Here is a 112,882-nt window from a genome sequence, read left to right on the forward strand (position 1 = left end):
TACAACACCATCCGGCGCCACTCAGCGCTCGGGTACCGCAGCCCGGCTGAGTATGCTGAAATCTGTACCCATTGAAGAAACCGCGGCCCGCATAACGCGTGGACCTACTTCCGGGGGCAACCCAACACCAGCGGCGCTCCGGTGCGCACCGTTCAGAAGATGTGCGATGAATTCGGTGGCACCCTGGCCGTAAACCTGCTGCTTGGGCAGGAGGTCTTTCCTGAGGGCAATCACGAGGCTGAGGACTTAGAGCGTGTCCGATAAATGTTTGGTCCAGGCGATGACTCGATGCAGCAATGCTGCAGCACCAGGAGCCCCTGTGGTCGATCGTTCATAGCGCCCCCAGGCTGATCAGCGGCAAAGGCTCCATCTCATCAACGGTCATTTCTGACATCAGTCGAAACCCATGGGCAGATCATCACGCATTCCCCCGTACTCGGTGCACTGCCAGCGCTATCCGCGAGCGGAACAACTCTTCCCGCGGGCGCTCCTAAGGGTGCGTAGTATGTCTACTATGCCAAAGAAGCGTCGGGTTTTGCTTACTGGTGCCGCGGGGCGCATTGGCGTCGCGGTCACAGATCGCCTTTCGGAGCGTTGGGATATAGTCGCCACGGATATTGCGGGTTCGGGGTGTCAAGAACTGGATGTGACCGATGCTTCAGCTTGCCGTTTTGCTTTCGCCGAGGTCGATGCGGTCGTCCACCTGGCTGGCGTACCAAGTCCCGATGCGGAATGGGATGATTTGCTTCCGGGCAATGTAATCGGTGCGCACAACGTAGCTAGCGCCGCGATGGCCCTACGGACACGACGTCTCGTGCTCGCTAGTAGTCTGCAGGCGGTGTCCGCCTATCCGGCTGATTTTCAGGTCCGTGCCGGTGACCCGCCGCGACCGGCCAACTTGTACGGCGCCACCAAGGCATGGGCTGAAGCGATCGGTTCCTGGGCGACATCTGTCTCGCCGATTGAGGTGGTCGCCATGCGGATCGGCTACTTCGCCGAAGAACCTCCGACTGGACCAGACGTTACCGCGCGTGACCTCGGGGCATGGTTAAGTCCCGAGGACTGCGCAGAATTGGTGCGCGCCTCCGTGGAGGGGCCAGTTGAGGGATTCACCGTGGTCAACGGCATCTCCGCCAACCGCTACCGAAAGGCGAGCTACAGCGACGCCGAAACCCAGCTCGGATACCGGCCTTCCGATGACGTCTGGGTCAGCCTCAAGAACACCAGGTCAGGAGCCCGTCAAGGAATCCCCACCGAACACACCCGCCCCTGACCTGAAACGTTGAAGACAGGCAGACAGGGCGCGTCCCGTAAGACCTGTCCGGTGGCGGAGGGCTGTGTGACACTCGCCTTGCTCGGGCAGGTAGGCGCGCCCGCAGGCGATGCGCGTTCAAATACGGTGGCTTCTGACAGTGGGCTCGGTGTCCACATCAGAAGTATGGCAGACCTTCAAGGGAAGGGTCTGCTGAAGGTTCGGCTGACTTCGGGAGCTGATCTGCGATCAGCTCCCACTGAGCATCAGAAAGAACCTGAAATCCAGACGCACTCCACATTTCGGACAGAGACGTTCCCATCACCCAGGGAGCAGGAGGGATCAGCCGCCGTCCGATACTCCTCGACCACGGACTCGGAATTCGGTGCACTACACCGCTTTGGCACCCGAGACCACCCTGGAATCGCAGTACCTGCACCGCATCGAGACGGTCTACTGCATCCGCGGTGAAGGGATACTCACCAACCACGCCATGGGAACGACTCACGAGCTCAGACCCGGGGGCTCTCTATGTCTTGGACAACCCCGACCGACACACGCTCTACGCGCGCACGCGGTTGGAAGGCTTGTGCATCTTCACCCCGCCGACCACCGGCCACGAGACGCACACCCCAGACGGGTCTTACCCGCCGCCCCAAAGCTCGCGCTGATCATCCGCGGCAGTGGCGCAGGATGTTTCCTCAGACAGAGCTGCCGTTGAGAGGCCGGCACGATATGCCTCAGGAGGCCTCAGACCTCCTCGGCGTGGAGGTGCTCCTCCTTCAGGCGCAGATAGGTCTCCGCATTGCGGTGCAGGTGGGCGACCTCCTCCTCCGTCAGCTCGCGGCGGACCTTGGCGGGGACCCCTGCCACCAGCGAGCGCGGCGGGATCTCCATCCCCTGGGTGACCAGAGCTCCGGCGGCGATCAGCGACTCCTCCCCGATCACCGCACGGTTCAGGACGGTGGCAGACATGCCGATCAGGCAGTGATCGCCCACCCGGGCGCCGTGGACCACGGCGTTGTGCCCCACCGAGACGCGACGGCCCAGCACCGTGGGCGCTCCGGCCTCAGTGTGCAGCACCACGTTGTCCTGGAGGTTGGTGCCCGCGCCCACCTCGACGGCGTCGGTGTCTCCGCGCACGGAGACACCATAGAAGGCGGAGGAGCTGTCATGCATCACCACATCTCCGGTGATGCTGGCGGTGGGGGCGAGGAAGACCCCCTGACCGATCTGCGGAGTCGTGCCGGCGACGCTGAGGATATGTGCCATAGATCGCAGTATGCCACGGCCTCCGGTGCGGATCAGTCGATGATGTTCTCCGCCAGCACATCCACCGCCTGCTGGGCGGCGGCGCCCACCCGCAGCCGGACCTGCTGAGCCAGCGCCTCCACCGCCAGGGTGTAGTGCAGTCGGGAGAGCTCCTGCAGAGATTCCAGGAAGCTCGACGGCGGCGGCACCAGCATCAGGCTGCTGTCGGCCAGCTCCGCAGCCGGAGACTCCTCCTGGGAGGTGATCAGCATCAGATGCGCCGCCGACTCCCGGGCCGCCTGCAGCGTGCGCAGGGTGATGTCGTTGACCCCGCTGGAGGAGATCGCCAAGCAGAGGTCCTGCTCCCCCAACAGCCGAACGGCCACCTGCTGGGCCAGGGCGTCGGCCAGGAACTCGGCGGGACGTCCGGCGGCGGTCAGCCGCAGCGAGAGGTCCATCGCGCAGGGGGCCGACTGTCCGTTGGCCACCACCAGCACCCGGTGAGCCCGGGCGATCCGGTCCACCAGCTGCTGGGCCTCCTCGTCACGGACGGCATCAAAGACATGGTGCAGACCCTCGACGATGTGCCGGGCCTCAGCCCGCAGGCCGGTCTCACGCTGCTCGGGCTCCCCTGCGGCCGGCGCCTCCCGAGCCAGAGCCACCCGGAACTGCGGATAGCCGGTGCAGCCCAGGCTGCGGCAGGTGCGCACCACAGTGGTCCGGGAGACGCCGATCAGATCGGCCAGCTCCTGAGCGGTGGACTCCACGACCCGCTCCGGCTCCTCCAGGGCGAAACGCGCCACCCGCTGCTCGCTGGGCTGCAGAGAGCCCAGCCCGGAGCTGATCCGCACGCGCACAGAAGAGTTCAGCGCTGGCGAGTTCGGCCCGGCCTGAGACGTGGCTGGGGCCTCGGGCGGTGCGGCCTGGGTGGTCTGGGCAGATAGGGCGGCTCCAGAACCTGGCTGCGCCGCCACCAGGGCTGAGCGGTCCTTGGGCAGATGGTGGATGTCCTGGGATGCGAAGCCCACGGTGACATGCAGGGTATGCGGGCCCAGGTCCAGCTGCCGTCTCAGCTGCTGGGCCTGATCGGATTCGACCACCACAAACCAGGACTCGGCCTCGCCGTCCTGGACGGTGCCCAGTCCGATCAGCTCCACCTCCAGCGCCTCGGGCAGCTGCTGCGGCAGGGCGCTCAGCTGCTCCAGCTCCGGCGGGGTGACCAGGGTGATGTGGTGCTCGGGGCCGACGTCGGGCGAGCTGCCGGGGTCGGGTGGGCTGCCGGGGTCGGGTGGGCTGCCGACGTCGCCGTCACGGGTGCGCTTATGATCCTCCAACAGTGCGGAGCGCTGCTCCCCCACCTGAGCGCGGAAGGTCTGCCGCCACGGTGCCATGACCGAGGTGGGCACCGGAGCGCCCAGATACCGGTTGCCGCTGCGGTCCTCGCGCAGCTCCACGGAGAGCATGACCGTCATGGCGCCCCTCTGACCTGTGTCCCTCTGAGGTGTGCTCATTTGATGCCCGACCGCATGAAGCTCTGCACGAACTGGCGCTGCATCACCAGGAAGAAGATCAGCAGCGGAGTCACGATGATGAAGGTGCCCGCCGTGAGCGCGGCGAAGTCGATCCCTGACTCCGGGGCCATGAAGCGGACCACGCCCACAGTGACCGGCCGGGCCTCATTGGTGCGGGTGGAGATCATCGGCCACAGGAAGTTGTTCCAATGGAAGCTCACCGAGACCATCGCGAAGGCTGCCACAGTGGAGCGGCACAGCGGCAGAAAGACCCGCCAGAGCACTCGAAGCCGGCCCATCCCCTCCATGACCGCGGCTTCCACCAGCTCCTTGGGCACGGTCAGGAAGGCCTGGCGCAGCAGGAAGATCGCAAAGGCGCTGGCCGCATAGGGCAGCCCGACGCCGAGCAGCGAATCGTCCAACCCCATCCGGGAGACCATGAAGAAGTTCTCCGAGATCATGATCTCCGGGTAGATCACCAGCTGGGCCAGCACCACGAAGAAGAGCACATCGCGGCCCGGGAATCGGAAGCGGGCGAAGGCATAGGCCGCCAGCACGCCCAGCACGATCTGGGTCAGGGTCAGCGCGACCACCAGGATGAAGCTGTTGCGGAAGAACAGCTCGAAGTCCGCCGAATTCCAGACGCGGGTCAGGTTGTCCAGCGTCCATCCGCTGAGGATGCTCATATCGGTGGCCGACTCGCGGAAGGCCATGACGAGCACCAGCAGCAGCGGCAGCACCCACACCAGGGCCGCGCCCCAGGCCAGGTACACCATGGCCCGGTCGCCCCAGGTGGCCTGTGCGCTCTCAGTCATCGATCCCCTCATCGGTAATGGATCCTCTTGTCCAGCAGACGGATCTGCGCCACGGCGATCACCATCAGGATGATGACCAGCAGCACGGTGATCGCGGCCGAATACTCCTGGCGGAACTGACCGAAGGCGGTCTCCCAGACGTAGTAGAGCATCAGGTTGGTGGAGTCGCTGGGCCCTCCCTGGGTCATCACGAAGAGCAGGTCCACCTGTTTGAAGGAGTTGGAGGTGGCGATGACGCCCACGAACAGCGTGGTGGGCATCAGCAGCGGCCAGGTGACCCGGCGGAAGAAGGTCCACGGCCGTGTCCTCTCGATCCGTGCCGCCTCACGCAGCTGCGGGTCCTGGCTCAGCAGCGCGGCCAGATAGAAGATCACGAACAGGCCCGCCTGCTGCCAGACGGCCACCACCATCATCGCGCTCAGCGCAGTCTCCGATGAGCCCAGCCAGTTCATCCCGGGCAGACCCAGAGCGTTGGCCACAGCGTTGAGCATGCCGAAGTTCGGCTGGTAGAAGTACAGCCAGATCGCGCCGGCCGCCACCGTGGGGAGCATAGCCGGAGCCAAGAAGGAGACCCTGGCGATGGCCTTGCCGCGGAGGACCTTGGCACCCAGGACCGCCAGTCCCAGGGAGACGGCGATGGTCACCGGCACGGTGACCAGGGTGTAGATCAGCTGGTTGCTGATCACCTGGTGGAAGACCCCGTCGTCGAGCATCCGCTGGTAGTTCTCCGTGCTGAACTCTCCCCCGCGGTCCTGGACGCTGCGCCAGGCCGAGAGCAGGAAGGGCACCACGGTGAAGCCCACCAGGATGATGAAGGCCGGCATGAGCGCGGCGTAGGAGAACATCGCATCGCCGCGGGCCTGTCTGGCCATCGCCCGTTCGGCGGCCGGACTCTCCCGGGTCACGCTCATCGATACTCCTCGAGCAGCTCATCGGAGCTCTCCTGGGCACCGGTGAGGGCATCCTCCGAGGACGCGCTGCCGTCCAGCGCCGACTCCAGGGCGCTGTCCAGTGTGGAGACGATCTCCGAGCGGCGGTAGGGGGCGTACTCGCGGTAGGCATCCTGCGAGGCCTCCTGCAGCGCCTCCACCTGTGGGAACTCCTCGGAGTAGTCGGCCAGCACCTCCTCGTCCCAGGCCTCCTGCTGGGGCGGGACATAGCCGGACTGCACCGTCCAGTCAGCCTGAATCTCAGGGCTGGAGAGGTAGCGGGTGAGTTCCACGGCCGCCTCCTGCTCCTCCTCGGAGATGTCCTCCATGATGTAGAGGTTTCCGCCGCCGGTGGGGGCGCCGGGCTGCTCCTGGGCGGGCAGCGGAGCCACGCCGAAGTCGAAGTCGGCGCTCTCATTGATCTGGGTCAGCGAGCCTGTGGTGTGCCACAGCACCGCAGTGTCCCCGTTGGCGAAGTCGGTGGGGGCCGTGCCCCAGTCCACATTGCCGCTGGGGTGGATGCCGTCCTCCTGCAGCTGGGTCCAGTTCTCCAGGGCGGTGACGGTCCCGGGATCGTCGAAGTGGACTTCGGTGCCGCTCTCGTCGTCGAGCAGGACATCGTTCTGGATGGCCATGGCCTCGAAGAGCCATGAGCTGGTGGGAACCTGCACCCCCCCCAAGATGCCTCCGTGGAGTCCTGGACCTGCTGACCGGCCTCGGCCATCTCATCCCAGGTCTCCGGGGCCGCCTCTGGGTCCAGGCCCACCTCCTCGAAGAGCTCCTGATTCCAGTACATGACGATGGTGGAGCGCTGGAACGGGATGGAGGCCACCGTGCCGTCGTCCAGTGTGGAGTTGGCCATGAAGCCCTCATCGAAGCTGTCGAACCACTCCCGGTCATCCACGATCTCCCCGATGGGGGCGATCAGCCCGGAGTCCTCCAGGGAGCGGACGTCGGTGGAGAGCAGCACGGTGACCGCCGGAGTGCTGCCGGCCTGGGCGGCCGACTGCACCGAAGCCAGGGTCTGCTCATAGTCCCCGGAGTAGACCGGGGTGACCTCGATGTCGTCATGCTCGGCGTTGAAGTCCTCGATATAGCCGTCCATGACCGACTCCAGCGGCCCGCCCACGGCGATCGGATAGTAGAAGTCGATCTCGGTGACGCCGTCCTCGCCGCCGTCGCCGCCGCAGGCGCTCAGCGCCAGTGCGCCGACTGCGGCCAGGCTCAGTCCGCGCAGCGGGCGGGAGGCGCGGGCGGCAGACGTACGGGCGGCGGTGCTGCGGGTGCTGCTGCGCTGAATCATCGTGTCCCCTCGAGTGTGATGCGTTCAGAAGTGGTGTGGTCGTACCAGTGCAGGTGCTCAGGCCGGGCAGCCAGCTCCACGGCGGAGTCCACCGCCAGGTCCAGCTCCGGATCCGCCCGGACCAGCACGCGCTGACCCTCCAGGCCGATGGTCAGGATCCGGTCTGCGCCCAGCAGCTCGTTGACCTCCACAGTCCCCTCGCCCAAGCTGAGCGAACCGTTCTCCGGGGCGGCGGGCTGCAGCACCCGCAGGTGCTCGGCACGGACTCCCACCGATCCCCCGTCCAGGCTGACCGCCTCCGGGGCGCCGAGGGCGGCGGCCCGTTCGGCGTCGACGTCCAGGATGTTCATCGGAGGTGAGCCGATGAACCGGGCCACTGTGGTGGTGGCCGGTGCGCGGTAGAGCTCCTCCGGCGTCGCGAGCTGTTCGATGCGGCCTTCGGAGAGCATCATCACGCGGTCGGCCATGGTCATGGCCTCCACCTGGTCATGGGTGACGTAGACGATGGTCAGGCCGAGCTGGCGCTGGATGCGCTTGAGCTCGATCCGCATCTCCGCGCGCAGCTTGGCATCCAGGTTGCTCAGCGGCTCATCCATGAGGATCAGCTGCTGGCCGGAGACCAGTGCGCGAGCCAGCGCCACCCGCTGGCGCTGACCGCCGGAGAGCTCGGCCGGACGGCGGCTCAGCAGCTCCTCCAGCCCCAGCAGGCCGGCAGTCTCGGCCAGCCGCTCCTGCTGGACCGCACGGGGCTCCCCGCGGGACTTCAGCCCGAAGAGCACGTTCTCCTTCACGCTGAGGTGCGGGAAGAGCGCGTAGTTCTGGAAGACCATGGCCAGGCTGCGCTGCTCCGGCGGGACCCCGGTGACCTCTTCGCCGTCGATGGCGATGACGCCTCCGGAGGCGATCTCCAGCCCGGAGATCAGCCGCAGCAGCGTGGACTTCCCGCAGCCCGAGGCACCCAGGATGGCCAGGAACTCGCCCTGCTCCACCGTGACGTCGATGCCGCGGAGGACCTCGACCTGCTCCCCACGCCTGCCCGGGAATGCCTTATGCACCCCTATGAGATCGACTGCCGACACTGAACCTCCTGGACGCTTTGTCCCAACTTCTTGCCCTGTTGGGACAGAACGTACCTAAGCGAGGAGATCGGTTGGTTTCGACGTGGTGAACGAGGGGTTAAACCGGGTCAGCGGTACTCCTCGAGGATCTGATCCGCCTGCTCCTGGGCCTGATCCAGTGACTCCTGGACATCGGCGCCACCCATGACGTCCTCGATGGCGTTGGCCATCACGTCAAAGACCTCCTGGCGGCGGTAGGTGCCGAACTCCGGCTCCGCGACGTCCAGCTGATCCCGCGCGACGCCGGCCTGCGGGAACTCCTCCACATGCCCAGCCAGCGGCTCCATCTCCCAGGCCTCGTCCATTGGGGCCACATAGCCGGACTCCACGCCCCAGTCGGTCTGGATCTCCGGGCTGGAGAGGTAGCGGGCCAGCTCCACCGCGGCCTCCTGCTCCTCCTCCGAGATGCCCTCCATGACGTAGAGGTTCCCGCCTCCGGTGGGCGATCCGGCCTGCTCCTGGGCAGGCAGCGGGGCCACGCCGAAGTCGAAGTCGGCGTTCTGAGCGATGTTGCTCAGCTGACCGGTTGTGGTCCAGGCGATGGCGGTGCCGCCGTCGGCAAACTCCGTGGGCAGGGTTCCCCAGTCCACTGTGCCCTGGGGCTCAATGCCTTGCTCCTGCAGATCCGCCCAGTTCTGCAGGGCGGTGACTGTGGCCTCATCCTCGAAGGAGACGTCGGTGCCGATCTCCGGGTCCCAGAGCATGGAGCCGTTCTGGATGGTCATGCCCTCCAGCATCCAGACGCCCCAGGTGGTGGAGGGGATCTGCACGCCCCAATCGGCGCCGCCCTGCTCCTGAGCCTGCTCGCCGAACTCGACCATCTCATCCCAGGTCTCCGGGGCGACCTCCGGGTCCAGACCCGCCTCCTCGAAGAGATCCTTGTTCCAATACTGGACAACTGTGGAGCGCTGGAACGGAATGGAGGCCACGGTGCCGTCAGGCAGGGTGGAGTCGCCCATGAAGGGCTCGTAGAAGCTGTCGAACCACTCCGGGTCATCAACGATCTCGCCGATGGGAGTGATCACGCCGGCCTCGTGAATGGTCAGCAGCTCATTGGCGCCCAGGACCGTCAGCGCCGGGGCATTGCCGGCCTGGGCGGCCGACTGCACCGAAGCCAGGGTCTGCTCATAGTCCCCGGAGTAGACCGGGGTGACCTCGATGTCGTCATGCGCGGCGTTGAAGTCTTCGATATAGCCGTCGATCACCGATTCCAAGGGCCCGCCCACGGCGATCGGATAGTAGAAGTCGATCTCGGTGACGCCGTCCTGGACGCCGTCACCGCCGCAGGCGCTCACCCCCAGGGCGCCGACGGCGACCACAGCGGCACCCTGGGCGCGCAGCCTCCAGGTGTGCGGCCGGCGCCGGGCCGTGCTGCGAGCAGTCGGTGCGGGGGCATGGTGAGGTGCAGTGATGTTCGAAGGCATGCCTGTAACCATGTCCGCCGCAGGGATACTGACTGCGACGCCGCAACGGACAGCAGATGAACGCGGGAGAAATTCATCAGCCAGCGCCCCGCAGCGGCCTCGGCTGACGCTCAGTAGCCGTTGATGGGGTCGGCCACGCCGATGGGCGGTTCGCCGTCGCGCAGCCGCCGGTGATTCTCCAGGATGCGGCTGCGCAGCAGCGGCACCACCATCTCCATAGTGTCCGCGGTGTGAGGAGTGATCAGGCAGTTGTCCAGGCTCCAGAGCGGGTGACCCTCGGGCAGCGGCTCCGGATCGGTGACATCGAGTCCGGCACCGAGCAGCCGGCCGGACTCCAGCGCCTCGACCAGCGCCTCAGTGTCCACCAGGCGGCCCCGGCCCACATTGGCTACCACGGCTCCCTCCGCCAGCAGCTCGAGCTGACGGCGGCCGATCATCCTCTCGGTGACAGGAGTGACGGCGGCGGCCAGGCCGAGCACATCGGCACCGTCGAGCACCTCGTCCAGGCGGTCGAAGGTCACGGTCTCATCGGCTCCGGCCAGCGGGGCCTCGGTGCGGCGGACCACGGTGACATGGGTGTCGAAGGCCTGATAGAGGCGGACCATCTCTGCGGCCACTCCCCCGGCGCCGACCACCACGCAGCGCAGGCCGTTCAGTGAGAACCCGGCCTCAGCGCCCCAGCTGGAGGCCCGGGCGCGCAGGGTGATCATGCGCAGTGCGGCCAGGGTCAGCAGCAGGCCGTGCTCGCCCACCGGCTTGGCGTAGGCGCCCTTGGCGGAGGTCCAGAGCCGGCCCGGATGCTCAGCCATGACCTGGCTGTACTCCTCGATCCCGGCGCTGGGCAGCTGGATCCAGCTGATCTGCGGATTCTCCCTCAGCAGCCCGTCCAGGTCGAAGCCGGCGAACATCTTGGTCACCACCACGCCGGTGGGCCGCTCATCGGCACCGACGATCTCTGCTCCCTGCTCCTGCAGACCTGCGATGAGCTCCTCATCGCCGCCCGGCATCAGGTGGATACGCTGCGTCACTGATTCTCCTTCGCCCTGTGCGGCTCTGTACTGTGCGGCCCTGCATTCCGGCTCACATCGGCACACATCCTACGCACCTGAGGACGACGAAGGCCCGGCCCTCCGTGGAGAGCCGGGCCTTCGAAAGACCTGATCAGTGAGCGATCAGCCCTTGATGCCGTCGATGACCGAGTTCAGGGTCTCGGAGGGGCGCATGGCCGCGAAAGCCTTGGCGTCGTCGGGACGGTAGTAGCCGCCCAGATCCACCTGGCCGCCCTGGACACCGGTCAGCTCGGAGAGGATCTTCTCCTCACCGGAGGTCAGCGCCTCGGCCACCGGGCCGAAGACCTCGGCCAGGCCGGCGTCCTCGGTCTGCTCGGCCAGCTCCTGGGCCCAGTACTGAGCCAGGTAGAAGTGGCTGCCGCGGTTGTCGATGCTGCCCAGTCTGCGTCCCGGGGAGCGGTTCTCCATCAGGAAGGTGGCAGTGGCGCGGTCCAGCGCGGAGGCCAGGACCTTGGCCCGCGGAGCGTCGGCCTGCTCGGCGTACTTCTCCAGGGAGGGCACCAGTGCGAAGAACTCGCCCAGGGAGTCCCAGCGCAGGTAGTTCTCCTGAGCCAGCTGCTGGACGTGCTTGGGCGCGGAGCCGCCTGCACCGGTCTCGAAGAGGCCGCCGCCGGCCATCAGCGGGACGATGGAGAGCATCTTCGCCGAGGTGCCAAGCTCCAGGATCGGGAACAGGTCGGTGAGGTAGTCGCGCAGCACGTTGCCGGTCACCGAGATGGTGTCCTCGCCGCGGCGGATGCGCTCCACCGAGTACTTGGTGGCCTCCACCGGGTCAAGGATCTTGATCTCCAGGCCGTCGGTGTCATGGTCGCCCAGGTACTTCTCCGCCTTGGCGATCAGGTTGGCGTCGTGGGCGCGGTCCTTGTTCAGCCAGAAGACGGCCGGAGCGCCGGTCTCACGGGCACGGTTGACGGCCAGCTTCACCCAGTCCTGGATGGGGGCGTCCTTGGTCTGGCAGGCGCGCCAGATGTCGCCGGCCTCGACCTCGTGCTCGAGCAGCACGTCGCCGCCGGAGCTGACCACCTGGACGGTGCCGGCCTCGGCAATCTCGAAGGTCTTGTCGTGGGAGCCGTACTCCTCGGCCTTCTGGGCCATCAGTCCGACGTTGGGGACGGTGCCCATGGTGGTCGGGTCGAAGGCGCCGTTGGTCCTGCAGTCCTCGATGACGGCCTGGTAGACGCCGGCGTAGGAAGAGTCCGGGATGACGGCCAGAGTGTCCTCAGTGTCGCCGGTGGGGCCCCAGCCCTTGCCTCCGTTGCGGATGACGGCCGGCATGGAGGCGTCCACGATGACGTCGGAGGGCACGTGCAGGTTGGTGATGCCCTTGGAGTCGTCGACCATGTACATGGCCGGGCCCTCCTCCAGGCCCTTCTGGTACTCAGCCTTGATGCCCTCGCCGGCCTCGCCGAGCCCCTCGGCGCCGGAGAGGATGGAGGCCAGGCCGTCATTGGCGGACAGGCCGGCCTCGGCCAGGGCGTCGCCGTACTTCTCGAAGAGGCTCGGGAAGAAGGCCTTGACGATGTGGGCGAAGATGATCGGGTCGGAGACCTTCATCATGGTGGCCTTCAGGTGGGCGGAGAAGAGCACACCGCGGTCCTTGGCCTCCTGCACGGCCTTGGCCAGGAAGGCGTCCAGAGCCTTGGCGGACATGAAGGTGCCGTCGACGACCTCGCCGGCCTGGACCTTCAGGCCCTCCTTGAGCACCGTGGTCTCGCCGGAGGCGGTGACCAGCTGGATGGTGAGGGTGTCCTCGGCCTCGAGGACCATCGACTGCTCGTTGGAGGCGAAGTCGCCCTCAAACATGGTGGCGACGTCGGTCTTGGAGTCTGGGGTCCACTCGCCCATGCGGTGCGGGTTGGACCGCACGAAGTTCTTCACCGAGGCGGGCGCGCGGCGGTCCGAGTTGCCCTCACGCAGCACCGGGTTCACTGCGGAGCCCTTGACCTTGTCGTAGCGGGCGCGGATGTCGCGCTCCTCGTCGGTCTCCGGGGACTCCGGGTAGTCCGGCAGGGCGTAGCCCTGGGACTGCAGCTCGGCGATGGCCGCCTTGAGCTGCGGCACCGAAGCGGAGATGTTCGGCAGCTTGATGATGTTCGCCTCAGGGTCCTTGGCCAGCTGGCCCAGCTCAGCCAGAGCATCGGCCTCAGCCTTGTCCTCACCCACGTAGTCGGGGAACTGGGAGACGATGCGGCCGGCCAGCGAGATGTCGCGGGACTCCACCTCCACCCCTGCAGTCGATGCGAAGGCCTCGACGATGGGCTTGAACGAGTAGGTGGCCAACATCGGGGCTTCGTCGGTGTGGGTGTAGATGATCTTTGCCATGGGCAGCATCTCCCTCGAGGTCGTTGCGGATTCCGTCATCCAGGTCTCAAATGTCCGCGTATCAATCTACCCGACGACGACGGCGCCCACCTCACGGTGTGACGGCCGCTCAGCGCCGCCCAGCTCAGATCCCAGTTCGGAGACCCAGCTCAGATGCCCAGGATCGACTGGGCGATCAGGAAGTAGATCACCAATCCAGTAGCATCCACGAAGGTGGCGATGAACGGGTTGGCGAAGACCGCCGGGTCGAATCCCAGCTTCTTGGCCAGCAGCGGCATCAGACCGCCCACCGAGGCCGCCAGGGCGCACAGGGTCAGCATGGTCAGTCCGATGACCGCGCCGACCTGCCAGCCGTAGATCAGTCCCACCAGCAGCAGGGAGAGCACGCCCAGCGAGCCGCCCAGCGTCACGCCCACGCGGAACTCTCGCCACAGGACCTTGAAGACGTCCCTGGTGGCGACGTCGCCCAGGGCCAGCGCACGGGTCAGCGTGGTGGCCGCCTGGTTGCCGACGTTGCCGCCGGTGCCGATCAGCAGCGGCACGAACAGTGCCAGGACCACCACAGAGTCCAGAGTGTCCTCGAAGCGGTCCAGTACGGTCACCGTCAGTGTGGCGCCCACGGCGAGGACCAGCAGCCACACCACACGCAGGCGCATCAGATGCAGCACCGGAGTGGAGAGGTAGGGGCGGTTCAGCGGCTCGGCACCACCGTGGCGGGCGGCGTCCTCGGTCTCCGCCCGCTCCAGGATGTCCAGGGCGTCATCCACGGTGAAGATGCCGATGACCCGGTGCTCCTTATCGGTGACCGGCATGGCCAGGTGCTTGCGGTCGGCACACAGGCGTGCGGCGTCCTCGGCGTCGTGGTCGGCGTCCACCGAATCCGCCTCGGCCATGAGCCCTTCGATCAGCACATCGTCATCGGCGGAGACCAGATCGCGCAGCGAGACCACACCTTTGAGCAGCCGGGCGCGGTCCACCACGGGCAGCGTGTAGAGGGTCTCGGCGTCCTGTCCGGAGCGGCGGATCTTCTCCATAGCCTGGGCCACGGTCCAGCGCTCGGGCAGAGCCACGAACTCCGGGGACATCTGACGTCCGATGGTCCCCTCGGGGTAGCCCAGGACGATGTTGGTCAGGCTGCGCTCGCGCGGATCCAGGTGGCGCATCATCTTCCGCGCCACCGAGGCCGGCATCTCGTCCATCAGACGGACTCGGTCATCCGGGTCCAAAGACTCGAAGAAGTGCGCGACGTCGAGGTCCTTGAGCCCCTCGATGATCTCGCGCTGCAGGGACTGGTCCAGCATGTCGAAGACTTCGACGGCGGTGTCCTTGGGCAACAGGCGGAAGGTGACCGCGCGGTCCTTCACGCCCAGGCGCTCCAGGAAGTCGACGACGTCGCCGGTGTTCAGCGCGTCCAGCGACCTGCGCAGATCGCGCAGGCGCTCGTCACGGATCAGGACCTCCAGATCGTCCAGCTGTTCGGCCATCGAACAGTGCCTCCTTCATCAGCTTCAGAGGTCTGCAGTGGTCACGGCATGCCCCGACGGCGCCATGACCCTGCAGGTCTGCGCCGAGGGGCTAGGTACTAGATCGACTCATCTCAGGCTCGCTCTCTGGTGGGCAGGCCCCGCCTCAGCCGCTGATCAGGCTGCGTCAGGGCCCGGGGTGTACCCCGAGGATAACGCGTCTCTCAGTGGAAGAAGTGACGGGCTCCGGTCTGGTACATGGTCAGGCCGGCCTCCTCGGCCGCGGCGATGACTTCCTCATCGCGCTGGGATCCACCAGGCTGCACGACGGCGCGCACCCCGGCTGCGATCAGGCTCTGGAGCCCGTCGGCGAAGGGGAAGAAGGCATCCGAGGCGGCCACGGAGCCGCGGGCGCGGTCCACGCCGTCGCCGGCCAGGGTGTTGGCCCGATGCACGGCCAGGCGGCAGGAGTCCAGTCGGTTCACCTGGCCCATGCCGATGCCCACAGTGGCCTCCTCGCTGGCCAGCAGGATGGCGTTGGACTTCACCGATCGCACAGCGCGCCAGGCGAAGGCCAGGTCGGCCAGGGTCTGTTCGTCGGCGGCCGGGCCGGCGGCGAGCTTCCAGTTCTCCGGGCTGTCGCCGGCGGCGTCGAGGGCGTCGGAGCCCTGCAGCAGCATGCCGCCGGAGATCTGCTTGTACTCCACCCGTTCGCGGCTGTGCTCGGCGGCCAGCTTCAGCAGACGGATGTTCTTCTTCTGGGTGAGGATCTTCAGTGCCTCATCCTCGAAGTCCGGGGCCACGACCACTTCGGTGAAGATTCCGGAGACGGTCTCGGCCATCTCCTCGGTCACCGGACGGTTGGCCGCGATGACGCCGCCGAAGGCTGAGAGCGGATCGCAGGCGTGGGCCTTCTGATGAGCCTCGGCCACAGTGGCCCCGGCGGCCACACCGCAGGGGTTGGCATGCTTGATGATCGCCACCGCCGGCTCGGAGAAGTCGTAGGCGGTGCGGACTGCGGCGTCGGCGTCGACGTAGTTGTTGTAGCTCATCGCCTTGCCGTGCAGGGTCTCTGCCTGGGCCAGGCCCGGCTTGCCCTGTGTCTCGGCGTAGAGCGCGGCGGGCTGATGGGAGTTCTCGCCGTAGCGCAGGCCGGTGACCCGCTCCAGGGCCAGGCCGGAATAGGGCGGGAACTGCAGCTTCTTGTCATCGGTGCCCAGCGGGGAGGCCGGGAGGCTTGAGGCGTCGAAGTCGTCGTCGAACTGCTGGGAGGTCCAGCGGGCCACCGCCGTGTCATAGGCGGCGGTGTGGGCGAAGGCCAGGGCGGCCAGACGCTTGCGGGCCTGCAGAGTGAAGCCGCCGTCCTGGGCTGCGGCGAGGACCTCGCGGTAGCGCAGCGGGTCCACCACCACGGCCACCGAGGCGTGGTTCTTCGCCGCGGCGCGGACCATGGAGGGGCCGCCGATGTCGATCTGCTCGACGATCTCATCCTCGGAGGCGCCGGAGGCCACAGTGTCCGCGAAGGGGTAGAGGTTCACGACCACCAGGTCGAAGGGCTGGATCTCCAGCTCCTCCAGCTGGGAGCGGTGATCCTGGCGGCGGCGGTCGGCCAGGATGCCGGCATGCACGCGGGGGTGGAGGGTCTTGACCCGGCCGTCCAGGCACTCTTGGAAACCGGTGACCTCTGAGACCTCCGTGACCGGAACACCGGCTGCGGCGATCCGCTTGGCGGTGGAGCCGGTGGAGACCAGCTCGACGCCGGCGCTGTGCAGACCCTTGGCCAAGTCCTCCAGACCGGTTTTGTCATAGACGGAGATCAGAGCTCGGCGGATCGGCTGGCTGTTCTCTGTGGTGCTCATACACACTCCTGACCTCAAGACCGGATCTGACCAGAGACCAGTCTAACGCGCTCAGCTCCGCGCAGGTCCGGTCTCGTTCTCGGGGCACGCGGACGGGGTGCTCGGCGGGTCTCCGGGCTGATTTCTACGCCTCGAACTTATAGCCCAGGCCGCGCACCGTGATGAGGTAGCGGGGGCTGGAGGGGTCGGGCTCGATCTTGGCGCGCAGACGCTTCACGTGCACGTCCAGAGTCTTGGTGTCGCCCACATAGTCGGAGCCCCAGACGCGATCGATGAGCTGGCCGCGGGTCAGCACGCGTCCGGCGTTGCGCAGCAGCATCTCCAGCAGCTCGAACTCCTTCAGCGGCAGCGAGGCGGCCTCTCCCCCGACCTCCACCGTGTGGCGCTCCACGTCCATCCGGACCGGGCCGGCGGATACCATGGAGCCCTCGTCGATCTCGGTGTCCACATGGCGTCGCAGCACGGCGCGCACACGGGCCAGCAGCTCGCGGGAGGAATAGGGCTTGGTGACGTAGTCGTCGGCGCCGAGCTCCAGGCCCACCACTTTGTCGATCTCAGAGTCTTTGGCGGTCAGCATGATCACCGGGACCTGCGAGCGCTGGCGGATCTGCCGGCAGACCTCGGTGCCCGGCTGTCCGGGCAGCATGAGGTCCAGCAGGACCAGGTCGGCGCCCTCCTGATCGAAGACGTCGACTGCGGAGACTCCATCTTCGGCCACAGTGACGTCATACCCCTCCTTCTCAAGGGTGTACGCGAGAGCCTCTGAGAATGAGGCCTCGTCTTCGACGATGAGAATCCTGGTCACTCTGTTCCTCCTGCTGAGTCAGATCCTGACGAATCAGGTGCTGGTGTGCGATGCGATGTGCGCGAGTCAGCATGCTGCTGCGCGGCCCGTGCGGAGCTCTGCGCCTCCTGCTCGGCCCGCGGACTGCCGGGCAGGTCCAGGCTGTCCATGGACTCATCCAGCTCCGGCAGCCGGACGGTGAAGGTGGATCCCCTGCCCTGCTGGGACCAGAGGGAGACCTCTCCGCCATGGTTGCTGATCACGTGTTTGACGATGCTCAGGCCCAGTCCCGTGCCGCCGGTCTGGCGGGAGCGGGCGGCGTCCACTCGGTAGAAGCGCTCGAAGATCCGTTCCTGGTCCTCCTGAGCGATTCCGATTCCCTGGTCGGTGATGGTGACCTGGGCGATCCCGTCCCGGGAGGAGAGCCCGATGCCCACCCGAGTGTTCTCCGGAGAATATCGGACGGCGTTGTCGATGAGGTTCCGGAAGGCCATCATCAGCTGGTCGCCGTCGCCGTGGACCCGCCGAGGCAGGGAGCCGCCCAGCCGGATCTCGATGTTCTTGGACTCCGCGGGCAACCGGGAGCGGTCCGCCGCCTCGGAGAGGACCTCGTTGAGGTCCACGGGAGTGCCCTGATGGACGATGTTCTTCCCCTGCACCCGGGAGAGCTCGATGATGTCCTGGACCAGCGCCGCCAGGCGGCGCGACTCCTTGTGGAGCCGCTGGGAGAAGCGGGTGACGGCGTCGGCGTCGTCGGCTGCGCCCTCGATGGTCTCGGTGAGCAGGCTGATCGCGCCCACCGGGGTCTTCAGCTCATGGGAGACGTTGGCGACGAAGTCGTTGCGGACCGCCTCGATGCGGGAGAACTCGGTGCGGTCATCGGCGAGGATCAGGATGTACTCATCGCCCAGCGGGGCCACGCGCAGGTGGACCACGATGGACATCTCCCCGCGCAGACCGCGCGGGAGCTCATACTCCTGATCGATGATGACGCCGTCGGCGCGGACCCGGGCGGTCAGCTTCAGCAGCTCGTCATGGACCACTGTGTGGCCGCGCACCAGGCCGAAGGCGTAGGCGGAAGGATTGGCGCGCACGACGCCGTCCACAGTGTCCACCACGATATAGGCCAGTCCGAGCGAGGCCAGGACTTCGGTGGCGCCTTCGGGCATAGTGGGCTCGTCCACGTCGATGCCCGCGGCGCGCTGCCGTTCGCTGACCCGGAAGGCGTGCATCCCGACCACGCCGAGTGCGAGGCCGACGACGCCGGAGATGGTCGCGATCATCAAGGGGTCCACCCCTACAGCTTATGCATGTGTTCATATGCTCGTCGCCCTGAGCCGGGCACGATGCCAGGGATTCAACTGACGTTCACCTGCGCGTCGACTGCTGTGGCCTGGGGCGTTCACCCACGAGGAGCAGACTGTCCCGGTGGGGCGCAGGCCCTGATCGGGCACAGGCCCCGTGATGCTCAACGAAAGGACCCCGTTCACGTGCGCAAGCTTTTCCAGGAAGATCTGCAGAACCTCGGCGAACAGCTGATCGAGATCTCCTCACTGGTGTCCACAGCCATGGATCGGGCGTATGTGTCCTTCGAGAGCGCTGACGTGCAGCTGGCCGAGGAGGTCATCGCCGCTGACACACAGATCGACAGACTGCAGGTCGAGCTGGATGAGAAGGCCATCGACCTGCTCGCGCTCCAGGGACCGGTGGCCTCGGACCTGCGCATGATCGTGGGCGCACTCCGAATGAGCACCTCCCTGGAACGCATGGGCGACCTGGCCCGGCACATCGCGCAGCTGGTGCGACTGCGGTACCCGGACCAGGTCGCCCCGGCTCAGCTGCGCCCCACCTACGAGAAGATGGCCGAGCACTCCTTCGCCGTGGCCGACCGGGTGACCAAGCTGCTGAAGACCCGCGGGATGGACCTGGTGCAGGAGATCGCTGCGCTCAACGAGCAGATCAACGAGCTGCACGCCGGGATCTTCACCGTCATCGCCACCGAGGGCTGGGACGCCTCTGCCGCCACCACGGCCGACTGCGTGCTGACCAGCCGCTTCTTCGAACGCTTCGGAGACCACGGGGTCGCCGTCGCCAAGAAGGTGGAGTACCTGGTCACCGGCGAATGGGACTCCCGCTACAGCGAGTGAGGGTGGCGGGGCTCCGCTCCTCTTGACCGAATTGCGTACCCCATTGTCGATATTGCGGTACGCGATCCCCGTATTCGCACCAATGCGGTACACGATTCGAGGCGCGGCAGCCTGCGGAGCAGGTCAGCTCAGCGGGTGGCCCAGAGTTGCAGGACGCGTCGAGTGAACTGCGCGAAGCCGTCGCGGTGGTCCGTGCGATTCGCCAACAGCACCTCCCACCCGTCGGCGCGGAAGTCAGCATTGCGCCGTTCGTCCTTGGCCTGCTGCTCCGGGCCGAAATGGTGCGCACCCTCGTACTGAAGCACGATCTTCTTCTCCCGATAACCGGCGTCGGCCACCGGCCTGTACCGATCCTCGGGTCTGAGAGGGATCTGAAGCTCGGGCTCGGGAAGACCGGCCCTCACCAGCGCCAGACGCATCAGCGTCTCGGGCGGCGAGTCGGAACCCACACGCACCATCTCGACCGCCTCACGTGCACGAACGATGCCGGTCCTCCCCCTCCCACGCCGCACCGCTGAGCGGAGCGCCCCGACGCCGACCATCGGCTCCTTCTGCACCTCCAACTCCCGATGAGGCTCCCTGACCAGCTGATCGCCGAGCACCACGAGCTCGTCCACCGTCAGCAGAGCAGCCATCTCCACGAAGACCCAGTGAGGCCGGGAGAGGCTGACCCCGTGGTGATCGGCCAGGGGCACCGCACGCCGTGCCCGGTGGAGACGGATCGGCGGGTCCGCGGGACTCCGATGGGACCGTCCGAAGCCGCTGAGGTGGATGGGCCCCACACCGAAGCGCGGCGGAAGGCGCAGCCCGTAGAGCCGGGCGGCGGTGACGTGGCTGACCCAGACCTGAGGATTCCTCGCACAGAGCGCACGGAGGAGGCCCAGGTCAGGTGCCGCCTGGTCGACCGCCGCAGCGTCCGCAGGCCCGATGCTGCGGTCCACGCCGGAATGGTGCAGCACCTCGTAGGTCCCATGAGCCACGCGGCGGATGTCCCGGGCACGCAGCCGGCTGTCGGCCACCCCGAGAGCCAGTGCCTCGGCCCTCGTGAAGGGACGGCCTCTCAGAGCTGCGGGAAGGAGATCGGGCGTGCGCATACAGGGATTCTGATGCGTGAGGGGCTCGGCGCTTCCCGGAACCCCTCGAACTGTGGGGTCCCGCGCGCGGCGTCGCTTCGCAGGACTGTCTGTGGAGGAATCTCCCGGCGGCCCGTCCCCGCCGAATCGTGTACCTGATTGTCGTGAATACGACGGTCGCGGACGGCATTGTCGACAATGAGGTACGCAATTCGGGAAGGCGAGGCCCGGGATCCCGTACGGTGGCAGAGTGAGCAGCGAGAACCAGCACCACGGGCAGTCGGCGCCCGACGCCGGCCCCCACCCAGCCGGCCAGACCCCCGGATCCCAGAGCTCCCCCGCCGCGGGTGATGCCTGGCACACCGTCTCGGGACAGTCCGAGCGGACCTTCGTGGTCTCCGCGGGCCGGCCGCATGAGCCAAACTCCCCGGTGAACCCGCCGGTGGACTTCACCTCCACCTACACCTACCGGCCCAGCGTGGAGCAGCCCCAGGTCTACGCCCGCGAGGGCATCCCCTCCTTCGGCCCGCTGGAGGAGCTGATCGCCGGGCTCGAGGGCGGCACCCGCTCGGCCTACTTCGGCAGCGGCATGGTGGCCAAGGACCAGGAGCAGCCCGTGGAGGTCCAGCCCGCGCTGCTCTTCTCCTCCGGGCTCTCCGCGATCTCCGCGGTGCTGAACCTGCTGCCGCTGGGCAGCCACGTCATCCTCCCCAAGCACTCCTATATGGGCTTCTTCACGATGGCCCAGCAGATGGCGGAGAAGGGCATGATCACTCTGCACCGGGTGGACATCGCCGAGACCGAACAGGTCCGCACCACGCTGCAGGACGTCTCCACCCTGGCCCAGGCCCAGGAGGCTGAGGTCCTGCTGTGGATCGAGTCCCCCACCAACCCGATGCTCGAGGTCGCGGACCTGCCCGCGCTGACCGCTGAGGCCCGACGACGCAGCATCCTCACCGCGGTGGACAACACCTTCGCCACTCCGCTGCGCCAGCGCCCGCTCAAGCACGGCACCGACATCGTGGTCCACTCGGTGACCAAGTTCCTCTCAGGCCACTCCGACGTCATCATGGGTGCCGCAGTCACCTCCGACGCCGAGCTGCACCGCCGCCTCCACGCCCACCGAAACCTCCACGGCACCATCCCCGGCCCCATGGAGGTCTTCCTCGCACTGCGCGGAGTCCGCACCCTGGCGATCCGCCTGGACGCCGCGGAGAAGAACGCCGGCCAGCTGGCCCACCGCCTCGAAGCTCTGGCCGCTGAAGGCACCGTGCCCCTGCGTTCGGTCTCCTATCCGGGCCTGTCCAGCCATCCGCAGCATGAGCGCGCCTCCGCCCAGCTGGGCGGCTACGGCGCCATCATCACCATCGACACCGGCAGCATGCAGGCCGCCGACGCCGTTCTGGAGAACCTGCGCCTGTGGACCCCGGCCACCAGCCTGGGCGGCGTCGAGTCCCTGGCGGAGCGCAGGCGTCGTCATCCCGGGGAGCCGGAGACCGTGCCGGAGGGGCTGATCCGGCTGTCCGTGGGCATCGAAGATGCCGGGGATCTCTTCGACGACCTGCTCGGCGCGCTGCGCACCGCCGCCGAAATCCTCCGCGAGAACCGATAGCATCGGTATATGAACTCCTCGCCCGTCTGGCACTTCGTCGCGATCGCCGAAGGCTATCTGTTCCTGGCCTTCGGCCTGGGCTGCCTCGCCCTCTCGGTGGTGGCGCTCATCAAATGTCTGCCGAAGAATGCGCAACGCTTCGAAGCGGCCTTCAAACGAACCAAGGGCTTCTGGATGGCGATGACCGGAGGCGCTGTGGCGCTTTCGTTCTTCGGCATGATGGGAGGCCCCTTCGGCTTCCTCTTCCCGGTGATCGGCGCCTGCATGGCCTCGGTCTACCTCGCCGACGTCGACCCCGAAGTCTCCGGCTGACCCCTCCCCCGTCATACGTCTCGAAGGGACCCCACCACTGATGGCACACAACCTGATCCTGCTTCGTCACGGACAGAGCGACTGGAACGAGAAGAACCTCTTCACCGGCTGGGTCGACGTCCAGCTGACCGAGAAGGGCCGCACCGAGGCCGCCCGCGGCGGCGAGCTCCTGAAGGAGAACGGGCTGCTTCCCGACGTCGTCCACACCTCCCTGCTGCAGCGTGCGATCACCACCTCGCACCTCGCCCTGGAGACCGCCGACCGCCTCTGGATCCCGGTCAAGCGCGACTGGCGCCTCAACGAGCGTCACTACGGCGCTCTGCAGGGCAAGGACAAGACCCAGATTCGTGAGACCTACGGCGATGACCAGTTCATGACCTGGCGCCGCTCCTACGACACCCCGCCGCCGGAGATCGACACCGACGATGAGTTCTCCCAGGCCGGCGACCCGCGCTACGCCGACCTCGGCGACGCCGCACCGAAGACCGAGTGCCTCAAGGACGTCGTCGAGCGTTTCCTGCCCTATTGGGAGGCCGAGGTCATCCCGGACCTGAAGGCAGACAAGACGGTGCTGCTGGCCGCGCACGGCAACTCCCTGCGCGCGCTGGTGAAGTACCTGGACGGCATCAGCGACGAGGACATCGCCGGGGTCAACATCCCCACCGGCATCCCGCTGCACTACGAGCTGGATGAGAACTTCGCCCCGGTCAAGGCCGGCGGCACCTACCTGGACCCGGAGGCCGCCAAGGACGCCATCGAGGCTGTGGCCAACCAGGGCAAGAAGTAACACCGGGCACACCACCGGCTGTGATGAAGCTGCAGGATCTCCCCGCCCTGGCGGGCACGGTCCTGCAGCTTCTGCTTCTCCGCCCCGGTTCTGCCTCCGGACCAGGTCAGTGCGGATCGGTAGGCTGGTTCCTGTGAATGAGAGAACACGGGGACGGTTCCTCGCCGTCGAAGGCGGGGACGGCGCAGGGAAGACCACTCAGATCGACCTGCTCGAAGCCTGGCTGACCGAGCAGGGGCTGGCCTGCGACCGCACCCGTGAGCCCGGCGGCACCCCTGTCGGAGAGAAGATCCGCTCGCTGCTGCTGGAGCACGGCCAGGGTGAGATCGACCCGCGGACCGAGGCGCTGCTCTTCGCCGCCTCCCGCGCCGCCCATGTGGTCCAGCGCATCGAACCCGCCCTCCGAGCCGGCACCTGGGTGCTCACCGACCGCTACGTGGACTCCTCGGTGGCCTATCAGGGTCTGGGCCGGGAGCTCGGCGCCGAGGCCGTGGCTCAGGTCAACGACTGGGCCATCGGAGGCCTCCAGCCGGATCTGACCATCGTGCTGGACCTGGACCCGGCGGTGGCCCGCGAGCGCATGGCCGCCCGCGGCGACGGCCGGGCCGACCGGATGGAGTCCGCCGGCGAGGAGTTCCACGCCCGGCTGCGCACCGCCTTCCTGGACCGTGCCGCCGCCGAATCCCACCGCTACCTGGTGGTCGACGCCGCCCAGGACCCCCAGACGGTGCAGGCCCAGATCCGGGCCCGCACAGAGGAGCTGCTGCATGGCTGAGACACCGCAGGCCGCAGAGGCCCCGCAGACACCCCAGACCCCGACGCCGACCTCGGTCTTCGACGAGCTGGTCGGCCAGGACGCCGTGGTGGAGCAGCTGCGCCGCGCCGCCGGCAGCGGCACCCCCGCCCACGCCTGGCTGTTCACCGGCCCCCCGGGCTCCGGACGCTCCAACGCCGCCCGAGCCTTCGCCGCCGCGCTGAACTGCGAGCGCCCCGACTCCCCCGGCTGCGGCCAGTGCCGCTCCTGCCAGCTGGTGGCCGGCGAGGGGCACCCCTCGGTGAAGATGGTCTCCACGGAGAACGTCTCCTACCGGATCGAGGATGTCCGCGAGCTGGTGACCACCGCTCAGGACCGGCCGCAGAACGCCCGCTGGCGCGTGATCGTCGTCGAGGATGCCGACCGGATGACCGAGCGAGCCACCAATGTGCTGCTGAAGTCCATCGAGGAGCCTCCGCCGCATACGATCTGGATCCTCTGTGCCCCCAGCCCGGCCGATGTGCTGGTGACCATCCGTTCGCGCTGCCGCCTGGTGAGCCTACGCATCCCGCCGGCCGATGCCGTGGCCGAGCTGCTGGCCGCCCGGGACGGGCTGAACCAGGAGCAGGCGCACTTCGCCGCCCGGGTCTCGCAGAACCACATCGGCGTGGCCCGGCGCCTGGCTCAGGATGCGGAGGCGCGGAGCCGCCGTGAGGACATCGTCACTCTGCCGCTGCGTGTGGGCAGCTCCTCGGATGCGGTGCAGGCCGCAGGCAAGCTGGTGGAGATGACTCAGGCGGATGCCGAATCCGACGCCGATGAGCGCCTGGCCCAGGAGCAGGCCGCCCTGCGCCGTTCTCTGGGGCTGGACCCGGAGGAGAAGATCCCCCCGAAGCTGCGCAGCCAGTTCAAGCGTATGGAGGAGGACCACACCCGCAGGACCAAACGTGCGGTGGCCGATGCCTTGGACCGGGCGCTGATCGACCTGACCGCGGTCTACCGGGACGTGCTGAGCCTGAAGCTGGGCAGCGGCGTCGAGCTGATCAATGAGCATCTGCGCCGGGAGATCACCGACTACGCTGAGGGCACCAGCCCGGAGCGTGCGCTGGCCTGCCTGGACTCCATCAGCACCGCCCGGGCACGGATCGGGCAGAACGTGCCCCCGCTGCTGGCGATGGAGGCCCTGATGATGGCTTTCACCGCCGCGCCGAAGTCTGCCTCTGCGAAAGGAAGCCGCTCCTCGTGACACGCGCATCATCCCGTTCCCTGCTGGCCGGGGCCTCCGCCCTGGTCCTGCTGCTGACCTCCTGCGGGACCGGCGGCCCGGGGGAGCCCGGCCAGCCCTCCGGCGATGAGGAGACGCCGCTGGCGGAGCGGGAGGAGTTCGCCGAGTACTACGGCCAGGAGCTCTCCTGGGAGGCGTGCGAGGGCTCGCGGGCCTGCGCCTCGGTGACCGTTCCCATGGACTACTCGGATCCTGAGGGCGAGCAGATCGAGATCGAGATCATCAGCTCCGAGACCGCGCAGGACGACGACGCCGGCTACCTGCTGACCAATCCCGGAGGCCCCGGATCCTCCGGCTACGACACCGTGGCCGAGCAGCTCAACCACACCTTCACCGACGCGGTCACCGAAGAGTACGACGTGGTCGGCTTCGACCCGCGCGGCGTCAACCGCTCCGCCCCGGTCCAGTGCCTGGACGATGAGGAGATGGACGACTACCGCGAGCAGGTCCAGGAGGAGGACCTGGATGATGAGCAGGCCCAGGAGCAGGCGCGCGAACAGGCCTCCGAGCTCGCCGAAGATTGCGAGGAGGGCACCGGTGAGGTGCTCCGGCATGTGGACACCGTCTCTGCGGCCCGGGACATGGACATCATCCGCGCGGCCCTGGGCGAGGAGGAGCTGAACTACCTGGGCTTCTCCTACGGCACCAAACTGGGCATGACCTACGCCGAGCACTATCCGGAGACAGTGGGCCGGTTCGTCCTGGACGGGATGATGGACACCTCGGTGGACTCCCATGAGCTGGAGATGGCCCAGGCTCGGGGCTTCGAGGACGCGCTCCAGAGCTACGCCGAATGGTGCGTGGAGCAGGAGGACTGCCCGGTGGACGGGGAGCCTGAGGACGTGGTGGCCGCCGTCCAGGACCTCTTCGAGCAGGTCGAGGACCAGCCCTGGGAGTCCCCGGACGGGCGCACCGTCTCCATCAGCGTGTTCGTCAACGGGTTCATCCTGCCCATGTATGACCCGCAGGGCTGGGAGTTCCTCAATGAGGGACTGAGCGCGGCCCTGGAGCAGGACGACTTCTTCCACTTCCAGTACTGGGCCGATCAATCGGCGGGCCGCGACCAGGACGGCACCTACGACTGGATGAGCCAGCTGGCCTTCGGCGCCATCATGTGCCTGGACTACCCCGTCTCCTCCGAGCCCGAGGAGATCGAGGAGGAGGTGGAGGCTCTCACCGAGGCTGCCCCGACTTTCGGCCCCTATCTGGGACATTCGGGCCTGACCTGCGACGAATGGCCGCATGAGCCGGTGGGCGAGACCTGGGAGCCTGACCAGGCCCAGGAGGCCGGAGAGATGCTGATGATCGGCACCACCGGCGATCCGGCCACTCCCGTGGAATGGGCCGAGAACATGCACGAGCTGGTGCCCGGTTCCTCACTGCTGATCTCCGAGGGCGAGGGCCACCTGGCCTACCGTCCCGGCGCGGACTGCGTGACTGACATCGTGGAGGCCTACCTGTTCGAGGGCGAGCTCTTCGAGGGCAGCGAGGAGTGCGCGGCAGCCTGAGGCCGAGTGCGGCCGGCCGGCGTCGGGAACCTGATGCCCTGACCCCCTGTGACCGGTGTCACCGGTGGGAGTAGACTGGTGCTCCGGCGGCATCGGCGCCGTCGCGCCTGATCCAGGAGGCTCCCATGAACGCCGCTCGTCAGACCACCTCTCCTCAGCCCGCCGACCGCCCGCTCGGCGTGATCCTCGGATTCGACGGCTCCCAGCAGGCCATCCGGGCGTTGCACTGGGCAGCCCGCGCCGCTCAGCGCCGTGACCTGCCGCTGACCGTCATCACCGCCTACACCGTCCCAGCCGCGATCTCCGGCTACACCGATCCCACCACAGACCTCACCGGCGACTCCCTGGCCCGCCGGGGCGCAGAGGACATCATCGATGAGGCCCGCCGCTATCTGGTGGACTACCCCGGAGAGGTCACCTACCGGATCGACTACGGCGATGCCGCCGGAGTGGTCATCGGGCTCTCCTCCCAAGCCTCCCTGGCCGTGGTCGGCAGCCGTGGCCGCGGCGGCTTCATCGGCATGATGCTGGGCTCTGTGGCCTCCTCCTCAGCGGCCCACACCGACTGCCCCTGTGTGGTGGTCCCGGCCAGCTATGACCCGCAGGCCCACAGTGGGCAGACCCTCTTCTCCCCCACTGAGGATCCCCGTCCGGTCACCGTGGGCGTGGACGGCTCGGAGCACGGACGCGCCGCGGCCTGGGAGGCGGCACAAGCGGCCTCGGACCGTGAGACGGTGCTGCGCATGATCCTGGCCATGCCTCCGCTGGACGCAGCCCTGATCTGGTACCCGGAGCTGGCCCCGCGGGACCCCGAGTTCACCCGGCGGCACCGCAAGCAGCTGCAGAAGCGGCTGCGCGATGAGGGCGAGTGGCTGCAGAAACACTTCCCTCAGCTTCGGCTGGACCAGGAGGTGGTGGAGGGATCCGCCGCCGAGGCGCTGGTGGCCGAGACACCGACGTCCCAGCTCACCGTGGTGGGGACCCGCGGCCGCGGAGGCATCGCCAGCACCCTGCTGGGCTCGGTGTCCCGGGGTCTGCTGCTGAAGGCCGACGGTCCGGTCATGGTGGTGCCGCAGCGCTTTGACCAGTCTGAGACGCCCGAGTAAAGTGATGACTCGCGCGCTCACAGTACGCGCAGGCCTCCATAGCTCAGCTGGTAGAGCATTCCACTCGTAATGGAAAGGTCACCGGTTCAAATCCGGTTGGAGGCTCCACTCTTCACTCACCGTCTCCGGCATCCTTCACACAGGCCAAGACCTGGTCAGCTCGACGCCGCACAGCGGCCACCTCTGCGCTTCCCAGCCTCACCATCGCCGCGGCCTCAGCAGCCGTGGCCAGGTGGTTGGCCGCCCGGGACAGCGCCGAATGCAGGGGCCTGGCCGCGCCGGGCACATGCATCCCCTCCCCCGGGTGCTGGGCGTGGGCCGTGCGGCAGAGCTCGTAGACATCGGTGAGCCGCTCGGACAGCACGTCACCGATGAGCACCAGTTGGTTGTAGACGGCGTCGTCGTCCACACCCTCGATGACCTGATGGTAGCGGTCCAACCCGCGGACATACCGGTCATGAGCCTGACGCCAGAGTCCCTTGCCGAGATCCTTGTCCAGCCGGCGTACGCGGCGTCGTCGGGTGAACAGCTTCATAGTGTTGGAAGTCTACCGGCTCAGCTCGAGCAGGACTTTGCCGGTGTGCGCGCCGGAGTCGAAGTGCTCATGGGCCTGGCGGGCCTCATCCAGGGCGAAGACACTATCGGTCTGCACCGAGATGACCCCGGAGGCGATCAGCGGCCAGATCTCCTCGCCCACGCCGCGGACTATCTCCCCCTTGGCGGCGGAACTGCGAGAGCGCAGCGTGGTGGCGATGATCCGCAGCCGCTTGCCCAGCATCAGACCCAGGTCCAGCTCAGCCTTACGCCCGCCCTGGAGCCCGATGACCACCATCCGGCCGTCCACCGCCAGAGACTTCAGGTTGGTCTCCAGGTAATTCGCTCCGACCACGTCCAGGATGACGTCGACGCCGCGGCCCTCGGTGATCTCCCGGACTCGGTCCTTCACATCCTCGGCGCGGTAGTCGATGACATGGTCCGCACCCAGTTGGGCGGCCAGCTCGGCCTTCTCCGGGCTGCCCACCGTGGCGATGGTGGTGGCGCCCAGGTGGCGCAGGTACTGCAGGGCGAAGCTGCCGATCCCGCCGGTTCCGCCGTGGATCAGGACGGTGTCCTCGGCGGTGACATTCGCCTCTTCACGGAGGTTGGAGTGGACGGTGGCCGCCACCTCGATCAGCCCGGCGGCGTCGGTGAGGCTCACCCCCTGCGGGACGGGCAGCACCTGGCGGGCGTCCACTGCCACCTTCTCGGCATAGCCCCCGCCGGCCAGCAGGGCCACGACGTCCGTCCCGATGAGGTCGCGGACGGATTCCTCGCTGCCCTCGCCGGCGGCCACCACAGTGCCGGCCACCTCGAGGCCGGGGATCTCGGTGACGCCCTTCGGCGGTGGGTAGACGCCCAGGCGCTGCATGACATCGGCTCGGTTGAGTCCTGCTGCTGCCACTTCGATGAGCACCTCGCCGGCGGCTGGGACCGGGTCCTCGATCTCCACGATCCGGAGGACCTCCGGATCACCGGCCTCTGCATAGTGGACTGCGCGCATGCGTGGACTCCTCACCTCACGTATAGTCAGTGTCTGGAGTTTTCACGATACCCTCGTGAAGCTCATAAACTTCATCCCGTCAGGAGCGTTGTCCGAGCGGCCGAAGGTGACAGTCTTGAAAACTGTTGTGCAGCGATCCTGCACCGTGGGTTCGAATCCCACACGCTCCGCCATTGAGGCCCCGGAATCATGCCGATCCAGAGGTACAAGATTCCGGGGCGTCCCCCAGATACGACTCCCGTGTCCCCCCACCTCCTCTAAGCTGGCCTCATGGCAAGCATCGAGGTCAGGCAACGGCCCAAAGGCACCACATACCGCGTCGTATGGCGTACTCCCGGGGGCCTCAAGAAGTCCAAGACGTGGCCCACCATGGAGAAGGCCCACCGCTGGAAATCCTTGATCGAGGAAGCGGACGGCGACAGCACGCGAGCTGCTGAGGCCCTTGCCCACCGGTCTTCCCAAGCCATGACGGTGGATTCGGTCTCAGATCACCGCATGGAGCGCTCTGACGGCGCTGAGCAGAACCGATTCCTCACCAGGGCCGAGAGGAGAACGGACATTCCGGCAATTCGCGCTATCAACGAGGCTGCGTTCCCAAGCCAAGAAGAGGCGGATCTCGTCGATAATCTGCGGGCAGATGACGAAGCATGGATCGATGGACTCTCGATAGTGACCACCACCGATGATGATGCACCTGTTGGGCACGCGCTGCTCAGCCGTTGCCAGGTGGGAGACTCCCCTGCCCTAGCCCTGGCGCCCTGCGCCGTGCTGCCGGAATACCAGCATCAGGGTTACGGAAGTGCTGCTGTCAGGGCCGCTATCGAGGCGGCCCGGTCGATGGAGGAGCGGCTCATCGTCGTACTTGGGCACCCTGACTACTACCCCAAGTTCGGGTTCGTCCCTGCTTCACGGCTACGGGTTACGGCACCTTTCGAAGTGCCAGATGACGCTTTCATGGCGCTGCAGCTGCACCCCGGGCTCGAGGCCCCGAGCGGGCGAGTCCAGTATGCATCGGCCTTCGGTATCTGATGGCATCTGAGGCGGGGTTCCATGAATCCGACCACCTATGGCTCAGACGTGCCCGGCGATCGCAGCCTCTATCAGCTCATCCGCACCGGCGAGGAGTGGAAGATCGCAGTTCTCACCCGATGGACTCACGAGCGCACCAGCTGCCACCATCGAAGCCGTTGAAACGTGCCAGCCGCGGCGGCCAGGGGCCGCTCCTCACCTGGCAGCAGACCCTGCTCCCGACAGCACACACGCCCCAGGAGAGCCCATGACCGAGACCACCCGCACCCGACTTCGCAAGATGCCTTCGCTGACCGGCGCCAAAGAGCCCGTGGACCCGGCGTCCTTCCCTGACGAGCCGGTGAGCGTATTTCTGCCCTGGTTGGACGAGGCGGAGGCTGCCGGAGTCCCGGAAGCACATGTCATGGCCCTGAGCACTGTGGATGCCGACGGGCTCCCAGACACCCGGATGCTGATCCTCAAGGACGTGGATGAGCGCGGCTGGGCTTTCGCCACCACAGACTCCTCGCGCAAAGGTGAACAGCTGGCCGCCAACCAGGTTGCCGCTCTGACCTTCTGGTGGCAGCCCCAGATTCGCTCGGTGCGCATCCGCGGCGCCGCAGTGCCGGCCTCACCGGAGGAGAGCCTCAGAGATCTCCGCGCCCGTGCGCCTGAAGCTCAAGCTGAGATCGACCCCGATGACTGGACCCTCTGGTGGGTCAAGCCCACACGGGTGGAGTTCTGGCAGGGCTCCCCAGACCGCCGCGACACCAGGCTGATCTACACCAAGGAGGACGGCGAGTGGCGGTTCAGCCCTCGTTCTTGAAGACCACCAGGAATTTATGGGCCTCCTCCGCGGTCAGCGGGGAGTGCTCCGAGAGCAGCTGGGCGGCCTCGGCCACGTGATCATCGCGCAGCAGCGCGTAGAGCTGGTCATGGACCCAGGGCTCCAGGTCCTCGTGGGAGAGGGTGATGGTCTCCTCGCCGCGCTGGACCTCCAGGTGGAAGCCGGCCATCTCGTCGTCCTCGCGGGCCCACTCCTCCGGAATGGTGAGCTCCTCGTCCACGCTGAAGCCGGACTCCTCCATGAGCTTGCGCGCCTGCTCATCCACGTCGTCGCCGTCTGCGGCAGGCTCACCGGCCTGTCCACGCCCCTCAGGGCTCTCGCCCTCGGGGTCCTTGCCCTCAGAAGCCTTATCCTCAGGATCCGCTGATCCGGAGTCCTTGTCCTCGGGGCGCTTCTCCGCGGGCTGCTCGCCTCCCGGGATGTCTGGGACATCGCTGTGGTTCTCGCCCAGGATCTCGCCGGTGTTGGGGTCGGCCTCTGCCAGCAGGCCCCCCTGATCCTCACCCACGTCCTCGCGGACGCCGTCGATCATGTCCTCCACGGACTCACCATCCTCCGAAGAACCGGCCGAGTCCTCAGAGGCCTGCTCCCCCGGGTTCTCATCCAGACCCTCGCGGGAAGGGTCCTCTTCCCGCGGATCTGCGGAGGTGCCGGATGCGCTGTCCGCCGCTGCGACGGCGTCGCCTCCTCCGAGCTCCTCCTCCAGCCGGATCTCCGAGGGCAGCGGCTGCGGATAGGTGTTCAGCGCCTGCACTGCGATGAGGCAGTCCTGGACGGAGGCGCCGGAGAACTGGCGGTACAGCGTCAGCGCGCGGCGGCCGTCCTCGGCCGCGATCGCCCGATAGACCTCGCGGTGCTGGTCGTCATCGAGCTGCAGGACCGCGATCCGGGCATTCTCCGGCGTCACGTTCTCCTCGATCCGGCTGTTCATCTTCTGCGCCTGACCACGCATCAGCCTGCGCAGCCCGAAGAACAGCAGGACCGTCACGAGCAGGATCACCAGTATCTCCATGGCCCCAGTCTAGGAGTTTCTTCCGCTCGGCGCGCGGCCCGGCGGCCACGCTTCCCGTACGATGTCAGCGTGAGCATCGATCTGTCTGCATCCTTCAAGGCCTATGACGTCCGCGGACTCGTGGGCGAGACCATCACCGCCGAGTCTGTGCGCGCCGTCGGAGCTGCCTTCGTCGACGTGCTGGGGCTGGCCGGTCAGCAGGTGCTGGTCGGCGGCGATATGCGCCCCTCCTCCACAGAGTTCTCCGAAGCCTTCACCGAAGGTGCCACGACCCGCGGCGCCCACGTCACCCAGCTGGGCCTGGTCTCCACCGACATGCTCTACTTCGCCTCCGGCACTCTGCAGGCGCCCGGCGTGGTCTTCACCGCCAGTCACAACCCGGCCGAGTACAACGGGATGAAGATGTCCAAGTCCGGAGCCGTGCCGCTCTCGGCCGACACCGGACTGGAGGAGATCCGCGACGCCGCACAGGCCCTCCTCGACGCCGGCCAGGCCGCCGACGCCGCCGCACTCCCCCAGGCTGAGACCACCGGCCGCACCGACGCCGCCGATATGCTCACTCCCTATGCCGAATACCTGCGCTCCCTGGTGGACCTCTCCGGCATCCGCCCGCTGAAGGTCGTGGTGGACGCCGCCAACGGCATGTCCGGGCTGACCACTCCGGCCGTGCTGGGCGATGACACCCTCGACGCCCTTCCCCTGGAGATCGTCCCGCTGTACTTCACGCTGGACGGCACCTTCCCCAACCACCCGGCCAACCCGCTGGAGCCGGAGAACCTGCGCGATCTGCAGGCCGCGGTGAAGGAGCACGGCGCCGACATCGGCCTGGCCTTCGACGGCGACGCCGACCGCTGCTTCGTCATCGACGAGAAGGGCGAGCCGGTCACCCCCTCCGCGGTGACCGCCCTGGTGGCCAGGCGTGAGATCGCCCGGGCTCGCGCCGAGGGCGAGGAGACCCCGGTGGTCATCCACAACCTGATCACCTCCAAGGCTGTGCCGGAGACGGTGGAGCGGGAGGCCGGCCGCGCCGTGGAGACCCGTGTGGGCCATTCCTTCATCAAGGCAGTCATGGCTCAGGAGGAGGCCGTCTTCGGCGGAGAGCACTCCGCTCATTACTACTTCCGCGAGTTCTTCAACGCGGACACCGGCATGCTCGCCGCCATGCACGTGCTGGCGGCCCTGGGCGGCCAGGAGCTGCCGCTGAGCGAGCTGGCCGCCGAATACGACCCCTACTTCACCTCCGGGGAGATCAACTCCGAGGTGGAGGACAAGGAGGGTGCGGCGTCGCGGGTGGAGGCCGCCTTCGCCGAGCGCGAGGTGACCGTCTCCCGCATGGACGGGCTGACAATCAGCGATGCCGAGGGGTCCTGGTGGTTCAACCTGCGCCCCTCCAACACCGAGCCCTTCCTGCGGTTCAACGGTGAGGCCCACGATCAGCAGACCATGGAACAGGTCCGCGACGAGGTGCTCTCCATCATCCGCCAGGGCTGAGCTCCTGCGGGCTGACGAGGGCCTGGGCCGCCCAGTTCAGACAAGCCGCCCAGCTCAGACCTGGCCGGAGGTCCTGCGGAACTCCAGCAGGAGCAGGTAGCCCAGATAGAGCCCGCCGGCGCCGGCGGTGACGATCCCCACCGGGAGTCCGTCCAAACCCGGCATCTGCTGGACCATCAGATCTGCGCTGACCAGGATGAACGCACCCACCACCGCTGAGACGGTCAGGTTGGGCCCTGGTGCGCGGGTCAGCTTCCGCGCGATATGCGGTGCGGTCAGTGCGACGAAGGCCACCGGCCCGGCCACGGAGACAGCGGCCGCCGCCAGCAGGACCGCCAGCAGGATGGCCCAGGTGCGGGTGACCGTCGCACCTGCACCCAGGGATTCGGCGAGCTCATCACCCAGGTCCATCAGCAGCAGGCGCCGGCTGATCAGGAAGACCAGTGGGATCAGCACCGCCAGGGAGACCGCGATGATCAGCACGTGGTCCATGTTCCGGGTGCCCAGCGACCCCACCAGATAGGCGGCCAGGTCATGGGCGGAGTCGCGCAGCGCCACCGCCACCACATAATGGGTGACCGCAGTGGCCATGGCGAAGACGCCGATGCCGGTGATGATCACCCGGGCGGGCGAGGCGAAACCCATCCCGGTGGACCACCAGACCACGGCCACGGCCAGCCCGGCGCCCAGCACCGCACCCACAGGGGCCGGAACCGCTCCCGGCCACCACAGAGTGCTCACCGCGACGCCGGCCCCGGCTCCGGCGCCCAACCCGATCACGTCGGGGCTGCCCAACGGATTGCGGGTCACGCTCTGGAAGAGCGCTCCGGCCAGGCCCAAGGCGGCTCCGGCGCCGATGGCGGTGAGCACGCGGGGCCCGCGCAGCCTCTCCAGGACGAAGAGGGTGGTGTTCTCGGCCTCGCCGCGCAGGGCTGCGAGGATCTCCCGCGGCCCGGCACCCGTGGGGCCCCAGGCCAGGGTCAGCAGGCCCAGGGCCAACACCAGTGCGCTCAGTCCGGCCAGGACCCAGGCGCTGCGGATCCGCCAGGGCATGCGGATGCGCTCCCCCAGGCGGAAGACGCGCATGCCGGCTGCGGTGAGGGCTGCGGCGTCGAGGGCTGTGGTGTTCTTCTGCTGCGTGCTCATCCGCGGACCTTCCCCTTCCGTACGGCCGCCAGCAGGAACGGTGCACCCACGAAGGCGGTCACCACTCCCACCATCAGCTCCTCGGGCCGGGCGATGATCCGCGCGGCCACATCGGCGGCCAGCAGCAGGGCCGCACCGAGGAGCAGGGCCATGGGAAGCTGCCAGCGGTGATCGCTGCCCACCAGGGCACGCACCAGATGCGGCACGGCCAGTCCCACGAAGGCGATGGGCCCGACGGCGGCGGTGGCCGCTGCGGCCAGCAGCGTGGCGGCGGCCAGGGCCATCATCCGCAGCCGGCGGACCTTCACTCCGAGCCCTGCGGCCAGGTCCTCACCCAGGGCGAGGGCGTTGAGCCCGCCTACGGCGGCCAGGGCCAGCAGCACCCCGACCAGCAGGGCAGGCAGCACCGCCCACAGGGTGTCGAAGCGGGCACCGGCCAGGGAGCCGACCATCCAGTGGCGGTAGGAGTCGAAGACCTCCGGGCGGGCGAGGATCATCGCCTGCACATAGGCGCCCAGCACCGCGGAGACCACGGCACCGGCAAGGATCAGTGGGATCACCGAGCTGCTGCCGGAGCGGCTGCCCAGCAGATACACCGCCACCACGGCCAGCACCGCTCCGGGCATGGCGGCCCCGACGGCGGCGAAGCCTCCGGCGGCACCGAAGAGGGCAGAGACGGTGACCACAGAGGCGGAGGCGCCCATGGTCACGCCGAGCAGGCCCGGCTCTCCCAGCGGATTGCGCATCACCGATTGGATGAGCATCCCGGAGACGGCCAGAGCCGCCCCGACCACGGCACCCATGACGGTGCGCGGCCAGCGGGCGGCCAGGACCTGTTCCATAAACTGGTCGCCCTCCCCCATCAGGACGGCCAGCATGCGCGATGGTTCGGTCTCACGACTGCCCAGGACGAGACTGAGCACTGCCATGATCAGCAGCACCAGCACCGCCCCGGACAGGGCGAGAGCTCTAGTCGATGTTCTCAACGGCCTCTTCGATGAGCGGCTCGTAGCGTTCGATCACCCACGGCACGGTCAGCGGGGTGATGATCGAGGAGGCGGTGACCAAGGAGTTGTCCTGCGGGGCCACTACAGCGCCGTCCTCGATGGCCGGGATGGAGGAGTAGAGGTCCTGGCCTTCGATCTCCTCGCGGTTCGCGTCATCGGAGTACCAGGTGAAGATCAGGTCCGAGTCCTCGAGCATATCGGCGTTCTCCAGGCCGATCATGGCCGAATCGGTGCCTTCGACCTCGTATTCGTCCATCTCACCCACCACCGGGTCCACGGTCAGGCCGAGCTTGCGGACCATGGCCACGCGCTGCTCGTCCTCGAAGAACACGCCGAGGGTGCCGGGACCGTCGTTGTAGACGAAGGAGAAGGTGTGCTCCTCCCACTCGGGCTGTGCGGCGTCGTCGAACTCCTGCTCGATGTCGGCGATGAGCTCATCGGCGCGGTCCTCGTGACCCAGCACCTCGGAGACCGTGTGGATCTGCTCCTCCCAGGTGATCGTCCAGGGCAGCTCCGGGTAGGCCACGGTGGGGGCGATGTCGGAGAGGACGTCGTACTGCTCCTGGGTGATGCCGGACCACGGGGCCAGGATGACATCGGGCTCGAGCTCCAGGATGGCCTCCACGTCGAGCTCGGTGCCGCCGGTGAAGAGCTCGGGCAGCTCCTCCCCCTGCTCGGTGACCTCCTCGTGGATCCAAGGCAGGTGGCCGGTCTCATCGGCCCCCCATTCGTACTCCTCCATTCCTACCGGGACCACACCCAGAGCGATGGCGGTCTCTGCCGATCCCTGGCCCAGGGTCACCACACGTTCGGGCTGCTCCTCGATGACGGCCTCGCCCAGGGCGTGCTCGATGGTGGTGTCTTCGAAGTCGCCGGCGGCCTGCGGGCCGTCCTGGCCGGCGTCGCCCTCGCCGCAGGCTGAGAGCAGCACTGCTCCAGCTGCCGCCGCGGCGAGGATCCGAACAGTGGGGGCTCGATGGTCCCGCAGTATGCTCATGAAACATCCTCCATTACATGACAAGCATCAGAAGTATCGGGGTGAGCCTACCCTAAGTTCTGCGAGGGCAGAAGGCGTGTGTCATATCGCAGCAGGTATTGCCCAGGCCGACCTCAGCACCTAGGTTCATCGATATGACTGCACCCATCGGACCCCGCGACAGCAGCGCCACCCCGCGCTTCGCCGGACAGGCGACCTACGCCCTGCTGCCGAGCCTGGACGAGGTCGGCACCGCTGATGTGGCGGTGGCCGGCATCCCCTTCGACTCGGGCGTGAGCTACCGTCCGGGCGCTCGCTTCGGCCCCAGCCATGTCCGCGAGGCCTCCCGCCTGCTGCGGCCGTACAACCCCGCGCAGGACATCTCCCCCTTCGCGGTCCAGCAGGTCGCCGACGCCGGCGACATCGTGGCCAACCCCTTCGATCTGGATGAGGCCATCCAGCAGGTCCACCAGGGTGCGGTCAGCCTGTTGGAGAAGGCCGGACGGTTCGTGATGATCGGTGGCGACCACACCGTGGCCTACCCGCTGCTGAAGGCCATGTACGAGAAGCACGGCCCCATCGCAGTGCTGCACGCCGATGCCCACCTGGACACCTGGGACACCTACTTCGGCGCCCCGATCACCCACGGCACCCCCTTCCGCCGAGCCAGCGAGGACGGGTTCATCGACCTGACCACCAGCGCACATCTGGGCATCCGCGGGCCGCTCTACGGCAAGGGCGATCTAGAGGATGATCAGAAGCTCGGCTTCGAGATCACCACCACCGACTTCATCGAGGAGCACGGTGTGCCCGCCGCCCTTCAGCGTCTGCGCACCCGGCTGGGCGATAAGCCGGTCTACATCTCCATCGACATCGATGTCCTGGACCCGGCCCACGCCCCCGGAACCGGCACCCCGGAGGCCGGAGGCATGACCAGCCGCGAGCTGCTGCGGATCATCCGCGGCCTCACGGACCTGAACATCGTGGGCGCCGACGTCGTGGAGGTCTCCCCCGCCTATGACCACGCCCAGCTGACCGCCATAGCGGCAGCCCATGTGGTCTATGAGCTGGTCTCCGCGATGGGCGCTCGGGCCGAGGGCCGCTGAGCAGGCCCTCGCGACGGGCTCCACGAGGGCCTTCAGCAGAAACACCCGTGTCACGTTTCGGAGGCTAGGCTAGTTGCAACAATGTTGCATCTAGCCTCCTCCACTCGTGACGGGACCTCAGCCCCCGCTCTCCCCCGATCTGCGCGCCGTCGGGCGGTGCTCTGGTCCCTGGGGCTGGCCGGCCTGCTCCTGGTCAGCCTGGCTCTGTGCGTGGGCATCGGACCGGTGACCATCCCTCCCTCCACAGTGGTCAGCATCATCGGCCACAACCTCGGACTGCCGTTGGAGCAGACCTGGACAGCCTCTGAGGAGTCCATCATCTGGGAGATGCGGGTCCCCCGCGTGCTGCTGGGCCTGGCGGTGGGCGCCGGCCTGGCCATCTGCGGAGCCGCTCTGCAGGGCATGGTCCGCAACATCCTGGCCGACCCTTATATCTTGGGGATCTCCGGCGGAGCCTCCACCGGTGCCGCCGCAGCCATCCTCTTCGGCTTCGCCGCCGGGGCCGGTCAGTACGCACTGCCGGCGAGCGCCTTCCTGGGCGCCCTGGCCGCCAGTCTGTTGGTCTTCTTCCTGGCCCGCGCCAACGGGCAGGTCACCTCCATCCGGCTGCTGCTGGCCGGCATCGCCGTGGGCTATGCGCTCTCGGCCACCACCAGCTTCCTGATCTTCGCCTCGGACAACGCCGAGGGCTCACGCTCGGTGATGTTCTGGCTGCTGGGCTCCCTGGCCCTGGCCCGCTGGGACGCCTTCCTGATGCTGGTGCTGGCCATCGCACTGGCCACCACAGCCTTTCTGGTCCTGTGGTCGCGCCGGCTGGACGCCCTGGCCATCGGCGATGAGACCGCCCGCGCCCTGGGCGTCCCTCCGGTGGCCACCCGGATCCAGGTGCTCACCGCCGTCTCCCTCTGCACCGGCGCCGTTGTGGCGGCGGCCGGGGCCATCGGATTCGTCGGCCTGGTGGTCCCGCATCTGGCCCGCCGCCTGGTCGGTGCGGCCCATGCGCGGCTGATCCCGGTGACCGCCATGCTCGGGGCCGCGCTGCTCATCTGGGCCGACGCCGGCGCCCGGGTGCTCATGCAGCCCCGAGAGCTTCCCATCGGCATCATCACCGCCCTGGTCGGAGCGCCGTTCCTGCTGATCCTGATCCGCCGCATGTACGCCCGAATGTCCTGACCGAGAAGAGCCTCCCGTGTCTGTCACGTTATCCCGCCGCACCCGCACCGTCCCCTCCCTGAGCCTGCTGACCATGGCCTCGCTGCTCCTGAGCTCCTGCGCAGCTGAGGAGGGGCCTTCCGCCGCCGACGGCGAAGGCTATCCGATGACCGTGGAGAACTGCGGCGAAGAGGTCACCTTCGAGGCCGCGCCTGAGCGGATCGCCCTGCTGGAGACCGCTCCGGTGACCATCCTGGATGAGCTGGGATTGATGAACCGTGTGGTGGCCCGCGCCGGTGACTTCCCCGCCGAGTACTACTCCCCCGAGCTGCACTCCCAGATCCAGGAGATCGAGTCGCTCTCCGACGACCTGGATGCCTCCGGGCATCTGATGATCTCCCAGGAGGAGGTGGTGGCCCACAGCCCGGATCTGGCGCTGGGTCAGCCCGACGGCGTCGAGCGTGACGGCCTGGAGACCGCCGGGGTGAACCTGCTGATCCAGGAGCTCTACTGTCCCGAACCGGCCGCGGAGGCCTCCTTCGAGACCGTCTACGCGGAGATCGAGACCTATGGGGAGATCTTCGGCGAGCAGGAGGCCGCACAGGAGCTGATCGGGGATCTGGAGGACCGGGTGGAGGCCGTGGCCGAACAGGCTGAGGGCGAGGACCGCACGGCCGCGGTGCTCTACCCGACGGTGGGCGGCGGCAGCTCCTATGCCTATGGCAACCGGTCCATGGCCCATCCCCAGCTGGAGGCCGCCGGATTCGAGAACGTCTTCGCCGACGCCGATGAGCGGGTCTTCGAGGCCCAGCTGGAGGAGCTGGTGGACCGGGATCCGGATGTGCTGATCCTGCTCTACCAGGGCGAGGAGGCCGGCGTGGAAGAGACCATCGCCTCTCTGCCGGGCGCCGAGTCCATGACAGCGGTCCAGGAGGACCAGGTCCACACCCAGCTGTTCAACTTCACCGAACCGGCCACTCCGCTCTCGGTGAAGGGCCTGGAGCAGATCTCCGAACACTTCCGGGCGGAGGAGCGCTGAGATGGCCGAGGCTCCCCTGCTCCACGCCGAGGCGGTCAGCCGCTCCTTCGGCCAGAACCCGGTGCTCCAGGAGGCCTCCCTGTCTGCCGCGCCCGGCGAGGTCGTGGGGCTGATCGGCCCCAACGGCAGCGGCAAGACCACGCTGCTGCGCACCCTCTGCGGGGCGCTGAGTCCCGACGCCGGCCGCGTCACCTTCGACGGTGAGGAGATCGGCCGCATCGGCGCCCGGAAGCTGGCCCAACGGGTGGCCGTAGTGGTCCAGGAGCCGCCGAGCGAACTGATGCTCTCCGTAGGCGACATCGTTCTGCTGGGCCGCACGCCGCATCTGGGCATGTTCGACCGGCGCGGGGCCGAGGACGAGCGGCTGGCCGCCCAGGCCCTGGAGCGCGTGGGGCTGCTGGAGAAGGCCTCCCGTGAGTTCAGCGGCCTCTCCGGCGGAGAGAAGCAGCGGGTGCTCATCGCCCGGGCCTTAGCCCAGCAGGCCGACTGTCTGCTGCTGGATGAGCCCACCAACCACCTGGACATCAGCTATCAGCACCAGGTGCTGCATCTGGTCCGTGAGCTGAGCATCACCGCCGTGGTGGTCCTGCATGACCTGAACCTGGCGGCCCGCTATTGCGACTCCGTGGTGCTGCTCTCCCAGGGACGGGTCCACGCCTCCGGCACCCCGGATGAGGTGCTGACCGAGGAGATGATCGAGCCGGTCTACGACGTGAGCATCCAGCGCGTGACCGCAGAGGATGACACCACCCAGCTGTTGTTCCGGCGAGTGGCGGAGGCAGAGAGGGAGCGATGACCCAGCAGACAGCGGCGGAGGCGCCGGCAGGCCAGGAGTTCCAGGACCGGGTCAATGAGTATTGGTCGCGCTGGGCCGGTGAGTATGACGCCCATCAGCGTCGTCGCCTCCGACAGGAGGGCGAGGCGGAGCTGTGGGGCCGCATCTGGGGCGAGATGCTTCCGCAGCCCGACGCCGGCCCCGAGGGAAGGCCGGCCGAGGTGCTCGACATAGGCACCGGCAGCGGACATGCCGCTGTGGTGGTGGCCTCTCTGGGGCACCGGGTGACCGGCATCGACCTGGCCGAGGGGATGCTGGAGCAGGCGCGGCTGCACACCGGCGGGGCGGAGAATCCCCAGTTCCTCACCGGCGACGCCGCCGCTCCCCCGTTCCTTCCCGGAAGCTTCGATGCGATCACGGCCCGGTACCTGCTCTGGACGCTGCGCGACCCCGCGGAGGCGCTGGGCCGCTGGCTGGAGGTGCTGCGCCCGGGCGGGGTGCTCGGCGTCGTGGACTCCCTGTGGTTCCCCGAGGGGCTTGCCGCCGGTGCCGACGAGGCGCCGACCGAGCGCTCGGCCCATTTCACCGCAGCCTATGCCGGGGCGCAGCAGCGGATGCCGCTGGCCGAGGCCGACAGCATCAGCGTCTATGCCGAACAGATCGCGGCGGCAGGCTTCACCGAGATGACCGTGGAGGAGCTGACCGCGCTCTATGTTCTGGATCAGGCCCGCGGTGTGGCTCCCGGCCACCAGGTGCAGATGCAGTACCGCATCCGTGCGGTGAAGCCCGCCGACTGATCAGCGGTCCCGGCTCCTCATAGGCTCACAGCGCTGGGTTGGCCGCTGTGGGCACCGGCATTCCGCCGGAGACCTGGGTGGGTCCATCTGCGGTGGGACGGACTTCGAAGTCGAAGATCTCGGTGGGGATGTAGACCGTGGCGCAGGAGTTCGGGATGTCCACCACTCCGGAGAACCGGCCCTCGATCGGTGCTGCGCCCAGCAGCAGGTAGGCCTGCTCCGGGGTGTAGCCGAAGGTGGTCAGATAGTCGATGGCGTGCAGGATGGCCCGCTGATAGGCCAGCTGCGAGTCCAGGTAGCGCTGCTCGCCCTCCAGGGTCACCGAGGTGCCGGAGAAGGCCAGCCACTCCGAGTACTGCGGATCGGTGCGGCCAGGCATGAAGATGGCGTTCTCGCTGACCCCGTAGGTCTCCATGCCGCCAGGGATGATGTCCACGTGGAGGTCGATGTAGCCGCCCATCTCGATGGCACCGCAGAAGGTGATCTCACCATCGCCCTGGGAGAAGTGGAGGTCGCCCACGGAGAGCTTCCCTCCCTCGACGAACACCGGGTAGAAGACACGGCTTCCCTTGGTCAGGTTCTTGATGTCCTGGTTCCCGCCGTTCTCCCGCGGAGGTGCCGTGCGGGCCGCCTCCGAGGAGACTCGGGAGAACTCGCCCCCGGGCACTCCGCCCAGGATGGCGCTGTCGGGCTCCGGCGGCAGGGCCAGCGGCGGCACACGCTGCGGGTCGGTGGCGATCAGATCGCCCTCCCGCTTATTCCAGGTCTTCAGCAGGTCGGCGGAAGGCGCAGTGCCCATCAGGCCCGGATGGACCATACCGGTGAAGCTGACCCCGGGGATGTGCCGGGAGGTGGCGGTCTGGCCGGAGAAGTCCCAGATGGCCTTATAGGCGTCCGGGAACTGCTCGGTGAGGAAGCCGCCGCCGTTGTTCTGGGCGAAGATCCCGGTATAGCCCCAGCCCTGTCCGGCCAGCGGGCCCTCCTCCTGCGGGATGGGCCCGATGTCCAGGATGTCGACGATCAGCAGATCGCCCGGCTTGGCTCCCTTCACGGAGAAGGGACCGGAGAGGGTGTGCACCGAGTTCAGCGGGGCGTCCCGGATGTCCTCGGCGGAGTCGTCGTTTCTGATGGCGCCGTCGAACCATTCGCGGCACTCCACCCGGAAGCTGTCGCCGGGCTTGACCGTAGCCACCGGCGGGATCTCCGGATGCCACCGGTTGTGGCCGAGCTTCTCCTGCTCGGTAAAGGACTTCTGGGAATCGAGGGGAAACAGAACTTCTGGCATGACGTCCTCTCAGTCAGTGGTGCTCAGGCAGGTGGGTGTGCAGTTCTGCGCAGTTCAGGGAGCCGGCAGCTTCCGGTGCCGCGGATCGGTGGTGACCGGGGAGTTGCGGGCACGGCCCGGTGATCCGCGGACCACCTCGGGCTCGCTGGCCGAAAGGGCGGCCTGATCCATGGCCCGGTGCACGGCAGAGCCGCTGCGGGAGAGCCCGACGGCGGCGATCATCCGTGGGGATTCGGCCGCACAGCTCGGACAGGACTCGGCTGAGGGCACCAAGGCCATGGGATGACGGACCTCGAAGCGGCCGCAGTCGGCCGGGCAGCGGAACTCATAGACGGGCATCGTGGTCCTCCTCGGAACGGGTCTCAGCCGTCGTGTCGGACCCGGCATCAGCCTCAGGCGCGGCACCGGAGCCGACGTCGGCGTCAGGTTTCTCCTCAGCTTCAGGTACTGGCTCCGGCGGACTGTCCGGGGCGGCGTCGGGCTCCTCCTCCGGTGCGGTCCTGCGGTAGACCACCGCCTCCTCGCCCTCACAGACCACATGCAGCACCGGCTTGGTCTCCCCGACCTGGCGCGCCCGCCGCATGGCATCGGCCAGCGGGGCGGAGAGATGCCGGCGCACCGCCCGGGACAGGCTGCGCGCGCCATAGGCGGGGCTGAAGCCCTCGGCCAGCAGCAGGCGGTGCACGCTAGGGTCCACAGTCACCGAGGCACGGCGGCGACGGGCGCGACGGATGATCTCTTGGACCTGCAGCTCCACGATGGATTCAGCCGTGGCCCCGTCGAGGTGTTCGAGCACCACCATCTCATCGATCCGGTTGAAGAACTCCGGGTCCAGGAAGCTCTGCACCGCCCGGCGGCTCAGCCGCTCGCCGGCTCGCCGCGCGATGCCCGCGGTCAGCTGTCCGGCCCGACTGCCGGCTGACTCGGCCGAGCCGAAGCGCCGCTGCAGCCGGCCCACCGGTCCCTGCATCAGGCGGGTCAGGCTGCGCGCTCCCAGATTGGAGGTGAGGATGACGTAGCTGTTGCGGAAGTCGATCCGCTCCTGGCCGTTGGCCAGCACCAGCTCCCCGTGATCCAGGACATGGAGCAGCGAGCGCAGCACCACCCGGTGAGCCTTCTCGATCTCGTCGAAGAGGACCACTCCGGGCGTATACGGATCCCCTTCCACCGTGGAGCGGTCGAAGAGGGTGTGGCCCTCCTTGCTGCCGGAGTATCCGGGCGGAGCGCCACCGAAGGAGGCGGCATAGTGCTCCTGGGACATCTGGCTCATATCGATCCGGCACAGGTCCTCCGGATCTCCGCGAAGCGCGTGGGCCAGGGTCCTGGCCAGCTCGCTCTTGCCCACACCGGTGGGGCCGACCAGCAGGATGCTGCCCAGCGGGCGGTGCGGCTCGGCCAGGCCGGCCCGGGCCACTGTGGTGGCACGGACGATGGCCCGGACGGCCTCCTGCTGACCGCGGATCCGGGCGCTGAGAAACTCGGCCAGCTCCTCGTCCCCGCCGGACGGGACCTGGGCGCACCTGCTCTGATCGGCCAGGCGATCCGTCACAAACGGCATGGATCAGGCTTCCTTGGTCTTCTCATAGGGAAGCTCGCCCACCGGACATTCGGCGGTGCCCACCGTGTCTCGGGTGATGGCCTCCACCTTGCGCTGAGCGGCCTCGGCGTCGGTGATCCATTCCCTATAGAAGTCGAACGGACACTCGGCCACGCCCTGATCTCCGTCGCCGGCGGCATGGACACCGGTGTAGCCGCGGTGCAGCAGCTTGAACAGGTGGTTCTGGGACTGGTCATTCTTCCGTGCGTCGCGGATGGCGGATATGGAGAGCTGGGCGTATTGGATCCCGTACTCCTCCTCGCCGCATTCGCCCAGGGTCCGGCCGTCGAAGCCCACCACTGCCGAATGGCCGAAGTAGGAGTAGACGCCGTCGAAGCCGGTGGCATTGGCCACGGCGACATAACAGTTGTTGGCCCAGGCCATAGCCTTGGACATCATGACCTGCTGGTCCTTGGCCGGGTACATATAGCCCTGCGGGCGGACGATGAGCTCAGCGCCCTTCATGGCGCAGTCGCGCCAGATCTCCGGGTAGTTGCCGTCATCGCAGATGATCAGCGAGATCTTCAGACCCTTGGGGCCTTCAGCCACTGAGGTGCTGCCGCCGGGATACCAGCCCTCGATCGGGACCCAGGGGAGGATCTTGCGGTATCGGTCGACGATCTCGCCCTTATCGTTGAGCAGCACCAGCGTGTTGTACGGCGGCTTATCCGGGTGCTCCTCGTGCTGCTCGCCGGTGATGGAGAAGACACCCCAGGTCCCGGCCTCGCGACAGGCCTGGGAGAAGATGCTGGTCTCCTCACCCGGGACGGTGGCGGCAGTGTCGAACATCTCCTCGGGGTCATACATGATCCCCTGGGTGGAATATTCGGGGAAGACCACCAGGTCCATACCGGGCAGCCCCTGCTTCATACCGACCACCATGTCGGCGATCTTCTGGGCGTTCTGCAGAACTTCTTCCTTGGTATGCAGCCGCGGCATCTTGTAGTTGACGACCGCGACGCCGACTGTGTCGTCGCTGGAGGAGATGTCACCGTGACGCATGGGTTCGCTTCCTTCGCATTCTCGGGCCTCAGGTCCTCCCATCGGAATGCCCCGCGGGCGCTGAACCTCTCCAGATCGACCCATTCGGAACATTCCCATACGGGAATGTTCTGACCTTAGGGAGACGCTGTCAGGCCAGTCAATGGTTCCAGCCCCTGCGAAACGCAGGTTTTACACCGACGCCGATCAGAAGCGCTGCGGCTCCAGCTTGTCCACGATCGAGAGGTCCAGCCCCTCGGCCGCGGCCAGATAGACGTCCTGTCTCACGTTGCCGTCCTCGAAGCGCAGCTCACCGCGCGGAACCTCGAGAACCTCGCCCTCGGCCGCCCAGGACATCTGGGGCACACTCAGGCCTCCCCCACGCTGGGCCAGGGCAGCGATGACATGGAGGGCCGAATAGGTGGACTCGGCCATGGAGTTCAGCGCCGGGGCCTCCGTGCCGTAGGCGGCGGCGAACCGGGACTGGAAGTCCATCGCCCCGGCGCTGGCGGCCGAGCGGAAGTAGCCGGCTGAGGTGAAGAGCCCCTCCCCCGAGTCCGCACCGATGGCCATCAGCATGTTCTCCTCCAGCAGCGGGCTGAAGCGCAGCACCGAGGAGTCCAGGCCTGCGGCGCTGAATCGACGGTTGAACTCCACGCCGTCCTGGCCCGGGAAGAGCATGAGCACTCCGTGGGCACCGCTGCGCTCCACCTGCCCCACCAGCTGGGAGACCTCTGCCCCGGAGGCACCCAGAGGCACGAAGTCGGTGCCGGCCAGCTCCAGGCCCAGCCCGCGGATGAACTCGGCGGCCGCAGCTGCGGTCTGCCGCGGCCAGACGTAGTCGCTGCCCGCGATGAACCAACGGCTCACACCCAGATTCTGCCGCATCCACTCCAGCACCGGCCGGATCTGGGCCTCGGGGACCTCTCCGGTACAGAAGGTCCCCAGTGCCGCCTCGCCGCCCTCATAGAGCGCGGGATAGACATAGGGCACGCGGCCGCCCAAGCGCGGGATGATCGCCCGGCGCACTGAGGAGATGTGCCAGCCGGTCACCGCGTGCAGTCCGCCGCTGAGCATCTGATGCTCCACAGCGTCGGCCACCGCCTCCGGTGCGCCGCCGGCGTCGATGACCACCAGCTCCACCGCCTGGCCCACGATGCCGGCGCCCTGGTTGACCTCCTCCACGGCCATCCGTGCGGCCGCGACGCAGGAGGGACCGAACATGCCGGTCGGTCCGCGCTGGGGCACCACAAGGCCGATGCGGATCATCGCACAAGCACCTCCCGGGCACACTTTCCAGAGCTGACGGGTATGACATACTTGGCCCGAGAACCGGCAGAGGAGGATGAACCGTGGCGTCTGCACAGGCTGAGGAGACGGTCTCCGGCACAGCGATCAGCGAGCTGCTGACCTTCAACGCCCGCCTGGCCGCGCGGGTCAACGAACTGCTGGCCCCCACCGACCTCACATTGGACCGCTGGCGCGCGCTCTGGCTGGTGGCCGCGCAACGGGCTGCCACGATGAGCACTCTGGCCGGAAGCCTCTGCATCCCCACGACAACCACCACGAGGATCGTCGATCATCTGGTCTCCCTCGGCGCGGTCTACCGCAGCGTGGATCCCACCAACCGCCGGGTCACCCAGCTGCAGATCGGCGAGCGCGGCACCGAGCTGCTCCAGGATGCCGCCGAGCGGCTCAGCGAGCTCGACGGCGCACTGCGCCAACATCTGGGATCCGCCGCCTCCGAGCCGCTGCCGGATCCCCGCAGCCTCTGAGGGACCCGCTGGGAACCCGGCCGAAATCCTGGCGTGCCAGGGCTGCCTGCCCTCTCCGCAGACCCAGCGACTCATGCCGCACACCTCGCACAGCGCCCGATGAGCGTGGACTGCTGCAGGTCCAGCTGAAAGCCGGTGCTCTGGGCCGCCGCCTCCGCCGCGGCCTCGAAGCTCTCCGGGTCCAAGGCCAAGACCTCATGGCATATCCGGCAGTGCGCGTGCAGATGGGAGGCCGCGGCCAGGTGATAGGAGGCCGCCTCCCCGGGGACCTGCCGCAGGGTGACGATCCCCAGCTCGGTGAAGCGCTCCAGCGTCCGATAGGCCGTGGTGCGGTGGACCCCCTCCGAGCTGAGCATCTCGGCGACATCATCGGCTGAGAGGTGTTCGGCATGACCGGCCAGCGTCTGAAGCACAGAGCGCCGTGCAGCTGTGGCCCGCTCGCCGCGGCGCCGCAGCTCCTCCACCGCCCTGCTCACCGCGTGGGCGGGGCGGTCATGATGGTGGACGTGGTGATCTCCGGCGGCTCCCTGGACCGCTCCCTCAGCAGGTCCCTCGGCCAGTTCCTCAGCCATAGTGTGCCCCCGTCCTGCTGCGCAGCGGATTGAGGGTGGCCTCGGCCGACCAGGCGGCGGCGTCGGCGATGTCATGGACAGCCATGCCGAATTCTCGCTGCAGGGCCACCCAGGTCCCCGCCGAGTCCAGATGGCACAGGGCCGCCAGCACCGAGCGGCGCTCATCCTCCTGCAGGTCAGGGATCTCCTGCCACAGCAGCCTCTCCAGATGCTCGCGGGAGGGAGCAGGGTCCGTCCCCGCTGCCCCGCGCATCATGGCCTCTGCCACCAGGAAGGCCAGGTCAGGACGCTGTCCATAGGCGGTCATCGTCTGTCGCAGGGCCAGAGGAAGATCGAAGACGGAGTCATAGTCAGGCCGTGCGAAGACCACCCGGTCCGCCCAGGAGGCCGCCCCGAGCAGCAGGTCCGTCCGTGTCGCGTAGTGTCGGAAGATGGTCCGCTCCCCCACACCGGCTCGGCGGGCGATCAGCTTCATCGAGACATCATCGGTTCCCAGCTCTTCGATGAGCTCCACATAGGCGGCCAAGATCTCCGCCGAGGTCCGGTTCAGCCCCAGCTGTTCGGCGATGATCTCCGCCTCTGCCGCCGGCCCGATCATGCCTGGGATCCCACCAGTGCGGTCTGGGGCCAGGTGCCCTCCGGGGCGGCGCGCAGCACTTCCCGGGCAGAGCTGCGGTAGAACCTGTAGATCTCCTCGGCCTCAGCGCCGAAGGCGGTGCGGCAGCGGGCCCAGAATCCTGCCGACGCGAACCAGCACAGCGCTGAGGCGGTCCGACGCCGGTCCCTGGGGTTCAGCCCCGGCGCGGTCTCCTCCACCAGTGCGCTGACCGAGGCGGCGAAGAAGGAGCTGTCATAGCCGCTGACCGCTGAGACCGAGGCGGCCCGGGCCAGCAGAGCGGCCTCGGCCGGGTGCTGGTCGAAGGCACCGAACCGCTGGGCGACGGCCTCGTGGAGTCCGGCCCAGTCGGTGAAGACGGTCGGGGCGAAGAGCTGGGCCTCCAACGCCAGGGCGGTGCGGGTCAGCAGATGTGCCCGAGTGGGGAAGTGCCGGTAGACGGTCCGCTCCGAGATGCCCACGGCCGTGCTGAGCTCGCGGTAGCTGATCTCATCGAAGCTCGTCTCAGCCACCCGGACGGCAGCGGCGGCGACCACGGCTGTCGGCGTGTCATTCGCGTCGGTCATCGTGTCCGTCCTCCGGCGGCAACAGGTACTTCTCGGAGCCGGCCAGGGTCAGCGCCAGGGAGGAGATGTGCTGCACCTCTCCCAGCGGCCCGCGCTCGGCGGAAGCCAGCATGTCGGGTCGTTCAAAAGTGTAGCCGGTCACATGGCAGCGCAGACGCTCCGAGGAGGGGTTCCCGTCCTGGTCATAGAGCGGCAGATCGATGCCGTCGTCCTGCCGGCGCAGGTAGTACCGGCCGCGGGTGAGCACAGCCGTCAGCGGGGTCAGCACCGCCGCCGTCCCGATGGCCAGCAGGATGGCGAAGGGCTGCAGCGCCTCACCCAGCAGCCCGAAGAAGGCGGCGATGGACAGCGCCGAGGCCGCGCCCACGGAGACCAGACCCACCGGATTCCAGCTGTGCAGCATGCCGCGGCGGAACTCCGGGCGCACCGGGGAGAGCCCCAGCAGGTATTTGTTGATCACGATGTCCGCGGCGATGGTCACCAGCCAGGCCATCACCAGATTGGCGTAGAGGCTCAGCACGAAGGCCATCAGCGCGAACAGGTCCATCATCATCAGCCCGAAGGCGATGCTGAGGTTGAACACCACGAACACGCTGCGCCCGGGGTAGCGCTTGGTGGCCCGCACATAGGCGTTGAGCCAGGCCAGCGAGCCGGAATAGCCGTTGGTCACGTTGATCTTCACCTGGGCGATGACGATCAGCACCAGCGCCAGTGTCACTGCCAGCCACTGGGGCATCAGCTGCTCATAGATGCCGAGGAACTGGACCACCGGCTCCGCGGCCCGGTCGGAGAGCCCCGGGTCCAGCTTCACCAGGACATAGACCGCCAACAGGACGCCGAGCAGCTGCTTGATCCCGGAGAAGATCACCCAGCCGGGGCCGGCCAGCAGCATGGAGGTCCACCACACCCGCCGGTTGGCACGGGTGCGCGGCGGCATGAAGCGGATGTAATCCAGCTGCTCGGCCAGCTGCGGAGTCAGCGCAAAGCAGACCGCAGCGGAGGCCACCACTGCCCCGACCTCCAGCTCCCCGGTGCCGTCGCCGTCGAAGGAGAGGAAGGCCTCCACCACCTCAGGCTCGGTGAGCGCCACCCACACCAGCGGCAGGGCAGCCAGCACCAGCCATAGCGGAGTGGTCCAGAACTGCAGTCGCTCCAGGGCTCGCATCCCGTAGATCACGATGGGGATGACCACCACGGTGGAGAGCAGATAGCCCAGCGGCAGCGGGATCCCGATCCCCGCGTAGAGCCCCTGGGCCATGATGGCGCCCTCCAGAGCGAAGAAGATGCAGGTGAACCCTCCGAAGATCACAGTGGTGATCACTGAGCCGTGATACCCGAAGCCCGAGCCGCGGGTCACCAGGTCCACATCCAGGTTGTAGCGCGCCGCGTAGTAGGCGATGGGCAGTCCCACGGCGAAGATGATCACCGAGGCCAGCGCGATGCCGGCCACTGCGTTCAGCGTCCCGTGCTCCAGCCCGACGGTGGCCCCCATGGAGAAGTCGGCCAGGAAGGCCATGGAGCCGAGCGCCGCACCGCCCACAGCGGGAGCGCTCCAGCGGCGGAAGGACCGAGGGACATAGCGGAAGGCATAGTCCTCCAGACTGTCCTCCGCGGCCCGGCGGGCGCGGGACACTCCACCTGTGGACAGCCCACCCCTCGATCTTGAACGCATAGACACCTGATCGTACTCAGATGGCCATGGCCTCGCGCACCTCGTCCTGGGCGCCGCTGCCGCCCTCACCGGAACTGGTCACCCGCCCAGAGGCCAGGACGAAGTACTTCGAAGCGTTGTTCAGTGCGAAGCCCACATGCTGGGCCGCCAACAGGACCGAGAGTCCGTCCTCAGCCGCCAGCGCGGTGACGGTGCGCTCGATCTCCGCCACCACCGAGGGCTGGATGCCCTCAGTGGGCTCATCCAGGATGAGCATCCTGGGCTCGGTGATCAGCGCACGGGCGATGGCCAGCTGCTGACGCTGACCGCCGGAGAGCAGCCCGGCCTTCTTATCGATGACCTCGTTGAGCGCCGGGAAGCGCTCGCGGGCCTGGTCCACCAGCTGCCGGCGTCGGGGCCGGGGGCGGCCGTCGGCCACCACCTGCAGGTTCTCCAGCGTGCTCAGCTGCTCGAAGGACTGCTGCCCCTGGGGCACATAGGCCATTCCGCGCCGGACCCGCTGGTTGGGAGGGGCCTGGGTGATGTCCTCCCCGTCGAAGGTGATGGTGCCTCCAGTGGGCCGGATGATGCCCACCACGGCGCGCAGCAGCGTGGTCTTACCGGCCCCGTTGTGCCCCAGCACGGCGGCGATCCCGTTCTCCGCACTGGTCAGGCTCACTCCGCCCAGCACCTGGGTGCGGTCATATCCTGCGGTGACATTCTTGAGCTCAAGCATGCGGTCCCCCTGCGGTCTGTACGGCCATGGCATCGGCCTGGGCGGCGTCCTCCTCGGTCATGGAGGCGGTGCCCAGATAGACCTCCTGGACCTTGGGATCGGCCTGGACCTCGGCCACTGAGCCGGCGGAGAGCACCGTACCCTGGTGCAGCACGGTCACCCGGGAGGCGAAGCTGCGCATGAACTCCATGTCATGCTCCACCACGACGACGGCGCGGTCCTGCTTCACCCGGTGCAGCAGCTCACCGGTGGCGTTGCGCTCCTCCAGACTCATCCCGGCCACCGGCTCATCGAGCATGAGCACCCGAGCGTCCTGGACCAGCAGCATCCCGATCTCCAGCCACTGCTTCTGGCCGTGGGAGAGGATCCCGGCGGGACGGTCCCACAGGTCCTCCAGCTGGGTCTGCTCCAGGGCATCACGGATCCGGTCCTCCACACCCCGACGCCGGCCCATCAGCGACCAGGGCGAGCGGTGCATGCCGGCGGCGATGTCGAGGTTCTGCAGCACGGAGAGCTGTTCGAAGACGCTGGCGGTCTGGAAGGTCCGGCCCACCCCTATCCGGGCGATCTTCTGCACCGGACGTCCGAGGACCTCCTGCTCACCCAGGGTCACCCGGCCGCTGCCGCGGACCAGGCCGGTGACGGCATCCACACAGGTGGTCTTGCCGGCTCCGTTGGGTCCGATCAGAAAGTGCACCTCCCCCGGCTCGGCCACGAAGGAGGCACCGCCCACGGCGGTGAATGCCCCGAAGGTGACCTCCAGGTCCTGGACGGTGAGAGCGGCGGACTGACTCATGATGCGGCCTCCTTCTGAGAGTTCTCAGACTCTGGGTCAGATGTTGCGGGGTCAGACGGCGCGGGATCCTCTGAGGTCGGTTTCCCCGCCTCGCCCCTGTGCTTCCACCGCAGGTACCGGCCCACGGAGGCGATGCCTCCCGGCAGCAGTGCGATGACCAGGATCAGCAGCAGCCCCTGGAAGTAGGTCCAGCCGGAGGGGAAGTTCTCCGCCAGGGTGGACTCCGCCCAGGCCACGGCGATGGCGCCCAGCACCGGACCGAAGAGGGTGGCGCGGCCCCCGATCGCCACACCGATCACGAAGGCGATGGAGGGCACCACGCCGAGCTCGGCCGGCGAGATGATCCCCACCAGCGGGACGAACATCGCCCCGGCCACGGAGGCCATCACAGCGGCGGTGACGAAGGTGATGGTCTTGATGATCGCTGGGTCGTAGCCCAGGAAGCGGACGCGCTCCTCGGCGTCGCGGGTGGCCACCAGCAGCTCGCCGAAGCGGCTTCGCATCATCCAGTAGGCCACCAGCATCATGATCACCAGCAGGGCTGCGGCGATCATGTAGATCATCTGCCGGTTGGCGGGATCGTGGATGGCGAAGCCGAAGAAGGACTCGAAGCCGGAGAGGCCGTTGGAGCCGTTCAGCGTGGCCTGCTGGCCCACCAGCAGGGTCACGAAGGCGAAGACCATCGCCTGGTTGAGAATGGCGAAGTAGGCGCCGCGCACCTTCCGTTTGAACACCGAGTAGCCCAACGCGAAGGCCAGGGCGGCCGGCAGCAGGAGGATCAGCAGAATGGTCATCAGCGGCGAGTGGAAGGGTTCCCAGAACCAGGGAAGGTCCACGCCGAAGGTGCCCATGAACTGCGGGGTCTCCTCGCCGCGCAGCGCGGCGTCCTCCAGCTGCATATGCATGGCCATGCAGTAGGCGCCGATGCCGAAGAACACGCCCTGTCCCAGGGTGAGCATGCCTCCGCGGCCCCAGGCCAGGCCGATGCCCACCGCCACCATGGCGTAGCAGACGAACCGGCCCATCTGACGCAGCTCGAAGGGAGTCAGCAGGGCGGGGGCGAGGACCAGCAGGCCCATTGCGATCAGCGCGATCCCGAGGTAGGCGGTGCGCGGCGAGGGGACGCCGGGGCTCGTGCCGGCGGCGCTGATGCGCGCCAGCCTGCCCGTCTTCTTCTGTGTGGCAGTGGTGCTCATGCGAGGCTCCTTGTCTGGACGCTGACGAGTCCCTGCGGACGCAGCTGAAGGAAGGCCACGACGGCGATCAGCACGATGAACTTCGCGATGGAGGCGGTCGTGGAGTATTCGATGAAGGCCTGCAGGATGCCCAGGCTGAAGGCGGCGATGACCGCTCCCTTGATCCGGCCGATGCCGCCGGCCACCACCACCAGGAAGGCGTCCACGATGTAGCTGGTGCCCATCGTGGGGCTGGTGGCGCCGATCAGAGTCACCGTCACACCGGCGACGCCGGCCAGTCCGGAGCCGATGAAGAAGGTGGTCCGGTCGGTCCAGCGGGTGGAGATACCGGAGGTCTCGGCGAGGTTGCGGTTCAGCACAGTGGCCCGGATGCGGCGTCCCAGGCTGGTGTAGGCCATCAGCGCGGCCAGCCCGGCCACCACGGCCACCACGAGAAGAAGGATGAACAGCCGGGTCAGCGGGACGTTGGTCCCCAGGATCTGCACCGAACCGGAGAGCCACGGGGGGTTGGACACCTGTACCGCGGGAGCCCCGAAGAGATCACGGGCCAGCTGCTGGAGGATCAGCCCGACGCCGAAGGTGGCCAGCAGCGTGTCCAAGGGCCGGTGATACATATGTCGGATGAGGATCTGCTCCAGCACGACGCCGAAGATGCCTCCGACGAGGAAGGCCGCCGGTATGGCGACCAGCAGACTGACGCCCGAGCCGAAGAGTCCCTGCATCACGAAGGCCACATAGGCTCCGATCATGATGAACTCTCCGTGGGCCATATTGATGACGCCCATCTGGCCGAAGGTCAACGCCAGACCGATCGCTGCGAGCAGCAGGATCGATCCGACGCTGATCCCGGCGACGAGCTGTGAGAGCACGACGTCCATAGTTCTCCGTAGTCCCTATCCGTTGAGCGGGCAGCAGGCGGGCCGGCGGCTCAGTCCTCGGCCTCTTCTGCGTATTCGGCCGCCTCTTCGTCATCGGCCCACTGGTAGTCCTCGAGGTAGGGGTCCGGATCGGTGAGCTCGCCCTCCCAGATCGGGTCGATCAGGCCGTCGGAGTTGATGACGCCGATGCGCGGGGTCTTGGTGACGTGCTGGGTCTCGCCGTCGACGGTCACCTCGCCCTCGGGTGCGTCGATGCTGGTCCCGTCGGCCACCTCGCGGATCTCGTCCACATCGAATGATCCGGCCTCCTCGGCCATGGCGGCCCAGAGGAAGAGGCTGTTGTAGGAGGACTGCATGACATCCGAGGTCACCCGGTCCTCGCCGTAGGTCTCTTGGAAGGCTGCGACGAACTCCTCGTTCTCGGGGTCCTCCAGGGTCTGGTAGTAGTTCCAGGAGGTCAGGTGGCCGTCCAACAGGGCAGGTCCGATGCCGTCCACCTCCTCCTCGGCGATGGAGACCGACATGACCGGCATCTCCTCAGCGGTGAGGCCGGCGTCGTCGAACTGGGAGAAGAAGGCCACATTGGACTCGCCGTTGAGCGTGTTGAACACGGCGTCGGCATCGGAGGCTGCCACAGTGTTGGCGATGGTGGAGAAGTCGGTGGAGCCCAGCGGGGTGTAGTCCTCGCCGAGGATCTCGACGTCGTTCTCCTCCGCCCACTGCTGGATGAGCATATTGGCGGTGCGCGGGAAGACGTAGTCCGAGCCGACCAGGTAGAGCGACTCGATCTCTTCCTCCTCCTTCAGGTACTCCAGCGCAGGGAGGATCTGCTGGTTGGTGGTGGCTCCTGAGTAGAAGACGTTCTCGGAGGACTCCAGGCCCTCGTACTGGGTGGGGTAGAAGAGCAGGCCGTTGTTGTTCTCAAAGACCGGGAGCATGGCCTGGCGCGAGGCCGAGGTCCAGCCGCCGAAGACCGCGGCCACGCATTCCTGGGTGAGCAGGTATTCGGAGCGCTCGGCGAAGGTGGCCGGCTCGGACTGCCCGTCCTCCTCCACGATTTCGAGCTCGTAGCCGTTGACTCCGCCGTCCTCGTTGATCTGGTCGGCGGCCATGTGGAGCACGTCGTTGACCGTGGTCTCCGAGATGGCCATATTGCCGGACTGGGAGTTGATGAAGCCGATCTTGATGGTGTCGCCGTCGGTGTCCACACAGGACTCCGCGACGGCGGCGTCCTCCTCCCCGGCACGGGCACCGCAGGCAGAGAGCACCAGGGTTCCGGCTGCTCCGATGGCGGCATATGCTGTGAGGCGGGACTGGCGCTTCTTCTCAGACATGCAGATCTCCGATCAGGGTTGTGTCAGGGGTCCGGTGGATGATCAACACCCTGCGGCAGTGGCATTACTCTGACGTTGCTCCTGCATGTCACTCATGTAAAGGATGGGGCGCGTCGAGACCCGCAGATCCGCGCCGATGCAGGGATCCATCAGTGATTCCGCTCGCTGTGTAAATTCTGGCGAAACATAGCGATGGCAGGATGATGACAGCGACACGACACCGGAAGGACGCCGATGCATTTCACCCCTGGGGAGACAGAGAAGCTCCTGCTCGCCACTGCCGCCATGCTGGCCCGCGACCGGCGCAGCCGCGGAGTGAAGCTGAACTATCCGGAGTCGGTGGCGCTGCTGTCCTCCTGGGTCATCGAAGGGGCCCGTGAGGGCCGCACCGTAGCGGAACTGATGGAGAACGGGCGCTCGGTGCTCAGCCGCGAGGAGGTCATGGAGGGCGTCCCGGAGGCGCTCACCGACATCCAGATGGAAGCCACCTTCCCCGACGGCCGCAAACTGGTGACCCTTCACCACCCCATCGACTGAGGAAGGCGAACGCCATGTCAGGAGCATCCTCCTCCGGCCCCGGCGCGATTCGGGTGCAGCCGGGGACCATCGAGCTCAACGCAGACCGCAGCGCCGAGGAGCGCATCACCCTGGTCTTCACCAACACCGGGGACCGGCCCATCCAGATCGGCTCCCACCTGCACCTGCCCGCCGCCAACCCTGCCCTGAAGTTCGACCGTGAGGCCGCCGAGGGCTTCCGGCTGGATGTTCCGGCCGGAGCCTCGCAGCGCTTCGAGCCCGGGGCTTCCCGTGAGCTGACCGCCGTGGCGCTCAAGGGACGACAGCATGTGGCCGGCCTGCAGATCCGGCCGAAGGGAGACGCCTGATGGTCAGCATCGACCGCGAAGCCTATGCCGCCATGTTCGGCCCCACCGTGGGAGACCAGGTCCGGCTGGGCGACACCGACCTGTGGATCGAGGTGGAGCAGGACCACACCGTCGGCGGTGAGGAGGCCGTCTTCGGCGGAGGCAAGTCCCTCCGTGAGTCCATGGCCCAGGGAACCACCTCCCGTGCCGAGGGCGCCCTGGACACATTGATCACCAATGCGATCATCTTGGACTGGTGGGGCGTGGTCCGCGCCGACATCGGCATCCGGGACGGGCGCATCACCGGGATCGGCAAAGCCGGCAACCCGGACATCGCCGACGGCGTGCACCCGGATCTGCTGATCGGGCCGGGCACCGACGTCATCGCCGGTGAGGGCAAGATCATCACCGCAGGGGCCATCGACTCCCATGTCCACCTGCTCTCCCCCAGCCAGCTGCATGAGGCCCTGGCCACCGGCATCACCACTGTGGTCGGCGGCGGCACCGGGCCCTCCGAGGGCTCCAAGGCCACCACGGTCACCCCGGGCCCCTGGCACCTGGCCAACATCCACCGCGCCCTGGACTCCATCCCGGTCAACGTCCTGCTGCTGGGCAAAGGCAACACCGTATCCGCCGACGGCCTGGCCGAGCAGGCGCTGGGCGGTGCCGCCGGCTATAAGGTCCACGAGGACTGGGGATCCACCCCGGCCGCGGTGGACGCTTCTCTGACCGCGGCCGAGAAATGGGGCCTGCAGGTGGCCCTGCACTCGGATTCACTCAACGAAGCCGGCTATGTGGACTCCACCATCGCCGCCATCGACGGCCGCTCCATCCATGCCTTCCACATCGAGGGCGCCGGCGGCGGCCACGCCCCGGACATCCTGACCCTGGCCTCGCTGCCGCACATCATCCCCGGCTCCACCAACCCGACGCTGCCGCATACGGTCAACACCGTGGCCGAGCATCTGGACATGCTCATGGTCTGCCACCACCTGAGCCCAGATGTCCCGGAGGACCTGGCCTTCGCCGAGTCGCGGATCCGCGGGACCACCATCGCCGCCGAGGACATCCTCCATGACATGGGAGCGCTGTCCATCACCTCCTCCGACGCCCAGGCCATGGGCCGGATCGGTGAGGTCGTCACACGCACCTGGCAGGTCGCCCATGCGATGAAGAACCGGCTGGGTCCCCTGGGCGGAGGGCTGCCCGCGGATAATGAGCGGGCCCGCCGCTATGTCGCCAAGTACACGATCAACCCGGCCGTGGCCCACGGAATCGCCTATGACGTCGGCTCGGTGGAGACCGGCAAGCTCGCCGACCTCACCGTCTGGGACCCGCGCTTCTTCGGGATGCGCCCCTCCACTGTGATCAAGGGCGGAAGCATCGCCTGGGGAGCCCTCGGGGACCCCAACGCCTCCATCCCGACGCCGCAGCCGATCCTGCAGCGGCCGACCTTCGGCGACATCACCGCGGCCGACCATTCGATCAGCTATGTCTCCCCCGCCGCCCTGGAGGACGGGCTCACCGAACGGCTGGGGCTGCGCCGCTCAGTCCGCGCCCTGGAGCCCACCCGCGACATCGGCAAGGAGCATATGCGCAACAACGATGCCCTGCCCGATATCCAGGTCCGCCCGGACACCTTCGAGATCTGCATCGACGGACAGCAGGTGGAGCAGCAGCCCGCCCAGACCCTGCCGCTGGCGCAGTTCTACTCGATGTTCTGATGCTGCAGTCCCCCACCTCAGCGGCCGGCGCCGCCGCACAGACCGTCGGCCTGATGCTCGCCGACTCCCGCCTGCCCTCAGGCGGCCATGTCTCCTCCTCCGGGCTGGAGCCTGCCCTGATGGCCGGGATGGGCCGGGATCAGGTCGAGGAGTACATGCTGGTCCGCGCCCGGACCGCCGCGCTGACCGACGCCGGCGCCGCCGCCGTGATCCGCCACGGGCTCCTGGAGGCCGGGCAGAACGAGAGCGGGCAGAGCTCCGCCGAGCTGCTGACCCGGACCGAACGTGCCTGGGCGGCGCGCACGCCCAGCCGGGCCGCCCGCCAGATCGCCTCGGAGCTGGGGCGCGGGCTGCTGCGCCTGGCCACCTCGCTCTGGCCCGATGCCGCTATCCTGCGGCAGCTGGGCACCGCCCCCAGCCGTCCGGTGGTCATGGGGGCTGTGGCCGCCCACGCCCAGCTGGAGGCTGAGGAGCTGGTGCGGCTGGTGGTCTATGACGACGCCGCCGCAGCGGCCGCCGCACTGCTGAAGCTCGACCCCGGCGATCCCGCCGAGGCGATGATTCTGGTCCTGCAGACCTGCGCCTCGGTGGAGGACCGGGTGGCCGGCGTCGCGGCTCTCACTGAGCCCTCCGACATCCCGTCCTCCGCCGCGGTCCAGATGGAAGACTGGATCGAACACCACGCCCACACCACAAGGAGACTGTTCCGTGCCTGAGACTGCCACCACCTCCCCCGCCGAAGCCGCACCCGCCGCGAAGGACCGGGCGCTGCGCCTGGGCATCGCCGGTCCGGTGGGGACCGGCAAGTCCTCGCTGATCGCCTCGGTCTGCCGAGCGCTGAGCGAGGAGCTGCGCCTGGGTGTGATCACCAATGACATCTACACCGATGAGGATGCACGCTTCCTGCGCTCCGCCGGAGTGCTGGACCCGGAGCGGATCCGTCCCATCGAGACCGGCGCCTGCCCGCACACCGCCATCCGCGACGATGTCACCGCCAACCTGATGGCGGCCGAGGACATCGAGCGTGACTTCGCACCACTGGACGTGGTGCTGATCGAATCCGGCGGAGACAACCTGACCGCCACCTTCTCCCCCGCCCTGGTGGATGCGCAGATCTTCGTGCTCGATGTGGCAGGCGGCGGCGATGTGGCCCGCAAGGGAGGCCCCGGCATCGGCCGCGCCGACCTGCTGGTGGTCAATAAGACCGATCTGGCCCCGCATGTGGGCGTGGATGTGGAGCAGATGGTCGCCGATGCCACTGAGGCTCGTGAGGGGCGCGCCGTGCTGGCGCTCTCCCGCACCGATGAGGGCTCAGTGTCCGCGCTGCGCCAATGGGTGCTGACCGTGCTGGCCGCCCACCGCGCCGGTGAGCACATCCCGCAGGACCCGGGCCCGATGGCCCCGCACTTCCACGCCGATGAGGACCACCCCGACGGCGGCTACGTCCACTCCCACGCATGAGCACCACCCGCATCCGTGTGGAGCGCGGATCCGGCCGGCTCCGCACCGAACTGGTGGTGGGCAAGCTCGCCCCGCGGCTGATCTCCCGGGATGAGACCTGCGCGCATGTGGGGATGACCACGGCGGAGATGATCCTGCTCGACGCCGATGAGGTCCACCTGCAGGTTGAGGTCGGCGCAGGCTGCGCGCTGCGGTTGGAGGACATCGGCGGCATGGTGGCCTACCCACGGAAGCGTCCGGAGCAGCCGGGGCCGCCCGCCCAGTGGCATGTGGACCTCCGCCTGGAGCAGGATGCCCGGCTGATCTGGGAGGGACTGCCCTTCGTCATCGCCCAGGACGCAGATGTCCTGCGCCGCACCCAGGTGGACCTGGCGGACGGGGCCCGCGCGCTGATCCGCGAGACGCTGGTCTGGGGGCGCAGCGGGGAGACCGGCGGGCGGCTGCGCAGCATCACCCACGCCGCAGATCCCGGCGGGGACCTCCTGCTGGAGGATGTGGAGGCCGACGCAGGGCAGCCGGCGCCCGGCATCCTGGGTGAGCACCGTGTGCTGGACTCGCTGATCGCGCTGGGCTTCGAGCCGAAGACGGCCCCCGGGGATCTGGTCCTTGCCCAGCCGGGAGCCGTGGCGCGGCATCTGGGTGCCCAGACCCACGCCTCCGGGCTCGATGCGCGCCTGCGCGACTGGTCAGAGGCCCTGCTGGCCTGAGGTCGGTTGTGCTCCCTGAGCTGCGTGACTGAGCCGTGCGAATGGGCTGCCCACCCGCTTATGCCCACCAGTATCGACGATGATGCGCCCACCATAGGCGTGGTATAGACATTATGGGTGGGCATAGACTCCGCCGCCGGCCGGCGCGGCTGCCCAGCCGACTCCGCTACCCAGCGGCCGCGCGCCCGCTCAGATAGGTCCGGATCAGCTGCTCGGCCGCACTGCTGATCCGGGCCTCGGCCTCCGCCGAAAGTTCCTCCAGGGTCTCGGGGCCGCGCGCAATGGACAGTGCCGCTGTCAGCCCCGCAGCGTCGAGCTCCGCAGCTGAGATCTGCACCGCTCCGGCCAGCACGAACACCGGAGTCTGATCGGGGGTCAGGCGACGTACCGTATCCACCACTTTGCCGCCCAGGGACTGGGAGTCCAGCCGGCCTTCTCCGGTCAGCACGATCTCGGCCTCTGTCACGACCTGCTGGACTCCGAGGACCTCTGCCACCAGTTCGCCACCTGGGGCAATCTCTGCGTCGAAGAGACTCACCAGTGCCATCGGCAGTCCGCCGGCCGCACCCATGCCGGGGGTCTCGCGGACGTCCTGCCCGGTCTGAGCGGCCAATACATCTGCGAAGTCGCCCAGGGCGGCGTCGAGCTCTTCGACATCCTGTGGGTCAGCACCCTTCTGCGGGCCGAAGACTGCCGCCGCACCCTCAGGACCCAGCAGCGGGTTGATCACATCACAGGCGATTCGCCACCGCAGCCCCCGCACCCGGGGATCCAGGTCCTCCGTGTCGATGCGGGAAAGGTCAGCGAGCGCCCCTCCTCCGGGCCCGATCTGCTCACCGGAGCTGTCGAGGAGCCGTGCACCGAGAGCCTGCAGAAGTCCCGCGCCGCCGTCGGTGGTGGCTGAGCCTCCGATGCATAGCAGCACCTCCTCGCAGCCGGCCTCGACGGCGGCGCTGACCAGCGCTCCGACCCCATAGGTGGTGGCGCGCAGGGGCTGCAGCGGGACATCGCTGACTGTTGGAAGCCCATTGGCCTCCGCGGCCTCGATCACTGCGGTGACGGCCCCCTCCACACTGTGCACCGCATAGCGCGCCTGGACCTCACGGCCCAGCGCATCAGTGGTGCTCACCTGTTGCGGCTGGACCCCCCAGGCGCTGCAGATGGCATCCAGGGTTCCCTCGCCCCCATCGGCGAAGGGCAGCGTCTCAGTCTGAACCTCGATGCCGGCCGAGGCTCCCGCTCGCCGGGCCCCCTCAGCCATGGCCCGGGCGACAGCGTCCGCAGTCGCGCTGCCTTTGAAAGAATCTGGGAGGACGGCGACGCGCAGAGCTGAGCAGGAAGTTCGTGTCAGTGGCATGCACCACAGTCTACTAGTGTGTAATGTCTGTGCGAACATACCCCACCGCTCAATGACGACCGTGAGGAAGGCTTCACATGACGGCGTATCCACACCCTGCGCGCCGGATCTGGGATGAGCTCTGGAGATCCCACCACCAGATCAAGCGGCTCCTGACCTTCTCCGTGGAGAAGGAGCCCGAGCGCCCTCGTCATCACGCCGACGCCGGCAGCCCGGGCCGCCGCTCCAGCGCCTCGGTCTATCGGCCGGACCAGCAGAAGCCCGAGCCCACCGACCACGAGAAGAGCGGCCCTCCGGGCGGCTACACCCGGGCACGGATCGTCGGGCTCATCCTCGGACCCACGCTGTTCCTGCTGACCATGCTCTTCGTCCGCCCGGAGGGCCTCGCCTTCGAGGGCGTGGCGGTGCTGGCCAGCACACTGTGGATCGGCACCTGGTGGGTCACAGAGGCCATCCCGATCCCGGCGACCTCACTGTTGCCGCTGATCCTGCTGCCGCTGACCAACGCGGTGGCCGGCGATGACGTGGCATCCTCCTACGGTGATGACATCATCTTCCTCTTCCTGGGCGGCTTCGCTCTGGCCATCGCCATGGAGAAATGGAATCTGCACAAGCGCATCGCACTGACGATCGTGCTGCTGATCGGGACCAGCCCGCGCCGCATCGTTCTGGGCTTCATGATCGCTGTGGCCTTCCTGTCCATGTGGGTGACCAACACCGCCGCCGCGATGATGATGATCCCGGTGGCCCTGGCCGTCACGTATCAGGCCGCCCAGGTGATGAAGGACGGCGAGCATGAGGCCGAGGTCCCCAAATTCGAGAAGTGCCTGATCTTCGGCGTCGGCTATGCCGCGACCATCGGCGGGCTGGGCACCCTGATCGGCACCCCGCCGCTGGCCTTCCTCTCCGGCGTGGTCCGCGAGACCTTCGGGGAGACCATCACCTTCGCCCAGTGGATGCTCTTCGGTGTGCCCATGGTGGTCATTCTGCTGGCCTTCTGCTGGTTCTACCTGACCTTCGTGAAGTTCAAGTTCGAATTCAAGAGCCTCCCCGGCGGGCGCGAAGTCATCCGCGAGGAGAAGGAGGGCCTGGGCAGCCTGGCAGCCGAGGAGAAGGCCGTGCTGGCCGTCTTCGTCGGCGCCGCCTTCTTCTGGATCTCCCGCGGCTTCATCTGGGACGACCTGATCCCCGGCATATCCGACGGCCTGATCGCGGTCACCGCCGCCGTCGTGCTCTTCGCCCTGCCCAGCCGCAACCGGGAGCAGCCCCGGATCCTGGAGTGGGAGGACACCAAGAAGGTCCCGTGGGGCGTGCTGCTGCTCTTCGGCGGCGGCCTGGCCGTGGCCGGCGGCTTCACCGCCACCGGGCTCTCCGAGTGGATCGGCGAACAGCTGCTGGTGCTGGAGAACGTCAACTTCATCATCACCGTGCTGGTGGCGGCGGCCCTGGTGCTCTTCCTGACTGAGATCACCTCCAACACCGCCACGGGCACGATGATCCTGCCGGTGATGGCGGCTCTGGGCCTGGCCCTCGGGGTCCACCCCTTGGCGCTGATGGTCCCCGCTGCGATGGCCGCGAACTGTGCGTTCATGCTGCCGGTGGGAACCCCGCCGAATGCGATCATCTTCGGCACCGGCAAGATCACGATCATGGACATGATCAGGATCGGGTTCTGGCTGAATCTCGCCACGCTGCTGCTGATCGTCCTGGCGACCTTCACTCTGCTGCCGCTGCTGTGGGGCATCGAGCTGACCGTCACCCCGGAAGGGTGGTGAGCGGCTGACGTGGCACGGGTGCTGATCACCACCGACTATCTGACGCCCGACGACGACGTCGACCGCCTCCTGCGCCGGCACGGTCACCAGACCGTCCACCTCCCCTATGCGGGGCCGCGCCCCGCCCAAGAGCAGGTGAAGCTGCTGCAGGACGTCGACGCCGCAATCCTGGCCAACGAGCCGGTGACCTCCGAGATGCTCGAGCGCGCCGACCGGCTGAAGGTCCTGGCCCGCAGCGGAGTCGGCTACGACTCCATCGACGTCTCTGCGGCCACCGCCCGGGGCGTGCAGGTCTGCAACGCTCCAGGCACCAACCACCATTCGGTGGCCGAGCTGGCCCTGGGCCTGATGCTCGCCTGCGCCCGGCAGATCCCGCAGGTCTCTGCGGCCGTGGATCAGGGCGGCTGGCCGCGGGAGGCAGGCCAGGAGCTTCGCGGCAAGCGTCTGGGCGTCGTCGGCTATGGCCCCAGCGGGCGCGCGGTGACCCAGCTGGGGGCCGCATTGGGGATGCAGGTCCAGGTCACCACCTCCCATCCGGACCCCGCAGCGGCCTCGGCGGCCTTCGTGGGCCTGGAGGAGAACCTGCAGACCGCCGATGTACTCACTCTGCACACCCGAGCACACGACGACGCCGGCCCCCTCCTGGATGCGGAGCGGCTGGCCCTCCTGCGTCCCGAGGCCATGCTGATCAACACCGCACGCGGGTCTCTGGTGGATGAGGCGGCACTGGCTCAGGCGCTGCGCACCGGCACCCTGGGCTCAGCCGGGCTGGATGTGTTGGAGGCGGAGCCGCTGCCCCAGGAGAGCCCGTTGCGCGGCCTGGACAACGTCATCATCACCTCGCATCTGGCCGGGCAGACGGCCGAGGCTCGGCGCCGGGCAGGCCTCTCGGCCGCCCAAGCGGTGCTCGACGTCTTGGACGGCCGCCAGCCCGATCACCCCGTCAGCTGAGCAGGTTACCGGGTCCCGACCAGCCCTCAGGGCTGCGGCGGCGGGGGCGGCGTCGGGGCTCCGCTCGGCGGCATGATCTTCGGATAGGAGCCGGCGGTGCCTGCCGGAGCTGAGCTCTGGGCACCGTCCGCTGGCTCGCCCTCCTCACCAGCCGGCGTCGGGAATTCGCGGTGCGGCGAGGGGTCCCAGCCGCCGCGGACCACGCGCAGCTGGACCAGGATGGCCGAGGCCAGGATGAGCGCGCCCAGCAGGCCGACCACGATCAGTCCGCCCACGGAGCCGAGGCCGGCGCCGTAGCCGATCAGCACGCCGAACCAGCCGAAGTCGGTATCGCCGAAGGTGGTGTTGGCCGTGCCGAAGTCACCCAGGACCAGCAGCAGCACCGCCGGCAGGAAGGTGATCAGCAGACCGTTGACGAACCCGCCGGCCGCCGCACCGATCCGGCCGCCGGTGGCATTGCCGTAGACGCCGGCCGCACCGCCGGTGAAGAAGTGCGGGACCAGGCCGGGCAGGATCAGCGCCAGGCCCAGGGCCGGGTTGAGCCACAGTGAGAGCACCGCCAGGCCCACCAGGCCACCGCTGAAGCTGGTGATGAAGCCGATCAGCACTGCGTTCTGCGCGTAGGGGAAGACGATCGGGGCATCCAGGGCCGGGGTCGCGCCCGGGACGATCTTGGCGGCGATGCCCTGGAAGGCCGGTACGATCTCACCCAGGATGGTGCGCACGCCGAAGAGGATCACGGCCACGGCGATGCCGAACTGCAGGCCCTGGGTCACCGACTGCATCACGAAGTTGCCCGGATCCGAGGCGCCGCCCTCGAAGGCCTCATAGGCGGCCTCCCCCTCGCGGGCGAAGAAGATCAGTGAGATCACCACGTACATCAGCACCATGGACAGGGCGGTGGCCACCATGGAGTCGCGCAGGAAGCGCAGCCCCTCGGGCAGCTTCAGATCCTCGGTGGAGCGGCTGCGCCGGCCTCCGGTCATACGCCCGACGGCGCCCGCGGCCACATAGCCGGCGGTGCCGAAGTGGCCCATGGCGATGCTGTCGTCGCCGGTGATCCTACGGGTCCAGGGCTGGGAGAAGGCCGGCAGGGAGACCATCAGGATGGCCAGCAGGGCGCCGCCCACCAGCACGGTGACCGAGCCCGAGTAGCCGGCGGTGGCCAGCACGATGGTCAGCAGCGTGGCCATGAACAGGATGTGGTGTCCGGTCAGGAACACATAGCTCAGCGGGGTGAACCGGGCCAGGACCAGGCTCAGCGCGAAGCCCAGGATCATCAGCCAGGCCACCTGGGCGCCGAACTGCTCCTGGGCGATGCCCACGATGGCCTCATTGGTGGGGATCACGCCCTGGGCTCCGGTGGCGCCCTGGATCATCACGCCCAGCGGGTCCAGGGAGGCGACCACCAGGTCCGCACCGGCTCCGATGAGCAGGAAGCCCAGCGTGGCTTTGACCGCTCCGCCGATCACCTGGCCCACCGACCGGCGCAGGGCGATCAGCCCCACGGCCACGATGATGCCGATGAGGAAGGCCGGAACGGACAGGATCTCGTTGACCAGGAATTCTGCGATGACGATGAGCCACTCCATGGCGCTCTCCTCAGATCTCGTAGAGCTCGCGCAGGGCGGCGTCGAGCTCAGTGGTGCTGGTGAAGTTGGTGACCACGCGGACCGGGACTCCGACGTCGCCCAGGGTCTTGGCGATCTCTCCGGAGGTCAGGATGGCTTGGCACTCTTTGGCCCGGCCGCGGGCGGAGATGGTGTCGGTGGCCTCCACGGTGACGTGGCGGTCCCAGCCCCAGGTGCCCAGCACCGTCTCCAGCGTGTTCTTCAGGAAAAGCGAGGTGCCCAGGCCGTTGCCGCAGACGGTCAGGATCAGATGCTGGTCCGTGGCCGCCTGCTGGGCGGCGGGATCAGCCTGGTCTGCTGAGTCTGCTGCGTCTGACAGGGTCTCCCCCATCAGCACGGCGCGCAGCTGCTCCGGGGTCCGTGCCGCCTCCAGCTGGGCCTGCTGGTGCGCATCGGCGAGGACTCCGGCGAGCTCGGCCATGGCGCTGGTGTGGTCGGCGTCGTCCACGGCCGCCAGGGCCACCACCAGACGGACCGGATCGTTCTCCGGATGCCCGAAGCTCACCGGCTCAGCCAAGCGGACCCAGGCCAAGCCGGTGCGGGAGACCGACTCGTCCGGGCGGGCGTGGGCCAGGGCGAAGCCTGGGCTGAGCACGATGTAAGGGCCGTGTTCGACCACCGTGTCGATCATGGCGGCGGTGTAGCGCTCATCGGCCACACCGGTCTGTTCCAGCAGCTCTCCTGCTCGACGGATGGCCTCCTGCCAGTCCGCAGCTTCGGAGTCGAGCAGGATCGCCTCCTCCGGAAGCAGATCAGCCAGCGCTGTACTCATCGAGGTCTCCTTGGTGCGTGCAGAGTCAGACGGCACATCGGCTGAGATGTGCCTCACTATGATGCCACGCACACAGCACTGGGGCCGCCCCTCCCCGTCCGGGAAGAGCGGCCCCAGCGAATGATGGCCTTTTGGAAGGGCTCAGGCCACGCGGCTGTGCAGCTCCTCGAGCTCGTCCTGGATGATGTCCAGACCCTCGCTTCGAGCCGGCGCGCGAAACGTTGAGAGGTGAGCGGGCCCCGCTAACCTCTCACATGACCACCCTGCGGAACCTCGCGCACGGCGGCTCTCTAGACCACTGAAAGTCACCAGGGTCCAGACCAGGCTGTGACAGTTCCATCGAGGCATAACTCGGGCGGCTCAGGCTACCTAGGGCGTGTCCTGTAAGTCTGTGATGACCCGCCCCGGCGTGGACGCTGTTAACCACCACGAAGTCTTGTTAACCGGCTATTCACCGTTGAGCGTGGAGTCCCTGTTGGTGGGGGATCCTGCGGCGTCGGCGTGTCTGCCTGATGCTGGTGCCTAGGATACGTGATTGATAGTTGCGTTGGTTGCGGAATCCGCGGCCGGTGCGTTTGATGTGCTTGATCCCGGTGTTGACCGATTCGGTCCTGGCGTTGGTGACGTGGGTGCGGACGAAGACTTTGATCTCGGTCCACCAGGTCGCGACGGTGGTCGCGAGCTTGTCGGTCTCGGCCATGTCAGCGGCTGCCACGGCCATCTCGAAGTCGATCCTTGCGTTCTGGGCTGCCGGGATGTCCTGGGCGGCCAGCATGGCCCGTAGACGCTCTTTGACGGCCCAGGCGGCAGCGACCTGCTCGAAGTCTTCATCTTCGAGGACCTGCTCCAGGCGGTGGAGTCCGGCGTCGGTGAGCCGGTCCCCAGCACGTAGTAACAGCATCCGGTGAGCCCATACCGAGTCTTGCTTGCGGCCTCTGCGGCCCAAGACTTCGCGGGTGACTCGTTGGCGGACCTCGGTGAGCATCTGGTTACCGAGGCGGACCACGTGCCAGTGATCAACGCTGATCTCCACCGCCGGCAGCACCTGGGCCACCGCGTTGCGGAACGCCGAGGAGGGATCGATCGCCACTACTTCTAGGCCCTCCAGCCAGGCCTGGGAGCGTGCTCGTAGCCAGCGGGTGATGTTCGCACTGGAGCGACCGTCGACCACGCCGAGGATGTGGCCGGTCGCGGCGTTGACGAAGGTCGACATCCACGGCTCTACCCGGCACCACTGAGCAGTCTCAGGATGCTTGAACCACTTCGCTCGGGCGAAGCGGTGCTCATCAATCCCCAAGGCCCGCACCGGCACCTGGTCCGGGTCGGGGATGGTGACCGTATCAGCGATGATTGCGGCGTTGATCGTCGCCCAGCCCAGCCGGTGGCGGGCACACGCGGCCCAGATCGGCATCCCCTCATCCAAGACCGCTTCGACGGCGGCCGCCTTCAACCGGGCGGTGCACCGGGCACGGAAGGGCAACTGGCTGGTGACTTGGGTGAAGGTCCGCCGAGAACAGGCGAGCTCAATGCAGAGGAACCGGGGCTTGATGACTATCAGCTCGATGTCTTTGCCGCCGACGCCGAGGTCTTTGACCTTTTGGCGGGTGCGCTGATGCACCCGGGCCGAGATCACCCCGCAGTCCGGGCAGGCCGCCTCGGTGCTGTTGGCTACGGCGGTGACTCGGCGGCCTCCCAGCGGAAGATCACAGGCCGAGAGGACCTGGTAGCCGGGCAGGTTGAACACCACCGAAGCCGCGGCCCGAAGAGGTTCGGCAGTGCTGCTGGCAGTGGGCAAGAACAGGTGTGGGCCCGTAGGCTGGAACATGGCTCGCGTCCTTCGTTACTCGGAAGATAGATCGGCAAAATCCATCATCCAACAAGGGCGCGAGCCCCTTGACTCACGACACCTCCACACTCAACCGCGAATGGCCCCTTACCCTGGCCACCCCAACACAGCCAATGCTCTATCGCGTCACAGCCGGCCGCCGACGCAGCACCCCTGACATAGAGCTTCAGGTGTTCTATAACCCCCTGCGCCTGTGCAAACGATGGGCCCGAGTCCCACAAGTGGACCACCTGGGCACAGCGCTGGGGCCGCCCCTCCCCGTCCGGGAGGAGCGGCCCCAGCAGATGGCGGCCTGCAGGCTGGGCTCAGGCCACGCGGCTGCGCAGCTCCTCGAGCTCGTCCTGAATGGACTGCGGCAGGGAGTCACCGAAACGGGAGAACCACTGCTCGATGTCCTCCAGCTCTGTCTTCCACTCCTGCGGGTCGACCGTGATGGCGTCCTCGAGCTCCTCCTGAGTGATCGCCAGGCCGTCGACGTCCAGGGCGTCCAGAGTGGGGGTGAGACCGATCGGGGTCTCCACGGCCTCGGCAGTTCCTTCCAGGCGCTCGATGATCCACTTCAGCACACGGGTGTTCTCCGCGAATCCGGGCCAGGCGATCTTCCCGTCGCGGCCGCGGCGGAACCAGTTCACCAGGAAGATCGCCGGAAGCTTCTCCGGATCGGCCTCCGAGGAGACCTCCACCCAGTGCTTGAGGTAGTCGCCGGCGTCGTAGCCGATGAACGGGAGCATGGCCATCGGGTCCCGGCGGACGGTGCCCACTGCGCCCTCGGCGGCGGCCGTCGTCTCCGAGGAGAGAGTGGCGCCGTAGAAGATGCCGTGGTTCCAGTCGCGGGCCTGGGTCACCAGCGGAACGGTGGTCTTGCGGCGACCGCCGAAGAGGATGGCGTCCAGCTTCACCCCGTCGGGAGCGAAGTACTCGTCGGCCAGCATGTCGGTCTGGTCGATAGGAGTGCAGAACCGGGCATTGGGGTGGGCGGCCGGCTCCGCAGAGTCAGGGGCCCAGCTGTTGCCCTTCCAGTCGGTCAGGTGCGCCGGGGTCTCCTCGGTCATGCCTTCCCACCAGACGCCGCCGTCGTCGGTCAGGGCGCAGTTGGTGAAGATGCTGTTGCCCTTAGCGATGGCGCGCATAGCATTGGCGTTGGTGTGCCAGCCGGTGCCCGGGGCGACGCCGAAGTAGCCGGCCTCCGGGTTGATGGCCCGGAACTCGCCGTCCTCGCCGGGACGGATCCAGGTGATGTCATCTCCGAGGGTCTCGGCCTTCCAGCCCTCCAGTGTGGGGTCGATGAGGGCGAGGTTGGTCTTGCCGCAGGCCGAGGGGAACGCCGCGGAGAGATGGTAGCTCTTGCCCTGGGGACTGGTGAGCTTCAGGATCACCATGTGCTCGGCCAGCCAGCCCTCATCGCGCGCCATCGCGGAGGCGATGCGCAGCGCGTAGCACTTCTTGCCCAGCAGGGCGTTGCCGCCGTAGCCGGAGCCGTAGGACCAGATCTCCCGGGACTCCGGGAAGTGGACGATGTACTTCTCCTCGCTGCAGGGCCAGGGCACATCCTTCTGTCCGGGCTCCAGCGGGGCGCCCACCGAGTGGACCGCCGGGACGAAGAAGGCGTCCAGCTCCTCGATCTTCCGCAGCACGTCGGTGCCGATGCGCGCCATGATGCGCATGCTGGCCACCACGTAGGCGGAGTCGGTGATCTCCACGCCGAACTTGGGATCATCCGCCTCAAGGTGCCCCATGACGAAGGGGATCACGTACATGGTGCGGCCCTTCATGGCGCCGTCGAAGACTCCGCTGAGGGTCTCTCGCATCTCCGAGGGGTCCACCCAGTTGTTGGTGAAGCCGGCGTCGCGCTCCTGCTCGGAGCAGATGAAGGTGCGGGACTCCACGCGGGCCACATCGGCAGGATCGGAGAAGGCGGCGAAGGAGTTCGGGAAGTCTGGGCTGGTGAGCCGAGTGAGCGTGCCGGCCTCGACGAGTTCATCGGTGAGCCTGGTGTATTCCTGCTCGGAGCCGTCCACCCAGTGGATCTTCTCCGGGGTGGTGAGCTGTGCGATCTCCGTGACGAAGTCCAGCAGCTTCTGGTTGTCAGTCGGAGCTTCTGCCGCGATCGTGGCTGAATCACCGGGCGCCGTTGCAACGGTGTTGACCATCGTTTCCCTCCATTGGGTACTGGTTTGTCAGCTGACCCGGATGGGAGTGCACGCGGAGGAACGCCGTCGTTCGTCCGCCCCATCGCAGACCAGTCCTCTCCACTGTAACGCGTGAAAATCACGCTGTTGTAAAACATAGTGTGATGATGAACACGTTTTGCCTCGGGCGGTCGGGGCGTCAGCCCGCGGGCTGCACCTCCGTGACATAGGCGCGGACCTCTTCGCCGCCGTCGAAGGTGAAGCACTTCCGCTCGTCGCCGGTGGTGTACTCCGGCGTCCAGACCAGGGCACCTCCTTCGGCGGGAGCCACCAACGTGCGGGACGTGGTGTTCGCGGTCTGGCACACATAGTGGACCAGACGGTACTCCGGACTCGCGACGGTGCCGCCGGGCTCACTGAAGCAGGTCGGCCCTTCGATGGGACCCACGTCGTACTCATCCTGGAAGTAGTCGCCGCCCTCGCCGTCGTTGTACTGACGCAGCCAGAGGGCCTCGGTGACTGCCCACTGGGATTCGCAGCCCACGGACTCCACTCCACTCGCTGCGCTCTCCTGGCCGGTCGACTCAGCGAGGCTGTCCAGATCGAAGCTGCCATGGTGCTGCCAGTAGGCACCGTTGGGAGCCATGATGTAGCCGGCCGGCTCGTCATGGAAGGTGAGCCCCTCGACGTCGGGGCGCTCCTCGGCCTGCTGCTCAGGCTCCTCCTCTTCACCCTCAGCAGTCGGCTCCGCTCCGGCCCCTTGCTGGGTGTCCGCAGCGGTCGCGGTGGAGTCCTGTGATGTCGGAGCCGGCGGCTGAGCGCCGGGCTCAACGTCGTCGGAGCAGGCCGTAAGTGCCAACAGTGCGGCACTGAGCGCCGCAGAAGTTCTGAGTGTCGTGTGGTGCATAGCGTCCCCTCTCTGTTTCTCACCACGCTACGCGCCAGGTCAGACACAGTGGGCGGACATCACACAGCGGCCACAGAGCAGATCACCCAGACTGATCCCGCAGATCGCCCAGAATCGGCCGGCGATCTTCGGGCAGAAGCCAGGGTGATCCGCTTCAGAACTGCCCCAGACACGAAAAGACCCCCGCCCGAAAGGTTTCTCACCTTCCGGCCAGGGGCCTCATTCTGTGCGCCCATAGGGATTCGAACCCCAGACCTTCGGTTCCGTAGACCGACGCTCTATCCAGCTGAGCTATAGGCGCAAGCACTCTCGCGAGCGCTTCGTCCCGGCCACACTTTCGTGATCGCGACCTTGAAGACTATACACGGCTCTGAGTCGCCACGCAAAATCGAGGTCACCCTTCATACGTCTTCTGCAGAATCGCAGGCATCGAAGGATCCTCAGGCGCCAGGCGTCTGAGCACCGGGTACATGGAATGCGACCAGACGCGCGTCTCGACCGTCCAGCTCCGCCCATGGCTTGTCGAACCGCAGGTGCGCGATGCCGGCAGTGGGCCACGATCCGGCCATCCGGATCACCGGCTCCTCCTCCGAGTGCACAGAGGCCAGCTCCATGCTGACCTCCTGAACTGCAGGCATATGCGCCACCACCAGCAGGGTCTGCACCGCCTCCGGAGTCTCATTGATCACCGAGAGCATCCCATGTGGGGCAGCGAGGTAGAGCCTGTCGTCGAGATAGGCCGTAGGGGCCTTCTCCCCCAACTGCTCGTTGACCCAGATGCAGGTCTGACGAGCTCGCATAGCATCGGAGCACATCGTGGCACCCGGCAGCAGCCCGGAGTAGCTCAGCCAGGAGCCGATCTGACGGGACTGCTCCTGGCCGCGGGAGGTCAGAGTGCGAGAGTGGTCACCCCCTGAGAAGGAGTGGCCGGCCTCGCCGTGTCGGAGGATCAGCAGAGAAGGCACGTCAGGCGCAGCTCAGATGGAGTACTCGGGCGCGGTCCAGATCGTCACTTCGGGATGCTCGTAGAAGCGGTAGCCCTGACCACGGACGGTGCGGACCGTGTTGGCCAGGCGCCCCAGCTTGGAGCGCAGCCGGCGGATGTGGACATCGATGGTCCGTTCATTGGGCATCTGGTCCTCATCGATGTTTCGCCAGAGCGTCTTGAGCAGCTCTTCCCGACCCACAGTGCGGGCTCCATTCTCCACCAGGTAGTTCAGCAGCTCGAACTCCTTATAGGTGAGGTTCAGATTCTCCCCGTCGAGCTTGACCTCCCGGCGGGACAGGTCGATCAGCACACCGGAGCTCGAGGGCGCCGGCGGGGCGGGCACCTGGGCCTCCATGGTGCGGTGGGTGACCGTGGGATCTCCGAGCGCCTGACGGACCACATCCAGGTCACTTCCCTCGGTGAGGGCCGATGCCATCGCCATGGCGATGTGCACCTGGGACTCCGGGGCGATGGACTCCACATAGTCGCGGAGCTCGGTGGCAATCTTGTGCAGGGAGGTTCCGGCCGCCGTCGCGGTGTCCTCATCCAGGCCCACGTAGACCACGAAGCCGCGGGCGACCACATCGGGCTGGACGATCTGCGGGCCGCCGCCGTTCTGCGCCAGCACCGGCACAGGCGAGGTGGAGGGGTGGCCGTTGGCCTGGGCGGAGGCGGAGTCCGCTGCGGGCTGTGCCGCGCCGTCGGCGCCGGTCCCGCTGGTCTTCATCCTGCGGGCGATCTCCGCGCGGCGTGCGGCATTTCGCACGGAGACATGAACGTACCCTGGGTTCTGGGCCTGACTCAGATGCGCGGACATAGCCTTGCTCTCTCCCTGGCGGTGCTGCCGGTGGACTCGTCACCCAAGACTCTCTGTCATATAAGGATTTTGCAAGTAACATACGGTCAAATATTCCGCATTCTGAGACAGTTCGGCCCTTGCGTGACGAGAGTCACATTTTCGGTGCGGCGCGAGAGAACCGCCCAAAGAAGGCACTTATCCGCAACGGCATGAGAAAACCCCAGGTCAGGACGATGGCTACGCGGAAAGGAGCCCTGTCTGAGAGGTGCCGGGCTCTGCGGATCATAGTGGGGCATCGCAGAGGAACCTTAAAGGCTCCTCAACGTGATGAGAGCTGACCGTCAGGCCAGCCGAGACTCACTCGGCCAGGCCGTAGAGGCGGTCGCCGGCGTCGCCCAGGCCGGGCACGATGTAGGACTTCTCGTTGAGGCCCTCATCGATGGCGGCCACATAGAGATCCACGTCCAGATCCCCCACACCCTCGCGCAGGCGGTCGATGCCCTCCGGGGCGGCGACCAGGCAGATGCAGGTGATCTTCGCGGCGTTGGCCTTCTTCAGGAAGCGGATGGACTCCACCAGGGTGCCGCCGGTGGCGAGCATGGGGTCCAGCACGAAGACGTGGCGGCCGGTCAGGTCATCCGGCAGGCGCTCCGCGTAGGTGATGATGTCGAGGGTCTCCTCGTTCCGGGCCATACCCAGGAAGCCGACCTCAGCGGTGGGGACCATCGCGGTCATACCCTCGAGCATGCCCAGTCCGGCGCGCAGGATCGGCACCACCAGCGGCTTGGGATCGGAGAGCTCCGTACCGGTGGTCGTGGCCACCGGGGTCTGGATCTCCACCGGCTCGGTCGCGATGTCGCGGCTTGCCTCGTAGGAGAGCAGGGTCACCAGCTCGCCGGTCAGCTGCCGGAAGACATTGGAGGGAGCCTCCTTGCGGCGGAGCTGGGTGAGCTTATGGGCAATCAGCGGATGTTCCACGACCTGTACGCGCATAGGCCAAAACTACCAGGAGCTAGGCTGAGACCATGCCTTTCACGCCCCCGCCCGCGCGCGACCCGCAGAGCCGGCACCGGCTGATCGGCCACTGCCTGGAGCTGGCTGAGCAGGCCAAGTCGGTCGGAGACGTGCCGGTGGGCGCCGTCATCCTCTCCCCCGAGGGCGAGATCCTCGGTGAGGGATACAACACCAGAGAGCGCGACGCCGACCCCTCCGGCCATGCTGAGATCGCAGCTCTGCGCGCGGCCGCGGCGGCCACCGGCCGGTGGCGGATGGAGGGGTGCACTCTGGCAGTGACCCTGGAGCCCTGCCCCATGTGCGCCGGGGCGATCAGCCAGTCCCGCATCCGGACGGTGATCTTCGGCGCCTGGGATGAGAAGGCCGGGGCGGCAGGGTCGGTTTTCGACATCCTGCGCGAGCCCCGGCTCAACCATTGGGTGGAGGTCCACCCCGGTGTGCGCGAAGAGGAGTGCTCCGCTCAGCTGACGGAGTTCTTCCGACAGTTCCGGTGAGGACGCCGCTGCGGCTGGACAGCCAGACGGCCGGACCGCAGCTGCCCAGCAGGGCGGCGCTTGGGAGTTCACCCTCCCGTCACAGAGCGATGGGCTCCAGCAGCTCCGGGCCGTTGTTGCGGACATTGCCCACCTCTCGGCCCACCGGACAGACCTCCCAGGAGGCGGCCACGTGGAGCGCCTCCCGGCGGATCCTGTTCACCAGATGTTCGGCCTCGGACTTGGCGAGCTTCCCCGGGGCCAGCCACTCCTCCAGCGTCTCCTCCGAGAGCGGCAGAGGCATCCGGTCATGGAGGCCGGCCAACTCGCCCAAGACCCCGTCATGCCCATGGTCCGGAGAGGGGCCGGTCAGGATGGTGCAGGAGAGCACCCAGGGCTCCTCCGGCCCGGCGTCCTTGGGGCGCCACCATTCGTAGAGTCCGGCGAAGAGGTGGGACTGCCCGTCCGCGCGACAGACGGCATAGGGCTGTTTGGATCCTGCGGAGGAGAGCCATTCGTAGTAGGCGTCGGCCGGCACTGCGCAGCGCTTGGACCGAACGGCTGAGCGGAAGGTCGGCTTCTCCGTGACCGTCTCGCTGCGCGCGTTGAAGGCTCTGGCCGACTCTGCCTTGTCCTTGGCCCAGATCGGCAGCAGACCCCACCGCGCGGTGTGCAGCTCCCGGTGGACCCGATCGCCGTCGGGCCGGTCCAACAGAACAGGCACCTGCGCCGTGGGCGCGATGTTCCACGAGATCGTCTCCTGGAGCCCCTCACCGAATCCGGCGCGGAGATCCAGGGAGAGCTGCCCGGCCGCTTTGGACTGCACATATCGCCCACACATGGAGCCAGAGTAGCTCACAGCAGCAGTTCAGGACATGGGATCAGCACGGAGAAATCATTGAATGTGAACTTCGATATACCGGGCACCACCTGGTCACATTATTCGGATCGGATGATAATCTGCGTATATGGCTACTAAGACTATTCTGCTGGACGATATGGATAAATCGATCGACGAGGACGTGCAGAGCGTTCAGTTCTCCGTGGGGAACCGTTCCTATGTGATCGACCTCGGAGCCGAGAACCGCCAGAAGCTTGAGGACGCGCTGAACCCGTTCATCAAGCACGCCTCCGCCACCGGCAGGACCGCCGCCAAACGCTCCGCCGTCCCGGCCTCGGACATCCGGGCTTGGGCCAAGCAGCAGCCGGAGAAGATCAGCGGTCTGATCAAGAGCGATAAGGGCCCACTTCCGAAGGCCGTAAAAGAAGCCTATAACAAGGCCCACGGCACCAAATACTGAGCAGCGCTGAGCTGCAGATGAAGAAGGACCCCGAACCATCGGTTCGGGGTCCTTCTCTGTTCCGTATGAAGAACATACGCGGTGACGGTGGGATTTGAACCCACGGAGCGGGGTTACCGCTCACGACATTTCGAGTGTCGCACCTTCGGCCGCTCGGACACGTCACCAGGCCCATCTACTATACGAGACAAGGTCTCCCCTGCCCAAAACAGGGCGTCCGCCCACGACGCCGTCCGCGCGCCGCGGCCCCTGGAACCGTCAATTCTCCGGTCCGTCTTCTCCGGTTAACACATCCTTGATGGGATGGAGCTCATCTGACCGACGTTCGCACTGATGATGAGGACCTGCCCTTCTATGACAGCTGCATCTGATTCTATCCGCCCGGCCGACGAGGACGCCCGACGCCGCCGCCCCTGGTCCCGCCGAGCCGCGGCCGCCGGTCTGGCCGCCGCTCTGCTGGCCCCGGTCCCCGGCGCCGCGGCCACCACCGCCCAGGACTCCGTTCAGGAGGTTGAGCCTGGGCAGCAAGAGGAGCCGAGCCAGCAGGCCCCTGAGCAGGAGGTCCCGCCCCAGGGCGAGGACTCCGCCGAACAGAACGCCCAGGAGGATGGGCAGGCCACCTCCGAAGAGGGGCTGGTGGACTTCTCCATCGTCGCCTCCAACGACTTCCACGGCCGGGTGGAGGAGTCGGCGTCGGTGCTGGCCTGCACTGTGGACGGCTACCGGGAGCAGAACCCCAACACCATCTTCGCCTCGGCTGGGGACAACATCGGCGCCTCCACCTTCACCAGCTTCATCCAGCAGGACGAGCCGAGCATCGAGGCGCTCAACGCCATGGATCTGGACGTCTCCGTGCTGGGCAACCACGAGTTCGACCAGGGCGCGGCGGATATGGACGACCGCGTCATCCCGATGTCCGACTTCCCGTGGATCGGCGCCAACATCCGTGACGCCGAGACCGGCGAGCACCTCTACGACCCCTACTACATCCAGGAGGTCGACGGCGTCCGGGTGGCCTTCATCGGCCTGATCACCGAGGACATGCCGAACCTGGTCAGCCCGGACGGGATCGAGGGCATCGAGTGGACCTCCATGAGCGAGGAGTCCAACCACTACGCCGAGCACCTGACCGAGAACGATATGGCCGATGTGGTCACCGTCCTGGTCCACGAGGGTCTGCCCGGAACCAGCCCGGACAGCGCCTCCGGCCTGCCCTTCGACGACCTGGTGGAGAACGCCCACCCGGAGATCGCAGCGATCATGTCCGGTCATACCCACCAGCCCTACGTCCATGACCTGGACGGCATGCTGGTGACCCAGGCCGGCGAATACGGCGACTACGTCAACGTCCTGGACTTCTCCTTCGACCCCTCCACCGGTGAGCTGGTGGAGTCCGAGGCCGAGCTGGTGGACCTCTTCCCCGAGGGCGAGCCGCGCTGCGACGGCCACCCGGAGGTGGACCCGATCGTCTCCGATGCGGTGGCCACCGCCGATGAGCTCGGCAGCGAGGCCATCGCCGAGACCGCCGGGGACGTCCCCTTCTCCCGTGCGGTGAACAGCGACGGCACCGAGAACCGCAGCGCGGACTCCACGCTGGGCCAGCTGATCGCCGACGCCCAGCTCTGGGCCATCCGGCAGAACCAGCCTGATGTGGACTTCGCCGTGACCAATGCGGGCGGTCTGCGCGCTGACCTCCCGCTCGGCGAGCTGACCTACCGAGATCTGGGCGATGTCCAGCCCTTCGCCAACACTCTGGTCAACGTGGAGCTGACCGGCGAGCAGGTCTACCGGCTCTTCGAGGAGCAGTGGCGCGAAGACGGCAGCTTCTCCAAGCACGCCCAGTCCTCCGAGGTGCGCTACACCTACGACGCTGAAGCCCCTGAGGGCGAGCGCGTCCAGGAGGTCACCATCGACGGCGAGCTGGTGGAACCCGAGGCCACCTACACCGCGGGCATGAACTCCTATATGGCCGCCGGCGGAGGCGTGGAGGTCCCCACCGAGGCCGTGAGCACCCAGGACACCGGTATGAACGACCTGGAGGCCTTCGTGGACTACGCCCGCGAGCAAGAGGTCCTCGAGCCCTCCCTGGACCGCCGCGCCGTGGGGATCACCTGGGTCTCCGAGCACCCCGCCGAGACGGTCTACGCCCCCGGCGATGAGATCGCCCTGGACCTCTCCGGTCTGGCCTACAGCTCCGAGGATGTCCCGGTGGGCGAATCGGTGGAGATCTCCCTGGCCGGCTTCGACCTGGGCGAGTTCGACATCGACTCCGACTACGCCGATGCCAGCGATGTGCGCGGCACCACAGAGATCCGCGCCGAGGTCCCCTCAGCCCTGGAGTTCAGCGGCCAGGTGACCCCCGGTCTCGGCGCCATGAGCGGCAGCTCCGGCGGCGAGGAGGAGATCGAGGTCCCGCTGGTCATCCTGGAGGAGGCCACCGGCACCGAGCTCACCATCCCGGTGACGGTGCTCAGCTCCCCCACAGCCGGTGACGGCACGGACGACGCCGGCGCGGACGCCTCCGCAGGCACCGACGGTGAGGGCCAGCCCGAGGGCGCAGCAGCCGGAACAGGCGAGGCCGAACAGGATGATGAGGCTGCCGGCGGTGGGCCGGACGAGGCCGCCGGCGCGGGTGACGACGCACCAGGGACTGACGGCTCGGCCGGCGCCGAGCAGGATGAGACCGCCGGTGCAGCCGACCAGGACGACGCAGCCGCAGCCCAGGACGGGGGCCTCGCGGTGACCGGCGCCCAGGTGGCTTGGACGGCGCTGATCGCGGCTGTGCTGCTCGGCGTCGGGGCTCTGCTGGTGACCCGCAGCCGTCAGCGGCAGGCGGGCTGACCTGGGAGGAGGGACGCAGGGACGGCAAACAGCATGTCGCCTCGGCTTAGCACGGTGTTTACAAGGACCTGGTTGGATCGAAGTCTGATCGTCGTCCGAATCACTCGACCTGCTGAGGAATCTGCATGCCGACCCCTGCCTCTCCCTCCCCTGATGCCCACGGCCGCCGCTGGCCGCGGATGCTCACCGTCGCCGTCCTGAGCGGAGCCATGCTGGGCCCCGTCCCGGCGATGGCCTCCACTGCGGAGGACCCCGAGGGTGCCGACTGCATCCTGATCGACGAGGTCAACACCCGCGGCGGCAGCAGCGCCCAGGACCTGCCCCGCTATGTGGAGCTGACCAACAGCTGCGACGCCGAGGTGGACGTCAGCGGCTGGTCCGTCCAGGGCTATCAGAGCAGCGGAACTCCTTACAGCGGCAGCAGCACACAGCTCAGCGGCTCCATCCCCGCCGAGGGCAGCTACCTGATCCTGGGCCCCGCCGCCGACGGCGGCCCGGTCACCGAGGTCCACCCAGACCACGACGCCGGCGCCGCCCTGAACTACGCCGGCGGAGATTCCTCGGTGGCTCTGTTCTCCACCGAGAGCCCGGCCGAGGACGCCTCCGGAGACCTCTCCGAGCACCCGGACGTGGTGGACGCTCTGGGCTGGGGCGAGGCCGAGATCGGGTTGGGCGACTCCCGGCCCACCGCACCGGAGGCCGCCTCCGGAGAGACGCTGCAGCGCGTGGACACCACCGGGGACGACGGGGAGGACTTCTCCGCCGCACCGGCAGCGCCCCGGTACAGCGGCGGGGACGCACTGATCAGCGAGGACGAGGAGGAGCCGGATCCAGAGGACCCCGATCCGACCGAACCGGACCCGAGCGAACCCACCGATCCCCCGGCTGAGGGCGAGCTGCCGATCTCCGAGATCCGCGGCGAGGCCAGCATCGACCCGACCACCAGCCCCTATCTGGGCGAGGAGGTCACCACCCGCGGTGTGGTCACCGCCCGCTATGCCGACCCCGAGAACGAGTCCCGCCCCTGGGACGGCTTCTCCCTCCAGGAGGAGGGCGCCTGCGGCGAGGAGGACTACAGCGACCACGAGGTCTCCTGCGCCGTGTTCGTCTGGATGGGCACCGGCTGGGACGGCTCCGAGGTCGAAGAGGGCGACTATGTGGAGGTCACCGGCGCGGTCGACACCTGGGAGGAGTCCAGCTCCACCGACTCCGCCCAGCTTCAGATCACCCAGCCTGAGGTGGACGTCCTGGAGGGCGAGAGCTTCACCGAGCCGGTCCCCTACCCCGTGGAGGGCTTCCTGGAGGTCGAGGAGCGCGAGGAGCTCATCGGCATGGCCCTGGCCCCGGAAGGCGACTGGACGGTCACCGACAACTACGGCCTGCTCCACGGCGAGGCCGACAGCGTGGGCGGCGTGCTCGGAGTGGTGGACGGCACCGACCCGTTGGTCATCCCCACCGCCCAGCACCACCCGGACGCCGAGGAGCGCGAGGAGCTGGCCGTCTCAAACGCCGAGCGCTTCATCCAGCTGGGCCACGGTGGCCGCAACCGGTGGGCCAGTTGGTCCGATGAGGCCGATATGCCGCTGCCCTACCTGAGCACCGAGCAGGTCCCGCGAGTGGGCTCCTCCGTGGAGTGGAATGCCCCGGTGATCCTGGAGCACCGCTACGACAACTGGCGCTTCGAGCCCACCTCCTTCCTGCCCGGCAGCCCGGAGCAGGAGCCGGCCACCTTCAGCGACACCCGCGAGGAGGCCGAGGTGCCCGAGCGCGCCGGAGACGTCCGCGTGGCCGGATTCAACGTCCTGAACTACTTCCCGCACGTCGGTGAGTACGAGCAGGACTGCGACTACCACGAGGACCGCCACGGCGAGCCCACCACCACCGACTTCTGCACCAGCCGCGGCGCCTACACCGACGAGCACTTCGAGGTGCAGCAGCAACGGATCGTGAACACCATCGTGGCGATGGACGCCGATATCGTCGCCCTGCAGGAGATGGAGAACTCCGCCCACTTCGGCGAGGACCGCGACTACGCCCACCAGGTGCTGGTGGAGGCGCTCAACGCCGTCGAGGGCGAGGGCACCTGGGACTACGTCCCGGTGGAGGAGTTCCCGGAGGATGAGGACGTCATCCGCAACGGCTACATCTATAAGCCCGATGCCGTGGAGCTGGTGGACTCGCTGATCCTCTTCGACGAGGGCGTGGAGCATCTGGACTCCGATGCCCTGGACGGATACGACCTGGCCGACATCTATTCCAACGCCCGTGAGCCCATGGCCGCGCTGTTCCAGCCGGTGGGCGGGGACGAGGACGACCAGTTCGCTCTGGTGGTCAACCACCTGAAGTCCAAGGGCGGCGAAGGCGAGGGCGACAACGCCGACGTCGGAGACGGCAGCGGCGCCTTCAACGGCGACCGCACCCGCCAGGCCGAGGCCATGGTGGCCTTCACCGATGCCATGCAGGAGGAGTACGGCACCGACCGCTTCTACCTGATGGGCGACTTCAACGCCTATGCGGCTGAGGATCCGATGGTCACCATCGAGGAGGGTGGCTTCACCAACCTCTCCGCCCAGCACTCTGAGGAGACCGGCAACTACTCCTACAGCTTCAGCGGAGAGTCCGGCTCGCTGGATCACGTGGTGGCCACCGACGCCGCCGTGGAGACAGTGGCTCAGACCCACATCTGGAACACCAACGCCCCGGAACCCATCGCCCTGGAGTACAGCCGCTACGAGGCCTCGGGGACCCCCGGGCTCTACGAGGAGCCCGCATGGAGCGACTCCATCTGGCGGGCCTCCGACCACGATCCGATCATCGCGGACATCGTGGTGGGCGAGGAGACCGACGCCGGCCAGGACGGCGGCACCGGTGATGAGGATGCCGACGGCGGCGCGGCAGGATCCGAGGCTGGCGCTGACGTTGAGGCCCGTGGAGCGGAGACCGGAGCAGGAACGGGCTCCGCAGCGGCCTCCGCGGAGGAGGACGCCTCCCCCGCAGCAGCCTCCAGCGATGGAGATCTGGCGCTGACCGGTGCCCAGAACTTCTGGATCGCCGCGATCGCAGCCGGGCTGCTCGGCGTCGGGACCTTCCTGGCCCACCGCTCCCGGCTGGGCCAGCCCTGAGTCCGCAGCAGCTCTGAATCTGCCTCAGCCCTGGGCTCGGGTCAACGCTGCACCCGGATCACCGCTGAGGGCGGAGAGGCCGTCCATGTGGCGGAGAGTGATCAGCTGAACCGGCCGCCCGGACAGAGAGACGGGCGCAGACGGAGCGCTCAGCGGTCCTGCTGGCTCAGCGGGGAGACGATGGCGTCCACACGCTGGAAGGACTTCAGGTCCACATAGCCGGTGGTGGCCATGGCCCGCTTGAGACCGCCCATCAGGTTGGAGCTGCCGTCGGTGTGGTGGCTGGGGCCCCAGAGGACCTCCTCCAGCGGGCCCACGGTGCCCACCCGGGTGCGATGGCCCCGCGGGAACTCCTGGTGCACGGCCTCCAGGCCCCAGTGCCAGCCGCGGCCGGGGGCTTCCTCGGCCCGGGCCAGCGTGGCGCCGAGCATGACGGCGTCGGCGCCCATGGCCAGGGCCTTGACGATGTCGCCGGAGGTGCCCAGGCCGCCGTCGGCGATCACATGCACATAGCGTCCGCCGGACTCGTCCAGGTAGTCCCGGCGGGCTGCGGCGATGTCGCTGATGGCCGTGGCCATCGGCACGCGGATGCCCAGTGCGCGGCGGGTGGTGGTGGCGGAGCCGCCGCCGAATCCCACCAGCACACCGGCGGCACCGGTGCGCATCAGATGCAGGGCCGGAGTGTAGCCGGCCGCACCACCCACGATCACCGGAACGTCGAGCTCGTAGATGAACTCCTTGAGGTTCAACGGCTCAGTGCCGTCCACGCCGTTGTCGGTGACATGCTCGGCCGAGACAGTGGTCCCGCGGATGACGAACATGTCCACTCCGGCGTCCACCACGGTCTGGTAGAACTCCTGGGTGCGCTGCGGGGTCAGGGAGCCGGAGACCACGACGCCGGCCTCACGGATCTCGGCCAGGCGTGCGGTGATCAGCTCCGCCTTGATCGGCTCGGAGTAGAGCTCCTGCAGCCGGCGGGTGTTCTCCGGGGAGACATCGCTGGCCTCCAGGTGGGCGATCTCCTCGAGGATGGGCTCCGGGTTCTCGTACCGGGTCCACAGGCCCTCGAGGTTCAGCACGCCCAGGCCGCCCAGCTTGCCCAGCGCGATGGCCGAGGCCGGGGACATGACCGAGTCCATGGGGGCGCCGATGACCGGCATGTCGAACTTATAGGCGTCGATCTGCCACTCCAGGCTGACATCCTGCGGGCTGCGGGTCCGGCGGCTCGGCACGACGGCGACATCGTCCAGCGCCCAGGCCCGGCGCGCGTTCTTGGCCAGGCCGATGGGGAGTTCGTTGCTCAAGAGGTGGTGTCCTTACTTCCGGCCGTAGTTGGGGGCTTCGACGGTCATCATCACATCATGAGGATGGGATTCCTTCAGCCCGGCGGAGGTGATGCGGACGAACTTCCCCTTGGCCTTCAGCTCGTCGACGGTGTCGGCTCCCACGTAGAACATGGTCTGGCGCAGGCCGCCGGTCAGCTGGTGCACCACGGCCGAGAGCGGTCCGCGGTAGGGCACCTGACCCTCGATGCCCTCCGGGATGAGCTTCTCATCGGTGGGGACGTCGGCCTGGAAGTACCGGTCCTTGGAGTAGGAGGTGTTCTTGCCGCGGGTCTGCATGGCACCCAGGGAACCCATGCCGCGGTAGGCCTTGAACTGTTTGCCCTGATAGAAGACCAGGTCACCCGGGGACTCCTTGGCCCCGGCCAGCAGGGAGCCGAGCATCACGGAGTTCGCACCGGCCACCAGCGCCTTGCCGATGTCGCCGGGGTGCTGCAGACCGCCGTCGGCGATCAGCGGAACACCCGCGGGTCCGGCGGCCTTGGAGGCCTCATAGATGGCGGTCACCTGGGGCACGCCCACACCGGCCACCACGCGAGTGGTGCAGATGGAGCCCGGGCCCACGCCCACCTTGATGGCGTCGGCGCCGGCGTCGATGAGCGCCTGGGCGCCCTCACGGGTGGCGGCCTGACCACCGATGACGTCCACGTGGGCAGCCTTGGGCTCAGCCTTGAGCTTGGCGATCATGTCCAGCACGCCGCGGGTGTGGCCGTTCGCGGTGTCCACCACCAGCACATCCACACCGGCCTCGATCAGGGCCATGGCGCGGTCGAAGCCCTCGCCGAAGAAGCCCACGGCGGCGCCCACGCGCAGCCGTCCCTCGGAATCCTTGGTGGCCAGCGGGTACTTATCCGCCTTGTCGAAGTCCTTGATGGTGATCAGACCGTTGAGCCGACCCTCATCGTCGACCAGCGGGAGCTTCTCCACGCGGTGCTTGGAGAACAGCTCCAGCACCTCGGCGTTGGTGATGCCCTCCTTGGCCGTGATCAGCGGCTGCGGGGTCATCTTCTCGTAGACCTTGGTGGTCAGGTACTCCTCGCTGGGGATGAACCGGATGTCCCGGTTGGTGATGATGCCCAGCAGCTTCTTGTCCTCGTCCACCACGGGCAGTCCGGAGACGCGATAGTGGGCGCAGAGGTCATCGAGGTCCTTGATGGTGGCGTCCGGGGTGATGGTCACCGGATCGGTGATCATGCCGGACTCGGAGCGCTTGACCTGGTCCACCTGCTTGGCCTGGTCCTCGATGGAGAGGTTCCGATGCAGGATGCCGATGCCGCCCAGTCGGGCCAGGGCGATGGCCATGGGCGCCTCAGTCACCGTGTCCATGGCGGCAGAGACCACCGGCGAGGCGATGTCGATGGTGCGCGACAGCTTGGTGGTGGTGTCCGCATCCGAGGGGATGACGTCGGTGGCGCCTGGCAGGAGCAGGACATCGTCATAGGTCAGGCCGACGAAGCCGAAGGGATCGTTCGCCTCTGCAGGGGTGTGTGTCACGGTGGACCTCTCGAATATCACGGCAGCGGAAAAGAATGTGAGACCACAACAAGTCTACTTGCCAGGTGACGCCCTTTCGATCCGGCTCCGCCTCCGTCCGGCTCAGGTCAGCTCAGCCGCCGAAGGCGCCGGGTGCCGCACGGCGGTGCAGCTTCAGCTTGAACCCGACGCCGGCGGCGACCACCACGGCCGCGCCGAAGACCCAGCCCGAGAGCGCCATCGCGTGGGTGCCTGAGAGCAGCACGCCGATGGTGCAGCCCAGGCCGATCATCGCACCCCAACCCAGCAGCACTCCCCCGATCGCAGCGGTAGCCGAGCTGTACGCCGTCGCGCGTTCGATCCGCACGCGGCGTCCGGGCAGCGCGGCAGCGAAGGAGGCCAGCACGATGCCGGCGATCAGCCAGCCGTTGGTGGTGATGGTGTCCACCACCACGGCCACGCAGCCGGCCAGCTGCTCGTCGATGCCGGGCATGAAGTTGGGCAGCCAGCCCATCTCGTCCATCCCGGTACGGGTGAGCGAGGAGATCTGGCTGGTCACGCCCAGCGGCTCGTCCTTGTAGTAGGCCAGCACCGCCAGCAGCCCGACGCCGGTTCCGGTGGCCAGGGCGGGCCAGCGCTTGAAGAACAGCAGGCGGCGGACCTCGGTGCCGTCCACGGTGCGGCCGCCGCGGCCCTCCACCGGAGGGTTCCACCGCAGCAGCCAGACACCCAGGCCCACCAGCACGCCCAGCTGCAGCAGCACGGCCAGCGTGTAGCCGCCGCCGGCGGGCAGCCAGGGCGCCGGGGCACCCATGATGAAGCCGGAGTACATGAAGTCCCAGCTGAGGAAGCCCAGACCGAAGCCCACCACGACGCCGATGAGTGCCGGGACGGAGCGCAGGTGCCCCTCCGGCAGACGGTACAGGTGCCCGGCGATGCAGCCCCCGGAGATGACCATGCCCAGGCCGAAGGCCAGTCCGGCCATGATCAGCGCCAGGGAGACCGGGGCGATATGGGCGTCGGTGGGCGCGTTGTCGGCTCCCGGGGTGGGGATGCGGGTGGAGAAGACCACCGCGTAGCCGATCATGCCCACGGCGATGGAGATCAGGATGGCGTAGAGGCCGCGGCTGTTCCCCTTCTCGAAGAAGTCGCGGAAGATGCAGAAGAAGCAGTAGCGGCCGCGCTCGAAGAGGATGCCCAGGCCGGCGCCGATCAGCAGCATGAAGGCCGCGTTCGATCCGCCGAGGCCCTCACCCCCAGTCATGTTCAGGTAGGCGGCGGTGCCCAGCAGCAGAGCGGCCACAGCAACGGAGATCGAGGTGCGGACCGTGTCCTCGCGGGTCCAGCCCAGCGGTCGGTCTGCCTTCACTTCAACAGTCATGGGTTCCTCAGGTCGGCTTCCTCAGGCGCCGCACGGCGGGCCCGGCCCCCTGTGTCCAGGGACGCCGGGCCCGCCGTCGCGCTGTGCTCGATGTGCTCGAGGGTTCGGCTTACTGCTGACCCCAGAGGCCTGCGCGGTCACCGGTGTTGTTGGCCACCGGGACACCCACAGTGTTGCCCCACTCGGACCAGGAGCCGTCATAGACGGAGACCTCTTCGCCCAGGATCTGGCTCAGTGCGAACCAGGTGTGGGAGGCCCGCTCGCCGATGCGGCAGTAGGCGATGGTCGGGTCGGAGAAGTCGACGCCGGCCTCTTCGTAGATGGTGCGGATCTCCTCCTCGGGGAGGAACTCGCCGGTCTCATCGTCCACGATGTCGGTCCAGGTGACGTTGACCGAGCCGGGGATGTGGCCCCAGATGGAGGCGCCCTCACCCTCGAAGATCTCGGGGTCCACGCCGACCTCACCGTTGTGCTCCTCCGCGGAGCGGATGTCGACCAGGTTGGTGCCGGCCACGGCCTCGCCGTCGGCAGCCGCATTCTCCTCGGCCACCTCCAGCACGTCGGGCTGCAGGGCTCGGATGTCCAGGTTCTGCGGCTGGGCCTCGAAGTCGCCCTCCGGAACCTCAGGGACGTCCTCGACCAGCTCGCGGTCCTCGTAGGCCTCCCACTTGTGCAGGCCGCCGTCGAGCAGGCGCACGTCCTCAGCGCCGTAGAGATTGAAGACCCAGGAGGCGTAGGCGGCGAACCAGTTGTTGTTGTCGCCGTAGAGGACCACGGTGGAGTCCTGGTTGATGCCCAGGGACTGAGCCAGCTCGGTGAACTCGTCCTCGGAGATGAACTCACGGGTGTTGGGCTGGGTGAACTCCTCGGACCACTCCACGTACTGGGCCTGCGGGATGTGAGCCTCGGAGTAGGGGGTCAGCTCGGAGTCCGGGAGGTCCTCGGAGACGTCCAGCAGGACGATGTCCTGCTCGTGGAGCTCGCCCTCGTCCAGGCGCTCGGCCAGCCAGTCGGTGGTGACCAGCGGGTCCTCCTGGTGGACCTCGTCGAAGCCGCGGTGTTCGCCGGAGACTTCGATGTTCGAGACGGTCTGGGCGGCCTCCCCGGAACCGCCGGCGGTGGATGCGTCTGCGCCGTCGTCGCCGGTGGAGTTGGCCACCAGGAAGCCGGCGGAGCCGGCGAGTGCTGCTGCGGCGACCACGGCCACAGCGGTCTTGCCGCCGGAGCCCTTGGTCTGGGTGTTCTGCTGAGACGCCGCGCCGGAGGACTGCTCTCCGGAGGTGTTCGTGTCTTCGGTGCTCATCAGGTCCTTCTCCTCGATGGATGCCGGGTGATTCAGAAGGCTCACACAGGCGTGTGACCCCGATCTCCAGTCTGCACGAATTGTTCAGGGAACTTCCGGAGTAAGTTCATGAAACGTCATATACCTCACGCAGACAGGGTCCCCTGCTCACACGCCGACGCCGAACCGGCCTCCGAAGGGCCGAAGGCCTGAACCTCCCCACCAGCCGGCGTGGAGCCGACGTTGAGGTGGGCATCCTACGGTGCAGACTTGTCCACGTGTGAGGAGAACGCTGTGCATAAGAAGCTGCTGACCGGCGCGGCCGTGACCACCCTTCTGTTGGGTCTGGCGGCCTGCGACGAGAACACTGAGCCCGGCGCCGAGGCCGAGGAAGAGGGCCAGGACGCCCAGATGGGCGAAGACGAAGGCATGGAGATGCCGGAGCCGGACACCGAGGACTTCCCTGATGTCGTCGCCACCGTCAACGGCGAGGAGATCACCAGCGAGGAGTTCATCCCGCAATACGAGGCACAGTTCCAGCAGATGGCCATGCAGGCCCAGATGGGCGGCGGCGGAGACATCGATGAGGCCGAGATCCAGGAGCAGATCCTGGACGGCGCCATCGGCCTCGAGCTGCTGATCCAGGATGCTGAGGAGCAGGGCTTCGAGGCCTCCGAGGAGGACATCGACGAGGCCCTGGATGAGGCCGCCCAGGAGGGCGGCATGGAGTCCGCCGATGACATGATCGAGGCCGTTGAGGAGCAGGGCACCACCGAAGAGGAGCTGCGCGATCAGGCGGCCGACCAGGTGAAGGTGGACCAGCTGACCGAGACCCTGGACGTCTCTGAGCCTTCTGAGGAGGAGCTCGAGGAGCTCTACGAACAGCAGGAGCAGCAGCAGGAGATGATGGGCCAGGGCGGTGCCGAGGGCATGCCTGAGGGCGGCGAGCAGGAGATGCCGCCGTTCGAGGAGGTCCGCGATGAGCTCGAGTCCGAGGCCGTCGAGCAGAACGAGCAGGAAGCCCTGATGGCTCATATGGAGGAGCTGCGCGAGGGCGCTGACGTCGAGACCCACCTGTGAGCCTCTCCCGCTGAACCTCTCGGAGGAGGCGCTGAGCCTCCGGCGTCGGGATCACCCGGCGCCCGCAGATCAACTTCATACCGCTGATATGACTCCCTTGGCACTCTCCTTGATCGAGTGCTAAGGGAGTCATATAGTTTGTCTTAGCACTCGCCGTCACCGGGTGCTAATGCCAAAGGGGCGCTAACCGGCGGAGGCACGCCTCCGGAACCCGCGACGACGGTTGGTCACTCCCACGGCGCGCAACCTGTACCGATTCACCATCTGCAAAGGAGAGAACTGACGTGTCAGTCTCCATCAAGCCCCTCGAGGATCGTATTGTTGTCCGCCCCCTGGAGGCCGAGCAGACCACCGCTTCCGGCCTGGTCATCCCGGACACCGCCAAGGAGAAGCCCCAGGAGGGCGAAGTCGTCGCAGTGGGCCCGGGTCGCTTCGGCGACTCCGGCGATCGCCTGCCGGTCGACGTCTCTGAAGGCGACGTCGTCATCTACTCCAAGTTCGGCGGCACCGAGGTCAAGGTCGGCGGCGACGAGTTCCTCGTCCTGAACGCGCGCGACGTCCTCGCTGTCATCGAGAAGTAAAACCGGAGGTATCTGAACCTATGGCAAAGCAGCTTGAATTCGACGATGCCGCTCGGAAGGCTCTCGAGGCCGGCATCGACAAGCTCGCAGACACGGTCAAGGTCACTCTGGGCCCCAAGGGCCGCAACGTGGTCCTGGACAAGTCCTGGGGCGCACCCACCATCACCAACGACGGTGTGACCATCGCCCGCGAGGTGGAGGTCGAGGACCCCTACGAGAACCTCGGCGCCCAGCTCGCCAAGGAGGTCGCCACCAAGACCAACGACGTCGCCGGCGACGGCACCACCACTGCGACCGTGCTGGCACAGGCACTGGTCAAGGAAGGCCTGCGCAACGTGGCCGCCGGTGCAGCACCCGGTGAGATCAAGCGCGGCATCGAGACCGCTGTGGACGCGGTGACCCGCCGTCTGCGCGAGAACGCTGTGCCGGTGGAGGGCCAGCAGGTGGCCAACGTCGCCGCCATCTCCGCCCAGAACGACGAGGTCGGCGAGCTGCTCGCCCGCGCCTTCGACGCAGTGGGCACCGACGGCGTCATCACCATCGAGGAGTCCTCCACGACGTCGACCGAGCTCGACATCACCGAGGGCATGCAGTTCGACAAGGGCTACCTCTCCCCGCACTTCGTCACCGACGCAGAGCGCCAGGAGGCAGTCCTCGAGGACCCGCTGATCCTGATCAACCAGGGCAAGATCTCCAACATGCAGGAGTTCCTGCCGGTCCTGGAGAAGGTCATGCAGGCCAAGAAGCCGCTGTTCATCATCGCGGAGGACATCGAGGGCGAGGCCCTGTCCACCCTGGTGGTCAACAAGCTCAAGGGCACGCTGAACGTGGTGGCTGTGAAGGCCCCCGGCTTCGGCGACCGCCGCAAGGCCATGCTCGAGGACATCGCCACTCTGACCGGCGGCCAGGTCATCTCCCCCGACCTCGGCCTGAAGCTGGACCAGGTCGGCATGGACCAGCTGGGCACCGCACGCCGCGTGACCGTCACCAAGGACTCCACCACCGTCGTCGACGGTGCGGGCTCCAAGGAGGACGTGGACGCACGTGCCGCTCAGATCAAGGCCCAGGCTGACGCCACCGACTCCGAGTGGGACCGCGAGAAGCTCCAGGAGCGCCTCGCCAAGCTCGCCGGCGGCATCGGGGTCATCAAGGTCGGCGCAGCCACCGAGGTGGAGCTCAAGGAGCGCAAGCACCGCATCGAGGATGCTGTGGCCTCCACCCGCGCCGCTTTGGAAGAGGGCATCGTGGCCGGCGGCGGCACCGCTCTGATCAACGCGCTCTCGTCCCTGGACGAGGACGCTGAGGTCAAGGCGCTCTCCAGCGACGCCGCCGCTGCGGTGGGCATCGTCAAGCGCGCCCTGGTGCAGCCGCTGCGCTGGATCGCTCAGAACGCCGGCCAGGACGGCTTCGTGGTCGCCTCCAAGGTCGCGGAGCTGGAGCCGAACCACGGCTTCAACGCCAAGACCGGCGTCTACGGCGACCTGATCGCCGACGGCGTCATCGACCCGGTGAAGGTGACCCGCTCTGCTCTGCAGAACGCCTCCTCCATCGCCGCCCTGGTGCTCACCACTGAGACCCTGGTGGTCGAGAAGAAGGACGAGGAAGAGGAGTGATCCTCGCCCCCTGAAACTTCTTCAGGCTGTCAGAAGGCCGGTCCGGGATACGTCTCCCGGGCCGGCCTTCTTCGTGCCCGGGGAAGCGCCGGGGAGGTCCCCAGCGGATCATCTGCTGGAATGGGAGCATGGACCACTCGCCCCACTCCCCTGCCGCTGACCCCGACGCCGTCAGCACGCTCAGCCATCCCCAGCGCCCCGCCTATGTGCTCATCTACAGCCTCCTCGGCTTCACCACACTCATCGTGCTGACAGTCTTCCTCCTGGTCCCTGAGGAGTCGGGGCTGGCCGATCTGGTGCTCGCCTTCAGCGTCATCGGCACCACGGCCCTGCTGTGCACTGTGCTGGTGAAGGCCTCCGTGGTCCATCTGGAGGCCTCTGCCGAGGAGGGCCTCACCATGTCCTTGGGACATGTGGTCTCCCGGAACCTCCCCTGGGAGGCCATCGCCTCCATCGAGGAGGCACCCAGCGGCGGCAGCTTCGACGTGGGATGGAAGCTCATGGGCGGAGGCCGCATCGGCTATCTGGCCGGGGCAGAGACGCTGCTGGTGAAGATCCGCCCGGAGTTCCGCCAGGCGGTCCGCAGCGGCGCGATCGGCATCCAGGGCAGTCCCCGTCTGGCCGAGTGGTACTACGCCTCAGCGCCCGACGCCGGCCGCGTGGCCACCCAGCTGGAGCAGCTGAGGCTGCGGAACTCGCCCTCTGCCTGAGCGCCCCCGTCCAGCTGATCACCAGCTTGTTGTATCTGCGAACTATGAAAGAATCGTGGCGTGACTGATGATGCGAGGCTCTTCACCAAGGACTTCTTCCTCGCGATCATCATCAATCTCTTCCTGGCCATCGTCTTCTTCCTGCTGGTCACGGGCATGGCCGTCTACGCGACCGAGGAGTTCGCCGCCGGAGAGACGGCCGCCGGCTTCGCCGCCTCCGCATTCGTGGTCGGGGCCCTGTGCGCGCGCGTCTTCGCCGGCAAGTATGTGAACTTCCTGGGCCGACGTCGGACTATCCTGGCCTGCCTGGTGGCCTATGTGATCGCCGGACTGGCCTATCTGGTGGTGGACTCCTACACCACGCTGATCCTGCTGCGCCTGGCTCACGGCGCGGCCTTCGCCTTCGGGCAGACCGCGCTGAACGCCGCCGTCTTCGAGCTCATCCCCAAGTCGCGCCGCGGCGAGGGCGCCGGCTACTATCTGCTGGCCAATGCGCTGCCGCCCGCACTGGGCCCGCTGGGAGCCATCCAGCTGACCGCCCACTACGGCTTCTGGGCGATGTTCGTGGCCACCACAGTGCTCTCAGCCGTGGCTCTGGCCGCCGCGCTGCTCATCCGCCTTCCCGAGCAGAAGACGCGGCAGGCCAGGCTGCGCGACCGGCTGATGCTGCGCCCGCAGGACATCATCGAGCCCGGAGCCTTCGCCATCGCCCTGGTGGCCGCCCTGCTGGGCCTGGGCTTCGCCTCGGTGATGACCTTCCTCAACGGATTCGCCCACAGCGAGGGGATGGTCGACTCCGCCTCCATCTTCTTCGTGGTCTACGCCTCCGCCGTGCTCGCCTCCCGCCTGTTCATGGGCAAGATCCAAGACCGGTTCGGCGACAATGTGGCCGTCTACCCGGCCATCCTGGCCTATGCGGCCTCACTGGTCCTGCTGGCCTGGACCCCCAACCAGGCGGTGCTGCTGACCGCCGGAGCGCTGGCCGGATTCGGCTTCGGCTCCATCCTGCCGGTGCTGCAGGCGATCATCGCCTCAGCCCTGCCGGCCCACCGGACCAGCATCGGCATCTCCACCTTCTTCCTGATGATGGATATGGGTTTCGGCCTCGGACCGCTGGTGCTGGGCCAGCTGGTGGAGCTGGGCAGCTACCGCACCATGTACGCCAGCTGCGCCGGCGTCGTCGCGGTCTCCCTGCTGCTCTACTGGTACGTCCACGGCCGCTATGACGTGAAGCAGGGCGAATCCCGACGACGCCAGCCGGGCCAGTCCTCCGAGGAGTAGGCTGCTCTCAGCACTCGGCCCTCAGCGCATCAGCCGGCGCATGAACACGGAGACCGCCTCGATCAGCAGCACGACGGCGACCACACAGATCAGGATGTAGGTCACCACCTCCCACTGCAGGGTCCGCCGCGCCATCTCCAGCTGGTAGCCGATGCCGCCGGCGCCCACGATCCCCAGCAGGGTGGCCGAGCGGAAGTTCACATCCAGCTGGTAGAGCACATGGGAGACCACGGCGGGCGCGGATTGGCGCATGGTCGCGGCGAAGAAGACCTGGGCCCTCCCTGCGCCGCCGGTGACCAGGGCGTCCTGGATCCTCACATCGGTGTCCTCGATCGAGTCGGCCACCAGTTTGGAGAGCAGGCCCATCGCGCCCAGGGCCAGCGCCAGCGTTCCGGCCACGGCTCCAAGGCCCATGATGATGATCAGTAACAGCGCCAGGATCAGCTCCGGAACGCCGCGGGTCACCACGATGACCATGCGGAAGAACTGGGCGAGGCCGGGGCGCGGCGCCACATTGCGTGCCGCCAGGGCGCCCACCGGAAGCGCCAGCAGGGCACCCAGGAAGGTGGCCGCCAGGGCGATCTGGATGGTCACCAGGATCTGAGCGAAGATCGTGGACTGGATGTCTCCGTCATGCGGCGGGAACCAGCGCTGGCTCTCCTCCGGCAGGTCCACCAGCCCGGTGAAGAAGGCGGCGACGTGGAACTCTCCGGTGAAGACCTCCCAGGAGCTGACGTCGGCGTCGGTCCAGGAGGCGAGCAGGGCCAGCAGCGCGCTCCACTCGATGTAGACGACCGAGGCCAGGATCAGCGCCAGGGTCAGCCCGATATGGCTGAACCGGGCGATCCGCGCTCCGTCCCAGGGCGGGATGGTGCGGCTGCCCAGGGAGGGCCGAGTCTCCAGCCGCTCCCCCGACCAGCGCGAACGCAGCTTCTGCCAGGCCCACAGCACGCCGAAGCGGCTGGGTTCAGCACGGCCGAGCAGCTTCATACGCAGCCGTCCGGAGATGATCTCCACCAGGATGCACAGCAGCAGAACGATCAGGCCCAGGGCCAGCAGGCGCGGATAGTTACCCACGCCCTGAGCCGCGCGCAGGTCGGCGCCCAGACCGGCCACGCCCACCCAGCCGAGGATGACCGAGGCGCGCAGGTTGATGTCGAAGCGGTGCAGGGCATGGGCGATGACCGCCGGCGTGATGCCCGGCATGACGGAGCCGAAGATCTGCTGGATCCGCTTGGCTCCGGCGGTCTCCTGAGCCTGCCGGGGGCCGTCGTCGTGGTCTTCGATGGCATCGGCGTACATCTTGCCGAGCATGCCCACCGAGTGCAGGCCCAGGGCCAGGATGCCGGCGATGGCACCGGCGCCGAAGCCATAGATGCGCAGGAAGAACAGCGCCAGGATCAGCTCCGGGATGGCGCGCATGATGACGATGAACACCCGGGAGGAGGTGCGCAGCGCCGCCGAGCGGCAGGTGGTCCGTGCGGCCATCAGCGCACAGGGGATGGAGATCAGCACCGCCAGCAGCGTGGCCAGCAGCACGATGCTCAGCGTGGTCAGCGTCCCGCGCAGCAGCTCGTCCCAGGCCGGGAAGTCCAGCGGCAGGGCGCGTCCCATGAAGTTCTGGGTGTTGGCCCAGGAGTCCATCAGGGACGCGAAGTTGATCCGCAGGTCGATGACCGACCAGATGCCGCCGGCCAGGAAGAGTCCCAGCACCACGGCCACAGTGATGCCGCGCGGCGAGGGCTTGGGCAGGGTGCGGCCGTCGCTCGAGGCCGCCGCAGTCCCGGCTCCGGAGCCGGCGTCGGGCGTTGGGGTGGTCTGCGGGCGTTCGTCCGTCTGTACGGCCATGATCAGAGCGCTGCTCCGCTCGTCGCGGCCGCGCCGGCTCCCGCGGCTGCGGGCAGCACGGCGGAGTTTCCGTAGATGGACATGGCCCGCTCGTGGGTGATGTTGCAGGAGCTGTCGTCCAGAACCAGCTCGCCATGGCGCAGCCCGAAGACGCGGTCGCCCCACTGCAGAGCCAGCTCCACCTGGTGGAGGCTGCACACCACGGTCAGGCTGTCCTCCCGGGCGATGCGCGCGATCAGCGACATCACCTGGTTGCTGGACTCCGGGTCCAGGGAGGCCACCGGCTCATCGGCCAGCAGGATCCGGGGCCGCTGGACCAGGGCGCGGGCCACGGCCACGCGCTGCTGCTGACCGCCGGAGAGCGTGTCGGCGCGCTGGAATCGATGATCGGCCAGCCCCACCCGCTCCAGCTGCTCCAGGGCCCGCTGGCGGACCGACTTGGGGTAGCTGAACAGCCCGACGCGCGGCCCGCGCAGGCTGCCCAGCGCACCGGTGCACACATTCTCCAGGGTGGACATCGACCCCACCAGGTGGAACTGCTGGAAGACCATACCGATGTCCCTGCGCAGCCGGCGCAGCTCAGACCGTCCGGCTTGGGCCACGTCGGTGCCCAGCACGCGGACCTCCCCCTCGGTGGGGGTGTGCAGTCCGTTGAGCAGGCGCAGCAGGGTCGACTTCCCTGAGCCTGAGAGCCCCAGGAGGACGGTGAAGGTTCCCGGGCCCACGTCCAAGCTCACGTCCTTCACCGCAGTGGTGGAGGGCGGGAAGAACTTCAAGACGTCTCTCAGGCTCAGGTCATAGTCGGTCGGCACAGACAATGGGGATTTCTCCTTGAGAGGTCGGCGAGGGGTGAGCCTCAGCTGTTGCAGGCTTCGGCTTCGGTGATCTCGCAGACTTCGCGGATGCCGTCGTAGAGGCCGTCCTCCACGGGGGTGTACTCGTAGGACCCCTCGGGCAGGGAGCACTCCTCGGCGGAGTCGCAGTAGCCGGCCTCGACCAGGTTGTCCACGTTGATCATCTCGTCGGAGAAGATGCCGCGGAGCTGCTCCTGCAGCTCCTCGTCGAGGGTCTCGGCGTTCATGAAGATCGGGGCGGCGGGGATCATCGGGGACTCCCAGATGATCTCGTAGTCCTCTTCCTCCAGCTCGCCGCGGTCGGGCAGCAGAGTGGTGACCATGGAGTCATAGGCGAAGGCCACATCGCACTGGCCGTCGAGCATGGCCAGCACTGCACCGTCATGGGATCCGGGGAACTGCGGCTCCACGTCCTCCATGGGGTCCAGGCCCGCCTCGATCATGCCGGCTGAGGGGTAGAGGTAGCCGGAGGTGGAGCCCTGCTCTACGTAGCAGACGCTGCCGCCCTCGACGTCCTCCAGGTCCTCGATGTCGGAGCCGGAGGGGACCAGCGCGTAGGAGACGTAGCCGGCCTCTTCGCCCTGTTCCTCCACACGGCCGCCGAGCAGCTCGACCTCGGCGCCCTGGTCGCCGGCACGGACGTAGGTGAAGGGCGAGCCGATGGCCATATCGGCCTGACCTGCGATCAGGGACTCGATGACGGCGTTGTAGTCGGTGACCTCGCTGAACTCGACCTCCCGGCCGGTCTCCTCCTCCAGGACCTCCATGAGCAGCTCGAAGCCTGCCTCGAGGTGGGTGGCGTCCTCTGCGGGGACGCCGGTGAGGGTGATGACGTCGTCGCTGTTCTCCGAGGCCTCGGCGTCGCCGTTCTCTGCGCCGCCGTCCTCATCGGCGGCGGATTCGCCGCAGGCGGTCAGAGCGAAGATGCCTGCGATCCCGGCGGTGGCCAACCGGGTGAAGGGGATCCTGCGGACGGTCTCGGTACGCTCAGCTGACATGCGTCGGCTCCTCCTGCTCGACTACGAGTGATTCGGATGTGGGCACAGGGAACCTGTGCACGCATTCGGCCACTCAACCGATCCGATGTGAACGGAAGGAGACTCTGAGGCGGGACTGAGGTTAACCCCCAGCGAAACCGGGTTGAGTTCGATAGTGAACTGGGCTGGGCGCGGGGTGAGCGGGCTGGGGCGGCGCGCCTCAGGTGCGCTCCACCGTCCGCAGCTCGCGGGTGTGTGGGCCCATCAGATGTTTGGGAGCCAGGACCGCGGAGATCAGCCCGACGCCGGCGGCCGCGGCGAAGGCCGCAGCGGCGCCCACCCATCCCAGGAGGCCTCCCACCAGCGAGCCTCCGATGCTCTGGCCCAACGCCAGCACCAGAAAGGCCAACCCGACGCCGGCCGCCGGGTGCTGGTGATAGGTGGCGGCCGCGGAGATCAGGATCAGACCGCTCATTCCGATATAGGCCGCGCCGAAGGCTCCGGAGGCCAGCACGCTGAGCGCAGCCTCCCCGGGGAGCACACCGATCACGGACGTGGCCAGGACGATGAGCGCAGCGCTGCTCCCCCAGGCGGCTCGGAGTCCGACGCGATGGGCGATGTCTCCGGCGGCTGCGCCCAGCAGGCCGCAGAGTCCCAGGGCGGACCAGGCCGCCGTGGCGATGAACCGGCTCTGGCCGCCGCTGTCGATGAGCACGTCCTGGCCGAAGACCCAGACCGCGGCAGTGGCCGCGCCCATCAGGACCGCCGTGGCGTGGAGCCGGAGGGCGCCGTCGGGAAGCAGCGGATCCGGCAGCAGGGAGCGCAGGAGATGGCCGATGCTGTGGGGGCGTTCTGCGCGGGGCGGTTCTGGGCTGGGCTGTGGCACGCGGGCGTGCGGAACGCTGCGGGCCACCCAGAGCGTGGTCAGCAGCGCGACGGCGGCGAAGATCAGCCAGGCGCTGCGCCAGTGGGCCAGGGTCAGCAGCGCCACCGGCCCGGAGACGGCCACGCCCAGCCCGGTGCCGGCGTTGATGATGGTCTGAACCCGGTCCCGGCGTGGGCGTGCCACTCGGGCGGAGACGGCATGGGCCAGCGGTGGAGAGGCCAACCCGGTGCTCATCCCGGCCAGCACCACCCCCAGGGTGAGCACAGCGGCATGGGGCGCCAGGCCCACCAGAGCGGTGCCGATGGTGGCCAGCGCACCGGTGATGACGGCCATGGTGCGGCTGCCCAGCCGCGGGGGGAGCATCATGGCCGGGTAGATGGCCAGGCAGTAGGCGGCATAGCTGGCAGAGCCGATCATCCCGACGGCGCCGGGGTCCAAGCCGAACTCGGTACGGAAGGCCGGCACGAAGAGTCCGTAGGCAAAGCGAGCCAACCCATAGGACACGGCGATGAGCACCAGCCCCGAGGCCGCCAGCTGGGTGGTCTGCCGGGGGCTCAGCGCAGCGGATTCTGCGTTCTGCGGCGGGGCGGCGCTGGTCACGACAGGCCTCCTAGACTGGTCGGGAGAAGATGGGTCCTGTGGCTGGCCGACACCTGGTATACAGGTCGGTAACCACTGACGCCGCCAGATTAGGTATACAGACCTGTTAAGTCAAGGAGTCCCACGTGGCCATCGAGACCACCCCGATCGAGAACCTCACTCCCGGGGCGCACCGCATCCTGGAGGTCGCCTCGCGGCTGTTCTACCAACAGGGCATCCACTCCGTAGGCGTGGACACCATCGCCGCCGAGGCTGAGGTGACAAAGCCGATCCTGTACAAGAACTTCGGCAACAAAGACGGGCTGGTGGCCGCCTATCTCACCCAGCGGCATCACAGCTGGTGGCCGACTCTGGAGCGCGCCGTCTCCACGGCAGACTCACCCCGGGCACTGGCCTTCTTCGACGTCTATATGACGGATGCTCAGACGGTCACCCGCGGTTGCGCCTATCTGAATGCGGCCGCCGAGCTGAATGAGGACCACCCGGCGTACCCGATCATCCACGAGCACAAGCATGCGATCTGCCAGCGGCTCCGGGACCTGATCGAGGAGGACTGCCCGCAGATCCCCGACGCCCAGCGCACTGCGGAGCATCTGTTCCTGCTGCTGGAGGGCGCCTTCGCCCACCACCGCATCTACGGCGGAGAGCTGCTGGCCGAGGCCCGCGAGATCGCCGAGGGCATCCTGCGCAGCTGAGGTGAGCCGGGCTGCATTGAACTGAGCGCCGCCCTCCCCTGCCCGGGAGTCCGCCGGAGACCCATCCAGACAGCGTGAGGCCCCGCAGGATCACCTGCGGGGCCTCAGCAGTTGTGCCGGGGCTCAAGCCCCGGCGGTCACGTTATGCGACGCTCAGATCACTCGCCGGTGATCTCTTCGATGATCTCGGGGTGAGCCTCGGCCCACTCCACGGCACCCTCGGCGTCACCGTCGTGCTCCTCCACGACCAGACGCTCCAGCTCGGCGTACTCATCGTCGCTGAGCTCGAAGTCAGCCATCCACTCGGCGACCTCCGGGAACTCCTCCGAGAAGTCGGCGTTGGCCACGAGGTTCAGCGTCTCCTCGTCGCCGTAGAGGCCCTCCGGATCCTCAAGATCCTTCAGGTCCCAGGAGCCGTAGGCCCAGAAAGGACGCCACAGGGTGACCACGATGTCCTCTTCGGCCTCGATCGCGTTGTCCAGCTCAGAGAGCATGGCCGCGGTGGAGGACTCCACAAGCTCGAAGTCGTCCAGACCGTAGCCCGGCATGACGTCATTCGCAGTGGCGTCCATATGACCGGCGCCGGCCTCGATGCCCACGATCTCACTGTCGAAGTCGGCGGCATTCTCGCTGAGCTCCTCGATGGAGTCGATCTCGGTGTACTCGGGCACCGCCAGCGTCAGCACAGCTCCCTCGTAGTAGGCACCGAGGTCCTCGAGGTCGTCTCCGTGGGCGTCCATGTACTCGGCGTGGGTTCCGGGCAGCCACGCCGAGGGGTAGACGTCGATGTCGCCGTCGGCCAGACCCTGGTAGACCGGGGCGGCGTCGCCGAGCGCCTCGATCTCGACGTCGTAGCCCTGCTCCTCCAGGATGTGCTGCCACAGGAACGTGGTGGAGGAACCGTCGGTCCAACCATCGATGTAGCCGAGGGTGACGGTGCCGCCGTCACCGTTTCCGCCGTTGTCGTCACCGTTGCCGTCGCCGTCGTCCCCGCCGTCGCCGCAGGCGCTCAGCGCCAGGATGGCCGCGGCCGAGAGTCCGGTGAGGGTGGTGAGCCTTCCGTTGCGTACTGCCATTGTTCTGTTCCTTCTCTCCTCTGGTGCGATGTGTTCTGCCTGTAGGTCTATGCGGAGGCAAGTCCGGTGGCCTTGCGGAAGCCCATGCCCTTGGTGCGGAGAAGGCGTCCCGCCAGGCTTCCCCCGGAGCCGATGGAGGCGGTGACGCGGTCGAGGTAGATCGCCAGCATGACCACGCAGAGCCCGGCCTCCAGCCCGAGGCCGAGGTCCAGGGTGTTGATCGCGCGGCTGACCTCATTGCCCAGCCCGCCGGCGCCGACGAACCCGCCGAAGACCGCCATGGACAGGGCGAGCATGATCACCTGGTTGACTCCAGCCATGATGGTCTTGGTGGCCAGGGGAAGCTGGATGCGCATCAGGATCTGCCAGGGCGTGGAGCCGAAGGCGTGCCCGGCCTCCACGACTTCCTGGTCCACCTGGCGGATGGCCAGCTCGGTGAGGCGCACTCCCGGAGGCAGCGCGAAGATGACCGTGGCGAAGATGCCGGCCGCCATCCCCAGACCGAACATGGCCATGGCCGGGATCAGCCAGACCAGGGCGGGCATAGTCTGCATCAGGTCCATCACCGGCCTGACCGCGTTGGAGACCATGCTGTTCTTCGCAGCCAGCACGCCGAGCGGGATACCGATGATCAGCGCGACGACGGCGGCCACCGCCACCAGCGCCAAGGTCTCCATGGCGTTCTCCCACTGGTCCGCACTGATGATGAAGACCATCAGGGGGATCGCCAGCAGAGCCATCTTCCAGTCACGCAGGAGCCAGCCGACCAGCACGAAGATCAGCGCCAGCACCAAGGCGTCCGGGCCGGCCAAGAGATCGGCCAGGCCGCCGGAGACAGTGCTGAGCGCGGCGTCGGCACCGTCGACCACGGCACTGAAGGTGCTGGTGAGCCAGTCGAAGGCGTCCTCGAGCCAGCTGCCGTAGGGGACGCGCGGAACCCCGGCGCCGTCAGTCTCCTGAGCCAGAATGATGTTCTCGCTCATGCCGCACCTCCTGGAGCCGGGATGCTCGCCGGGTCGATCTCCTCGACGAAGCGGGCCACATAGTCATCAGCCGGCTGGGTCACCAGATCGTAGGCAGTGCCCTGCTGAACGATTCGGCCGTCCTTCATCATCGCGATCCTGTCCCCGAGGCGGATGGCCTCATTGAGGTCATGGGTGATGAAGATGATGGTCTTGCCCAGATCCTTCTGCAGCTCCAACAGCTGGGTCTGCATATCCCGACGGATCAGCGGATCCAAGGCGGAGAAGGCCTCATCCATGAGCATGATGTCGGTGTCGGCGGCCAAGGCACGGGCGAGCCCCACGCGCTGGCGCATGCCGCCGGAGAGCTCATCGGGACGGTGATCGCCCCACCCGTCCAAGCCCACCATCGCCAGAGCCTCCTCAGCTCGCTGGCGCTGCGCCTCCTTTGACTCGCCCCGGACCTCCAGGGCATACGCTGCATTCTGGGCCACTGTGCGATGCGGAAGCAGCGCGAAGTGCTGGAAGACCATGGCCAGATGCTCACGCCGGATGGCGCGCAGCTCAGCCGGGGAGGCCGCGGTGATGTCCTGGCCCATGATCTCCACGACGCCGTCGGTGGGCGGCTGGAGCCCATTGAGGGTGCGGATCAATGTGGACTTCCCAGAGCCGGAGAGGCCCATGACCACGAAGATCTCTCCGGGAGGGATATCGAAGCTCGCATCGATCACCGCAGCGGTGCCGAGGCTCTTGAGGTCAGAACGGTCCGTGCCTTCCTTGACGCGGCGTACGATCTCCTGAGGCCGCTTTCCGAAGGCCTTATACACGTTCCGAACACTCACTGCCGGTTCGGCGGTGCTGGAAGTCACATCATTTCCTTCGTCGAGGGTGGGAACTCCTGCGACCTTACCAAAACCTGATCGCTGGGATCTTACAAGCTGGTGACAGCACACTCCAGTGCTCGCGCCCTCCCCGGACCCAGCGGGGCCCCGCCGGATCTCCTGCGGGGCCCCGCTGTGTCCGTATCCCCTGAATGCGAAGCTAGTGGATGCTCAGGATGCCCAGGCCGAGTGCGGCCAGCAGCATCAGGATGGAGAAGCCCCAGATGATGAAGAAGGAGTAGCGCAGGTGCTCGCCCAGGTTGGCTCCGGAGAGGCCCAGGGCCAGCCACAGCGCCGGGGAGAACGGGCTGACGAAGGTGCCGATGATGTTGCCGATCAGCATGCCGTGGGCGATCTCCAACGAGCTGGTGCCGAACTGGCCCGCGGTGGCATCCACCAGCGGCAGCACGGAGAAGTAGTAGGCGTCGGTGGAGGTCAGCAGATCCATCGGCACACCGAGGGCACCCATGGCCAGGTGCAGATTCGGCCCGAGCCCCTCCGGCAGGACGGCCAGGGTGGACAGTGCCACCGACTCGAGCATCTCGGACTCATTGAGCACACCCAGGAAGACTGCTGCGGCCAGGATGACCGCACCCATCATCAGTGCATTGGGAGCATGGGCGCGGATCCGCTGCATCTGCAGGTTCGAGCCCCGGAAGTTCAGCGGCAGGGCGAGAGCCACACCGAGCATGAACGCGAACTGCGGGGGCAGGAGGTCGGCCAGCATGATGCCGATGACGCCCAGCGCCAGTGCGACATTGGCCCAATAGACCCAGCGGGCGGAGTTCATCTTCTCCACGATGTCGGCCCGCTCCTCCTGCTGACGGCGGCTGAAGTCATCGGCGATGCTGTGGACGTCCACCTCCTCCTGCATCTCGATCTGGCCGGCGGCCACCCGCTTGTCGATGCGCTTGGTCTCACGGACGCCCAAGAGCACTGCGACGATCACGATCAGAACGATGCCGACGAGCTGCAGCGGGATCAGCGGACGGTAGAGCTCCACCGGATCGATGCCCTGGACAGAAGCCGCACGCCCCAGCGGACCGCCCCAGGGAATCATGTTCACGATGCCGGCGGAGATCGCCAGCAGCAGAAGCAGCAGGTAGCGGCTCATATGCAGGGCCTGATACAGGGGCAGCAGCGCTGGGACGGTGAGCAGGAACGTGGTCGCGCCGGCGCCGTCGATATGGGCCACCACACCGATCAGGGCAGTACCGACTGTCACCAGCACGACCTTGCCCCGGGTGGCCAGGATCAGCGCACGCACCACAGGGTCGAAGAGCCCTGCGTCAGTGAGGATCCCGAAGAAGAGGATCGCGAAGATGAACATCACCACGACGTCCATGACCTGGGCGACGCCGGAGTCGAAGAACTCGGTGATCTCGGTCAGACCGAAGCCCAACAGCAGCGCACCCACAACCGGGGTGACCACCATCGCCACCACCGGGGACACCTTGTTCCACATCAGCAGGCCGACGGTGACGGCGATGATGCCCAGACCGCCTACGGTCAACAGTGTTGAGGGCTCCTCCATGAGCGGGCTCTCCCTTACGTTCATATTCGAGGTCTTGAGGCTCAGAATCAGGAGTGACGGGACACACCTGCCTGCGAGCCGCATCACAGGATATATGCCCGATAACATTCGTGCACGTTTTACGCATCACATGAGGGATGTCACAGTGTGGCCTGCACTGCACTAGACTGGAGGACTATGCGGACGGCACAGGCGCTCCCTGCGGAGGACTCGGAGGAAGAGCTCGACCTCATCGCGTTGGGCCGCCGGGTGAGGCACCTGCGCAAGCGGGCCGGTATGACCTTGGACGATCTGGCCGCCGCCCTGGAGACGGCCCCCTCTCAGCTCTCCCTCCTGGAGAACGGCAAGCGGGAGCCCAAGCTCTCGCAGCTGAACCAGTTGGCCAAGACCTTCGGTCTGAGCTTGGACGACCTCTTCGGCGCTGAGCCGCCCTCCAAACGCGCCGCCCTGGAGATCGAGCTGGAGAAGGCTCAGCGCGGACCGCTCTACGCCGCGCTCGGCCTGCCGACTGTGCGCATCAGCAACCGCCTGCCGATGGACGTGCTCGAGTCTCTGGTCTCCCTGCAGCGCGAGCTGCGGCGCCGACTCGAGGAGCAGGCCGCCACTCCGGAGGAGGCGCGGCGGGCCAACACCGAGCTCCGCGAGGAGATGCGCCAGAAGAACAACTACTACCCGGAGATCGAGTCCGCGGCCCAAGAGCTCCTTGACGCCGTCGGCCACACCGCCGGACCGCTCTCCCACCATGTGGCCGCCGATATCGCCGAACATCTGGGCTATTCGCTGCGGTTCGTGCCGAACCTGCCCAACTCCACGCGTTCGGTGACCGATCAGCGCAATAAGATCATCTACCTGACCCAGGGCCGCTCCCGGGACTGGGATGCCCGCTCCGTACTGCTGCAGGCCTTGGGCCATGAGGTCCTGGAGCACACCGAGCCCGAGGACTACTCCGAGTTCCTGCGCCAGCGGGTCTACTCCAATTACTTCGCCGCCTCGCTGCTGATGCCCGAGCGCACCACGGTGGACTTCCTGCAGAACGCCAAGCAGCGCAAGGAGCTGGCCATCGAGGATCTGCGCGATGCCTTCGCCGTGTCTTATGAGTCGGCCGCCCACCGGTTCACCAACCTGGCCACAGAGCACCTGGGCATCACCTGCCACTTCCAGAAGGTGCATGAGTCCGGGATCATCCATAAGGCCTACGAGAACGACGGCGTGAACTTCCCCGCCGATCACTCCGGAGCCATCGAGGGCCAGACCATCTGCCGGGAGTGGACCTCCCGGCAGGTATTCGACGTGGAGGACAAGTTCCGTTCCTTCCACCAGTACACCGACACCGGCGTCGGGACCTTCTGGTGCACCGCGCGGACCGAAGCGCACTCCTCAGGCATCTACTCGCTGAGCATCGGAGTGCCCTTCGACCATGTGAAGTGGTTCCGCGGACGGGACACCCCCTCGCGGTCGAAGTCGGGCTGTCCGGAGGACCCCACCTGCTGCCGCCAGCCCCCGCCGGAGCTGGCCGACACCTGGGACGGCAACGCCTGGCCGGCCGCCCGCGCCAACACCCACCTGCTGGCTGCGATGCCGCAGGGTGCCTTCCCCGGTGTGGACACCCGCGAGGTCTACGAGTTCCTCCAGCGCCACTCTGACTGATCACGCTCACTGACACGTGGGGGGATCGGGAGAACTCCTCAGCACAGAGAAAACCGCCGCCCAGGGGACCTCGAACCCTGGGCGGCGGTCGTCTCTTCTTCAGGTGCTGTCGGCTCAGGCCGCGGCGCTCATGCGGCGACCTCCTCCGGTCAGCACCGCTGCGCTGCTGGCGTCCCCGTCCTCGTCATCGTCGAGGTCCGGCTCCCCCGGGCCCAGATGGATGGCCCGGATGGTGCCGTCGGGAAGCCCGGCCAGCTCCTCGGCCCGGATGAAGAGATCCTGCCAGAGCTGCAGCTCCCCCTCCGACTCCAGACCGAGCAGCGAGATGAACGGCGCCCGGCCGTCCGCCATCAGAGTCCGCGCATTGCGGTAGACGTGCAGACCGAAGTCCACGATCCCGGCCGAGAGCGGCTGGCCCTCGAACAGGATGCGGCCCTCCTGCCGAGCCAGACCGCGCGGGGTGATGAAAGTGCACGGCGGCTCGGACAGCTGCTTCTCGATCAGCGCGTGCCAGGAGGCGGCCACATCTCCGGCCTCTCCCAGCGCCTCATCGGAGGCGCCGTCGACGGCGTCGAGCGCTTCTACCCGGGGACCGAACTCCCGGTGCAGCGTGGCCAGGAAGCTCAGCACATCTGCGGTGAGGACCTCGTTCTGGCGCGGGGCCTGCGGTCCGGTCAGTGTGATGCCGTTGATGGTGATCGAGCTGGGGGTGTTCATCTCTCCGACTCCTTTGTCAGATTCCGTCCACCTGAGTCATCGACTCAGTGGAACTGTCCTTCTTCGGTGGAGCCCTTCAGCGCAGTGGTGGAGGACTCAGGGTTCAGCGTGGTGGAGATGGCATCGAAGTAGCCGGTGCCGACCTCACGCTGGTGCTTGGTGGAGGTGTAGCCGTCGGACTCGGCGGCGAACTCGGCCTCCTGCAGCTCCACATAGGCCTTCATCTGCTCCTCCTTGTAGCCCTTGGCCAGGTTGAAGGCGGAGTAGTTGAGGCTGTGGAAGCCTGCCAGGGTGATGAACTGGAAGGTGAAGCCCATCTTGCCCAGCTCGTTCTGGAACTTGGCGATGGTCTCGTCGTCGAGATGCTTCTTCCAGTTGAAGGAGGGCGAGCAGTTGTAGGCCAGCATCTGGTCCGGGTACTCGGCCTTCACCGCCTCGGCGAACTGACGTGCTGCCTCCAGGTCCGGAGTGCCGGTCTCCATCCAGATCAGATCCGAGTACGGAGCGTAGGCCTTGGCGCGCTCGATGCAGGGCTCGATGCCGTTGGTGACCTTGTAGAAGCCCTCGGCGGTGCGCTCACCGGTGATGAAGGGCTTATCCCGTTCGTCCACGTCCGAGGTGATCAGCGTGGCGGCCTCAGCGTCAGTGCGGGCGATGATCAGGCTGTCGACGTTGTGGACGTCGGCCGCCAGACGCGCCGCCTGCAGCGTGCGGATGTGCTGGCTGGTGGGGATGAGCACCTTTCCGCCGAGGTGACCACACTTCTTCTCCGAGGCGAGCTGGTCTTCCCAGTGAACACCGGCCGCGCCGGCGTCGATCATGGACTTCATCAGCTCGTAGGCGTTGAGCGGGCCGCCGAAGCCGGCCTCGGCGTCGGCGACGATCGGGACCACGTAGTCCTCCACGGAACGGACGCCCTCGAGGTACTCGATCTGGTCGGCACGCATCAGCGCGTTGTTGATGCGGCGGACCACAGTGGGCACCGAATTGGCCGGGTACAGCGACTGGTCCGGGTAGGTGTGGCCGGAGTTGTTGGCGTCGCCGGCGACCTGCCAGCCGGAGAGGTAGATGGCACGCAGGCCACCCTTGACGTAGTTGACGGCCTGGTTTCCAGAGAGGGCGCCCAGCGAGTTGGTGTACTTGCCGGCTGCGTGCTCCTCGGTCAGCTGCTTCCACAGCTTCTCCGCGCCGCGCTTGGCCAGAGTCTTCTCCTCCTGCACGGTGCCCTGGAGCTTCACGACTTCGGAGGCGGAGTAGTCACGGGTGATGTTCTTCCAGCGAGGGTTGGTCTCCCAATCCTTCTGGAGCGCATCCACCTTCTTCTGGAACTCCGACTGCGGCTCCGGCTGGGGAGCTGCGGTGCCGGCCTGTTCAGCGATGGGGCGGTCGAGCGTCTCGGTCATGAGAATCTCCTTTGAATCGTTGACCGTGCGGTTGGTGCTCTTCCAGTTTTGCGCCCTTTTCAACCCTTGATCCAGCGGATTCGAAAGAAAGATCTGCAATTCTTCGCGTTTTCGAAGAAGTGCCACATGCCTAGGCTGGTCTCCCGTTACCACATGGTGTTGAATGTTCACCAGACTCGAACGGAATCAGATCTGAAAGGGGGCGACGGTGACCCAGCACCCGCCTGAGAACGAGAACCCTGCCAACGGCCCCGGGGACACCCCCTCCCCTGAGGACCAGCCCCACCAGCCGGAGCAGCAGCCTCCCTTCGGCGAGCAGTCCACTCAGGCCATGCCTCAGCAGGGCTTCGGCGAACAGCCGACTCAGGCGATGCCGCCTCAGGACCCCGGCGCCCCGCAGGATGCCCCCTTCAGCGCCGGCTCCGCGCATGATCCCGGGGCCCCCGGCTACGGCGCTCCGCAGCAGCCCGGGGGGCCCGGCTACCCCGGCACTCCGCACGACGCCGGCCAACCCGGTCCTGGCCAGCCCGGTCCTGGGCAGCCCGGTCCTGGGCAGGGCTTCCCCGGCGCTCCGATCTTCCCCGGCCAGGGCGGGCAGCAGCACCACGTCGCCGGCTACCCGGGCGCACCCCAGCAGCCCGGCGGCCCCGGCCACCCCGGCGGACCTCAGGGCCCCGGCGGCCCCGGTGGACCCGGCGGCCCCGGTGGACCCGGCGGCCCCGGCGGCCAGGAGCCCGAGAAGAAGGGCTTCTTCGCCCGATTCTGGTGGGCCATCGTGCTGCTCGGTGTGCTCTTCGCCGCACTGATCGCTCTGGTCATCGTGCTGTTCACCATGGACAACGGCGATGACGAGGACACCGAGGCCGCCACCGAGGACGAGGCCGCCACCGAGGACGAGTCGGATGACGAGGACTCCGCTCAGGAGGATGAGGAAGAGGATCCTGAGGACGAGGACGCCGTCATCGAAGACGAGGATGACGAAGATGAGGATGACGGCGACGAGGGCACCTTCCCGACCGGCGGCGAAGCCTTCGGCGACGATGAGGGCATGATCGTCGGCGAGGACATCGAAGAAGGCACCTACCGCCAGGACGTCGGGGCCGAGGACGATGACTTCGGCTGCTTCTACTCCGTCTGGGAGGACGACGAGGAAGAGGACGTCATTCACAGCGGCTACAATCCCGGCGGCATCGTGTCCCTCGAAGACGGCATGCTGATGAACTCCCGTGACTGCGGCGAGTGGCTCCCCGTGGAGGATACCTACCCAGACAGCCCGGACACCGTGGCAGAGAACGGCCAGATGTATGTCATCGGTGAGCACATCGAGGAAGGCACCTACCAGCTGAACTGGGATGTGGATGACGACGACATGAGCTGCGCCTTCTACGTCTACAGCGATCTCACCGAGTGGGACTGGGAGGACTTCAACGCCTGGTTCGAGGATGAGGACGAATGGGGAGAGGAAGAGGTCGAGATCCACCTGGGTGCCGGCAACCAGGTCTTCTTCCACAATGACGGCTGCGGTGAGTGGGAGCTCGTCGACTGACGCTCCCTCTGATCGACCCGCCGCAGGGTCGCAGCCAGCCCATATCGACAAAGGGCGGGTTTCTTCTACACTATGTAGAAGAAACCCGCCCTTTGTCGTACCCCTTTCAGGAGAATCTCCATGACCAGCACCTCAGCACCTGCCAGCCCGATGCCCAAGCTGACCCTCGGGGTCGGCGGACTCCTCATTGCCGTGGGTGTCATCGGCTACCTGGTGTCCATGATCAACGACACTCAGCACTTCACCGCACTGATCCCCAGCTTCCTGGGTGTACTGCTGCTGATCAGCGGCTTCATCGCACTGAAGAACACCAAGCTGGGAGTGCACCTCGGCCTGGCCCTCGCCCTGCTGGGCGCACTGGCCATGGGCATGCCGCTCAGCGGCCTGGGCGACCTCTTCGCCGGCGAGGCCGAGCGTCCCGCCGCCGTCATCTCCGCTCTGGTGACGGTGATCGTCCTGGTGGTCTACATCGCCCTGGGCGTGCGCTCCTTCATCGCAGCCCGCCGCTGGAAGGGCTGAGGCCTCTTCTAACCTGAGCAGCTGATACGGCCTGGGGAGATCTCCACATCGTGGCGATCCTCCAGGCCGTCGTAGTCTGTGCCCAAGATCAGGTCCACGCTGAAGTCATCCCGGCCGTCGATGTCCACCAGCGTGCCGGGCAGGTGCTGCTGCAGGGTGTAGGCCTGGCGCAGGCCCCGCTCCCCCACGCGGATGATGCCTTCGAAGCCGGTGTCGGCGAGATAGTCATTGTCCACCTCGCCCACCCGGAAGCTGCGGTCCTCCAGATCATCGGCGACATCGCCGGCCAGACCGGGCTCATTGGTGGTGTTGTAGACGCTGACCTCCACCCGCTCGGCCACCACGGGCTGCTGAATCCCGGAGGGGCAGTCTCCCTCGGGGACGCCGGAGGCGCCGGTGAGCGAGCTGGTGTCGATGGTCCCGGAGACCATCAGCCAGCTGCCCAGGGTCACCGCAGCCAGCGCGCCGGAGGTCCCCAGAGTGATGAGGGTGCTTTCTCTGCGGGTGCTGCGTTCGGTCATGAGGAGATTCTAGAAGGTCCGCACAGGCGCCACCTATTGAGCCACAGTCCGCCGGCCTTCCTCAGGGAAGCTCCGGCTCACAGTCCAGATCATCGGCGAAGACCCCGACGCCGTCCGCCTCCGCCTCAGCCCAGGCCTCCTCGATCTGATCCAGGAAGCGGTCATTGGGCGCATAGTGGACCGGGGCGCCGAAGCCGTCGCGGGCCATCTGCTCGTTGATGAAGACCGCATCCAGGAAGACCCCTGCCAGCAGCCGGTCATACTGATCGGTGCGCTCCTCGTCGAACTTCAGAGTCAGCTGAGCGCCGGGACTGACCAGCTCCTCCATCCGCTCAGTGGCCTCCGGGCCCATACATTCCACTGGCTGCTGCGGGTGCACCGTCTCCGGGGTATCTATGTTGAGCAGACGGATCCGCTCCTCCTGACCGTCCAGCTCCACCACCAGAGTGTCACCGTCCACCACGCGGACCAGCGTGGCGGCCTCGCCGTCACCGCCGGAGCTTCCGGCTTCATCCTGCTGGAACCAGCTGATGAGGGCACCCACAAGGACCACCACCAGCACGATGGCCAGCCACTGGAAGATGCCGCGGCCGGACTGCCGGCGCCGTCCCCTGCCGCCAGCGCCGCGACCGCTGCGCTGGGTCCCGCGGCGGGCAGCCCGCCGGAGGTGGCGCTGGAGGTTCTGCTCGAAGTACCTGTTGCTCACCGCAGAAGCTTATCGCCAGCCACGGACGCAGAACTGCGACGCCGGGCCGACCGCTTCCTCCAGCTGTACCGCAGAGTAGTTTGAACACCGTTCAAAAATGCGATGAGATACTTCCTATGACCAGCTCCCCCCTGCGCCGCGGCGCCGCCCAGAGCGCACACCGCACCGTGGACATCGCGATGATCGGCGTCTTCGCCGCCCTGATCGCCGTCCTGGCCTTCGCCCCACCCATCCCGGTGGGCAGCGCAGGAGTGCCGATCACCCTGCAGACCCTGGGCGTCGCACTGGCCGGTCTGACCTTGGGGCCCTGGCGCGGTGCCGCCGCGGCCGGACTCTATCTGGCCCTGGGACTGTTGGGACTGCCCATCTTCTCCGGCTTCGCCGGGGGTCTGGGCGTGCTGGCCGGCCCCTCCGCCGGATATCTGCTCTCCTTTCCGCTGACCGCGCTGATCACCGGCCTGATCGCCTGGGCCGTGCTGCGCCGGGCCCAACCGCGCTGGTGGGTCCCGCTGCTGTTCTGCGCAGCCGCGGCCGGCAGCATTCTGGCCACCCATCCGCTGGGTATCCTGGGCATGAGCTTCACCCTGGACGTCAGCCTGCAGGAGGCCTTCCTCATGGACATCGTGTTCTGGCCCGGCGATCTGGCCAAATCTCTGGCCGGCGCCGGCGCGGCCGCCCTGCTCCACCGCACCTACCCCATGCTGCTGGCCCGCCGGTGACCTCCACCAGCTCTGAGATCCGTCTGGAGTCGGTCCGCGTCCTCGCCGGGGAGCGCGAGCTGCTGGCTGTCCCCTCCCTGGAGCTGACCGAGCGCCGGATCAGCGTGATCGGCCCCAACGGCGGCGGGAAGTCCACCCTGCTGCAGCTGTTCAACGGTCTGACCGAACCCACTGAGGGCTGGGTGACCGTGCGCGGCCTGGACACCATCGATCAGGGCCGCCAGGTGCGGCGCCGCGTGGGCTTCGTCTTCTCCAACCCGGCCGCCCAGCTGGTCATGCCCACTCCCCAGGAGGATGTGGAGCTCTCCCTGCAGCGCACTGTCCGCGACCGTGCCGAACGGCGGAGGCTGGCCGCCGCCTGTCTGACGGAGCTGGGCATCGCCGAGCTGGCCGACCGCAGCTCCCATGAGCTCTCCGGGGGTCAGCAGCAGTTGGCGGCCCTGGCCACGGTGCTGATCCAGGAGCCGGAGATCGTGGTCCTGGATGAGCCCACCACCCTGCTGGACCTGGTCAACGCCGAGCGCTTCACCGGGATCCTCGATCAGCTGGCCGCGCAGAAGGGCCTGCAGATCATCACCGCCACCCATGACCTGCAGCTGGCCGCACGCGCCGAGCGCTGCCTGCTCATCGACAGCGGCGCCCTCCATTCCGACGGCGCTCCGGAGACGGTGATCGAGACCTACCGCAGCATGGCCGCCCAGCGAGCCGCCCGATGAGCCGACGACGCCGGCCCCGCCCGCTGCGCGCCCGAGATCAGGTCTTCGGGCGCACCGCCCCCGGAAACGGAATCCTGCACCGCACCCCGGCCTGGGCCAAGGTGGCGGTGCTGGCCGCGGTGACCGTGACCGTGCTGATCCTGCGCTCCCCAACGGTGAGCCTCGGCGTCGTGGTGGCCGTGCTGCTGCTGGGAGCCGCCGCAGGCGTTCCCCCGGTCAAGGTGCTGCGGCTGCTGCGCCGGATCTGGCTGCTGCTGGCCGCGGTGCTGGCCGCACAGCTGCTCTTCAACGATCTGGCCGGCGCCGGAGAGGTGCTCAGCCGGATCATCGCCTGCCTGCTGGGGGCCCAGCTGCTGATCCTGACCACCCGGCCGCATGATCTGCTGGGCGTGTTCCGCACTCTGGTGCTGCCGCTGCGCTGGGTGGGCCTGTCTCCGGGGCGCATCGCGCTGGCCGGCCTGGTCATGCTGCGGGCCATCCCCTATCTGGCGGATCTGGCGCATCTGGCGCACCGCCAGACTCAGGCCCGCGGACTGGAACACAGCATCCGCGCCCGCACCGTCCCGCTGCTGACCGGATCGGTGGACTATGCCCGGGACACCGGCCGCGCCCTGGCCGCTCGCGGCATCGACCAGGTGCGCCGATGAGCACAGATCCCACCGCCGATCTGCGGGTGACCCGCCTGGGTCTCTCCCCGATGAAGGGCACCCGGCATCTGTCCCATCAGCGCGTGACCCTGGATTCCCATGGCCCGGTGGGCGACCGGCAGCACTGCCTGGTGGACCCGCAGACCGGCCGGGTCCTGCGCACCGTGCAACATCCGCAGCTGCTGGAGATCACCGCCGAGGAGACAGAGACCGGGCTGCGGATCACCGCCCCCTCCGGGGCACAGGCCACAGTTCCCGACGCCGGCCACACCGGTCTCACACAGGTCGGCCCCGCACAGCCCGATCCCACACTGCCCGCCTCCGCTGCGATGACGGTGGACTATTGGGGCCGTGCGGTCACCGTCCAGACCCTCCCCGGAGAGGCCTCGCAGCTGTTCTCCACGCATCTGGGCCGCGAGGTCCTGCTTGCTCGGGCACCCCGCGGCGAGGTGGTCTACG

At 67.5% G+C, this 112,882-nt stretch carries 103 protein-coding genes, 4 tRNA genes and 2 pseudogenes (1 of these 109 cut by a window edge); 47 read left to right on the top strand and 62 right to left on the bottom strand.

Annotation, left to right across the window (positions count from 1 at the left end; translation table 11 throughout):
• Positions 1-514 precede the first annotated feature (514 nt).
• Entirely contained in the window at positions 515-1,273 is a 759-nt protein-coding gene (locus tag IEW85_RS08590; protein ID WP_188684717.1) for an NAD-dependent epimerase/dehydratase family protein, read from the top strand.
• 364 nt (positions 1,274-1,637) lie between these two features.
• Positions 1,638-1,923, top strand: a pseudogene (locus IEW85_RS14725) (ectoine synthase).
• Positions 1,924-2,002: 79 nt separating this feature from the next.
• Here IEW85_RS14725 and IEW85_RS08600 read toward each other — a convergent pair.
• From IEW85_RS08600 to IEW85_RS08665, 13 genes and pseudogenes are all read right to left on the bottom strand, one after another.
• Complete coding sequence (locus IEW85_RS08600; RefSeq protein WP_188684721.1) at positions 2,003-2,524, bottom strand: gamma carbonic anhydrase family protein; 522 nt, start codon at positions 2,522-2,524, stop codon at positions 2,003-2,005.
• Positions 2,525-2,556: 32 nt separating this feature from the next.
• Positions 2,557-3,975: a MurR/RpiR family transcriptional regulator gene (locus IEW85_RS08605; protein ID WP_188684722.1), complete on the bottom strand. Its 1,419-nt coding sequence runs from the start codon at positions 3,973-3,975 to the stop codon at positions 2,557-2,559.
• A gap of 35 nt (positions 3,976-4,010) precedes the next feature.
• The gene (locus IEW85_RS08610) at positions 4,011-4,829 is read right to left on the bottom strand and encodes a carbohydrate ABC transporter permease (protein ID WP_229658918.1); all 819 of its coding nucleotides are present in this window, start codon (positions 4,827-4,829) and stop codon (positions 4,011-4,013) included.
• Positions 4,830-4,837: 8 nt separating this feature from the next.
• Positions 4,838-5,740: a carbohydrate ABC transporter permease gene (locus IEW85_RS08615; RefSeq protein WP_188684723.1), complete on the bottom strand. Its 903-nt coding sequence runs from the start codon at positions 5,738-5,740 to the stop codon at positions 4,838-4,840.
• A 257-nt stretch (positions 5,741-5,997) separates the two neighbouring features.
• Positions 5,998-7,061 (bottom strand): annotated as a pseudogene (locus tag IEW85_RS14730) (ABC transporter substrate-binding protein); the annotation flags it as partial.
• On the bottom strand, positions 7,058-8,116 hold the full coding sequence (locus IEW85_RS08630; protein ID WP_229658919.1) for an ABC transporter ATP-binding protein: 1,059 nt from the start codon (positions 8,114-8,116) through the stop codon (positions 7,058-7,060). The pseudogene IEW85_RS14730 and the gene IEW85_RS08630, both read right to left, overlap by 4 nt.
• A gap of 131 nt (positions 8,117-8,247) precedes the next feature.
• A complete protein-coding gene (locus tag IEW85_RS08635; protein WP_188684726.1) occupies positions 8,248-9,603 on the bottom strand; it encodes an ABC transporter substrate-binding protein in 1,356 nt (451 codons plus the stop codon).
• A 110-nt stretch (positions 9,604-9,713) separates the two neighbouring features.
• Positions 9,714-10,631, bottom strand: coding sequence for an NAD(P)-dependent oxidoreductase (locus IEW85_RS08640; RefSeq protein WP_188684727.1), 918 nt, complete (start codon positions 10,629-10,631; stop codon positions 9,714-9,716).
• Positions 10,632-10,775: 144 nt separating this feature from the next.
• Complete coding sequence (locus IEW85_RS08645; protein WP_188684728.1) at positions 10,776-12,995, bottom strand: NADP-dependent isocitrate dehydrogenase; 2,220 nt, start codon at positions 12,993-12,995, stop codon at positions 10,776-10,778.
• 149 nt (positions 12,996-13,144) lie between these two features.
• Positions 13,145-14,479: a magnesium transporter gene (gene mgtE / locus IEW85_RS08650; RefSeq protein ID WP_188684730.1), complete on the bottom strand. Its 1,335-nt coding sequence runs from the start codon at positions 14,477-14,479 to the stop codon at positions 13,145-13,147.
• A gap of 203 nt (positions 14,480-14,682) precedes the next feature.
• Positions 14,683-16,317, bottom strand: coding sequence for a bifunctional phosphoribosylaminoimidazolecarboxamide formyltransferase/IMP cyclohydrolase (gene purH / locus IEW85_RS08655; protein WP_188684732.1), 1,635 nt, complete (start codon positions 16,315-16,317; stop codon positions 14,683-14,685).
• Positions 16,318-16,441: 124 nt separating this feature from the next.
• The gene (locus IEW85_RS08660) at positions 16,442-17,122 is read right to left on the bottom strand and encodes a response regulator (RefSeq protein ID WP_188684734.1); all 681 of its coding nucleotides are present in this window, start codon (positions 17,120-17,122) and stop codon (positions 16,442-16,444) included.
• On the bottom strand, positions 17,119-18,384 hold the full coding sequence (locus IEW85_RS08665; protein WP_229658920.1) for a sensor histidine kinase: 1,266 nt from the start codon (positions 18,382-18,384) through the stop codon (positions 17,119-17,121). Before IEW85_RS08665 ends, IEW85_RS08660 begins: the two co-directional genes overlap by 4 nt.
• A 207-nt stretch (positions 18,385-18,591) precedes the next feature.
• Here IEW85_RS08665 and phoU point away from each other — a divergent pair, with 207 nt between their 5' ends.
• Entirely contained in the window at positions 18,592-19,248 is a 657-nt protein-coding gene (gene phoU, locus IEW85_RS08670) for a phosphate signaling complex protein PhoU (RefSeq protein ID WP_188684736.1), read from the top strand.
• Positions 19,249-19,376: 128 nt separating this feature from the next.
• Here the strand turns inward: phoU and IEW85_RS08675 are convergent, their stop codons facing one another.
• Entirely contained in the window at positions 19,377-20,342 is a 966-nt protein-coding gene (locus IEW85_RS08675; RefSeq protein WP_188684738.1) for a putative endonuclease domain-containing protein, read from the bottom strand.
• Positions 20,343-20,571: 229 nt separating this feature from the next.
• On the opposite strand from IEW85_RS08675, the gene IEW85_RS08680 reads away from it, so the two are divergent.
• From IEW85_RS08680 to IEW85_RS08715, 8 genes are all read left to right on the top strand, one after another.
• Positions 20,572-21,933 carry a trans-sulfuration enzyme family protein gene (locus IEW85_RS08680; RefSeq protein ID WP_188684740.1) on the top strand — a complete coding sequence of 454 codons (1,362 nt, stop codon included), beginning with the start codon at positions 20,572-20,574 and terminating at the stop codon, positions 21,931-21,933.
• 9 nt (positions 21,934-21,942) lie between these two features.
• A complete protein-coding gene (locus IEW85_RS08685; protein ID WP_188684742.1) occupies positions 21,943-22,245 on the top strand; it encodes a DUF2516 family protein in 303 nt (100 codons plus the stop codon).
• A gap of 40 nt (positions 22,246-22,285) precedes the next feature.
• Entirely contained in the window at positions 22,286-23,032 is a 747-nt protein-coding gene (locus IEW85_RS08690) for a phosphoglyceromutase (protein WP_188684744.1), read from the top strand.
• Between the two features lie 133 nt (positions 23,033-23,165).
• Positions 23,166-23,807: a dTMP kinase gene (tmk, locus tag IEW85_RS08695; RefSeq protein ID WP_188684746.1), complete on the top strand. Its 642-nt coding sequence runs from the start codon at positions 23,166-23,168 to the stop codon at positions 23,805-23,807.
• Positions 23,800-25,032: a DNA polymerase III subunit delta' gene (locus tag IEW85_RS08700; RefSeq protein WP_188684748.1), complete on the top strand. Its 1,233-nt coding sequence runs from the start codon at positions 23,800-23,802 to the stop codon at positions 25,030-25,032. Before tmk ends, IEW85_RS08700 begins: the two co-directional genes overlap by 8 nt.
• Positions 25,029-26,579, top strand: coding sequence for an alpha/beta hydrolase (locus tag IEW85_RS08705; protein ID WP_188684750.1), 1,551 nt, complete (start codon positions 25,029-25,031; stop codon positions 26,577-26,579). The genes IEW85_RS08700 and IEW85_RS08705 overlap by 4 nt, the downstream gene beginning before the upstream one ends.
• Before the next feature lie 125 nt (positions 26,580-26,704).
• Positions 26,705-27,685 (top strand): universal stress protein, encoded by a 981-nt coding sequence (locus IEW85_RS08710; RefSeq protein WP_188684753.1) that lies wholly within the window; start codon positions 26,705-26,707, stop codon positions 27,683-27,685.
• A 32-nt stretch (positions 27,686-27,717) separates the two neighbouring features.
• Positions 27,718-27,793, top strand: a tRNA-Thr gene (locus IEW85_RS08715).
• Between the two features lie 4 nt (positions 27,794-27,797).
• On the opposite strand, the gene IEW85_RS08720 is transcribed toward IEW85_RS08715, so the two are convergent.
• Both IEW85_RS08720 and IEW85_RS08725 read right to left on the bottom strand, forming a co-directional pair.
• Positions 27,798-28,220, bottom strand: a complete 423-nt coding sequence (locus IEW85_RS08720) for a hypothetical protein (protein WP_188684755.1) — start codon at positions 28,218-28,220, stop codon at positions 27,798-27,800.
• Positions 28,221-28,232: 12 nt separating this feature from the next.
• Positions 28,233-29,225, bottom strand: coding sequence for an NAD(P)H-quinone oxidoreductase (locus IEW85_RS08725; protein ID WP_188684757.1), 993 nt, complete (start codon positions 29,223-29,225; stop codon positions 28,233-28,235).
• Between the two features lie 82 nt (positions 29,226-29,307).
• Between IEW85_RS08725 and IEW85_RS08730 the strand changes: the two genes are divergently transcribed.
• From IEW85_RS08730 to IEW85_RS08745, 4 genes are all read left to right on the top strand, one after another.
• Positions 29,308-29,398, top strand: a tRNA-Ser gene (locus tag IEW85_RS08730).
• Positions 29,399-29,495: 97 nt separating this feature from the next.
• Positions 29,496-30,254, top strand: a complete 759-nt coding sequence (locus IEW85_RS08735) for a GNAT family N-acetyltransferase (RefSeq protein WP_229658921.1) — start codon at positions 29,496-29,498, stop codon at positions 30,252-30,254.
• A 21-nt stretch (positions 30,255-30,275) separates the two neighbouring features.
• Positions 30,276-30,416, top strand: a complete 141-nt coding sequence (locus IEW85_RS08740) for a hypothetical protein (RefSeq protein WP_188684759.1) — start codon at positions 30,276-30,278, stop codon at positions 30,414-30,416.
• Positions 30,417-30,501: 85 nt separating this feature from the next.
• Positions 30,502-31,059: a pyridoxine/pyridoxamine 5'-phosphate oxidase gene (locus IEW85_RS08745; RefSeq protein ID WP_188684761.1), complete on the top strand. Its 558-nt coding sequence runs from the start codon at positions 30,502-30,504 to the stop codon at positions 31,057-31,059.
• Here the strand turns inward: IEW85_RS08745 and IEW85_RS08750 are convergent.
• Positions 31,043-32,092 (bottom strand): hypothetical protein, encoded by a 1,050-nt coding sequence (locus IEW85_RS08750; RefSeq protein ID WP_188684764.1) that lies wholly within the window; start codon positions 32,090-32,092, stop codon positions 31,043-31,045. The two genes, IEW85_RS08745 and IEW85_RS08750, sit on opposite strands and share 17 nt — an antisense overlap.
• Before the next feature lie 69 nt (positions 32,093-32,161).
• Between IEW85_RS08750 and IEW85_RS08755 the strand changes: the two genes are divergently transcribed.
• Positions 32,162-33,583, top strand: a complete 1,422-nt coding sequence (locus IEW85_RS08755) for a phosphomannomutase/phosphoglucomutase (protein ID WP_188684766.1) — start codon at positions 32,162-32,164, stop codon at positions 33,581-33,583.
• 54 nt (positions 33,584-33,637) lie between these two features.
• Here IEW85_RS08755 and IEW85_RS08760 read toward each other — a convergent pair whose 3' ends face one another.
• Genes IEW85_RS08760 through IEW85_RS08770 form a run of 3 tightly spaced genes read right to left on the bottom strand, consistent with a single transcriptional unit; the run spans position 33,638 to position 36,733 of the window.
• Positions 33,638-34,729 carry a FecCD family ABC transporter permease gene (locus IEW85_RS08760; protein WP_229658922.1) on the bottom strand — a complete coding sequence of 364 codons (1,092 nt, stop codon included), beginning with the start codon at positions 34,727-34,729 and terminating at the stop codon, positions 33,638-33,640.
• Positions 34,726-35,715, bottom strand: coding sequence for a FecCD family ABC transporter permease (locus tag IEW85_RS08765; protein WP_229658923.1), 990 nt, complete (start codon positions 35,713-35,715; stop codon positions 34,726-34,728). Before IEW85_RS08765 ends, IEW85_RS08760 begins: the two co-directional genes overlap by 4 nt.
• On the bottom strand, positions 35,699-36,733 hold the full coding sequence (locus tag IEW85_RS08770; RefSeq protein WP_188684768.1) for an iron-siderophore ABC transporter substrate-binding protein: 1,035 nt from the start codon (positions 36,731-36,733) through the stop codon (positions 35,699-35,701). The genes IEW85_RS08765 and IEW85_RS08770 overlap by 17 nt, the downstream gene beginning before the upstream one ends.
• Before the next feature lie 134 nt (positions 36,734-36,867).
• Between IEW85_RS08770 and speB the strand changes: the two genes are divergently transcribed.
• From speB to IEW85_RS08795, 5 genes are all read left to right on the top strand, one after another.
• A complete protein-coding gene (gene speB / locus IEW85_RS08775) occupies positions 36,868-37,818 on the top strand; it encodes an agmatinase (RefSeq protein WP_188684770.1) in 951 nt (316 codons plus the stop codon).
• A 156-nt stretch (positions 37,819-37,974) separates the two neighbouring features.
• A complete protein-coding gene (locus IEW85_RS08780; RefSeq protein WP_229658924.1) occupies positions 37,975-38,991 on the top strand; it encodes a FecCD family ABC transporter permease in 1,017 nt (338 codons plus the stop codon).
• Positions 38,992-39,007: 16 nt separating this feature from the next.
• Complete coding sequence (locus tag IEW85_RS08785; protein ID WP_229658925.1) at positions 39,008-40,009, top strand: ABC transporter substrate-binding protein; 1,002 nt, start codon at positions 39,008-39,010, stop codon at positions 40,007-40,009.
• Between the two features lies 1 nt (position 40,010).
• A complete protein-coding gene (locus tag IEW85_RS08790) occupies positions 40,011-40,805 on the top strand; it encodes an ABC transporter ATP-binding protein (RefSeq protein WP_188684773.1) in 795 nt (264 codons plus the stop codon).
• Positions 40,802-41,581, top strand: a complete 780-nt coding sequence (locus tag IEW85_RS08795) for a class I SAM-dependent methyltransferase (RefSeq protein ID WP_188684775.1) — start codon at positions 40,802-40,804, stop codon at positions 41,579-41,581. Before IEW85_RS08790 ends, IEW85_RS08795 begins: the two co-directional genes overlap by 4 nt.
• A gap of 25 nt (positions 41,582-41,606) precedes the next feature.
• On the opposite strand, the gene fmdA is transcribed toward IEW85_RS08795, so the two are convergent.
• The 5 genes from fmdA to IEW85_RS08820 form a co-directional block, all read right to left on the bottom strand.
• On the bottom strand, positions 41,607-42,866 hold the full coding sequence (gene fmdA / locus IEW85_RS08800; RefSeq protein WP_188684777.1) for a formamidase: 1,260 nt from the start codon (positions 42,864-42,866) through the stop codon (positions 41,607-41,609).
• A 54-nt stretch (positions 42,867-42,920) separates the two neighbouring features.
• Positions 42,921-43,205 carry an FmdB family zinc ribbon protein gene (locus IEW85_RS08805; RefSeq protein ID WP_188684779.1) on the bottom strand — a complete coding sequence of 95 codons (285 nt, stop codon included), beginning with the start codon at positions 43,203-43,205 and terminating at the stop codon, positions 42,921-42,923.
• A complete protein-coding gene (locus tag IEW85_RS08810; protein ID WP_188684781.1) occupies positions 43,192-44,424 on the bottom strand; it encodes an AAA family ATPase in 1,233 nt (410 codons plus the stop codon). Before IEW85_RS08810 ends, IEW85_RS08805 begins: the two co-directional genes overlap by 14 nt.
• A gap of 3 nt (positions 44,425-44,427) precedes the next feature.
• Positions 44,428-45,465 carry an aliphatic amidase gene (locus IEW85_RS08815; protein ID WP_188684783.1) on the bottom strand — a complete coding sequence of 346 codons (1,038 nt, stop codon included), beginning with the start codon at positions 45,463-45,465 and terminating at the stop codon, positions 44,428-44,430.
• 186 nt (positions 45,466-45,651) lie between these two features.
• Positions 45,652-46,713 (bottom strand): substrate-binding domain-containing protein, encoded by a 1,062-nt coding sequence (locus IEW85_RS08820; protein WP_188684785.1) that lies wholly within the window; start codon positions 46,711-46,713, stop codon positions 45,652-45,654.
• Positions 46,714-46,796: 83 nt separating this feature from the next.
• On the opposite strand from IEW85_RS08820, the gene IEW85_RS08825 reads away from it, so the two are divergent.
• A complete protein-coding gene (locus IEW85_RS08825; protein ID WP_188684787.1) occupies positions 46,797-47,219 on the top strand; it encodes a MarR family transcriptional regulator in 423 nt (140 codons plus the stop codon).
• A gap of 71 nt (positions 47,220-47,290) precedes the next feature.
• Here IEW85_RS08825 and IEW85_RS08830 read toward each other — a convergent pair whose 3' ends face one another.
• Genes IEW85_RS08830 through urtA form a run of 9 tightly spaced genes read right to left on the bottom strand, consistent with a single transcriptional unit; the run spans position 47,291 to position 55,564 of the window.
• Complete coding sequence (locus IEW85_RS08830; protein WP_188684789.1) at positions 47,291-47,791, bottom strand: Fur family transcriptional regulator; 501 nt, start codon at positions 47,789-47,791, stop codon at positions 47,291-47,293.
• Positions 47,784-48,389, bottom strand: a complete 606-nt coding sequence (locus IEW85_RS08835) for a TetR/AcrR family transcriptional regulator (RefSeq protein ID WP_188684791.1) — start codon at positions 48,387-48,389, stop codon at positions 47,784-47,786. Before IEW85_RS08835 ends, IEW85_RS08830 begins: the two co-directional genes overlap by 8 nt.
• Positions 48,386-48,973, bottom strand: coding sequence for a TetR family transcriptional regulator (locus tag IEW85_RS08840; RefSeq protein WP_188684794.1), 588 nt, complete (start codon positions 48,971-48,973; stop codon positions 48,386-48,388). The genes IEW85_RS08835 and IEW85_RS08840 overlap by 4 nt, the downstream gene beginning before the upstream one ends.
• Positions 48,957-50,606 carry a purine-cytosine permease family protein gene (locus tag IEW85_RS08845; protein ID WP_229658926.1) on the bottom strand — a complete coding sequence of 550 codons (1,650 nt, stop codon included), beginning with the start codon at positions 50,604-50,606 and terminating at the stop codon, positions 48,957-48,959. Before IEW85_RS08845 ends, IEW85_RS08840 begins: the two co-directional genes overlap by 17 nt.
• Before the next feature lie 55 nt (positions 50,607-50,661).
• Positions 50,662-51,360 (bottom strand): urea ABC transporter ATP-binding subunit UrtE, encoded by a 699-nt coding sequence (urtE, locus tag IEW85_RS08850; protein WP_188684797.1) that lies wholly within the window; start codon positions 51,358-51,360, stop codon positions 50,662-50,664.
• Positions 51,353-52,156: an urea ABC transporter ATP-binding protein UrtD gene (gene urtD, locus IEW85_RS08855; protein ID WP_188684799.1), complete on the bottom strand. Its 804-nt coding sequence runs from the start codon at positions 52,154-52,156 to the stop codon at positions 51,353-51,355. Before urtD ends, urtE begins: the two co-directional genes overlap by 8 nt.
• Positions 52,153-53,352, bottom strand: coding sequence for an urea ABC transporter permease subunit UrtC (gene urtC / locus IEW85_RS08860; protein WP_188684801.1), 1,200 nt, complete (start codon positions 53,350-53,352; stop codon positions 52,153-52,155). The genes urtD and urtC overlap by 4 nt, the downstream gene beginning before the upstream one ends.
• Positions 53,349-54,230, bottom strand: a complete 882-nt coding sequence (gene urtB / locus IEW85_RS08865) for an urea ABC transporter permease subunit UrtB (RefSeq protein ID WP_188684803.1) — start codon at positions 54,228-54,230, stop codon at positions 53,349-53,351. Before urtB ends, urtC begins: the two co-directional genes overlap by 4 nt.
• Before the next feature lie 50 nt (positions 54,231-54,280).
• Positions 54,281-55,564, bottom strand: a complete 1,284-nt coding sequence (urtA, locus tag IEW85_RS08870; protein WP_188684805.1) for an urea ABC transporter substrate-binding protein — start codon at positions 55,562-55,564, stop codon at positions 54,281-54,283.
• Between the two features lie 234 nt (positions 55,565-55,798).
• On the opposite strand from urtA, the gene IEW85_RS08875 reads away from it, so the two are divergent.
• From IEW85_RS08875 to IEW85_RS08900, 6 genes are read left to right on the top strand one after another with little or no spacing between them, the layout of a single operon-like run.
• Positions 55,799-56,101: an urease subunit gamma gene (locus tag IEW85_RS08875; protein ID WP_188684807.1), complete on the top strand. Its 303-nt coding sequence runs from the start codon at positions 55,799-55,801 to the stop codon at positions 56,099-56,101.
• Positions 56,102-56,115: 14 nt separating this feature from the next.
• Positions 56,116-56,448: an urease subunit beta gene (gene ureB / locus IEW85_RS08880; protein ID WP_188684809.1), complete on the top strand. Its 333-nt coding sequence runs from the start codon at positions 56,116-56,118 to the stop codon at positions 56,446-56,448.
• Positions 56,448-58,151, top strand: a complete 1,704-nt coding sequence (locus IEW85_RS08885; protein ID WP_188684812.1) for an urease subunit alpha — start codon at positions 56,448-56,450, stop codon at positions 58,149-58,151. The genes ureB and IEW85_RS08885 overlap by 1 nt, the downstream gene beginning before the upstream one ends.
• Positions 58,151-58,867, top strand: a complete 717-nt coding sequence (locus IEW85_RS08890; RefSeq protein ID WP_188684814.1) for an urease accessory protein UreF — start codon at positions 58,151-58,153, stop codon at positions 58,865-58,867. The genes IEW85_RS08885 and IEW85_RS08890 overlap by 1 nt, the downstream gene beginning before the upstream one ends.
• On the top strand, positions 58,860-59,612 hold the full coding sequence (gene ureG, locus IEW85_RS08895) for an urease accessory protein UreG (RefSeq protein ID WP_188684816.1): 753 nt from the start codon (positions 58,860-58,862) through the stop codon (positions 59,610-59,612). Before IEW85_RS08890 ends, ureG begins: the two co-directional genes overlap by 8 nt.
• Positions 59,609-60,319, top strand: a complete 711-nt coding sequence (locus tag IEW85_RS08900) for an urease accessory protein UreD (RefSeq protein ID WP_188684818.1) — start codon at positions 59,609-59,611, stop codon at positions 60,317-60,319. Before ureG ends, IEW85_RS08900 begins: the two co-directional genes overlap by 4 nt.
• Before the next feature lie 166 nt (positions 60,320-60,485).
• On the opposite strand, the gene IEW85_RS08905 is transcribed toward IEW85_RS08900, so the two are convergent.
• Positions 60,486-61,676 (bottom strand): glycerate kinase, encoded by a 1,191-nt coding sequence (locus IEW85_RS08905; RefSeq protein ID WP_188684820.1) that lies wholly within the window; start codon positions 61,674-61,676, stop codon positions 60,486-60,488.
• Between the two features lie 77 nt (positions 61,677-61,753).
• Here IEW85_RS08905 and IEW85_RS08910 point away from each other — a divergent pair, with 77 nt between their 5' ends.
• Together IEW85_RS08910 and IEW85_RS08915 are read left to right on the top strand one after the other, a co-directional pair.
• Entirely contained in the window at positions 61,754-63,451 is a 1,698-nt protein-coding gene (locus tag IEW85_RS08910) for an SLC13 family permease (protein WP_188684822.1), read from the top strand.
• Positions 63,452-63,460: 9 nt separating this feature from the next.
• Positions 63,461-64,402, top strand: coding sequence for a phosphoglycerate dehydrogenase (locus IEW85_RS08915; RefSeq protein WP_188684824.1), 942 nt, complete (start codon positions 63,461-63,463; stop codon positions 64,400-64,402).
• A 26-nt stretch (positions 64,403-64,428) separates the two neighbouring features.
• Here IEW85_RS08915 and ulaA read toward each other — a convergent pair whose 3' ends face one another.
• From ulaA to upp, 9 genes are all read right to left on the bottom strand, one after another.
• Positions 64,429-65,994, bottom strand: a complete 1,566-nt coding sequence (ulaA, locus tag IEW85_RS08920; protein WP_188684826.1) for a PTS ascorbate transporter subunit IIC — start codon at positions 65,992-65,994, stop codon at positions 64,429-64,431.
• 10 nt (positions 65,995-66,004) lie between these two features.
• The gene (locus tag IEW85_RS08925; RefSeq protein ID WP_188684828.1) at positions 66,005-66,805 is read right to left on the bottom strand and encodes a PTS sugar transporter subunit IIAB; all 801 of its coding nucleotides are present in this window, start codon (positions 66,803-66,805) and stop codon (positions 66,005-66,007) included.
• A gap of 451 nt (positions 66,806-67,256) precedes the next feature.
• Complete coding sequence (locus IEW85_RS08930) at positions 67,257-68,630, bottom strand: ISL3 family transposase (RefSeq protein WP_188684830.1); 1,374 nt, start codon at positions 68,628-68,630, stop codon at positions 67,257-67,259.
• 326 nt (positions 68,631-68,956) lie between these two features.
• Complete coding sequence (locus tag IEW85_RS08935; RefSeq protein WP_188684832.1) at positions 68,957-70,801, bottom strand: phosphoenolpyruvate carboxykinase (GTP); 1,845 nt, start codon at positions 70,799-70,801, stop codon at positions 68,957-68,959.
• A gap of 178 nt (positions 70,802-70,979) precedes the next feature.
• Positions 70,980-71,687, bottom strand: coding sequence for a hypothetical protein (locus IEW85_RS08940; protein ID WP_188684834.1), 708 nt, complete (start codon positions 71,685-71,687; stop codon positions 70,980-70,982).
• Positions 71,688-71,914: 227 nt separating this feature from the next.
• Positions 71,915-71,988, bottom strand: a tRNA-Arg gene (locus IEW85_RS08945).
• 139 nt (positions 71,989-72,127) lie between these two features.
• Positions 72,128-72,652, bottom strand: a complete 525-nt coding sequence (locus tag IEW85_RS08950) for a SixA phosphatase family protein (protein ID WP_188684836.1) — start codon at positions 72,650-72,652, stop codon at positions 72,128-72,130.
• A gap of 12 nt (positions 72,653-72,664) precedes the next feature.
• On the bottom strand, positions 72,665-73,492 hold the full coding sequence (locus IEW85_RS08955) for a winged helix-turn-helix domain-containing protein (protein WP_188684838.1): 828 nt from the start codon (positions 73,490-73,492) through the stop codon (positions 72,665-72,667).
• A gap of 339 nt (positions 73,493-73,831) precedes the next feature.
• Positions 73,832-74,467: a uracil phosphoribosyltransferase gene (upp, locus tag IEW85_RS08960; protein ID WP_188684840.1), complete on the bottom strand. Its 636-nt coding sequence runs from the start codon at positions 74,465-74,467 to the stop codon at positions 73,832-73,834.
• A 32-nt stretch (positions 74,468-74,499) separates the two neighbouring features.
• On the opposite strand from upp, the gene tadA reads away from it, so the two are divergent.
• A complete protein-coding gene (gene tadA, locus IEW85_RS08965) occupies positions 74,500-74,982 on the top strand; it encodes a tRNA adenosine(34) deaminase TadA (protein ID WP_188684842.1) in 483 nt (160 codons plus the stop codon).
• 79 nt (positions 74,983-75,061) lie between these two features.
• Here tadA and IEW85_RS08970 read toward each other — a convergent pair whose 3' ends face one another.
• On the bottom strand, positions 75,062-75,820 hold the full coding sequence (locus IEW85_RS08970) for an SOS response-associated peptidase (RefSeq protein WP_308420878.1): 759 nt from the start codon (positions 75,818-75,820) through the stop codon (positions 75,062-75,064).
• Positions 75,821-75,929: 109 nt separating this feature from the next.
• On the opposite strand from IEW85_RS08970, the gene IEW85_RS08975 reads away from it, so the two are divergent.
• Positions 75,930-76,262, top strand: coding sequence for a histone-like nucleoid-structuring protein Lsr2 (locus IEW85_RS08975; protein ID WP_188684844.1), 333 nt, complete (start codon positions 75,930-75,932; stop codon positions 76,260-76,262).
• Positions 76,263-76,341: 79 nt separating this feature from the next.
• On the opposite strand, the gene IEW85_RS08980 is transcribed toward IEW85_RS08975, so the two are convergent.
• A tRNA-Ser gene (locus IEW85_RS08980) sits at positions 76,342-76,429 on the bottom strand.
• Between the two features lie 187 nt (positions 76,430-76,616).
• On the opposite strand from IEW85_RS08980, the gene IEW85_RS08985 reads away from it, so the two are divergent.
• Positions 76,617-79,103 (top strand): bifunctional metallophosphatase/5'-nucleotidase, encoded by a 2,487-nt coding sequence (locus IEW85_RS08985; RefSeq protein WP_188684857.1) that lies wholly within the window; start codon positions 76,617-76,619, stop codon positions 79,101-79,103.
• A 125-nt stretch (positions 79,104-79,228) separates the two neighbouring features.
• A complete protein-coding gene (locus IEW85_RS08990; RefSeq protein WP_188684859.1) occupies positions 79,229-82,225 on the top strand; it encodes an ExeM/NucH family extracellular endonuclease in 2,997 nt (998 codons plus the stop codon).
• A 149-nt stretch (positions 82,226-82,374) separates the two neighbouring features.
• Here the strand turns inward: IEW85_RS08990 and IEW85_RS08995 are convergent, their stop codons facing one another.
• The 4 genes from IEW85_RS08995 to IEW85_RS09010 form a co-directional block, all read right to left on the bottom strand.
• Positions 82,375-83,529, bottom strand: a complete 1,155-nt coding sequence (locus tag IEW85_RS08995) for a GuaB3 family IMP dehydrogenase-related protein (RefSeq protein ID WP_188684861.1) — start codon at positions 83,527-83,529, stop codon at positions 82,375-82,377.
• A gap of 12 nt (positions 83,530-83,541) precedes the next feature.
• On the bottom strand, positions 83,542-85,062 hold the full coding sequence (guaB, locus tag IEW85_RS09000; protein WP_188684863.1) for an IMP dehydrogenase: 1,521 nt from the start codon (positions 85,060-85,062) through the stop codon (positions 83,542-83,544).
• A 112-nt stretch (positions 85,063-85,174) separates the two neighbouring features.
• Entirely contained in the window at positions 85,175-86,422 is a 1,248-nt protein-coding gene (locus IEW85_RS09005) for a YeeE/YedE family protein (protein WP_188684865.1), read from the bottom strand.
• Positions 86,423-86,531: 109 nt separating this feature from the next.
• Complete coding sequence (locus IEW85_RS09010; protein ID WP_188684867.1) at positions 86,532-87,725, bottom strand: sulfurtransferase; 1,194 nt, start codon at positions 87,723-87,725, stop codon at positions 86,532-86,534.
• Between the two features lie 273 nt (positions 87,726-87,998).
• On the opposite strand from IEW85_RS09010, the gene IEW85_RS09015 reads away from it, so the two are divergent.
• The 5 genes from IEW85_RS09015 to IEW85_RS09035 all read left to right on the top strand — a co-directional run bounded on the left by IEW85_RS09015 (position 87,999) and on the right by IEW85_RS09035 (position 92,969).
• Entirely contained in the window at positions 87,999-88,784 is a 786-nt protein-coding gene (locus tag IEW85_RS09015; protein ID WP_188684869.1) for a SurA N-terminal domain-containing protein, read from the top strand.
• A 284-nt stretch (positions 88,785-89,068) separates the two neighbouring features.
• Positions 89,069-89,365, top strand: a complete 297-nt coding sequence (gene groES / locus IEW85_RS09020; protein WP_188684871.1) for a co-chaperone GroES — start codon at positions 89,069-89,071, stop codon at positions 89,363-89,365.
• A gap of 20 nt (positions 89,366-89,385) precedes the next feature.
• The gene (gene groL / locus IEW85_RS09025) at positions 89,386-90,978 is read left to right on the top strand and encodes a chaperonin GroEL (RefSeq protein ID WP_188684873.1); all 1,593 of its coding nucleotides are present in this window, start codon (positions 89,386-89,388) and stop codon (positions 90,976-90,978) included.
• 128 nt (positions 90,979-91,106) lie between these two features.
• The gene (locus tag IEW85_RS09030; protein ID WP_188684875.1) at positions 91,107-91,688 is read left to right on the top strand and encodes a hypothetical protein; all 582 of its coding nucleotides are present in this window, start codon (positions 91,107-91,109) and stop codon (positions 91,686-91,688) included.
• Positions 91,689-91,748: 60 nt separating this feature from the next.
• Positions 91,749-92,969: an MFS transporter gene (locus IEW85_RS09035; RefSeq protein WP_188684878.1), complete on the top strand. Its 1,221-nt coding sequence runs from the start codon at positions 91,749-91,751 to the stop codon at positions 92,967-92,969.
• Between the two features lie 21 nt (positions 92,970-92,990).
• Here the strand turns inward: IEW85_RS09035 and IEW85_RS09040 are convergent, their stop codons facing one another.
• The 4 genes from IEW85_RS09040 to IEW85_RS09055 all read right to left on the bottom strand — a co-directional run bounded on the left by IEW85_RS09040 (position 92,991) and on the right by IEW85_RS09055 (position 98,134).
• The gene (locus tag IEW85_RS09040; RefSeq protein ID WP_188684881.1) at positions 92,991-94,817 is read right to left on the bottom strand and encodes a PhnE/PtxC family ABC transporter permease; all 1,827 of its coding nucleotides are present in this window, start codon (positions 94,815-94,817) and stop codon (positions 92,991-92,993) included.
• Between the two features lie 2 nt (positions 94,818-94,819).
• Positions 94,820-95,629: a phosphonate ABC transporter ATP-binding protein gene (phnC, locus tag IEW85_RS09045; protein WP_188685027.1), complete on the bottom strand. Its 810-nt coding sequence runs from the start codon at positions 95,627-95,629 to the stop codon at positions 94,820-94,822.
• A gap of 44 nt (positions 95,630-95,673) precedes the next feature.
• Positions 95,674-96,669 carry a phosphate/phosphite/phosphonate ABC transporter substrate-binding protein gene (phnD, locus tag IEW85_RS09050; RefSeq protein WP_188684883.1) on the bottom strand — a complete coding sequence of 332 codons (996 nt, stop codon included), beginning with the start codon at positions 96,667-96,669 and terminating at the stop codon, positions 95,674-95,676.
• 199 nt (positions 96,670-96,868) lie between these two features.
• Positions 96,869-98,134: an MFS transporter gene (locus IEW85_RS09055; protein ID WP_188684885.1), complete on the bottom strand. Its 1,266-nt coding sequence runs from the start codon at positions 98,132-98,134 to the stop codon at positions 96,869-96,871.
• A gap of 125 nt (positions 98,135-98,259) precedes the next feature.
• Between IEW85_RS09055 and IEW85_RS09060 the strand changes: the two genes are divergently transcribed.
• On the top strand, positions 98,260-98,829 hold the full coding sequence (locus IEW85_RS09060) for a TetR/AcrR family transcriptional regulator (protein ID WP_188684887.1): 570 nt from the start codon (positions 98,260-98,262) through the stop codon (positions 98,827-98,829).
• Between the two features lie 158 nt (positions 98,830-98,987).
• Here the strand turns inward: IEW85_RS09060 and IEW85_RS09065 are convergent, their stop codons facing one another.
• From IEW85_RS09065 to IEW85_RS09080, 4 genes are all read right to left on the bottom strand, one after another.
• A complete protein-coding gene (locus tag IEW85_RS09065) occupies positions 98,988-99,905 on the bottom strand; it encodes a glycine betaine ABC transporter substrate-binding protein (protein WP_188684889.1) in 918 nt (305 codons plus the stop codon).
• Positions 99,906-99,952: 47 nt separating this feature from the next.
• Entirely contained in the window at positions 99,953-100,888 is a 936-nt protein-coding gene (locus IEW85_RS09070; protein ID WP_188684892.1) for an ABC transporter permease, read from the bottom strand.
• Positions 100,885-101,736 carry a quaternary amine ABC transporter ATP-binding protein gene (locus IEW85_RS09075; protein ID WP_188684893.1) on the bottom strand — a complete coding sequence of 284 codons (852 nt, stop codon included), beginning with the start codon at positions 101,734-101,736 and terminating at the stop codon, positions 100,885-100,887. The genes IEW85_RS09070 and IEW85_RS09075 overlap by 4 nt, the downstream gene beginning before the upstream one ends.
• A gap of 172 nt (positions 101,737-101,908) precedes the next feature.
• The gene (locus IEW85_RS09080; protein ID WP_188684895.1) at positions 101,909-103,282 is read right to left on the bottom strand and encodes a CitMHS family transporter; all 1,374 of its coding nucleotides are present in this window, start codon (positions 103,280-103,282) and stop codon (positions 101,909-101,911) included.
• 177 nt (positions 103,283-103,459) lie between these two features.
• On the opposite strand from IEW85_RS09080, the gene IEW85_RS09085 reads away from it, so the two are divergent.
• A complete protein-coding gene (locus IEW85_RS09085) occupies positions 103,460-104,929 on the top strand; it encodes a helix-turn-helix domain-containing protein (RefSeq protein ID WP_188684897.1) in 1,470 nt (489 codons plus the stop codon).
• A 114-nt stretch (positions 104,930-105,043) separates the two neighbouring features.
• Here the strand turns inward: IEW85_RS09085 and IEW85_RS09090 are convergent, their stop codons facing one another.
• Both IEW85_RS09090 and aceA read right to left on the bottom strand, forming a co-directional pair.
• Complete coding sequence (locus IEW85_RS09090; protein ID WP_188684899.1) at positions 105,044-105,646, bottom strand: aldolase/citrate lyase/malate synthase family protein; 603 nt, start codon at positions 105,644-105,646, stop codon at positions 105,044-105,046.
• Between the two features lie 44 nt (positions 105,647-105,690).
• Positions 105,691-107,049, bottom strand: coding sequence for an isocitrate lyase (gene aceA, locus IEW85_RS09095; RefSeq protein WP_188684901.1), 1,359 nt, complete (start codon positions 107,047-107,049; stop codon positions 105,691-105,693).
• Between the two features lie 208 nt (positions 107,050-107,257).
• Between aceA and IEW85_RS14580 the strand changes: the two genes are divergently transcribed.
• Entirely contained in the window at positions 107,258-108,595 is a 1,338-nt protein-coding gene (locus IEW85_RS14580) for a hypothetical protein (RefSeq protein ID WP_188684903.1), read from the top strand.
• Between the two features lie 120 nt (positions 108,596-108,715).
• On the top strand, positions 108,716-109,114 hold the full coding sequence (locus IEW85_RS09105) for a hypothetical protein (RefSeq protein ID WP_229658927.1): 399 nt from the start codon (positions 108,716-108,718) through the stop codon (positions 109,112-109,114).
• A gap of 8 nt (positions 109,115-109,122) precedes the next feature.
• On the opposite strand, the gene IEW85_RS09110 is transcribed toward IEW85_RS09105, so the two are convergent.
• Both IEW85_RS09110 and IEW85_RS09115 read right to left on the bottom strand, forming a co-directional pair.
• Entirely contained in the window at positions 109,123-109,635 is a 513-nt protein-coding gene (locus IEW85_RS09110; RefSeq protein WP_188684905.1) for a LytR C-terminal domain-containing protein, read from the bottom strand.
• A gap of 61 nt (positions 109,636-109,696) precedes the next feature.
• Entirely contained in the window at positions 109,697-110,341 is a 645-nt protein-coding gene (locus IEW85_RS09115) for a thermonuclease family protein (RefSeq protein WP_188684907.1), read from the bottom strand.
• A gap of 116 nt (positions 110,342-110,457) precedes the next feature.
• Between IEW85_RS09115 and IEW85_RS09120 the strand changes: the two genes are divergently transcribed.
• The 4 genes in view from IEW85_RS09120 to IEW85_RS09135 are tightly spaced (each overlapping or abutting the next) and all read left to right on the top strand, a layout consistent with a single transcriptional unit that may run on beyond the window.
• The gene (locus IEW85_RS09120; protein WP_188684909.1) at positions 110,458-111,060 is read left to right on the top strand and encodes a biotin transporter BioY; all 603 of its coding nucleotides are present in this window, start codon (positions 110,458-110,460) and stop codon (positions 111,058-111,060) included.
• On the top strand, positions 111,057-111,776 hold the full coding sequence (locus IEW85_RS09125) for an energy-coupling factor ABC transporter ATP-binding protein (RefSeq protein WP_188684911.1): 720 nt from the start codon (positions 111,057-111,059) through the stop codon (positions 111,774-111,776). The genes IEW85_RS09120 and IEW85_RS09125 overlap by 4 nt, the downstream gene beginning before the upstream one ends.
• Complete coding sequence (locus IEW85_RS09130) at positions 111,773-112,423, top strand: CbiQ family ECF transporter T component (RefSeq protein ID WP_188684912.1); 651 nt, start codon at positions 111,773-111,775, stop codon at positions 112,421-112,423. The genes IEW85_RS09125 and IEW85_RS09130 overlap by 4 nt, the downstream gene beginning before the upstream one ends.
• A protein-coding gene (locus IEW85_RS09135; RefSeq protein WP_188684914.1) for an MOSC domain-containing protein crosses the window boundary here: on the top strand, positions 112,420-112,882 show its 5' portion. Its footprint extends 383 nt past the window's final position; the window shows 463 of its 846 coding nt (coding positions 1-463); the start codon lies at positions 112,420-112,422; its stop codon lies beyond the right edge, outside the window. The genes IEW85_RS09130 and IEW85_RS09135 overlap by 4 nt, the downstream gene beginning before the upstream one ends.

This window comes from Nesterenkonia cremea (assembly GCF_014642675.1).
GTDB classification, from domain to species: domain Bacteria; phylum Actinomycetota; class Actinomycetes; order Actinomycetales; family Micrococcaceae; genus Nesterenkonia; species Nesterenkonia cremea.

Excerpts from the sequence above, each read along its gene's own strand:
- IEW85_RS08590 (WP_188684717.1), top strand. The coding sequence starts at position 515 with ATGCCAAAGAAGCGTCGGGTTTTGCTTACTGGTGCCGCGGGGCGCATT.
- IEW85_RS08600 (WP_188684721.1), bottom strand. The coding sequence starts at position 2,524 with ATGGCACATATCCTCAGCGTCGCCGGCACGACTCCGCAGATCGGTCAG.
- IEW85_RS08605 (WP_188684722.1), bottom strand. The coding sequence starts at position 3,975 with ATGACGGTCATGCTCTCCGTGGAGCTGCGCGAGGACCGCAGCGGCAAC.
- IEW85_RS08610 (WP_229658918.1), bottom strand. The coding sequence starts at position 4,829 with ATGACTGAGAGCGCACAGGCCACCTGGGGCGACCGGGCCATGGTGTAC.
- IEW85_RS08615 (WP_188684723.1), bottom strand. The coding sequence starts at position 5,740 with ATGAGCGTGACCCGGGAGAGTCCGGCCGCCGAACGGGCGATGGCCAGA.
- IEW85_RS08635 (WP_188684726.1), bottom strand. The coding sequence starts at position 9,603 with ATGCCTTCGAACATCACTGCACCTCACCATGCCCCCGCACCGACTGCT.
- IEW85_RS08645 (WP_188684728.1), bottom strand. The coding sequence starts at position 12,995 with ATGGCAAAGATCATCTACACCCACACCGACGAAGCCCCGATGTTGGCC.
- mgtE (WP_188684730.1), bottom strand. The coding sequence starts at position 14,479 with ATGGCCGAACAGCTGGACGATCTGGAGGTCCTGATCCGTGACGAGCGC.
- purH (WP_188684732.1), bottom strand. The coding sequence starts at position 16,317 with ATGAGCACCACAGAGAACAGCCAGCCGATCCGCCGAGCTCTGATCTCC.
- IEW85_RS08665 (WP_229658920.1), bottom strand. The coding sequence starts at position 18,384 with ATGATCGCGACCATCTCCGGCGTCGTCGGCCTCGCACTCGGCGTGGTC.
- IEW85_RS08675 (WP_188684738.1), bottom strand. The coding sequence starts at position 20,342 with ATGCGCACGCCCGATCTCCTTCCCGCAGCTCTGAGAGGCCGTCCCTTC.
- IEW85_RS08685 (WP_188684742.1), top strand. The coding sequence starts at position 21,943 with ATGAACTCCTCGCCCGTCTGGCACTTCGTCGCGATCGCCGAAGGCTAT.
- IEW85_RS08690 (WP_188684744.1), top strand. The coding sequence starts at position 22,286 with ATGGCACACAACCTGATCCTGCTTCGTCACGGACAGAGCGACTGGAAC.
- IEW85_RS08700 (WP_188684748.1), top strand. The coding sequence starts at position 23,800 with ATGGCTGAGACACCGCAGGCCGCAGAGGCCCCGCAGACACCCCAGACC.
- IEW85_RS08710 (WP_188684753.1), top strand. The coding sequence starts at position 26,705 with ATGAACGCCGCTCGTCAGACCACCTCTCCTCAGCCCGCCGACCGCCCG.
- IEW85_RS08720 (WP_188684755.1), bottom strand. The coding sequence starts at position 28,220 with ATGAAGCTGTTCACCCGACGACGCCGCGTACGCCGGCTGGACAAGGAT.
- IEW85_RS08725 (WP_188684757.1), bottom strand. The coding sequence starts at position 29,225 with ATGCGCGCAGTCCACTATGCAGAGGCCGGTGATCCGGAGGTCCTCCGG.
- IEW85_RS08735 (WP_229658921.1), top strand. The coding sequence starts at position 29,496 with ATGGCAAGCATCGAGGTCAGGCAACGGCCCAAAGGCACCACATACCGC.
- IEW85_RS08740 (WP_188684759.1), top strand. The coding sequence starts at position 30,276 with ATGAATCCGACCACCTATGGCTCAGACGTGCCCGGCGATCGCAGCCTC.
- IEW85_RS08745 (WP_188684761.1), top strand. The coding sequence starts at position 30,502 with ATGACCGAGACCACCCGCACCCGACTTCGCAAGATGCCTTCGCTGACC.
- IEW85_RS08750 (WP_188684764.1), bottom strand. The coding sequence starts at position 32,092 with ATGGAGATACTGGTGATCCTGCTCGTGACGGTCCTGCTGTTCTTCGGG.
- IEW85_RS08760 (WP_229658922.1), bottom strand. The coding sequence starts at position 34,729 with ATGAGCACGCAGCAGAAGAACACCACAGCCCTCGACGCCGCAGCCCTC.
- IEW85_RS08770 (WP_188684768.1), bottom strand. The coding sequence starts at position 36,733 with ATGAGCATACTGCGGGACCATCGAGCCCCCACTGTTCGGATCCTCGCC.
- speB (WP_188684770.1), top strand. The coding sequence starts at position 36,868 with ATGACTGCACCCATCGGACCCCGCGACAGCAGCGCCACCCCGCGCTTC.
- IEW85_RS08790 (WP_188684773.1), top strand. The coding sequence starts at position 40,011 with ATGGCCGAGGCTCCCCTGCTCCACGCCGAGGCGGTCAGCCGCTCCTTC.
- IEW85_RS08795 (WP_188684775.1), top strand. The coding sequence starts at position 40,802 with ATGACCCAGCAGACAGCGGCGGAGGCGCCGGCAGGCCAGGAGTTCCAG.
- fmdA (WP_188684777.1), bottom strand. The coding sequence starts at position 42,866 with ATGCCAGAAGTTCTGTTTCCCCTCGATTCCCAGAAGTCCTTTACCGAG.
- IEW85_RS08805 (WP_188684779.1), bottom strand. The coding sequence starts at position 43,205 with ATGCCCGTCTATGAGTTCCGCTGCCCGGCCGACTGCGGCCGCTTCGAG.
- IEW85_RS08810 (WP_188684781.1), bottom strand. The coding sequence starts at position 44,424 with ATGCCGTTTGTGACGGATCGCCTGGCCGATCAGAGCAGGTGCGCCCAG.
- IEW85_RS08815 (WP_188684783.1), bottom strand. The coding sequence starts at position 45,465 with ATGCGTCACGGTGACATCTCCTCCAGCGACGACACAGTCGGCGTCGCG.
- IEW85_RS08820 (WP_188684785.1), bottom strand. The coding sequence starts at position 46,713 with ATGATCCGCATCGGCCTTGTGGTGCCCCAGCGCGGACCGACCGGCATG.
- IEW85_RS08830 (WP_188684789.1), bottom strand. The coding sequence starts at position 47,791 with ATGGCTGAGGAACTGGCCGAGGGACCTGCTGAGGGAGCGGTCCAGGGA.
- IEW85_RS08835 (WP_188684791.1), bottom strand. The coding sequence starts at position 48,389 with ATGATCGGGCCGGCGGCAGAGGCGGAGATCATCGCCGAACAGCTGGGG.
- IEW85_RS08840 (WP_188684794.1), bottom strand. The coding sequence starts at position 48,973 with ATGACCGACGCGAATGACACGCCGACAGCCGTGGTCGCCGCCGCTGCC.
- urtE (WP_188684797.1), bottom strand. The coding sequence starts at position 51,360 with ATGCTTGAGCTCAAGAATGTCACCGCAGGATATGACCGCACCCAGGTG.
- urtD (WP_188684799.1), bottom strand. The coding sequence starts at position 52,156 with ATGAGTCAGTCCGCCGCTCTCACCGTCCAGGACCTGGAGGTCACCTTC.
- urtC (WP_188684801.1), bottom strand. The coding sequence starts at position 53,352 with ATGAGCACCACTGCCACACAGAAGAAGACGGGCAGGCTGGCGCGCATC.
- urtB (WP_188684803.1), bottom strand. The coding sequence starts at position 54,230 with ATGGACGTCGTGCTCTCACAGCTCGTCGCCGGGATCAGCGTCGGATCG.
- urtA (WP_188684805.1), bottom strand. The coding sequence starts at position 55,564 with ATGTCTGAGAAGAAGCGCCAGTCCCGCCTCACAGCATATGCCGCCATC.
- IEW85_RS08875 (WP_188684807.1), top strand. The coding sequence starts at position 55,799 with ATGCATTTCACCCCTGGGGAGACAGAGAAGCTCCTGCTCGCCACTGCC.
- ureB (WP_188684809.1), top strand. The coding sequence starts at position 56,116 with ATGTCAGGAGCATCCTCCTCCGGCCCCGGCGCGATTCGGGTGCAGCCG.
- IEW85_RS08885 (WP_188684812.1), top strand. The coding sequence starts at position 56,448 with ATGGTCAGCATCGACCGCGAAGCCTATGCCGCCATGTTCGGCCCCACC.
- IEW85_RS08890 (WP_188684814.1), top strand. The coding sequence starts at position 58,151 with ATGCTGCAGTCCCCCACCTCAGCGGCCGGCGCCGCCGCACAGACCGTC.
- IEW85_RS08900 (WP_188684818.1), top strand. The coding sequence starts at position 59,609 with ATGAGCACCACCCGCATCCGTGTGGAGCGCGGATCCGGCCGGCTCCGC.
- IEW85_RS08905 (WP_188684820.1), bottom strand. The coding sequence starts at position 61,676 with ATGCCACTGACACGAACTTCCTGCTCAGCTCTGCGCGTCGCCGTCCTC.
- IEW85_RS08910 (WP_188684822.1), top strand. The coding sequence starts at position 61,754 with ATGACGGCGTATCCACACCCTGCGCGCCGGATCTGGGATGAGCTCTGG.
- ulaA (WP_188684826.1), bottom strand. The coding sequence starts at position 65,994 with ATGGAGTGGCTCATCGTCATCGCAGAATTCCTGGTCAACGAGATCCTG.
- IEW85_RS08925 (WP_188684828.1), bottom strand. The coding sequence starts at position 66,805 with ATGAGTACAGCGCTGGCTGATCTGCTTCCGGAGGAGGCGATCCTGCTC.
- IEW85_RS08930 (WP_188684830.1), bottom strand. The coding sequence starts at position 68,630 with ATGTTCCAGCCTACGGGCCCACACCTGTTCTTGCCCACTGCCAGCAGC.
- IEW85_RS08935 (WP_188684832.1), bottom strand. The coding sequence starts at position 70,801 with ATGGTCAACACCGTTGCAACGGCGCCCGGTGATTCAGCCACGATCGCG.
- IEW85_RS08940 (WP_188684834.1), bottom strand. The coding sequence starts at position 71,687 with ATGCACCACACGACACTCAGAACTTCTGCGGCGCTCAGTGCCGCACTG.
- IEW85_RS08955 (WP_188684838.1), bottom strand. The coding sequence starts at position 73,492 with ATGTCCGCGCATCTGAGTCAGGCCCAGAACCCAGGGTACGTTCATGTC.
- upp (WP_188684840.1), bottom strand. The coding sequence starts at position 74,467 with ATGCGCGTACAGGTCGTGGAACATCCGCTGATTGCCCATAAGCTCACC.
- tadA (WP_188684842.1), top strand. The coding sequence starts at position 74,500 with ATGCCTTTCACGCCCCCGCCCGCGCGCGACCCGCAGAGCCGGCACCGG.
- IEW85_RS08975 (WP_188684844.1), top strand. The coding sequence starts at position 75,930 with ATGGCTACTAAGACTATTCTGCTGGACGATATGGATAAATCGATCGAC.
- IEW85_RS08985 (WP_188684857.1), top strand. The coding sequence starts at position 76,617 with ATGACAGCTGCATCTGATTCTATCCGCCCGGCCGACGAGGACGCCCGA.
- IEW85_RS08990 (WP_188684859.1), top strand. The coding sequence starts at position 79,229 with ATGCCGACCCCTGCCTCTCCCTCCCCTGATGCCCACGGCCGCCGCTGG.
- IEW85_RS09005 (WP_188684865.1), bottom strand. The coding sequence starts at position 86,422 with ATGACTGTTGAAGTGAAGGCAGACCGACCGCTGGGCTGGACCCGCGAG.
- IEW85_RS09010 (WP_188684867.1), bottom strand. The coding sequence starts at position 87,725 with ATGAGCACCGAAGACACGAACACCTCCGGAGAGCAGTCCTCCGGCGCG.
- groL (WP_188684873.1), top strand. The coding sequence starts at position 89,386 with ATGGCAAAGCAGCTTGAATTCGACGATGCCGCTCGGAAGGCTCTCGAG.
- IEW85_RS09030 (WP_188684875.1), top strand. The coding sequence starts at position 91,107 with ATGGACCACTCGCCCCACTCCCCTGCCGCTGACCCCGACGCCGTCAGC.
- IEW85_RS09040 (WP_188684881.1), bottom strand. The coding sequence starts at position 94,817 with ATGGCCGTACAGACGGACGAACGCCCGCAGACCACCCCAACGCCCGAC.
- phnD (WP_188684883.1), bottom strand. The coding sequence starts at position 96,669 with ATGTCAGCTGAGCGTACCGAGACCGTCCGCAGGATCCCCTTCACCCGG.
- IEW85_RS09065 (WP_188684889.1), bottom strand. The coding sequence starts at position 99,905 with ATGGCAGTACGCAACGGAAGGCTCACCACCCTCACCGGACTCTCGGCC.
- IEW85_RS09070 (WP_188684892.1), bottom strand. The coding sequence starts at position 100,888 with ATGAGCGAGAACATCATTCTGGCTCAGGAGACTGACGGCGCCGGGGTT.
- IEW85_RS09080 (WP_188684895.1), bottom strand. The coding sequence starts at position 103,282 with ATGGAGGAGCCCTCAACACTGTTGACCGTAGGCGGTCTGGGCATCATC.
- IEW85_RS09085 (WP_188684897.1), top strand. The coding sequence starts at position 103,460 with ATGCGGACGGCACAGGCGCTCCCTGCGGAGGACTCGGAGGAAGAGCTC.
- IEW85_RS09090 (WP_188684899.1), bottom strand. The coding sequence starts at position 105,646 with ATGAACACCCCCAGCTCGATCACCATCAACGGCATCACACTGACCGGA.
- aceA (WP_188684901.1), bottom strand. The coding sequence starts at position 107,049 with ATGACCGAGACGCTCGACCGCCCCATCGCTGAACAGGCCGGCACCGCA.
- IEW85_RS09105 (WP_229658927.1), top strand. The coding sequence starts at position 108,716 with ATGACCAGCACCTCAGCACCTGCCAGCCCGATGCCCAAGCTGACCCTC.
- IEW85_RS09110 (WP_188684905.1), bottom strand. The coding sequence starts at position 109,635 with ATGACCGAACGCAGCACCCGCAGAGAAAGCACCCTCATCACTCTGGGG.
- IEW85_RS09120 (WP_188684909.1), top strand. The coding sequence starts at position 110,458 with ATGACCAGCTCCCCCCTGCGCCGCGGCGCCGCCCAGAGCGCACACCGC.
- IEW85_RS09130 (WP_188684912.1), top strand. The coding sequence starts at position 111,773 with ATGAGCCGACGACGCCGGCCCCGCCCGCTGCGCGCCCGAGATCAGGTC.